The following is a 110,717-nucleotide window of genomic DNA, read 5'->3' as shown; positions in this document are numbered from 1 at the left end:
CCCCCGGCCGCCACCCGCTACCGCACCGCCCCCGATCTTCTCGCGGCCGCGGACGAGTAAACCGACACACCGACAAGTTAATTCTTTACGGCTTCATTACGCCCGAAATTTGCTGAGCCAGGTCCCGAAGTCCGCTCAGCCGTGGGTGGCCACCCTGCTGCGGACCGTCTTCGAACAACCCGACACCGACGCTGTCCAGGCCCAGATGCGGCACGTTCTGGATGCCCTGGAAGCCAAGTTCCCCAAGGCAGCAGCCCACTTGGACGCCGCTCAGCACGAGCTGCTGGCCTTCACCGCCTTCCCGCGCGAGATCTGGCGGCAGATCTGGTCGAACAACCCACAGGAACGGCTGAACAAGGAGATCCGACGTCGCACCGACGTCGTCGGCATCTTCCCCGACCGCACCGCGCTGATCCGCCTGGTCGGCGCCGTGCTGGCCGAGCAGAACGACGAATGGACCGAGGCCCGCCGCTACATGGGACTCGACCTGCTGGCCAAGGCCCGCCTCCACCCGATCGAGTCAGAAACCGACGAGACCACCCTGCCCACCGAACTCACCGCATAGCCTCAAAAAGAGATCACCGAGTGGCCGTCGATACACCACTCCAGCGGACGTGACCGCGTCGTGGCGTGTGGGGCGGCCGCCTCGGCTGCCCTTCTTCTTCCGGTTGGCGGCCTGGTCCTTCTTCTCCGGGATGACTGCCTTGATGTTGCGTTTCCGCAGGTAAGAGCGGATAGCGCGGGAGGAATAGGCCTTGTACGCGGCGACAGCGTCGGGCCGGGTCCGGGGTCGGCCGACGGGAAGACGGATGCGCACCTTCTGCAGCACTGGGACGAACTGCGGGCTGTCAGCGGCCTGTCCTGCGGTCAGGACAAAGGAGAGCGGACGGCACTTGCGGTCTGCAGCGAGATGAATCTTGCTCGTCAGTCCACCGCGAGATCTGCCGAGCAGGGCTTGGCTCAAGCGGAGCTTGCGCCGCCGCCTGATGTGCCGCCGCACTTCCTGACCGGGGTCGTCACTGCCGTGCTGTCCGTTCTGTTCTGGCGGGCCGCCCCGTTACCTTCTTCGTGGCCTCGCAAGGAGGCTCCCGGCCTTCGGCCCCGGTATGACTTGTGCCCCCAGTCGAGATGATCGAAAAGGTGGTGTCGCCGGTGCCGAAGGCATTGGCAGACCGCTGATTAGAGGCACGAGCGCCAAACCCTCAACCGGGTACGGCAGTCTCTTCGTAACTTGGATACCGGCACGCTGATGCCGCAGGCGAGGGCGGGAGCGACGGTCGTGACGGACGAAACTGACATCGGCGTCTATCTCGGGCTGGATGTCGGCAAGGGCGAACATCACGCTGCCGCCGTCAATCGCGCTGGGAAGAAGGTATTCGACAAGCCGCTGCCCAACAGCGAACCGCAGCTGCGGGAGCTGTTCGACAAGCTCCGGGCCAAGCACGGAACAGTGCTGATGGTCGTCGACCAGCCGGCTTCCATCGGAGCCCTGCCCCTGGCAGTCGCCCGGGATGCAGGTTGCCAGGTCGCCTACTTGCCCGGGCTGACCATGCGGCGGATTGCCGATCTTTACCCTGGTGAGGCCAAGACCGACGCCCGTGACGCGTTCGTCATCGCGGACGCTGCCAGAGCAATGCCCCACACCCTGCGAGCGGTCGATCCTGCCGATGAAGCGGTCGCCGAGCTCACGATGATCGCAGGCTTCGACGACGACCTGGCGGGCGAGTCCACTCGGATCGCCAACCGACTCCGCGGCCTGCTCACCCAGATCCATCCGTTGTCGGCGTTCGCGTGAAAGTGCACCGGCCGGTACACGCGAACGTGCGCAACGCGCCGTACTCCACAGCGCCGGGGCCACCCGACAGCCAGCCACCCTCGGGACAGGCGGCGCCGTCAAGGGTGGGGCGGAGCCCCATCGCAGGGCGACGCCCGTAGGGCGCCCTTGACGGCGGTGTCTGCCCCGCATCCTGACGAGTCGGGTGGCCCCGGCGCCCCCACCAGCAGGAAGGGGCGGCAGGGCGGCGCACTTTCATCCGTACCGACCGGTGCACGTTCGGTTGTACGCCGACATCCGTCGCTGGAACGGGTCCTGGGCCCACGGATCCAGCACCCGGCCGTGCTCAGGCTGCTGGACCAGTTCGGCTCACCCGCCCAGATCCGCAAAGCGGGAAGGCGACGACTGGTCACCCTGATACGGCCGAAGGCACCACGGATGGCCGAGCGGCTGGTCGAGGACATCTTCACCGCACTCGACGAACAGACAGTCGTCGTCCCGGGCACCGACGCGGCCGCGCTGATCGTCCCCAGCCTCGCCAGTTCCCTTCAGTCCGTCCTTGACCAGCGCAAACTCCTCGCTGCAAGGATCGAAGCGCTTCTGGATGCCCACCCTCTTTCCCAGGTCCTGATCTCGATGCCCGGCATCGGGGTCAGGACCGCAGCACGCATCCTCATCGACGTCGGTGACGGCAGCGGCTTCGCCACCGCCGGCCACCTTGCCGCCTACGCCGGCCTGGCACCCGTGACCAGGAACTCCGGCTCCTCCGTCCGCGGCGAACACCCTTCACGACGCGGTAATAAGCAGCTCAAACGGGCCTTCTACCTCGCCGCGTTCGCCTCGCTCTCCCAACCCGAGTCCCGTGCCTACTACGACCGAAAACGTCGGGAGGGGAAACACCACGTCGCAGCCCTCGTCGCGCTCGCCCGACGCCGCATCGACGTCCTCTTCGCGATGCTCCGAGACGGCACCTTCTACCAGGCACCCACCCAGGCCACAGCTTGACGAAGCCCATAGGTGCGCCGTGAAGCGCGAGTTGTTCGAGTGGCGGTGAAAGGACGCCACCGCCGACCTGTCGCAGCAGGGCGGTTGAAGCTGAGGGCAGCCGACCCGGGAGGTGCCGGGGAAGGTGGCAAGCGGCCCTGACAAAGCCGGGACGTATCAGCACTGCCAGATGGTGCGGGCCCGGCAAGTGAGACGGAAAGGAGTACGCGAGGAACCGGCGTTGACGCCTCCTTACTCGTCACCAGCTCGAACCTGGCGGATCTGGGCTGGATGCGGTGCGTCCCTGCCTTGCTATGGGGGCGGGGAACTTCCCGGTCGGTTGCTATGTGTCGTCCGGGGAGGCCACGACGAAGTGCTGCGGGGCAGTCGTGGCGATGCCGCGGCGGTATAGCCGGGCTCCTAATCCGTCGATCGAACAACATGTGAACACGGGAACCGTTCCGGCCCTGACCTGCGACAACGCCTCCAGCGCGGTCGCAGGCTGGGCCCACCGTCGGCCGACCGGGCCGGGACGGGGCGGAGCCGCCGTAGTACTCCGAGCCGGGGAGAGCCCGGCACATGGGGAAGGGCGGCAGCGGAATCGAGAAGGGAAGGAGGCTGCAATGCCGAAAGAAGCACCGCTGAACATCGGTGCACCAGGGGCTCCTACGGGGTCTCACCAGCGGGTATCGGGGATGCAGACCAAACTTCACCGGTGGGCGGCGGCCGACGAAGGCCGCAGGTTCGACGATCTGTTCAACCTCGTGTGCGACCCGGCGACGCTCTTGGTGGCGTTCGAACGGGTCGCGGGAAACAAGGGTGCCAAAACGCCCGGAGTGGACGGACTCACCGCCGTCAACGTCGAGCAAGAGATTGGCTCCTACGGGTTCCTGGAGGATCTTCGGCACGTACTTAAATCGGGTGAGTTCCGCCCGCTGCCGGTGCGTGAACGGAAGATCCCCCAAGCCGGGCGGTTCGGGCAAGGTCAGAAGCCTAGGCATTCCGACCATCACCGACCGCGCGGTCCAGGCGGCCCTCAAGCTGGTGCTGGAGCCGATCTTCGAGGCCGATTTCAAGCCGGTCTCCTACGGCTTCCGGCCCCTGCGGCGGGCACACGACGCGATCGCCGAGATCCACTTCTACGGCACCCACGGCTACCGCTGGGTCCTGGACGCGGACATCGAGGCGTGCTTCGACTCGATTGACCACACGGCCCTCATGGACCGGGTGCGCAAGCGGGTCAAGGACAAGCGCGTGCTGCGGCTGGTCAAGGCGTTCCTCAAGGCCGGCGTCCTCACCGAGGACAACAACCGCGAGGACACCCTCACCGGCACCCCGCAGGGCGGCATCCTCTCTCCGCTGCTGGCGAACATCGCCCTGTCGGCGCTCGACGAGCACCTGACCAGGCCCTGGGAACCGGGCGGGGAGATGGCCACCAGCCATCTGCGCAGACGCCGCCGTGCCACTGGACGTCCGAACTGTCGAGTCGTCCTGGCTGACGGTGGACGCGACGACGTCGAAGCGCTGCGCGAGGACATTGCCGACGTGCTGCAACCGCTTGGCCTTCGTCTCTCCGAGGCGAAGACGCAGGTGGTGCACATGTCGGACGGGTTCGACTTCTTGGGGTTCCGCATCCAGTGGCGCCGCAAGCGGGGAACGGACAAGTGGCACGTCTACACCTTCATCGCAGACCGGCCCGTCCGGCAGCTGAAGGACAAGATCCGGGCCCTGACGAACAGAACGTCGCAGCAGAACCCCAGGGACGTGCTGATCAGGCTCAACCAGATCATGCGTGGCTGGGCCAACTACTTCAAGCACGCGGTCTGCAAAGCCACCCTGAGTTCCCTGGCCAGCTTCACATGGCACCGGGTGATCAGCTGGTGGATGGCGCTGCACCGCTGGAAGTGGAAGGACGTCCGCCGACGCCTTACCGACCACAACGGACGGTGGCGAAGGCCCTCGGCAGACGGGATCGAACTCTTTGACCTCCAGGCGGTGACGGTCACCCGCTACCGTTACAGAGGCAACACGATCCCCAACCCCTGGACACACCTCAACCACGCCTGAACGGCAGAGTCCGTGGAGAGCCCGGTACTCGGAGACGGGTACGCCGGGTTCGGCGAGCGGCACGGAGAAACGGACTGGTGGCAACACCGGCACCGCGCTCCGTGCCGACTCAACAGGCACCTTTTGCCGGGCCCGCTCCTGCTCGATGGCGGCCTCTTCAAGGGCGTCCATGACCTCCTTGCCGATGCGCATCCCGGCTGCGTCGTGATGGGCGCGGGCCGTAGTGGAGTCCACGCTGACCAGCGATAAGTCCGTCTGTCCCTGGCGGGCGGCCTCGGCGATCAGGCCTTCGAGCAGTGCGGTGAAGACGCCGGCGTCCCTCCACACTGCGGGTGCCGATAAATCATCCACGCAGGTCGCGGCCTCGATCGTTGACCTTCGGCTGTGCTCGACGCTCGCCCCGACGTCTTCATCTACACAGGGCACCGGGGGCATCATGATCTGTCGTGCTGCTGCGCCTGGCCTATCTTGCTGCGACCAACACCATCGCTTTCCTGCGTCTGCTGCCGATGAGCGACAGGGAGAAGGACATCGAGATATTGGCGCTGAGGCACCAACTGCTGATCCTGCAGCGCCAGGTCGGCATGCCCAGGTTCGAAGCCACCGACCGCGCTGTCCTCGCGGGCCTGCTCCACCACCTCGCCCTAGTGAAGCTGCGGCAGCTCCTTCTCTTGGTACGCCCAGACACGATCCTGCGCTGGCACCGCAACCTGCTCAAGCGCCGCCATGCCGCGACCTGCGTCCCGAAGCGACGCGGACGCCCACCCACCGTCCGGTCGATCCGCGCCCTGGTCCTGCGCCTCGCCCGCGAAAACAGCTCGTGGGGGTATCGCCGGATCCACGGTGAACTCGCAGTCCTGGGCATCAAGGTCGCCGCCTCCACCGTCTGGGAAATCCTCAAGGAGCACGGCATCCCACCGGCCCCCGAACGGCAGAGCATCACCTGGGCCGACTTCCTACGCAGCCAAGCCGAGGTGCTGCTCGCCTGCGATCTTTTCGAGGTCCGTACCCTGACCGGAGCACGCCGGTACGTCTTCGCGGCCATCGAGCACTCCACGAGGCGCATCCGGATCCTTGGTGCCACCACACACCCGACCGCGGACTGGATCGTGCAGCTCGGGCGCAACCCCCTTATGGACCTGGAGGACGCCGGCAGCCGGGCCAGATTCTTGATCCGCGACCGCGACTCGAAGTTCACCTCCGCCTTCGACGCGCTCATGGCCGACGCCGGGCTGAAGGTCATCACCACCGGCATCCGGATACCGCGGATGAACTCCATCATGGAGCGCTGGATACAGACCTGCCGGCGCGAACTCCTGGACCGCACCCTGATCTGGAACCTCAGCCACCTCCTCCACGCGCTCCGCGAGTTCGAGACCTTCTAAAACGGACATCGCCCACACCGAGCCCTGGGCCAAGCCGCTCCCCTCCGACCACTCCCGCACTCGATCAACGGACCGGGGAACATCACACACTTGGAGATCCGCCGACGAGACCGACTCGGCGGAACTCTGCACGAGTACCACCATGCCGCGTGACCAGCCCGGATGATTTAACGGCACCCGCAGATGCGGCCGGCCGGAAACGGCCCTGCAGGCGCTCGAACGCCAGGTGTCCAGGCCGGACGGCACGTTCGTGCCCGTTGGGGGGAACGTACTCCGGCGCGCGCCACCCGTGCCGGGGCCGTCCCCACGGGTGCGGGGACGGCCCCCAATGCCTCGCAGGCTGCCACGACTCCGACGGCTGCTCCCCAGGTGATGGGTGCCAGGACGTGACGACGGAAGCGGACAGGGCCCCTCACTGGGGCCCGGGGTCATATCCAGTCTTTACGTTTGAAGACCCAGTAGAGCAGCACGGATGCGACGACCATGACACCGGTGGAAGTGAGGAAGCCGACGTGAGTATTGACACCCGGATACGGAACGTTCTGTCCGTAGAAACCGGTGACGGCCGTGGGCACGGCCACTATCGACGCCCAACTGGTGACCTTCTTCATGATCAGGTTCATGCGATTGCCCTGTACGGTCAGATTGGTCTCCATGATGGACGTGATCATGTCCCGCAGTGACTCGGTCCACTCGGTGGCCCTGAGGACGTGGTCGTACACGTCCTGGTAATAGGGAAGCAAGGGCTCGGCGACGATGTGCAGGTCACGCCGGAGAAGGCTATTGACGACCTCCCGCATCGGCAGCACCACGCGGCGCACTTTGGTGAGGTTCTTGCGCAGCGCGTAGGAGTCCCGTTGGACGGAGTCCATCTGCTCGCGCCCCTCGTCGAAAAGCAGATCCTCCACCGCTTCGATCCGGTCGTCGAGGTCCTGCACGGCGGCGAAATGCCCGTCAACGATGTGGTCCAGCAGTCCGTGCAGCAGGAATCCCACTCCGTACTTGGCGAGATCGCTGTTGTTGTCCCAGCGTTCGACGACCTTCTCGATGTCGAACCGGCGGTCGGGGCGGATGGTGATCAACGCCGTGGGGGTTATGAATACGGACAATTCACTTGCGGTCAAATGCCCACCGGCCTCGTCCACGCTGATGGCGTAGGCGCTGAGGAAGGCATGGGTGCGGTAGCGGTCCAGCTTTGGCCGCTGATGCTCGTGACGCGCGTCCTCCACCGCGAGCTCGTGCAGACCGAACTCCTCGCTGCTCATCGCGAAATCGGCGGAGCACGGATCGCACAGGTCGAGCCAGACCGCCACATCCGGATCGTTCACGTATTCCGAGATGTCGGCGGTCGGAAAGTCCTCCAGGATCAGGGAGCCGTTGCGGTAGAGCCGTGTACGAGTCATGGCGACGCACCATAAGCCGCCTCGGTAAGAAGCCTGTGGGGCTCGCGAAGTCATCGCTAAAGGAGGGAGCCTGTACGCCGAGATATCGGCAGTGCCTGGCATGCTGCACGGGTGATCACCTCGCTGATGTACCGGGCCACCCGTGCGCTGCTGCCGGACAACGTCCGTTGAGGTCGGCTCCTGCGGCAGCGGGCCTATCGAACGGTTACGCTGAAGACCGGTGAGGCCGTGTTGCCGCTGACGATGCGAAGGCCGTTCTTCCCTTTCAGGCCGAGCTTGACGCCCAGCGAGTAGGAGCCGCTGCGCGAGATGGGCGCGCTGGCGGGCAGCGTGACCCAGTTGCCGTGCTGCTTTTGCTGGAGCGTCACCTTGCTGCCCGCCTTGAGGCCGGCGGTCTTGCCGGTTACCCGGAACAGGTCCCAGGCCCGGACCGAGGACACCGACGGTTTGGCGGTGATGCCGGCTTTGACGGCCGCGGCCGCGTGCGCGGCGGCGGGGAGTGCGATGTGGCCGGCCGGGGTGGCCGCCATTGCGCTCCCCGCCACGGCGACGGAGATGGCGCTGATGGCGCCGACCACCGCGATGCGCACAGTGTGCCGTTTGACGACGATCACTGTTCTGCCCCTCTCAATATGGAATGGCAGGCTTTGAGCCAAAGGCGAGGTAGGCGCCATTGGCGCGGTCTCACCGAAAAAGACGTTCCATCACACGGACACGTTGTAGGTGCTTTGTCACTGTGTTGCAACAGCCGAACCATCGCAGCGGCCGCCGAGACCCGACCCGAAGCCACGGGTTACTCGTGCTGACAGTGCCGGACCCGGCGGCGGGCCGCCGACGTCAGCTCCGCGTGCTCTCAGCGCATGGCGGGGGCAGCGGCGGGAGGTGTCTGTCGTAGAGCCAGGCACTGAGCAGCGGCTCTACCGGCGCAGGCGTGGAGCGTCCCGCGTGGGCGATGAAGGTTGCGGTGTCGGTGCTGTTACCGCGGTGGATGTGGTGCCAGGCGCGCAGCATCGCGAAGAACCGCTCGTCGCCCAGTGTCAGGCGCAGCGCGTGCAGGGTGCACGCGCCGCGGGCGTAGACGCGGTCGTCGAAGATGCGGTCCGGTCCGGGGTCGGCGATCCGCAGGCCGTCGTGGTTCTTCGCCAGCGTGTGCCAGGCTGCCCTGGCGATGGTGTCGGCGGAGTCCTCGCCGATGTGCTCCGACCACAGCCACTCCCCGTAGGTGGCGAAGCCCTCGTTGAGCCAGATGTCCCGCCAGTCCCGCAGGCTCACGCTGTTGCCGTACCACTGGTGGACGAGTTCGTGGGCGACGAGCGTCTCCCACGTCCGGTCGCCGTCGACGTGGTTGCGGCCGAAGACGGACATGGTCTGGTTCTCGACGGGCTGGTCGAGGTCGGCGTCCACCACGACCGCGCCGTACGTCTCGAAAGGATACGGACCGAACCAGCCGGTGAACGTCTCGAACATCTCGGGCTGGCGAGCCAGATCGTACCGGGCCTGCCGGGAGAGGTGGACGGGGTAGGCGTTACGGCCGGTGACCCGCCGGCCGGTCGTGGTGTCGCGGGCCTGCCAGGTCTCGTGGGTGAAGCGGCCCGTGTACAGCGCGGCGAGATAGGGAGCCATGGGGCCCGGGTGGTGGTACGTCCAGCACTCGGTGGACCCCGTACTGCTCCGCTCCAGGAGTGTGCCGTTGGCGAGCGCCTGGTGGCCGCGTGGCACGGTCACCCGGAAGGTGAACTCGGCCTTGTCGTCCGGCCGGTCGTTGCACGGGAACCACGACGGGGCGCCGAGCGGCTGCGCGGCCACCAGGGTGCCGTCGTGCGGGTCGCCTGTGCGGTCCCAGCCGATCTGGCCGAACGGCGTGCGCACCGGGCCCGGCCGGCCGCCGTAGCCGAGCTCCAGGGTGAACGGCGTGCCCGCCGCGATCGGTCGCGGCGCGGGCAGGACCAGCTTGTGCCCCTTCCGGCCCGGGCGCACGAAGACCCCGTCGACCCGGGCATCGTGGACGCTCAGCTTCGCGAGGTCTAGGTGGACCTGCCGCAGCGTCCGCCCGGCAACCGCGTGGATGTGCGCCCGGCCGTCGAGCATGCCGGCGGCCGGGTCGTACGTCAGGTGCAGGTCGTAGGCGCGGGTGCGGTGATCGTAGGTGCCATGGCTCGCGAAGTAGCGTTCGGCCTGCCGGGGCAGGCGGTCCGCGGCTGTCACCGCCAAGGGGGTGAGCGCCGCGCCGCGGATCAACGCGCGTCGGCTGCACCACGTCATGCGGCTTCGCCTCCGGTTCACCGAGCGGCGGTGCCGGTCGCGGAGACGCCGGCGATGGGGTTGCCGGCCCAGCGCGTGCCGTCGGGCACCGTCTCACCGCGCATCACGAGGGAGGCCGCGGCGACGGACGCACCGGTGCCGATCGTGGTGCCGGGCAGGGCGATGCTGTGCGGGCCGAGGGACGCTCCGGCGGCCAGATGCACGGTGTCCATCCGCATGATCCGGTCGTGGAAGAGATGCGTCTGAAGCACACATCCGCGGTTGACGCTGACCCCGTCGCCGAGGCTGACCAGATCGGTCTCCGGCAGCCAGTACGTCTCGCACCACACCCCACGGCCGACGCGCGCGCCGAGCGTGCGCAGCCACCAGTTCAATGCGGGCGTGCCCAGGTGCGCCCCGGCGCCCCACGGCACGGCCAGCACCTCCACGAACGTGTCGAACAGCTCGTTGCGCCACACGAACGACGACCACAGGGGCCGCTCGACCGGCCGGAAGCGGCCCACGAGCAGCCACTTGGCGCCGGTCGTGGTCAGGCAGGCCAGTACGGACGCGGCAAGGAGCAAAGGGGCGCCGACGAGCGCGGCCAGGGGAAGGCCGCCGCGGTCCAGGGCCTCCTGCTCGGCGAGGAACAGGCACTCGGCCAGGAGCGTGCCCAGGATGACGGGCAGCAGCCGGCACATCTCCACGGCCGCGCGGGCCGCCACCAGCCGCCGGGGCGGGGCGAACGTCCGTGCCGGGTCGGTGCTGCCGGGCACGCGCGGCAACGGCATCACGGGCCGCCCGATCCAGGACATGCCCGGCCTGCCCTGGGCCGGTGCGTCGGACAACACACCCACGAGTGCCCGGTCGGGGACGTTGCGGCCGGGTGCGACGATGCCCGAGTTCCCGACGAACGCGCGCGCCCCGATACGCACGGGCCCCAGCCGCATCCATCCGTTACGCAGTTCGAACGGTGCGACGAGCGTGTCGTCGGCCAGGAAGGCCCCGTCGTCCACCTCGAGCAGGGACGGCAGCGGCAGCACGGTAGAGATCTCGGTGCCTCGGCCGACGCGCGCGCCGAGCAGACGGAGCCAGTACGGCGTGGCCAGACTCGCGTACAGGGGGAACAGGCTGCCGCGGGCACCGTCGAGCAGCCGGGTCACCAGCCACGCCCGCCAGGCCACTCCCCCGTCCGCGCGGTGCAGACCGGGCTTGATCGACCGGCCCAGCAGACGCACGGTGACAGCGGTGATCAGCATCCCGCACACCGTGGTCAGGACCGCGAGCAGCGGTGCGGCGGCGAGCAGATGACCGGCGGCGCCTGGCAGCGTCGGTGTATCGCGCACCAGCAGCCAGGCGACGGTCAGCGCCGGGGCCGCCGCGAGCAGGGACAGCAGGGGCAGCAGGCCGAGGGACAGCGCGTAGGCCAGGTGCCAGCGGCGCGAGCGGTCCGCCGGCCGGGCGGGCCGGCCGACATCCGTGAGGCGTTCGACGGGCTCGGCCGGCCTGGCGGGGGAACCGGCCCACACATGGCCGTCGGGGATCCGGTCGTCCAGACAGCTGCCGGCGGTCAGTTCCGCGTCGCGCCCCACCACGGCGCCCGGCAGCAGAGTGCTGCGGTGGCCCACCCGCGCGCCCGGACCGATGGTGACAGTGCCGATGTGCAGGGTGTCGCCGTCGAGCCACCAGCCTGCGATGTCCGCCTCGGGCTCGATACTGCAGCCGTCGCCCAGTTCGGCCAGGCCCGTCACCGGGGGCATGGTGTGCAGCTGTACGTCGCGTCCGATCCGGCAACCGAGGATCCGGGCGTACCAAGCGGCCCACGGGGTGCCGAGCAGGGCGGCCACGCCGAAAGCGGTCACCGCCCGTTCCGCGGTCCACAGCCGTAGATGGACACGTCCGCCGCGCGGATACGCGCCCGGGGTGAGCGAGCCGGCCAGCGTACGGGCGAGGACCGCGCCGATCAGGCAGCGCATCGGTGCGCTGAACAGCACCACCCAGCCCACCAGGACGAGCCACCAGGAGGTGTGCGGGGCCCAGCGGTGCGGGGTGATCCAGCCGAGCACGTTGTCCGCCGTCGCCAGGCCGACCAGGCCGCGCAGCCCGGTGATCCCGTAACCGGCCAGGGTGACAAGGAACTGGACGACAGCGGTCCGCCGGGGTACCGGCCGGGCGGGGCGCACCTCGCGCACGGCGCCGGCCAGGGAGTCGAGATGGTCGGCCATGTCCTGGAGCACGGGGTGCCGGTAGAGGTCGGCGACGGAGAGACCCGGATACTCCTCGCGCAGCATCGAGGCCATCCGGGCGGCGGTCAGGCTGCTACCGCCGAGATCCACGAAATGGCTGTCGCGGCCGGGCCGCAGGCCCAGCAACTGCTCCCAGACGTCGGCCAGCCGTGCGGCCGTCCCGTGCAGACGGTGCTCCGTGTCGCCGCCGTGGTCGCCGCCGGCCAGGGGCACCGGCCAGGGCAGCGCCTTCCGGTCGACCTTCCCGGACGCCCGCGTCGGCAGGTCCGTCACCTCGGCCAGGACCGGTACCAGCGGTGCGGGCAGCCACTCACTCAGTCGTGCCCTGGCCTTGTCGGCTTCGAAGACGGAGCGGCCGTCGGCCGTCTGCTGCGGGAGGATGTAGCCGACGAGTACCTGGGCACCGGCCGCGGTCGACTGCACGGCCGCGGCCGCGCCGCGCACACCCGGCAGGGCGAGGAGCGCCGCGTCGATCTCACCGAGTTCGACACGGCGTCCGCCGAGCTTGACCTGGTCGTCGATGCGTCCGACGAAAACCAGTCCCTCGGCGTCGGCGCGCACCAGGTCGCCCGAGTGGTAGGCGCGCGGCGAGTCCAGCGCCGGGCACGGTCGGAAGCGCTCCGCGTCCTTGACTGGGTCGAGGTACCGTGCGGTTCCAGCGCCGGCGATGACCAGTTCGCCCTGCTCGCCGTGCGTCACCGGTTCCCCGGTCTCGTCCACCACTGCCAGCTCCCAGCCGGCCAGCGGCAGTCCGATGCGCACCGGCTGCCCGGGCTCCAGGCGGGCGACGCAGGCCACGACGGTGGTCTCCGTGGGGCCGTAGGTGTTCCACATCTCACGCTCGGGGCGGGCGAATCGTTCGGCGAGACCGGGAGGGCAGGCCTCGCCGCCGAGGATCAGCAACCGCACCCGGGTCAGCGCCTCTTGGGGCCACATCGCCAGCAGGGTGGGGACGGTGGAGACAACGGTGATGTCGCGCTTCTCGAGCCAGGGGCCCAGTTCGTGGCCGGCCCGTACCAGGGCCCGTTCGGCCGGCACCAGGCAGGCGCCGGAGCGCCATGCCAGCCACATCTCCTCGCAGGAGGCGTCGAAGGCGACGGACAGTCCCGCCAGCACGCGGTCGCCGGGGCCGAGCGGACGGTCGCGCAGGAACAGCGCCGCCTCGGCGTCCACGAAGGCCGCGGCGGACCGGTGGGTGACGGCCACGCCCTTCGGCGCGCCGGTCGAACCGGACGTGAAGATGATCCATGCGTCGTCCCCGGGTGCGGGCGCGGATCCCGCCGCCGCTCCGGACGGCGTCGCGAGGTCGGCGGGCTGCGGGTGCGTCCCCAGGACGTGGCACACGCCGGCCTCGCGGAACACGGTGGCGGCGCGTTCCTCGGGGTCGTCGGCGTCGACCGGGACATAGGCCGCGCCGCAGTGCAGTACGGCCAGGATCGACAGATACAGCTCTGCGCTGCCCGAGGGCACTCGTATGCCGACCCGGTCGCCGGGGCCGATTCCCTGCTCGTTGAGCCGCCGAGCGCGTCGGCGGACCTCGGCGCACAGTTCGAGGTAGGTCAGCACCTCGGCGCCGGTGTCCAGGGCGGGTGCGTCCGGGTGCACGGCGGCGGTGGCCTGCAGGACGTCTACAAGGGTGCGGGGCGACGCGGCCGCCGCAGAGCGGAACAGGGCCCGCTCTCCGGAGGACTCGGGGGACGGTGGCGGGGCATCGAGTGCGGTCGATGTCAAAGTCGTGCCTCGGGCTTTCGGTACTGACGGGCTTCCAAACCCCTTACGGGCCATCAGATGCTCTTGGCCGCCGAGACGTTCACCAACTCCACGCAATTGATTTACTGCCCGCCCATGGGAGGAAATTGACGAACCATAGACCATGGTGAGCGATTTCGAGTTGCCTTCCACACGCTCCTTCCGATTTCTAAAAGAATTCAAAGAGAATCTGGTTCATTTTTGTCGTGTGAGCTCTGTGGACCACAGCCGTCGGCAGCTGCGGCCGCCCCTCAGCCCTACGGGCGGACCGTGCGTTGCCGCAGCGGCCCCGGCTCCTGGGCTGGCACGGACCCCCGGGCCGCCGGCGCTCCGTCCTCTTCGGCGAGCGGGCGTCAGAGGCGCTCGCGGCGCGGGTCCGCCGAGGCGGGGCACGGACTCAACGCGGCGCCGACAGCCACTGGTTCAACCAGCCGAAGGCCGCCGGGTACTCCGCCGACCACGTGTTGTAGTTGTGACCGCCGCTCGGCAGCAGCAGGGTCCGCACCCGCACGGGCGACGCCGCGGACGCCGATGCGAACTCCTCGATGGCCGGGGCGGGGCTGAACCGGTCCTGCCGGGAGGTCGCAAGGAACAGGCTGACCCGTGCGCGGGTGTGCCGGACCAGGTACATCGGGCTGTTCACCCGCCGCTGGGCCGCATCCGGAATGACGGATCGGTCGCCGGTGAGCGGGTCGGGGTCGAGGGCCGCGCCCGCGCCGAAGACCTTCGGGTACTGCAGCGGCAGCTTCGCGGAGCAGAAGCCGCCCGTGGAGTAGCCCATCACACCCCAGCCGCGGGGACCGGACAGCGTGCGGAACTTCTGCCGGATCAGGTCCGGTACGTCGGAAGAGAGCCAGGTCGCCACCTTGCGCTGGGGCAGGTCGCTGCAGTCGGTGTCCACGCTGCCAGGGTTGACCACCGGCATGACGAGGATGAACGGGTTCACCTTCCGCTGGTTCAGCAGGTCCTGGAACGCCCCCGGCATCCCGCCGTGCTCCAGCCAGGACTGCGGCGAGCCGGGCACCCCGTGCAGCAGCATCAGCACGGGGAAGCGCTTCGTGCGGTAGGCGGCCTGGTCGTACTGCGGCGGCGTCCACACCAGCACCTGACCGGACAGCGCCGAACGCCGCCCGTGGAAGTAGGTGTCGAGGACCCCGTCCTGGGTGGCGTGGTTGAACTTGGCACGGGATATCGGCGGTCCGGGCATCGCCACCGCGTTGCCGTTGTTCGTGTTACCGAGGAGATCGGACCAGGAGGCGTACAGGCCGTAGCTGTTGTTGATCCACGTCGCCACGACACAGATGGCCGTCAGCTGGCACACACCGATCATCACACCGTGCACCAGCCAGCGCACGACCTTCGGTCCGCGCACCCAGGACCACAGGGCGATCGTGCCGATCACCGCCACGACGGCCGCGATCACGAGTACCGCGAAGAAGGACGTTCCGGTCAGAGCCACACGGTCACCTCTGCAACCAGGTCGAGAACAAAGGGGGCGATCCCGTCCGCTCCTTCATGATCGCCCCCTGTGTCGGAGGGTACTGGGACACGATCGCCGCCCGGTCGGGTAGGAGCAGCCGTGCGTTGAGGACCGCGGCCGGCACAGCGGCCTCGTAGCGGACGGCGAGCTTGTCGTGTCTCGTGGCCACGGCCCGAAGCCGGACGAGGAAGACACAGGGCGCGCTCCTGACGTCCGGGTGCAACGGCCTCAAGGGTGCACGGCCGGTCGCCGGCTCAGCGCCGGCCACCGCGGGAGAAGGCCCTGCGGACGAGCCGGACCAGGAACCAGACCAGCAGCGCGATGAAGAGGATGCCCAGGATGACGATGACCAGGAGGAAGATGCCGAGCTTCTTGAAGAAGCCGCTCTTCTTCCTGGTCTTCGAGGTGCGGAGCCGAGCCGGCGAGGCGTGATGCCGGGACATGGGGTGGCGGAGGCTGAGGTCGGAGGCGGTGTGCGGCGACGCGTACCCGGTGCGTACGGTGGTGACGGCCGCCGTCGCCCGCTGCAGGGTGTCGGTCGCGGCGGCCGCCGGTGTCACCGTCAGGCCCAGTCCGAGCAGCAGCGTCAGGAGTAGCGCCGCCGCGCGGCTCTTCATAGGGCGGCGGTGTGCAGTGGCCATGTGTGACTCCCCGTTTCACGTGCGGATGCCCTTGCTGTCTTGCGCAACGGCGCAACTATTATCGCGGACGGATGGTGCTTGCCATCTCCGGATCCGGACGGGGTACTCCATGCGTTACCTGGTACGTGATCTCCTGCCGGCGTTCCACGGGGAGGCCTGGGTCGAGACGGAGCACCGGCAGAAGGTGATCAAGGTCGATCGCAAACTGATGCGACTGCGCACCACGTTCCACTTCGTGGACGCTCGGGGTGAGCAGGTGGCGAGCATCGTGAAGAAGGCCCTGACCCTTCATCACACGATTCTGATCAAGCAGAACGGCGAGGCCATAGGCCGCATCAGCAAGCGGAGGTTCCGCATCTTCGGCGACCGTTTCAAGGTGACCCTGCGGGACGGGCGTCGGCTGCGGGTGTCCGGCAACCTCTGGGACCGCGAGTTCGACATCACGGACAACGGCACCACCCTGGCCCACATCTCGCGTCGCTGGTTCAGCATCCGCGACGCCTACGCGGTGGACGTGATGTACGAGCCGGACGGACTGCTGCTGATCATCCTCGCCGTGTGTGTGGACCACATCATCGAGGACCGCAAGAGCGAACAACTCACCGATCTCTGACCCGCCGTGCGTCAGGTGGGCAATACCCCGGCCCGGGCACAACCGGTCGTGCGACGGCCTCCGGCCCGCTCGGCAGACGCACCGAAACCCGCCCGCCCCTGCCCCGGACGGACAGCGCGCCAGGCGCCACGACGTCGGCGAAACCGTCGAACGCGCCGAGTCGATCAAGGAACACGGAGCCCGCCGAGGTTCACAGCCGACGGCCGAGACGTCCGGCAGGTGACGCCTAGACTGGTGGCCGCGTGCTGCGGGCGACCCTGGTGGGCCGGTGGCGAGAGGGAGGGGACTGTGGCGCAGATCTTCGGCGGCTTCGAGGATCCGTCCACCGATGTGCTCGCGGAGGCGGCCGCCGCCTTCGGGCTGCTGGCCGCGGCGCCGAGGCTGCACATCATGTGGGCCCTGGCCCAGGGCGAGAGCGACGTGAGCGCGCTGGCGGACCGGATCGGCGGGGCGCTCCCGGCCGTCAGCCAGCACCTGTCCAAACTGAAGCTCGCGGGTCTTGTCCGCTCCCGCCGGGAGGGCCGACGACAGATCTACTACGTCGACGACCCCGATGTCGTCGCCGTCGTGCGGGTGATGGTCGGCCAACTGTCCCGGCGCGCCGCGGAACCGACCGCTGTCGAGGGTGGATTGCAGGGGACCGATGCCTAGGAGCGCCCCGGCCTGGGGAGAGGACGCTGCGACGCCGGTGTCCGGGGGCGTACCGGGCACGCGCACGCCGCGTGACACCGCGACGCGGACGCCCGCCGGGGCGTCGGACGCGGGCACGGCACTGCAGGTGCTGCGGCGGCTGGACACCGGGCCGCGCGGGCTGACGGAGGACGAGGCCGCGCTGCGCCTGGCCCGCTTCGGGGGCAACACGCTGCCCGCCCGTGAGGACGCCTCTTGGCCGCGCCTGCTGCTGCGCGGCCTGCGCGACCCCTTCACCGCGGTGCTCCTCTGCCTCGCCGTGGTCTCCGCATTTGTGCTCGCCTGGTCCACTGCCTGTGTGATCCTCGTGCTGGTCGTGATCAGCACGGTGCTGCGGGCCTCCGGCGAGCGCCGGGCCGACCAGTCCATGGCTCATCTGCGCGAGCTGGTCGCCACCACCTCCACCGTGCTGCGCAGGTCCGCCGACGACGCGGCGCCCGAGCCGCAGGAGATCCCGGTGGAGGACCTGGTCCCCGGGGACATCGTCCAGCTCGGCCCGGGCGACCTGGTCCCGGCGGACGTACGGCTGCTGCGCGCGCGGGGACTCACCGTGCACCAGTCGGCGCTGACCGGTGAGTCGGCCCCGGTTGCGAAGCACACGGCGGACGTCGCCGGGCCGGCCCCGGCCGCCGTGTTCGAGCAGCCGCAGCTGTGCTTCCAGGGCAGCAGCGTCGCCACCGGCAGCGGCACCGCCGTCGTGATGGAGACGGGCGGGCGCACCCGGTTCGCGGCCGCACACGACCGTACGGTGGGCCGGCGCGAGCGGAGCGCCTTCGACCGGTCGGTGCACGGCATCTCGTGGATCCTGATCCGGTTCATGCTGCTCACCCCGCCGCTGGTGCTTATGGCCAACGCCGCGCTGCGCGACCGGGGGCTGGAGACCCTGCCGTTCGCGGTGGCGGTGGCGGTGGGGCTGACGCCGGAGATGCTGCCGGTCGTCGTCACGACGTGTCTGGCGCGCGGCGCGTCGCTGCTGGCCCGCACGCACGGGGTGATCGTCAAACGGCTCCCGGCCCTGCACGACCTGGGCGCGGTCGACCTGCTGTGCCTGGACAAGACGGGCACGCTCACCCAGGACCGGCCGGTGGTCGAGCGGGGCCTGGACACCGCGGGCGACGCCGATCCCGAGGTGGTGCGCTGGGCCGCCGTCAACGCCTGGTGGACCCTTCAGCTCGCCGAGCTGCCCGAGCCCGACGCGCTGGACGAGGCGCTCCTGGACGCGGTCGACGAGGACGACCTGATGGCGTACGACGGGGCCGCGGCGCTCCCGTTCGACCCCGTGCGCCGGCTGTCCACGGCCGTGGTGCGCACCCCCGGCCGGCTGGGCGCGCACACGCTCGTCGTCAAGGGCGCCGTGGAGGCCGTCCTGGAGCGCTGTGCGCTGGAGCCGGCGGAGGTGCGGCGCCTGACGGACCTCGCGGACCGCGCCGCGCGGGACGGCCTGCGGGTGCTGGCGGTGGCCACCGCCGAACGCGCGGTCCGGCTGCGCGAGTACACCCCGGCCGATGAACGCGGCCTGGACTTCCGCGGCTTCGTCACCCTGCACGACGCCCTCGCGCCCACGGCGGCGCCCGCCCTCGCCGCCCTCGCCGCACGCGGCGTCACGGTCAAGATCCTCACCGGTGACCACCCGGGCACGGCGGCACGGGCCTGTCGCGACCTGAATGTCCCGCTCGGTGAGGACGCCGTGGTCACCGCCGACCGCATCGACGGTCTGACCGACGCCGAACTGGCCGAGCTGGCCCGCCGAACGACCGTCTTCGCCCGCTGCACCCCCGAGCACAAGGCCCGGATCAGCGCCGCGCTGCGCACCGGCGGTCACACCGTGGGCTTCCTCGGCGACGGGGTCAACGACGTGTCCGCGCTGTGGGCGGCCGACGTCGGCATCGCCCCACTCGGCGCCACCGACGTGGCGCGGGAAAGTGCCGACGTCGTGCTCGCCGACAAGGACCTCACCGCCGTCGACCACGCCATCCGGGCGGGCCGGCACAGCGGCGGCAACATCGCCACGTATCTGCGCATCACCCTGTCGTCCAACGTCGGCAACGTCATCGCGATGCTGGCCGCCGGTCTTCTGCTGCCCTTCCTGCCGATGCTCCCGGCGCAGGTACTGGTGCAGAACCTGTGCTTCGACACGGTGCAGCTCGCCTTCGCCTACGACCGCCCCCACTCGGCCCTGCTGCGCCGCCCGGTCGCCCTCCGCCCGCGCGCCCTGCTGCGTTTCATCGCCGGCTTCGGCATCCTCAACGCGGCGGCCGACCTCGCCACTTTCGTCGTCCTGGCCCTCGCCCTGCACGGCCCGGGCCCGGTCGACGACGAGGCGGTCTTCCACTCCGGCTGGTTCACCGAGAACCTGATCACCCAGAGTCTGGTGATGGTGCTGCTGCGGACCGGCCGCCGCTTCTTCCAGGACCGCCCGCCCGGCCCGGTCGGCTGGACCGCGACCGGCCTCGCGGTCATCGGTCTGGTGCTGCCGGTCTCCCCGCTCGGCCCGCTGCTCGGCCTCACCGTGCTCCCGCCGGAGTACTACCTGCTTCTCACCATCGTCCTGGCGCTGTACGCCGCCGGGCTCGTCCTCGCCCGCAAGCGCCACGAACGGAATCTGCTCGACGGGAACAAACAGGGCCAAGCCGGGTAATTCCTGGCGGCGGTCCGGCTGTCGACGTCCGAAGAGGGAGCAGCGTGAGCCGGGCGCTTCGGGTGGGCTGACCGGTTTCTTGCCTGCCTGTAGTACCTTCCGCGGCCGGAGCCGTCCGCCGTGCGCGGGCCCTCGGCTCCGCCCCCCTTGCACACCTGGAGACGAAGGCCGGCCGATGTCCGTTCTGACCTATCCCGAAGCCGTGGGCGTCGGCCTGCTGCAAGGCGTCACCGAACTGTTCCCCGTCTCCAGCCTGGGGCACAGCATCCTGATACCCGCGCTGCTCGGCGGGCACTGGAAACACGACCTGAATGTCTCCGCCGACGGGTCCCTCTACCTCAACGAGCTGGTCGGCCTCCACCTGGCCACCGCGCTCGCGCTCGTCGTCTACTTCTGGCGGGACTGGGTCCGCGTGATTCGCGGCCTCGCGACGTCGGTCACCCAGCGCCGGATCGAGACCGTGGACCAGCGGCTCGCCTGGCTGATCGTCACCGCGTGCGTCCCGGTCGCGGTCGCCGGCGTTGCGCTCGACAAGGTGTTCCGCACGACGCTCGGGCGCCCGATCCCCACCGCGATCTTCCTGGCGCTCAACGGCATCGTGCTCTTCGTCACCGAGCAGCTGCGGCGCGGCGGGACCGGCCGCAGGAGGGCCGGGGCCGTGACCGCCCCCGGGGAGGAACATCTGTCGGCCGAGGAACAGTCGGACCTGCGGATCACCCGCATGACGATCCGGCAGGCCGTGACGATCGGCGCGGCCCAGATCCTCGCCCTCCTCCCGGGCATCAGCCGCTCCGGCTCCACGATCAGCGCGGGCATCTTCAAGGGCCTGGGCCACGAGGACTCCGCTCGCTTCGCGTTCCTGCTCGCCACGCCGGTGATCGGCGGCGCCGCACTGCTCAAGCTGCCGCCGCTGCTCGGTGCACAGGGCAACGGCCTGCGCGGCCCGCTGCTGGCGGGCAGCCTGGCCGCGTTCGTGGCGGCCTACCTCGCAACCCGCTACCTCGTCCGCTACTTCGAGAACCGCACCCTTATCCCGTTCGCCATCTACTGCTCGGTGGCGGGCCTGGGCAGCCTCGCGTACTTCACCTTGGCGTAAGGGGCGCCTGCTTCGAGCCGGGCCGGGGGCCGGCCGGCTGGTGCACGCCAGTGTGAGGGGCGTCTGCCTCATGCCGGCGTAGGGGCGGCTGCCCACGCGGGGCGAGGCGGCACGCCGTCCTCCTCGGGCGGAGGGGCCGATGCCTTCGCCCTCCGGCGGAGGGCCGCGCGTTCGCCCTCCGCGGAGGGCCGGCGCGTTCGCCTTCCAGTGACGGGCGGCCCTCAGCCGTATCCCTACCGCTCGGTGCGGCCCAGACCGCCCGACCGCTCGTCGTCGCTCAGGTGGCGTCGGGATCGTAGGCGTGCCCGGGGGCCTGCTCCGGCGAGGCCACTCGGCTCGCCCCACTTCCAGTCCGCCCGGTCGGCTCAGTTCGCGCGGCCCGCTCCGTCGACTCGCTCGGCTCACCGTTCACCGCGTCGGCCAGTTCCGCCAGTTCCGCCCTCGGGTCCAGGGCGGAGCGGATCTCCTCGATCCCAAGGCCGTCGCCGTCGAGGAGGTGCTTGCGCACGAGCGTCTTCGGGTGCAGGTCCTCCAGCTCCAGGTCCTTGAACTCCGGACCCAGTTCCGAGCGGACGTCCTCCTTGGCGGCCTCGGAGAACGCGCGGACCTTCCGCAGGAACCCGGTCACCTTCTGTATGACCTCGGGCAGCCTGTCGGGGCCGAAGAGCAGGATGATCATGACTCCCAGGACGAGCAGGTCCAGGGGGCTCACATCGAACAACATCGGTGCCTCCGCTCTGTCGCCGAAGGGGATGCCGGGCTCACGGCCGTACCAACTGGGTCTCGGCGGCGGCGACGTCCGCGGCCGGCACCGGCGGGGGCCGTCGGGCCGTGTCGCTGACCTTGATCAGGACGGCGACCAGCAGCCAGTTGGCGACCATGGACGAGCCGCCCTGGGCGAGGAACGGCAGGGCCTTTCCGGTGAGCGGGATCAGCCCGGTGACACCGCCGCACACGACGAAGACCTGCAGCACCAGCGCCGCGGCCAGACCGCCGGCGAGCAGTTTGCCGAACGGGTCGGTGACCGTCAGGGCCGTCCGCAGGCCGCGCTCGGCGAGCAGCGCGTAGAGCAGGATGACGATCGTGACGCCGGTCAGGCCGAGCTCCTCGCCGACGGTGGTGAGGATGAAGTCGCTGCGTCCGGCGAAGCCGATGAGCTCCGGGTGGCCCTGGCCGAGGCCGGCGCCGAGGATGCCGCCCGAGCCGAAGCTGAACAACGCCTGGGCGGCCTGGTCCGAGACCAGTCCCGCCGGGCGCTTGTCCGGCGGCAGGAAGATGTCCATGGGATGCAGCCAGGCGACGACACGGCCGTGCACGTGCGGTTCGAAGGAGCCGACGACGAAGGCGCCGACGGCGAACATCACGACGCCGAACACCACCCAGCTGGTGCGCTCGGTCGCGATGTACAGCATCATCACGAACAGGCCGAAGAAGATCAGCGAGGTGCCGAGGTCCCGCTCGAAGATCAGGACGAGCAGGCTGAGGATCCACACCGCCGCGACCGGACCGAGCTGTCGCCCACGTGGCAGGTACATACCCATGACGCGCCGGCCGGCAAGCGCGAGGGCGTCCCTGCGCAGCGTCAGGTATCCGGCGAAGAACACCACGATGATGATCTTCACGAACTCGCCGGGCTGGAAGGACAGCGGCCCGATGAAGATCCACCGCTTGGCGCCGTAGACGTCGCCGGGATAGAAGGCCGGCGCCATCAGCAGGACGAGTCCCAGGGTGATCGTGACGTACGGATAGCGCTGCAACCTGCGGTGGTCCCTGAGCAGGGCCACCACCGCGGCGAACACCACCACGGCGATGACACACCACATCAACTGCCCGGACGCCGCGGCCGTCGCGTGACGGTAGTGCGCCGCGTAGGCCAGGTCGAGCCGGTGTATGAGGACGAGCCCCAGACCGCTGAGCAGGGTGGCCAGCGGCAGGATCAGCGGATCGGCATTGGGCGCGAACCGGCGTACGGCGACATGGCACACCACGGGCAGGGCGACCGCCGCCAGGCACGTCAGCGCCATACTCGGCGGCAGCTTGCCGCTGACGGCGAGGGCCGTCTCGGCATAGCCGTAGCAGCAGATGAGGACCGCGCCGAGCAGGAGGGCCAGCTCCAGGTCCCGGTCGCTCAGGCGTCCTGACCGGCTTGGCCGCACGGCCGGTTCCGCCGGTCCACGCCGACCAGTCATGCCTTCCCCCTCGATCGGTTCTACGCCGAAGTCCCGTTCCGGGCCACGGCCAACAAGGTTATAAGGTTGCGCAACAAAGCAACTGAACTGTAGCTGAGGGCAGGTAAGAGGAGGGTCGGCGTGGCGGCACGCAGGAGGGGAAGCCGCAAGGCGCGGGCGGTGGTGATCGGGGTGAGCGTGGTCTTGGCGCTCGTGAGCTACCTCGCCGTCCGGCTCATGCACTCGACGACTCCCGACGAGTGCACGGCGCACGGCCCGGACGGCACGACGGTCACGCTCGACCCGGACCAGGCGTCCCACGCCGCGACCATCGCGGCCGTGGCCCACGCGCGCGGCCTGCCGGAACGGGCCGTCACCATCGCCCTGGCGACCGCGATCCAGGAGTCCAAACTCCGCAATCTCACCTACGGGGACCGCGATTCAATCGGCCTGTTCCAGCAGCGTCCGTCCCAGGGCTGGGGCAGCCCTGCGCAGATCCGCGACCCCGTCTACGCGTCGGGCAGGTTCTTCGACGCGCTGGTGAAGGTGCCGGACTACGTCGCACTGCCGGTCACCGTCGCCGCGCAGCGGGTCCAGCACAGCGGCTACCCGGAGGCGTACGCCCAGCACGAGGACATGGCGGCGACGCTGGCCGACGTGCTGACGGGGCGGGAGGGGCCGGCGCTGAGCTGCACGGTGAGCGGGGCCGATCCGGCCCCCTCCGACGCAGGAAGCGGCGCGGCGGGCGCCGTGAGCGAGGCCGGTGACGGTGGCGGTGTCGCGGCAACCGTCCGGCGGGAGTTCGGAGACGCGCCGGTCGCCCTGCCTGCCTCCGGCGGCAGCGTCAGCTACCCGATCGCGGCCGATCAGGCTTCCACGGGCTGGTCCCTCGCCCTGTGGCTGGTCTGCCACGCCACCGAACTGCACGCCGCGTCCGTGACGTTCGAGGGCCGTCGCTGGAGCAGCACCGCCTCGGACCGGGGCTGGACACACACCGCACCCGATCCCGGGCGGACCGGGACGCTGGCGGTGGCACTGGGTTAGGCCCGCACGGACCGCTGGACCCTTGTCGACTGAAGGAGCCCCACGGCCATCCACACGGCGAACATGGAGGAGCCGCGAACTGCCCCGTGGTCTGCGCCCCCGTGGAAGCGCCCCTGCCCGCTCAGGCCGCCGGAGCCGATGGCGATGCGGGCCTGGTCGGTGTGGTGGCCGACACCGGACGGGTCCGGGCCCGGGCCGGCGAGGGGGTTGCCTGCGGGTCAGCGGTCCGAGTCGGGCTGGCCGGTTGCGGCGGCGTACGCCTGGGCGGGGGTCATGTTGACGCCGTTGAACTGGACGGTCTTGTACGGGCTGACCTGGGCGCAGCTCTTGGACTGGTCTGCGGTCTCCGCATGGGCGTTGGTGACCGCGGCATGGGTGTCGGCGGGCGCCGGGGAGGAGGTGCCGCCGTTGCCGCTGGGGTAGGTGGTGCCGCTGGGCCAGTCGCTGCCGATCACGAGGGTCAGGCCGTCGGTGCCGCCCTGCTTGAGGTGTGAGGACGGCAGGCCGAGCGCTGTGGCCACCGCCTGGGCCTGGGGTTTCTGGCCGGCGCCGTAGGTGAGGGTGGTGGTGGGCGTCGTGCCGGGGGCGTTGGCCGTGGTGGTGCCCGAGCTGAAGCCCTTGCCGGTGAGGGTGGTGGCGAGTTCGGAGGCGCGTGGCACGCCGGTGCCGGTGCCGTTCTCGATCTTCACGGCGATCCGGGAGGGGTCGACCGCCCGGGGGGAGGCGGTGGCGGTGGCCGCCGTGGACTTCTTGCCCGAGTCGCCGGTCAGGGGCTGGTCGTTGGCGATGGTCGCGAACAACGACTGCCGGACACGGCGCCGTGCGCCTTCCCGGCCGGGGGGCCGACCGCCGGAGGACCCCTCCGTACGCTGACGGGGCACCTGGGTGCCACGGCGGCGCGCGGCGCGGCCGGCGGAGCCCTCCCGCAGGTCAGGCATCTCCCACTCCCACAAACGGTCAGGCCCGGGACGCCGTCGAGGAGTGTCAGTCCCCATCAGGCGGAGCGAGGCATCATTGATCAATTGGTTGCGCAATCTGGCAAACGTGTCCCCATGGCGTCAGCGTGCGCTCCGTCCGTAGCGCTCGTTGATCCACGCCGCGCCCAGCTCGGCCAGCGCTCTGCGCCGCTCCTGGCGCGTGCGCCTCGGGGGCACCGGCGACACTCTTCCCCGCCTCTGGCCCGGAACGGCCGCGAGCGCCGCAAGCCGTTCGGCGGCGCGTGCCAGTTCGGCCCGAAGCCGCTGCTGCCGTCGGGGGGATGTGGCCCTCAGCAGTGCCGTATAGAGCCCTTCGATCTCGGCCACCGCGGCTCCCAGCCGGAGATTCGCGTCGTGTCGTTGGGCGTCGCCGTGCGACATGGGTGCTTTCCCTCTCCGGCGCGTTTCCCAGGGCATTGCAGCCCCAGGCCGACATCGCCTGTCGTGCTACGGCTGGCCTTCTCGCCGACCGGACCACTAGCAGCCGCCCTTGACCAGCAGAGTGATCCGGTCGGGGTCGTAGACCGCCCAGCGCGGCGCCGGGACTCCGGACAGGCGCAGGCGGCACAGGGTGATGCCACGGTGGTCGGTCCACCAGGCGGTGATGATGCCCGGCCACGGCCATCCGGCGGGGTCGGACACGGTCACGGGCCGGTAGACGTGTCGGATCAGGTCGTCTGGGCCTGGCGAGGGACCTTCTGCGGCCAGTTCTTCCAGCAGATGCTCCGCCGTTGACTTGTCTCGCATGGCACGGCCCTCCCCTCGGCCCGGTCTACAACCGGTTTCATTATTGCGCAAGTGATGCAATTTTCTTGGGACTTCACATGTACCGGCGGTCGCTGCCTGCCGGGGGGCGGCCGTTGGAAACGACGGAGCACGGGGCGTCGGCGGCGGAGCGGGCGCTGCCGGCCCTGGGGGCGGGGCCGGGCGTGGGTGGCCGTACGGTCGGTGTGGTGTTCGTCCGGCCGAGGATCACGGTGATGTCCGGGGTGGCGGAACCGAGAGGTGAGTTCCGGCGGCCCTGGCTCGACTCGGCGATGACTGTCAGATCAACTGTACTCACCGAATGATCGAACGTGAACGGAATCTCCGGCACCCAAGGCCAGTTGCTGTCCTCCTGCCCGTGCGCCCAGAAGAAGCTCGACGCACCGCCCACCGTGACCCGGAAGAAGAAACCGCCCCTCTCGGACGACCAGATCCGGGAGATTACTGAGAGGCTCGGAGGCATCACTCAGGGTATCCAAGCCGCCGACGCCGACACGAAAGAGCCCCTCTACGAAGCCCTGGGCATCACGATCACCTACGACAACGCAACGAGGACCGCGACCGTTAGGTCGAGGCCCTCGATCCCGTATCGCTATAAGGAGTGTCCGAGGGGCGAGTTGACGGCTGACGATACGGTGGTGACGGCGCAAGGGCACGGCGAACACCGGTTGGCCGGCGGGACAGATCTCGGAGTTCCAGGTCTGGAACACCTGAACTGACCCGAACTCAAGGTGCCGCCGAGCCCTGTGTGCTCGGCGGCACCGTCATGCCGTCAGTTTCGGCAGGCACAGACACCGGCAGGGACGCACCGGTGAGATGCCGGTCGATTCAGGAGCTCCAGACCTGGAACTCCGAGAGCTGCCCGGCCGGCCACCCCGAGTTCGCCGTGATGTTCACCCGGAAGTACCGCTGGGCGGTGGTGGGGAAGGTAATGGTGACCGTGTTGCTGGAGGCGGGGTCGAAGGTGTAGCTCGCCGACGCCTTGACCGTGGTGAAGGTGGCGTCGTCAGTGCTCCCGAGCAGGGACAGCGTCTGGGTACGGGCACCCCAGCCGGCGGGCAGCTGGAGGACCACGCGGGACGCGCTCTGGGCGGAGCCGAGGTCCACCTGCACCCACTGCGGGAAGGCGTTGTTGGCGCTCTCCCAGTAGGTGCTCTGGTTGCCGTCGGTGACGTTCGACGACGCGTACGTCTGGGTGTGGCTGGACTCGCTGGTGGCCTTGCCGGCGGCCAGGTTGGTGCCGGTGGTGGCGCCCGTGCCGGACAGCGCCACGGTGGTGGGGCTGTTGGAGGCGTTGCCGTTGATGGTGAGTGTGCCGGTGCGTGTGCCGGAGGCGGTCGGCGTGAAGGTGACGCTGACCGAACAGGAGGCCCCGGCGGCAATGGAGGTGTCACAGGTGTTGGTCTGGGCGTAGTCACCGGAGACGGCGACACCGGAGATCGTCGCTGTCGCCGTGCCGGTGTTGGTCACCGTGACCGTTTGCGCCGCGCTGGTGGTGTGCAGCGTCTGGCCGGCGAAGGTCAGCGAGGCCGGCGAGACCGACAAGGTGGCCGACGGGGAGCCGCTCGCCGCGGCGAAGCTGAGGTGGTTGAGATTCCAGCCGCTGTTGTCCTGGTTGAGCGTGAGGACCTGCCGACCGGCCGGGAGTGTGACATTGGCGGTGACCGTGGTCCAGGTCTGCCAGCCGCCGGTGGCGGGGAGGTCGACCGCTCCGCTGAGGTTGGTTCCGGATGCGTTGGACAGGTGCAACGCGTCGGTCACGGCGGCGGGAGCCGCGGTCCTCAGGCTGACGGTGTAGGTGCCGGCCGTGGCGACGTCCACGGTGTAGCGGAACCACTGCCCGCTGCTGGTCCAGCCGAGGTTGTAGCCGCCGCCGGTGTCGGAGGTGGTCTCCAGGTCGACGCCGTCGGAGCGGTAGGCGGTGCCGTTGCCGTTGACCGAGCTGACGTTGTAGGCGACGCCCTGACCGCCGGTGTCGTAGTTCTCCGCCTGCACGGTGCCCGGCACCGCCGCGGGAGTGCCGCCGTAGGGACCCTCGGGCGCGGGGTTCTGCCAGCTGTTGTCGCTCACCGTCGCGGTGAAGCCGCTGGAGTTGTTGGTGAACGCGGTGTTCCCCGAGTGCAGTCCGGTGAGGGTGTTTCCGGTGATCGTGGCGGATCCGCTGGGCGCAGGGTAGTACGGCGGTGCGATCACCACTCCGTTGCGGCCGGGGTTGGTGATCGTGTTGTTCTGCAGCAGCGTGTTGGTCGAGGTGGAGAAGCCGATCCCGTCGTAGAGGGAGTCGGACACGGTGTTGCCGGTGACGGTGACGTGGTCGACGACGCCGGTGTTCTGGCCGTCGCCGCCGTTGCCGATGTGCAGCGCGGGCTGGCCCTGGCTGTAGGCGTTGCCGCCCGACCTGACGACGACGTTGCCGGTCACGGTCGCGGACAGCAGGTCGTTGCCGTTGACGCCGAAGCGGCCGGCGCCCAGTCCGATGTACCGCGCGGTGTCGCTGATGTAGTTGTTGCTGACCTGGTGGCCGCTTCCGCCGTAGATCCCGATGCCCTTGCCGCCCCACGGCGCGATCGCGGTGTTGTCGGTGAAGGTGATGTGGGTCATCGGGTTGTAGTAGGTCGTCGTGCTGCCGCTGGTGTTGTAGTTGACCGAGTTGATCGCCATCGCGTCGTCACCGGTGCCGCGCACGAAGTTGTTCGTGGCGGTCAGGTCGTTTCCGGTGTTCGCGTCGAGCGACACGTTGTTCAGGTTGATCCCGTCGGCCCAGATCGAGGTCAGGCGGCTGTTCTGCACCTTTCCGCCGGTGCCCGAGGCCCAGAAGCCGGACATGGTGTGCTGGGTCCAGATGCCGTCTGCCACCCAGTTGGTGCCGGTGGTGTCCATGGCGCCACCGTCGCCGCCGACAGTGCCGCGGCTGACGGCGTTGGCGTCGATGTGGAAGTCCCGCACGGTGCACGAGGTCAGGGAGAACAGCGCCGCCAGGGGGGTGCTGTTGGGCACCGGCACGTCACGGTAGATCGTGGTGTACCACATCCCGGCCCCGGCGATGGTGATGCCCTGCGCGCGCAGGCCGGTGGTGCCCTTCACGTAGAACGTGCCCTGCGGAAACCAGAGGATCTTGCCCTGGGACTGCGCCTGGTTGATGCAGTTCTGGATGGCGGCGGTGCTGTCCACCGACTGGGTGTCGGCGGACCCGTTGGTCGGGTTGTCGTCGGACACCGCGCCGCAACTGGTGATGGAGATCGAGTTGGCGGGTTGGGCGATCGGTGCCGGCGGGTTCTCCACGTCGATGGCGTCGACGTCGTAGAACGACGCACTGTTCGAGGAGTCCTTCTGCAGCGAGAAGGTGCTGCCGGGGGCGATGGGCGTGCCCACGACGAACGTGTGCGACTCGTCGAAGAACACCCGCGGAGAGCCGTCCGCCGGGTTCTGGTTGTCGCTGGTGTTGTAGTTGTTGTTGCCCTCGTACACCCAGGTCTGCTTGGAGTTGAGGTTCAACGCCTGCCGGAAGGTGCCGTTGACGTACAGGTTCAGCGTGCCGGTGGTGCCGCCGCCCGACGAGGAGTCGGGAATGCTGGCCCGGACGTTGATGAAGCTGATGGGTTGGCCCGTGTTGTTCGTCCACTGCACCGACTGACCGGTGGTGCCCAGGTGGACGTACGCGTGCCCGGACGCCTCGAGTGCAGCGCTCGAGTACTGCGTCGTTGGCGCCGAGGTCAGCGACACCCTGCCGGCGCCCCCGCCCAGGGTGCCGGCCTCGGCCTCATAGGTGGTGAACGGAGTGGTGGCGCCCGCCGGTGTGCTCGCGGCCGGCGCCGCGTCGGCGGCCGACGCCGGTGGGGCAGCCGCGGTGCGGGAGGCGGCGCCGGCCGGCGCGAAGGACATCCACACCAGGCCGAGCGCGGCGACAAGGGCCACAGCCAGGCGCGGGGCGAGCCCCGTGCCGCGTAAAGGCCTTGGGATCTCAAGCATCGGATGCTCCTTCAGGGAATGTGGGGGACGGGCGCCTCGACCGTACAGAGCATGATGAGACGTCGCAAGATTCCCATCTGGATAAGAAAAATATTCCCAGCGTGATGAAAGAAGGCAATGCACACGACCCGGGGGTCGACCCACGCTTGTGGGCCGGCCCCCGGGGGCGTTGCCGTCAGGGATTGACGTTGATGGTGAAGGTCGTGGTCGGGTTGTAGACGTCGATGTGGTTGTTGCTCTGGGTCAGGTGGTTGAACGTCGCCGAGCCCACGGCCGGTCCCTGTCCCGATTCGGGCATCGGGTTGGCCCAGATGCCATAGCCGGACTTCGCGTCGTAGGCGTCTCCGCTCTGCTGTGCCCCGGTGATGGACGTGTTGGTGAAGACGGTGTCCTTGACGGGATTGAGCGCCGTGCCGCCCACGTAGTCGGTCTGGAACATGATGCCGGCGTACGTCGGGTCGACGATGTCGGTGTCGTTCACCCGGATCCCCTGGAACGGCTGGGTCGCGGAGAACAGCCAGATCGCGGGGAACACCTGGCCGCCCCAGAAGTGACCACCGTCGCGCACCAGCGAGACGTTCTGGATGGTGGTCGGCTGGGTGCCGAATCCCTGGAAGGGATAGCCGAAGTTCAGCGAGCTGATGGTGATGCCCGCATAGGTCAGCGTGTCGGCCACGTACAGGTTCTGCAGGGTGTTGTTCTCACCGCCGTAGACGGCGACACCGGCCGCCCGCCACGGGGTCAGCGCGGTCAGGTTCTGGAAGGTGTTCCCGGTAAGGTCCGAGGAGTTGTGGTCCTGGGCCGCGAACAGCGCGAAGCTGTCGTCGCCGGTCGATCGGGCCTCGTCGTTGCTCACCAGGTTGTTCTGGCTGCCGTTGGTGAGGTTGATGCCGTCCGCGAAGGTGTCGCGGATCCGCATGTTCGTGGCCTTCAGCCCGTTCACGTGGGTGCCCCAGATGGCGCACACCTGGTGCTCGATCCAGACGTCGTCGACGGTGATGTTGGAGACGTCGGTCAGGTCGAAGACCTTGCCGGGCCCGTCGATACGGGAGGTGTAGTTGCCGAACCAGCCGAAGCCCTGGAAAGTCGAGCCGTTGGCGCTGCTCTGCACCGACCAGCCGACGTCCGAGTTCTCCGACGTGGTGGGCGAGTTGAACTGGGTGTACCAGGGTCCTGCGCCCACCACCTTGACGGCTTTGCCGTAGACGTTGAACTTGCCGGTGGTCTGGTACTGCCCGGCGGGCAGGTAGACGCCGACGAGCTTGCCCGTGGTGTCCTGGCGAACGGTGTCGAGCGCGTTCTGCACGTCCTGCTGGCCGAAGCCAGCCGGGGTGAGGTAGGCGTTCGGGTCCGGGTTGGCGACCGGGGCGACCTGCTCGGTGTTGATGTAGTCGATCGCGTACTGCGAGGTGTTGGACGAGTCCTTCTGCAGCTTGATGACGCTGCCCTGGGGCACGGTCTGGTCGAGCATCACGTGCGCCTCGTCGTAGATGTGACGCGGCGATCCGGCGCCGGGGTTGTTGCCCGGTCCGGTCTCCGCGCCGTACAGCCAGGCGAACTTGGAGTTCAGCGTGATGGTCTGCCGGAAGGTGCCGTCGACATAGAGATTCAGGGTGGCGGTGTCGCCACCGCCGCCGGGGGCGTCGGGGATGGAGAAGCGGGTCACCAGGGTGTTGGTGCTGGCCCGGGTGGTCCACTGGACGTAGGAGCCGGTGGTGTTCAGGGTGACGGCCTTGCGCCCGGACGCCTCACCGGCCAGGTCGCCGATGGTGCGGTTGGGGCCGACCACGGCGGCGCCGCCGCCGATCTGGCCGTCCTCGCCCTGGTAGACGTCATAGGGCATGTTGGCGCCGCGGCCGACGAACAGCGAGGTGTCGCTGGTGTTGTTGGCCTGCTTGACCGACAGCTCGTTGGGGTCGACGGCGACCACGGTGTGCACCGTGTACTTGCCGTTGACGGCCGTCCAACTGCCCAGGTTCACGGAGGGAGCGCTGGCGCCGGCGGCAATCGTGCCGGAGTAGGAGCCGGTGAGGGTGGTGAGCGTCTTGCCGGTGCCGTCGAGCAGGGTGAGCGTGACGCCGTGGGAACCGCTGCCCGAGGCGATCGTGCCCTGGTTCCTCAGCGTCACCGAGAACTTGACGTTGTTGCCCGCCGAGGGATTGTTCGGGGTCCAGTCCACGGTTCCGACCAGGTCCGAGCTCTGTACCGGCGCGACGACGAGGTTGTCCGGGTTGGTGTAGGCGTTGTTGTCGTAGCCCAGCTCGATGAAGCTCTTCGCCTCATCCACCTTGGCGGTGAGCTGGTACGAACCGGCCGTCTGCGCGCCGATCACCGCGGACACCCTGGCGGAGGCGCCGGCCGCCAGCGCGCCGACGGGGGCGGTGCCGACCTTGGTGCTGCCCAGGTAGAAGTTGACGTTGGAGGCCGGAGAGGCCGCGGTGCCCACGTTGGCGACCGTGGCGGACGCGGTGACCGAGTCGGTCTCCACCGGGGCGGACGGGGACCACGAGGACGCGGAGACCGTCAGGTCGGGGTTCGGGGACGGAGTGCCGATCACCTGGAGCTCGCCGACCTGGCCGCCGGGGGCTCCGCTGTTGCTGGTGATGCTCAGCTCGACGTCCGCGACCGTGGCGCTCACCGGGATGGTGACGGTGTTGTTGGTACCGGGGTCGAAGGTGTACGTCTGCGCGGCCGAGATGCTGGTGAAGTCCGTCGCGCTCTGCTCACGGCCGAGCACCTGGATGGTCTGGGTGCGGGTGGACCAGGCCGAGGCCGGGTTCAGCTTCACCACGACGGAGGTGACGTCGGCGTTCGCGCCGAGCTGCACGGTGAGCCGGCTCGGGTACGAGGAGCCCTCGAAGTACGTGGTGAGGTCGCCGTCGTTCGCGTTCGCCGGGGCGTAGGTGTACGTGTACGGGCTACCGGTGATCGGCTTGTGCAGCGCCAGGTTGGTGCCGCTGCCGCCGGTGCCGGTGCGGGTGACGGTGTTGCCGGCGGGCGAGACGTTGCCGGCGGCGTCGCGCGCCTTGACGTAGTACGACACCGTCGCCGTGCCCGGCTGGGAGTCGGTCCAGGTCAAGGTGGTGCCGCCGACGCTGACGGCCAGCGCGCCGTTGCGGTAGACGTCGTAGGCGGTGACGCCGACGTTGTCGGTCGACGCTCCCCACGACAGGGCGATCTGACCGGCCTGCGGCTGGGTGTAGCTCAGGGTGCCGGGCGCGGTGGGGGGCGTGGTGTCGGCGGTGCTCGGCCCGTACACCTGGAACCCGGAGATCTGGGCCGCCGGCCATCCGGTGTTGGCCGTGACCAGCGTCCGCAGGTAACGGGTACCGGTCGCCGCGAAGTTGATGGTGACCGTGCTGTTGGTGGACGGATCGAACGTGTACGAGGCGGACGCCACGATGGTGGTGAAGTTGCTGCCGTCGGTGCTGCCCTGGACCGACAGCGTCTGGCTGCGGGTGGGCCAGTTGTTCACCGGCACCTGGAGCACGAGCTGGTTGACGCTGGTGGTCGAGCCCAGGTCGACCTGGAGCCACTGCGGGAAGGCGTTGTTGGCGCTCTCCCAGTAGGTGGACTGGTTGCCGTCGTTGGCGTTGGCCGGTGTGTAGGTCTGGGTGTAGCTGCTGGCGCTCATGGTCTTGCCCGCCGCCAGGTTGGTCCCGGCGGCGTGGGCGGGTACGGCCTGCAGCACTGCCAGCAGTGCTGCCAGCATGCTGAGCACCGCGACGACGGCGGTTCGCTGCCGGCCTGACGCGGGCAGCGCGGGGGATCTTCCGGTGGTTCTCATCCTCGTCCTCGGCTCCTTGGAGAGGTGGGGTACGGATGCGAGGTGTGACGAACTCGGCGAGCTGGCGACTGCGCGAAAATCTCGGTGTCGATCTTGCAAAAATGCCTATGATTCAATGAAAAAACTGCAGTCTGGACAGAAAGGAAGCTACAGAGTGGCCATGCACTCGTCAATGAATGTGACAGCGCGGGGAGTTGCCGCCCTCGTGACGATCCGGACTGCGACCGCGCCGGGCGTTCCCCCGCCATGACGCGCACCGGTCCGGCCGGCTTCAACGCCCTGCCGACGCCGGACTGAAAGTCGTCACCACCGGCATCCAGACACCGCGCATGAACTCCATCACGGAACGCTGGATACGGCCCTGCCCACGCGAACACGTCGACCGCACCACGATCTGTGACCAGAGCCACCTGCTCCACGCGCTCCGCGAGTTCGAGACCCGCTGCAACGAGCACCGGCCAACCGAGACCTGAAGCAAGTCGGGCCGCTCCGCCCACTCCCCCAACGGATCAACGAACCACGGCACATCAGACACCTGGAGGTACGCCGACGAGACCGACTCGGCGGTACCCTCCACGAGTACCAACGTGCCGCGCGCCCATGCCGGATGACGTATCGGCACCCGCACTGCAGTGCCTGCGCACCATCGCGGCCCCGGCCTCCGCCTTGAGCAGGCACTGCAAAACGTCGCCGCGCCGGAGAATCCCGACCTCTCCAGCGATGAACCGGGCGAGATCGACAAGTACTCCACCGACGGCGGCGTCGACCTCCGGCGGGACGCCCGCACCAGCGGCCTCGGTCGACCGTCGCCGGGCTCGTCCAGTGCCACCGGCCGGACGCGCAGCGCTCAGTCAACCTGAACAATGCACCACGGGTGCCGCCGGGGCGGGGTCAAACGCTCACGTCGTGCCCGGAGCGCCGAGCGGCTCCGTGCCGACCACCGGATTGGACAGTGTCCCCACACCTTCGATCTGGACTTCCACCCGGTCCCCCGGGACCAGCGGACCCACGCCCGCGGGGCTGCCCGTGAGCAGTACGTCACCTGGCTGCAGGGTGATCCAGCGGGTGACGAAGGCCAGCAGTTCACCCACGCCGAAGACCATGTCGGCGGTGGAGCCGTCCTGGACCGTACGACCGTTGACGAGGGTGTCCAGCCGCAGCGCAGAATCATGTGATCCAGCCACTGTGTGTGATTCGGATGTGCGGAGGGAGCGGACCGTCCGTCGAAAGGGGCCGCCGTTGTGGAGTGCTGCTCCCCCGGCCACCTCATTCGGCTGTGAGGGGGCAGGGGGCGTGCTGTTGTGACGCTTCATGAGACCGGCTTGGAGGCCCGAAAGGTCGCGGCTGCCGATCACCGCAATGGCGTCGACGCCTCAGGGGCGGCGCTGCGGCACATTGTCGTGGACCCGCTTGGGGTCGGTGACCGCAACCGGCTCCAGGACCTCCTCGATGCGGGCCGTGAGGTCGGCCTCCAGCACGACACCGGACGCCTTGGCGTTCTCCTCGACCTGCTCCGGACGCGAGGCACCGATGATGGCGGCCGAGACGTTGGAGTTCTGCAGCACCCAGGCCACGGCCAGTTGCGCGAGCGACAGCCCGGCCTCGGCGGCCAGCGGCTTGAGCCGCTGAACGGCCTCCAGCACCTCGTCGCGCATCCACCGCGCGATCATGTCGGCCCCGCCCTTGTCATCGGTGGCCCGCGAGCCCTGCGGGGGCCGGCGACCGGGCTCGTACTTGCCCGTCAGCACGCCCTGCGCGATCGGAGAAAACACCACCTGACCCATGCCCAGTTCCTCGCAGGTGGGCACGACCTCCCCCTCGATCACCCGCCACAAGGCGTTGTACTGGGGCTGATTGGACACCAGAGGGATGTGCAGTTCCCGAGCCAGCGCGTGAGCACGCCGGATCTGCTCCGCGGGCCACTCGGAAACACCGATGTAGTGAGCCTTGCCGGAGTGGACGATGTCGGCGAACGCCTCCATCGTCTCCTCCAGAGGCGTGGCCACGTCGTACCGGTGCGCCTGGTACAGGTCCACGTAGTCGGTCCGCAGGCGTCGCAGCGACCCTTCGATCGACTCCATGACGTGCTTGCGGGAGAGCCCCCCATCGTTGCGACCCGGCCCGGTCGGCCAGTACACCTTGGTGAAGATCTCCAGCCCCTCGCGGCGCTCGCCCTTCAGCGCATCGCCCAGCACCGACTCGGCACGCGTTGCCGCATAGACATCGGCCGTGTCAAAGGTGGTGATGCCGAGGTCCAGCGCCGCGCGCACGCACGCGGTCGCCGCCTCCGCCTCCACCTGCGAGCCATGGGTCAGCCAGTTCCCGTAGGCGATCTCGCTGATGACCAGACCACTGCGGCCAAGATGACGGTATTCCATAGGGGCAGTCCTTTGTTGTCATGCGGGAGGCAGTCGACCCGGCCCGGTGCAGGCGCACCATCGTCTGCCGCAGGCTCGGCACCCGGGCGGTTACCGGAGCGACGCTTGGCAGGGACTTTCATCAGATCATTTCGGGGGCCCCGGCAACAGCACTTGCCTACTGCTGCCGAACGTACTCCGGACAGGGTTACCCAGCCGCCGGCCGGCCTCGTGCTCCGGCGACCCGGGTGTCTTGGCCAGAGGTAGGCCGAGACACCCCGGATGGCGACGTGGATCCACTGTCCTCCGGCGAGGCGGTGGGCGAGGCCCTGGCACCGCACGCACATGGTGGCGGTGAGTGACATGTCCCGGCGCGGGAGAACGCGGCAGTCGTGTTTCCCTGCCCCTCCGCGACTCCGTCAGCCCTTGACTGCCATTTCCCCGCCGGGCCATGAGCTCCCAGGCCCAGCTCCAGGGCCGCTACCTCGGCGGGCGGCCACCCTACGGCTACCGGATCGCCGACGCCGGGCCCCACCCCAACCCCTCCAAGGCCGCCGCCGGCCAGCGCATCCACAAGCTCGAGCCCGACCCCGCCGCCGCGCCCGTCGTCCAGCGGATCTTCCGTCTGTACGTGGACGGCATGAGCTACAGCGCCATCGCCGCCCAGCTCACCCGGGAACGCATCCCCTGCCCCCTCCGCCCACGACGCCACCCGCAATCCGCACCGTAAGAAGACCGCATGGCAGCAGGGCGCCGTGCGCGCCATCCTCCTCAACCCCCGCTACACCGGCCACGAGGTCTGGAACAAGCAACGCAAGGAAGAACGCCTCCTCGACGTCGACGACGTCACCCTCGGCCACCGCACCCACATGACCCACAACCCGCCCGACGAGTGGATCCACTCCAACGAACCCGCCCACGAAGCGATCATCAGCCCCGATCTCTTCGATGCCGCCCGCACCGTGCGCATACAGCGCGCCCGCAACCAGGGGCAGCAGGAGCGCGTCGGCAAGCGGGGCGCGCGCCTCTACGCTCTGCGCGGCCGGGTCCGGTGCAGCCTCTGCGGGCGCAAGATGCAGCCCGCCACCATCGGCAGCCGCGTCTACTACCGCTGCGAGTTCAAAGAGGAAGAAGCCGCCCTCTACCCCGACCTCACCCACCCGCGCACCGTCTACCTACGCGAAGACACCGTGTGCCAGGCCCCGGACCGGTGGATCGCCCGGGCCTTCGCCCCCGACCGGCTCTCCGCCACCATCGAAGCGCTCACCCACGCCAGCGTCGCAGCAAGCACCGCAGAGCCCCAGACACCTGAGCAGGCCCAAGCACGCCAGGCGATCAAGGACTGCGAGCGGCGCCTCGCCCGCTACCAGGCAGCCCTCGACGCAGGAGCCGACCCCGCGGTCGTCACCCAGTGGATCAACGAGGCCAGCGGGACAAGGACGCGGCGCAGAAGAAGCTCGACGCGCACCCCGCCATCCCCCGGAAGAAGCAATCCCCACTCGACGCGCAACAGATCCGGCAGATCACTGAAAGTATTGGAGATATTGCAGAGCGCATCCAGATCACCGCCGTCGAGAAGAAAGGTCCGCTCTACGAGGTCCTGGGCATCACTATCAGCTACGAACACGCAACAAGGACCGCGACGGTTAGGTCGAGGCCCTCGCTTGCGTATCGTTATAAGGAGTGTCCGAGGGGGGAGTTGACCGCTGACGATATGGTCGTGGTGGCGCAAGGGCTGCTTGATCTGCGGAACTGAACGCGATTCCGCAATAGTCCTATGCCCCGCACGGGTCGGCCGGCGTCGTTCCCTCAGGCCTGAGCGAGCGGTTCGATAGGTGACACGGTACAGAGCGCGGCACGCCAGGTTCTTGTGACGGATTGGGGCCGCACTGGGTTACGGGCCAAAGCCCTCGTATCCGGACGCCCGCCGGCACGGATCCAGCACTCGCCGCTGGGCCGGCGATCCAATTGTGTGAACAAGCAACCGCACCGTAGGAACTTGCGACGACGCACTCAGGGTGAGTCGCTCCTGCGCACCCGCAAATTAGCCACCAGAGCTTGGAGGCTGGTCAAAGTCCCCTCGTCACCACGCCCTGCGGCTCGCCGTTGACCGTTACGGCCGGATCGGCCTCCACCATCCGCACAGACATGTCGATCGGTGCGGGGCGGGCGTTGGCTGATTCAGCTGCCGAGAGATGTCGGACGTTGGAGGAGCCGTCGGCGAACGGGCGCACCGTGTGGGCCAAGAGGCGGGTCAGCTCGTCGTCGAGGCCGTGCTGCAGAGGGGTGCCGTCGGGGCCGAAGGAATCGATCTCGCGCTCGGCTAGCTGCTTGCCGGTGGCCGCGTGGGTGGCGGTGAAGCGCAGGATGCCGCTCTCGTTGTAGCGGAACTTGATCTCGATCTTGTTCCGGCGGATGTCCTGTTCCCGGGTCGGGAGATCCACCTCGATGTTGGCCAGGGGGAAGGCACGGTCGCTGTCAGCCGGGTAGCCGACCTCGCCCTCGATCACCGGCACGCGCACAGAGGAAGCGCCCGGCGTGTCCGGGTAGAAGTTGGCCGAACCCTCCGCGGGCAGCGTTGCGTTGCGTCGGATGATGGCGCGGAAGCCCTTCTGTTCGCCCGCGCTCACGGCCGTGCCCAGGTCGTAGCTGGTCACCAGGGAGAAGTCGCTGTCGTCACCGAGTTCACCGTCGAGGGAGGCCGCGTAGATGGCTGCACCTCGGGCGACGGCGGTCATGGGCCGGCAGAGGCCGCTGTCGACGATGCGGTCGTGGCCGAGGAGCTCACCCAGGGCGTGACGCACCTGTGGGATCTGCGAGGTGCCGCCGATCATCAGGACGGAGTCGATGTCGTCCGGGGTGATGGCCAGGTCTTCCAGGGCCTGCTGGACCGGCTCCAGAGCGCGGGTGATGAGCGGGGTGATCGCCTCGGTGTACTCGGCCGCGGTGATCCTGACCTCACGCCTGGAGATCGAGGGTGCGAGGCCGACCGGGAGGTCGAAGAAGAGCGCGCCGTCCGTCGGCACGGATGACAGGGCGATCTTCGTCAGTTCGACCGACCGGCGCCACCGACGCCGTTCGGCCTTCGTGAGCTGGTCCCCAGTCAGGCCGATCTTCTGCTGGATCAGCCGGGCCAGAGCGTTGTCGAACTCCAGGCCTCCGAGAGCGGTGATGCCGCGCGAGGTCTGCTCCTCGAAGAGGCCGTCGTCGTATTCGAGGACCGTGACGTCGATGGTGCCGCCGCCCCAGTCGAAGACGAGGAAACGACCTGGGATCGGCACATCTCGGACGTACGAGATCGCAGCCGCGGTGGGCTCGTTGAGCAGGGCCCGGACCCTCACCCCGCCAAGTGCGGCCGCGGCACGGGTACGGTAGCGGGCGCCGCCCGTGGCTTTGGCGGGGACGGTGACAACCGCGTCGGAGAGGTCTAGCAGCTGAGCGGAGACGCCTTCCTTCATCCGGCTGAAGAGGGCGGCGGCCGCGACCGTGCTGTGGAACTTCTCCGATCCCACCCAGACGTGGTGTTCCTCGAGCTGGGCAGCGACCTCGAGGCCGTCGACGTCGCCGTCCTTCTCGGCACCGGAGCGGGTGCCGAGCATGCGCTTCACGGCGTCGAGCGGTTCGCTGGTGCCGGTCTTCGCCTCCCAGCCGAAGCAGAGGGTGCGCTGGAGGTCGCGGACGGACAGCACGGAGGGGAAGAGCTGCTCGAACTCCGACATCTGCCACTGGGCGGGCACGTTGTCGCCGTCGACCGGCAGCACTTCGGTGGTGTGCCCGTTCCAGTGGGCCACCACGGAGTTGCTGGTGCCGAAGTCGATACCGAAAGTCATCGCTTTCCCCTTTGCGTCATGCCAAGTCGCCCGCTCACCGCAGCACGCAACGTCTGCCTGTAGGTCAGCGCTGGAGCCGGGTCCTCCACGCCTGTCGCGGTACTGGGATCGGCAGTCCCCGGCGCAGGTGTTTCCTGCCCGGCAACGGCCCGCAGCCAGCCGCGTTCGACGAGCTTCCCAGACTCCTTGTCGACGTAGGCCGGCACGACGAATTCGAAGGCGACCGGACCTTGCTCCATCACACCGGGATGTTCCTCCACAACGTTGAAGAGTGATCGATCGCCGGCGTCGTCAATGATCTGCAGTCCGGCCTTCGCCGCCTCGTGGCTGATGCGGGTCACCACTGCTGTCAGCTTCTTCGCCTCCAGCGCCTGCCGATGCAAGACGGCCAGCTGGGCCAAGTGCATCTGGCGCGTGCGGATGCTTTCCAGCACCCCCTTGCGTACCGCTTCGGTGAACTGGGGAAGCACTCGGCGCATCAGCTCGGCCCGCAAGGCCGAGATCAGATCGGCCTCGGTCTCCTTGTCGGCCAGAGCTGCGCCCAGTTTCTCCGTCGCCTCCTCCAACTCCTGCTCCACCACGGGCAGAAGCGTCTCGTTGACCGACTTCAGGATTGCGGCCGCGTCCAAAGTCCCCGCAGTGAACTCCGGGATGCCGCTGTCGGCGTGCCTCCAGGGCCTCTTCTCCGCGGCCCTGGCCTCGCCGAGGCTTCGTACGCTCCCGTCCGTCGATTCATGTTCCGACTTCCGCTGAACGTCATCACGGCGGCCAGAACCGCTGTCGCCTTTATCGGCTCCGTTGCTCACGATGTGCTGCTCTCTGAGTTTTCAAGGGCTGCTAGGTCTTCAGCAGCCGCGGAAAGGCGTTCTGTCGCCCTGGTGATTATTTCTCGGGCCGCCTCGGTGCGGGACCACTCGCGGTCGCTGTCCGTGGGCGGCTCGGTGAGCCTCTGCAGAGGCTCGGGCGGGAGTTCCAGCCGGTGGCTCGTGCCGGTGGGGTCCTTCCAGCGGTGCGGGGCGAGCGGGACGGCGAACCAGGGTACTTCCTGCTGCTCCCGCTCGGCCTTCTCGATCATGTCCTTGGAGCGGTTGATCCGGACACGACCGCCGTCGTCGAGTTCCTTCCTCAGGACCCGCCAGGCCTTCTTCCAGTCGTCCGCCTCGTCCGGCACTCCGAGCACCAGATAGGGGTTGAGCGGCTGGTCCCGTTCTCCACCGGCCCGGCCCTCCAGGAAACTGTGATTCCTCCGCAACATGGCCATGGCGCCTCCGCCGAGCTGGTCCCGCACCGGGGGACGGCCTTCGGCGTCCTGCTCCAGGAGTTTGAGGGACTCCGTCATCTCCTGGCCGGCGCGCAGGTAGGCCTGGATGTTCTGGGCTTCCCAGCGCACCGGCTGCGAGTGGTGCCGGAGCCTTGCGGCCATGGTGAGAGCCGCCTTCCTCCGCTGCTCCGCCGTCTCGTCGTCCCCGCGGAGGAGGGCACGGTGCCTCTGCCGCACGGCCCTGATCAGGGTCCGCACGCCGATCCAGCCGTTGAACTTCTTGTTGGTCGCGCTGCGCACGCTGGGGTGGATCCGCTCCAGGAGAACCCACAGCCGCTCGTCGGCGACGAGGTCGTCCGGGACCTCTCCGGTCCGCCGCACCTCGAGCAGGGCGTCAAGGAGCTTCTGTGTCGGCGGAAGGAGGTCGGTCCACTCCTCTGCGATGGCCTTGGCGTCGTTGGCCTGCAGCCTCACCAGCAGGCGCCAGTCCTGCGGCCAGTCACGGCCGGGTTCCGTTCCCGGGCCGGCCTCCCGGCGCTCCCGTTCCAGGGGCCAGGCCAACAGGTCCATCTCCTCGTCGGTAAGGGACGCAGGGTCCAGGCGGGCGCGGAAGTAGGCGGCACGGGAGGTGCCGTCGTGCTCGGGGACCGCGCCGATCCACTCCTCGTCGATGTAGTCGTCGAGAAGCGGCCGGGGCAGCTCCGCCAGGAGCGCCCTCTGCCGAGGGGCCGGCAGGTTGGTCTCCATCAGGCGACGGTCGTCCTGGTAGATCTGCCACATGCTGCCCGGCTCCCCCAGGAGCGGCAGCGGCTTGTCCTCCAGCAGGGCGCGGGCGCGGTCATTGAGCCCGCCGTTGAAGACGTCCAGCCCGTGGTCCTGTGCCATGACGAGCAGGGAGACGCCCTTGACCGGGTCGTCCTGCCGGGACGCTGCATCGGCCGCGGCCCGGGCCAGCTTCTGCGCGCAGAGCGTTCCGGTCTCCGTCTTCAGCGCGTCGGGCAGCACGAGTTCGGCGAAGGAGCGGGCGCGCTCCCAGGCATGCTGGTCAGCGAATCCTTCGGGGACCGGCTGCGGCGTGACCGGTTCCGGCTCCGGCTGCTTCTGCGGCGGAACGGCCGGAGCAGGGCTGTCGGCGGCTTCCGCACCCTGCGGAGCTTTCCCAACGGTCCGGCCCTCGGCGCGGGCCTGGCGGAGGGCGAGGCGGCGGGTGATCTCGCGCTGCCGCAGCTCCTCCAGGCGGACCTGCTCGTCCTGGCCCGCTCCCGGCGGGATTCCTGCCGTCATCAGAGCTCCTCCGCGAAGATGTGCACCTGCTCGATCACCGCTGCAGGGGTCCGGTCCAGGCTGTAGGAGTCGGCGAAGGCGATCCTGGTGGCCAGGCCACCGGCACGGACCTCGTTACGCAGGGCCCGCAGACGTTCGTTTCCGCACTCGTGGGTGGCGGACTCCAAGGGATGCTTCACGGCGACCGCGACGGGCTCGCCGGTGAAGTCCGAGGTGAAGAGCGCCACCGGCCCGGCGGCGGTCTCCTTGAGGCTGACGGTGGGCTCCTCGTTTGCCCAACCTTTCAGCAGGATGGCGTGCTCGTTCGGATCGACCTGCAGTTTCCGGCCGCGCAGGGCGTCGGTCAGGTCGCGGGCGAGCCGCCAGTCGTACAGCGGGTGGAGGCGCATGTTGGAGTAGTCGCGCAGGCAGGCGTAGCAGGAGCTGCGGCAGTTCTGCGCATGATGGTCGGCCTCCAGGTCGTACAGGTAGCGGTCGACCGCCTGGAGGAACTCCTCGATGTGTTCCTCCGAACCGAGGTAGGTGCTGAAGCCTGCGCCGTTGTCGAGGCTGTCGGCAAGGTAGGCCATGACGGGAGCGGCCACCGGCGCGTCCGAGCCGTGGATGCCGCTGAGGAGTTCCTCCGGCTGCACGTCCAGGTGCGGGGCGGCGGCACGGCGCAGCAGGGCGGCCAGCGAGTACCAGGCGGCGCGCCGGCCGTGGTAGGCCTCGGGGAAGCCGTCGATCTGCTGGGATTTCGAGATGTCGAAGCGAAGACCCCGGCTCGTGTCGAGGGCGCCCTTGGCCCCGATGAAGAGCATGTCGGTGTGCTGGGTAGCGCCGAGGGCGATCTCCAGGTCGGCTTCCGCCTTGGGGTGGTCCAGTGCGACGTATCCGCCCCACGAGCCGGTGTTCTTGACGAACCGGAAGAGCTTTCCGGCGTTGGTGTTGACGATGTAGCGGTCGCCGCTGCCGGTGTGGACGACCATCCAGTCGTCGGCGGCACGGTGGATGCGCGGGGCGGTCTTGTCCAGGTCGGTGGCGGTCCGTGCGCTGGTGGCGTTGGAGCCGAGCTCCCGGTAGCCGTCGTAGTCCCGTGCTTCGCGGGCGGCCCGAAAGCCTGCGGGCTCACGGAAGGGGACGGCCCTGTAGTACTTGCTCTCCGCGCCGCAGGCGGGGCAGGTGCCGGCGCTCCCGGTTTCCGGGTCGACGACGGCCTGCGGGTCCACGTGGGAGCAGATCCGGCACATGGCGACCAACTGTTCGGGGCCGAACGGGTCCTCGGCGGCTTGTACTCCGCGACCGCTCGGGACGAGGGAGACCACTCCCATGGAGCGGAGCAGACGGCCGTCCTGCGGGGTTTCGCTGCCCGGTGCGAACTTGCTGAGGGCGACGGCCAGGTCGCGGTTGACGGAGTCGGCCGGCGGCCAGGGGAAGGTCTTGTGCGGGATGCTCCGGTAGAGGAGGCGGGAGCGGGTAGGGAAGCCGAACATGGGCAGGAGACCCGCCTCTGCCAGACGCTGGCTGAGTTCGGGGTGGCCGACCGTCCGGGCTGCCACCTCGTCGACCTGGCCGAGGAGTTCGTCGATGGCGGCCACCGGATCGATGGCGGCGATGCACTCCGGTGTTCCGGCCTGGAGGGCGGCGACAGCGGCTTTGATGCGGTCCGGGTGCTCGACGATCCAGCGGTGGACGGCACCGCGATGCATCGGCCAGTCGGCGGCGAGCCCGAACTGTCCGTGGACGTTGGTCGTCATGTCCGGCCCCTTTCGGCGGTCCTCCGGCTGCTGGGGCTCGAAGGCCTGGCGTAGGACCTCTCCCAGCAGGACCCGCCGGAAGACGGAGACCATGCCGAGGACCAGGTAGGGCGGCGGAGTCGGGTCGTTGGTGATGGCTTCCGGGCGGGCGAAGTAGTGCTCGTCGTGACTGCGGCCGCGGCAGACGGTGAGGGCCACGGCGACCGGGCTGTTGCGTCGACCCGCGCGCCCCACCCGTTGCTGGTAGTTGAAGCGGGTGGGCGGCATGTTGGCCATGATCACGGTATTGAGGGGGCCGATGTCCACACCGGCCTCCATGGTCGTGGTCACGGAGAGCAGTTCCAGGCCGTCCGCCTGCGGGACGTCGTTGTCGCCGAGGAAGACGTCCTGGAAGAGGCTCTGCCGCCGCTGGGCCTCCAGCCGATCCGTCTGGCCGGTCAGTTCCGCGGTGCGCAGGGGGAAGTCACCGGTGCGGTGGGCGGCCTTCCACGCGTAGTAGTCGTCTTCGAGGACTCCGCTGTACTGCTGGGGCACGGCGGGCAGCGGGGTCAGGCACTTGGTGCACAGCCCCGCGCCCGGGTGAAGGTGCGGCCGGTGGCAGGAGCGGCACGTCCAGGTCTTGTTCTCGCCGGGGCGGAGCGCCACCTTCTCCGGCTTGATGACGTAGTCGACGACGGCGTCCTTCCAGACGCCGAGCACCCGGTCCTGGATCGTCTGCGCATCGGTGCCCTGGCGTTCGGCGATCTGCTTCCAGAAACGCTTCAGAGGCGCAGGCGGCCTCTGCAGGGAGGCACGTATCCGGGTGAAGCGCCGCATCAGGCCGAGAATCCGCAGACTGGCACGTGCCACGGCCTGATCGCCGTCCGGGCCGCTCTCCAGAGGCGAGCGGTCGTCGCGCAGGCAGAGCCAGCCGAGTCCGAGCGATTCGAAGTCACGGCCGCCGCCGGAGAAGAGGCTGCCGATGGTCTCGAGGCGGAGGCGGGAGCGGATGCGGTTGAGCAGTTCCTCCTGTGCCTGGGTCTCCACCACCGCTTCGCGGTCCCGCTCCCAGTTGTAGAGCGCGGTCCAGGGCTGTGCGGCCGAAGTCTGCTGGAGCGAGGCCGCGGGACCGGCGGGGTTGGTGCCGTACTTCAGCAGCATGCCTTCGAGGTCGGAGGCGAGGCCGTCCAGGGAGGGCAGTTCGGAGAACTTGCGCTCCAGGTCGGGCAGGAGTTCCGGTTCCGCGTCGAGGTCGTCGGCAAGGATCGCCTTCAGGCGCCCCCAGTCCGCCGGGTTGCGGTCCCGCAGTCGTTCCATGGCGGAACGGGCACCGGCACGGTCGACGGCTTCCCCGGCGTAGTGGGCCTTCACCAGCTGAAGGTCTCCGAACGGATCCCCCTGGCTCCCGACGGCCTCGGCGCTGAGCAGGCGGAGAAGGTCCTGGTAGTGGCGCAGGGCAAGGCCGCTGGCGAGCTCGGAGGCGTCGTCACGGCTGTCGGAGAAGGCGATCGCCTTGCGCCGGCCGTCGGGAAGGTGGCCGAGGGCTTCGGTCACCAACACCTGGTTGATCTTGTAGAAACCGGTGCGCATCCGCCGGACCGGCGCGTTGCGCAGCCGGTCGGGAGACTCCAGCGGGATGAAACGGCCGTCCCTGTCGTACTTGATCTCCCAGTCGTCGCCGCAGGCGGGGCAGCGGGTGGGGAAGGCCTGCAGCCGGGCAGGGTCGTAGGCCGGCTTCTTGGCCTCCTTGTCCAGGGGCACGGAGATGTGGAACGACCATCCGGTGTGCTGGACGTCCCGGTTCTCCAGGCGGCCGGTGGCGGGCTGGTAGGCGCTGCGGCGGAACTCGAACTCGACCTGCGGCCCGCCGTCGGACAGGCCCGCGTGCCAGCCGGGGTCGTCGAGGCCGAGGCCCTTGGTGCGCGGCCAGTACACGACGTAGTTCGCCGCCGTAGGTGCGCCACTGGCCTCGTCGGGGAGGAGGTCAAGATCCGGGAAGTCGGTGTGGAGGGCACCGGTGAACTTGCGCCGCTGGGTGTCCTTGGGGCTCGCGTATCCGCCGAGCATGAGGTCGCCGCAGGCCTGGCAGGACAGAAGCTCCAGCACGCGGGCGCCGCAGGTGCAGCGGGAGGTGGGCTCGGCGAAGAGCCGGCCGACCCGGCGTTCGAGGCCGTGCTCCACGGGGATGTCGGGGCAGTTCGGGTCGGAGCAGGCCCAGATGCCCTCGATGTTCCGGAAGAAGAAGTGGGCGCGGAGCTGGGGAAGTTCGGGGTCCTGTGCGGAGCCGAGTATGCGCAGCACCCCGTGGAGAGCGTCCTGGCGCTGTTCCTCGGCGACGTCCGGGAAGAGGTTCTTCGCCAGTTCGGGGGCGGGCAGAGCACGAGGCTTGCCGCCTGGAGTGAGTGCGCGCTGGAGCGCCGGGCCGAGGCCGGTCTCCCGGGCCAAGGCGATGGCTTCGTCCTGGGTGACGGGGGCTTTCGCGGCCTTCGCGAGGCGTTCGGCGTGTGCGGCCAGGTCGCCCGCTCCGTGGATCTCCTTCGCCTTTCCGAGAATGATCACGCGCCGGGAGCCGGGCAGGGCGAAGAACCCGTCGAGGAACTCGTCGTCCCGGCCGGCCTCCAGGGAGGCGGAGGCGGCGAGCACACGCAGCTTCTCGGGGCACTTGTCGAGGCCGAGACGGTGGCGGAGGTTGCGCAACAGGTAGGCCACCTCGGTGCCGGCCGTGCCGCGGTACATGTGGAGCTCGTCGAGGATCAGGGTGAAGCGGGCGTCCGGGGTCTCCTCCAGCCACTTCCTCGTGGCGCGGAAGATGTGCTCCTCCTGCTTCCGGAGCAGCATGATGTTCAGCATCGAGTAGTTGGTGACCATGATGTCCGGCGGCGCGGCCTGCATGTCCCAGCGGACGTGCATCTCCGCTCCGCCAAGGCGCGGGATGAAGGGCCGCAGTTCCTCGTCGAGCTTCGCGTCGGCCTTGCGCTGCCGTTCCTGGACCTCCCGCAGGTACTGCCGGAGACGGAAGTTGGCCGGCCCGGAATCGCGGCTGCCGGACACGGGGGTGGCTCCCGTGTAGCGGCCGAAGTAGAAGCGGTGTCCGTTGCGCTTCCGGTCCAGCCATGCGTGGGCCTCGCGACTGTCCAGCGACTTCCGGAGCCGGACCAGCTGGTCATCGGCGAGGGCGTTGGTGGGATACAGAATCAGCACCCGCATGGCGGCGGGATGCCCGTGCTCGTTCTGTCGGCTGGGCACGTGGTCCCCGTCTCCCTGCCACCATTCCCGCTGCACCGCACGGGTGCCCTGCCAGTGGGCGGACTCGGCGACCAGGTCGGCGAGGACCGGCAGCAGGAAGGACTCCGTTTTTCCGGAACCGGTGCCTGCGGTGACCACGAAGTCCTTGCCCACGCAGGCGGCGACCAGGGCGTCGTGCTGATGCTGGTAGAGGCTGGTCACGCCGTCGGGAAGCGTGAACCGGGCGAACTCGGCCGCGTCGGGGTGCGCCCCTGCTTCGGCGAAGGAGTCCGCGATACTGACGCCCCGGGAGGCGTACTGCGGACGCAGCTCGATCAGCGGGTCACGCCAGGCCCCGTTGTCCCGGTCCAGGAGATTGCGCCGTTCCTCCATGACGGAACGATCATCGACGCCGAACGGGGTGTCGTAGTAGCGGAAGAGGGCGCTGCGCAGGTCGCCGAAAGTACCCATCACGTCCTGGACATCGGTGTTCGTCACCGCCGCTGTCCGCTGTTCGACGCTCACTTGGTCCTCCCGCCGGTGGCCGCCACTGGTTGCGACGTGATCTCCAGGTTCTGCTGCAGCGAGGCCGCGATCGCCTCGGCAAACGCCCTCGGCACGTTGTCGTACGCGCGGGTCTGCGTCTGCTTGCCCACTGCGGGCGGGAAGCCGCTGCACAGGACGGCCGCGCGCTCGTGCAAGGCGGGCAGGGGCGCGTAATGGTCGACGAAGAGTCGACCGATGCCGGCACGGCCCTTCCCGGATTCCGGCCGCCAGCGCATCACGCTGGTGCGGTGGCGGGCGAGCTCGAGGTAGACACCCGCCTCGCGTTCCACCGCATGGAAAACGCCGTTGCGGCGGACGCGGGTCAGGCGTGCGTAATCGGCTCCGCGCCACCGGTACAGGCCGTCCTCGTCGTCCCTCTCCACGGGGACGAACCGCTGGAGGCGCAGCTCGTACTTCTCCAGCGTGTTGACGGTGCTCCCCCCGGGCGGTGCGGACTCGGGGCCCGGCGCCGCCTGGGGAAGCAGTTCCATCAACTGCAGGGCGGCGCAGGGCACGTAACGGGCCCCGAGGAACTCCGCGGCTTCCTCCAGGGTCCGCAGGTCCTCGTACTGGAACAGGAGGGTGTCGGGCAGCGGCGCCTCCCGGGCCTCCGGCCGGTGAGGGACGGTGATCAGCTCCATCCACTCCTGTGCCGCCTGCTCCACGCGCGTGCTGATCCGCGCGGTGCGCGCGCCGGTCAGCAACGCGAGGCCGTCGGCGTGGGGCAGCCGGGTCAGCACCGGTGGGGCCACCGACCAGCGGTCGGCGCGCAGGTCCACGTCGATGAAGCCGAGGGCGGCGGCCTTGCGCATCCAGTCCCAGTCGGCGTACTCCTTCAGCTCCAGGCCCCATGCCTGGGCCTGGCTGCGGACCCCGTCACGCAGTGCGGACGCCTTGCCGCTGCGGCTCTCGCTCAGCCAGCGCAGGAGGATCCCACCGAACTCGGTGCTGCTCATCGGTCCCGTCATCGGTCCAGCTCCTTCGCGGCCTGCACGTACTCGGCCCACGGGGGCTCGACGGACGCCTGGTGGGCGCCGAGGACGGCGCGGGCCCACGCCCGCGGGTTGCCGGCACTCCTCGGCTTCGGCGTTCCGGGGTTCACCGGGCGGCCCTTCCAGCGTCCGCTACGGCGTTCCAGGAGCCAGCCGCCGATGCCTTGGAACTCGGCCTCGAAGCGGAGCGGGGCGGGGGTGTCGGGGAGACGCTCCGTCCACCAGTCCGGTTGCTCCGGCACCTCCAACGTCCACAGCCGTCCGTCGGCCGCCGCGAACAGCACCTCGTCCGCGTCCCGACGGCACAGCTCGATGACGGCTGCCGCGTCCCGAGGGGTGGCGCTCGTGCAGTCGGCGCCGGTGATGCCGGTCGGCAGGTCCTGCTCGCCGAGGAGGGAGGGTGACTCCGACGCCTTGCCATCCAGGACGGTGAAGCCGCAGACCCTGGTCATCTTCGGCTCGACGACGGCTTGCTCCGCGGTGGCGAAGTGGATCTCCACGTCTGCATAGCTCACCGTGTGGCGGCCCGGCACCAGCCGGAGCACCGCCAGGGGGACGGGGCGGCCCGCGGCGATCGCCTTCCTGAGCTCGGGCCGCTCCTTTCCGTCGACGAGGAGGGTGCCCGTGCCCTCCGTGGCGTCCGGGAGGACCACGTGGGGCTCACCTCCGCGCAGATACAAGTGGGAATCGAGCGAGGGCGCAAGCTTCAGTCCACCCTCGAGGCGGAGCTTGAACTGGGCCGGGGGCTGCAGGAGGCCGACCGCGCCCTGGACCTCCTTCAGCGCCCGGCGCAGGGTGACCGCGTCGTCGAACGTGACGGGCTTGTGCATGGACCAGCCCTGCGGCACCCAGGCCAGCTTGCTGGTGTCGGCGCTCCGGCCCGTGGTCGCGGCCTTGTCCAGCAGCCGCTGCACGTCCCGCTGCGCGGTCGGGGCGGCGAGCACCACGTGTGCCTCTCCTGGGCGGAAGCCGTCGGTGCCGGCCCAGACGCCGAGCACGTCGTCCCGTGCGAGCACCAGGACGGAGGAGGAGGGTCGGCTGAGCACCAGGTTGTCGCCGTCGCGGCGGATGCCCCTGGCGAGGGTGTCCGCGCTCGGGGCGGGCAGGCCCGTCACCTCGTAATAGGCGGTGTCGCCGAGCTGTTCGAGGACGACGCCGCCCTTGAGCTCGATGTGCTTTCTCTGCTCCGCGGACCGCAGGCGCGCCACCCAGCTGAGCCGCCCCGCGTCGAGCCGCACCAGGAGTTCGGCCCGGGTGACACCGGTGGGCACCAGCTCGTCCGAACCATCCCAGGACGCGGCGTAGTTGCCGATCAGCCTGGCGAGGAAGGGGCGGAACTCCTCCTCCTGCAGAGCGTTGCGGAAGCCCTTGGAGAAGTGCTGTTCCATGCCCCGGATCTCGATCTGGGCCAGCAGCGTCTCCCCCGGCAGCGGCCAGGTCGTGCCGTACTCCCGCAACGACCGGAAGAACTTCGGCATGAAGGACCGGTCCGCGCCGCTGAGGAGTGCCTGGGACTGGGCGAACCCGATCATGCTGCGGTTGGAGGGCAGGTCGGCGGGGGCGGGAATGGTGCAGAGGCCCCGCGCTCCCTTCTGGCTGTGCTGCCAGGAGGCCAGCACCTGCCACATGCGGGAGACGGGCTCGTAGTGGTGGCTGCCCAGTTGCTTCTCGTCGCCGGTCAGCAGCTCGGAGAAGCGGGCGTGGTAGGCGGTGGCCCGGTGGTTCCGGTCGTTCACCATCCGGGAGGCGGCCATCACCGAGCAGGCCAGCAGCGGCAGGAAGGCGGGCACGCCGTCCTTGTCCTGTTGCCGCCTGCGCCAGCGGTAGTCCTCCAGCGCGCTGTACGGTTCCGCGGTCCCCAGCCGCAGGAACCTGCCCACACACCGGGCGAGGGGCTCCTCCATGCCGTATCCGTGCCTGAGCTCCTGCTCCACGTCGTCGTCCACGTAGAACAGCGTCGGATGGCCGGCGTGCTGCCGTCCGAAGAACTCTTCGGCCAGCACTTCTTGCCACGCCTGATAAGAATGATCCACTCTGTCCCCACAAGAGATGTTCCGATGCCCTATTCGTCGAATTCCCCGGCATGGAACGGTCTTCCGCGTCACCCTAGACCCGCCACTGTCAACGGGTCACTCCCGAACGCCTTCCCGGGCGCAGCCCTCGACTCCCGCCAACTGACGCAACTTGACGGCGCGCAACACCCGGAGACGCCCCACCCACCCCTCACCGTTTCCACCAGCGTCAAGCGTCCATGGCGGCGCTCACACAACCACCCGGAAGGCATGACCAGAGCTTCACACGGCAATGAATGCCCCCTACAAGCAAAGGCTACCTGTGCAGGTGATGTGAGTGAACTGTGGGGGACCGTCAATCTACCGCCGGCGATGACGGTTCCCTAGCCCTGGGTTCGCCCGTCGAGGAATTGCGCGGGAGCAGGTTGTGCCACCGGGGACGGGCCATGAAGAACGTCGCTCGCTTTCGTCCAGAAATGGGTGGATCGGTCAGCACGGACAACTGTCGCCTCGGACCATGGCCTCACGCAGCGATCGAGAGGGGGCCGTCCCCGGAGCCGAGCAGGCGAAGGATCCGCGCCTCCTCCTTCCGCACGGCGGAGGGAGGGATGCGGCCGCTTGCGCGGCGGAGGGCAAAGGCGAGCGAAGGCGTCGGCGGTTTCGTTGAGGTCGTGTCCGATGTGGCCTTTGAGCCAGCGGACCTGGACGCGGTGGCGGTGGCGGTGGCGCACCAGGCGGTCCATCAACTGCCGGCTCTCCGGGAAGAGGGCGGTGCGGTGGGCGGCTGCCGGGTCGGCGGAGCGCAGGGCCGTGTTGACCGCGTCGACCGCCTCGGTGCTGTCGCACAGGAGGACCACGGGTGCATCCTCGTCGTGGTGCTCGAGGAGGCTGAGGGCGGCCGCGTAGATGCCGATGACTTCGGCATCGCCACTGCTCGAGGCCAGGGAGTCGCCGTATCCGGTGGTCCCGTCTTCGGCAGCCCAGCCGTAGCCGCACAGTGCGGACTGGTCACCGACGGCGGCGTCGGCGACGGCCACGACGGCGGTGTCGGGAAGGTCGGCGAGCACGGCGTAGCGGTCACCGTCGGCCGCAATCGTTGCCGTCGGATGTGCGTCGTCCCCGTCCTCGCCCGTGTCGGCAGAATGGGCGTCGGCGAGGACGGCGGCAAGAGTGCGGTGACAGTGCGGGCAGCCGTCGGCCTGTTCGGGGCAGTGCGCCCGGTGCCTCACGGTCTGCTCACGCAGGCTGTGCCACAACTCGGGCTCGGCGTCGGCGAAGCGCGCCAGAGCCGCGGCGCGACACTGCGCGATGAGCTCCGCGAGAGGCCCCGTGGTCGCGGAGGCCCGCATCCGGTCGTTGAGGTCCGTGACCCGGAGCATGGCTTCGCGTGAGCGGGCAGCGAGAACCGCGGTGTCCTGGTAGGCGTCGTCCAGAGCGTCAAGTCGGGCGCGCCGTACCGGGAGAGAGCAGGCCGGTACGTCCCGCTCGGCCCGCCCGATCGCGTAGCGGCCCCAGGCCAGCGCGGCACGGGCATGGCGGCTCCACCGTTCGACCACCGCGTTTTGCGGGAGGTACGGGTTCTCTTCCTCCAGGGCATCCCGCAGGAGGGCCTGGACGAGGGCGTCGTCGTCGCAGTCCCGCAGTTCGCGCACCGGTGCCGGCAGTTCGTGACCTGCCGCTGTCCGGTCCCAGGCCCACCGGACGAGGTCGCTCTCCGGCGACTGCGGTGTGCCGTCCGGCAGTCCCCTGTCGCGGAGCTCCTGCCGCAGGGCCTCGGCGAAGGCCACCGGGGATGCCATGCGCGCCACCCTCAGCTCCAGCAGGTCCACCGGCCGGGCGCGGCCAGCGAGGCGGCGGGCACGCTGCTCCTTGTACACGGTCTCCGCCTGCGACCGGGCCCGCCGCACCTTGCGCGCGTGGGCTCGCAGCCGTCGCAACCGCTCGGGGGGCTGAGCCGAGAGTTCCGCGCGCCGGACGGCCCCGCGACCGAGGACGTCGGCGTGGGCGAGAGCGACGGTGATCGGACCGGCGAGCGAAACGTGTTCCAAGGCCTCGGCGATCTCCGGAGCGCAGATCCCGTTCATTCGCGCAAGGACGGCCTCCTGCAGGGCGGTGAAGTCGTCGGCGAAGCGACGGATCAGCTCTGTGTGCTCGGTGATCGTCACGATGGCCTTCCGGGTCGCGGGTGGATGGTGAGCGGGGCCGCACATGTTGTGTGATCGGGCGTGGGCACGGTCGGGCCCGTGGGCCCGGCATCGGGGTGCACCCGATGCCGGGGAAGGCGTGAGCCGCCGCCGGATGGAGACGACGACGGCACCCGGCAGGGTCCCGTCCGCGGTCCGGGCTACCGCACCTGGCCGGTGAAGATGGCCGTGCGGTACCAGCCGGAGCCGGAGGTGTCGGTCGGCGTGATCTCGATCTGGGCGCTCCTGGCCGTCTTGGGGAACACGCAGCCCGCCTTCCAGGTCTGCGACTTGCCCGGCAGCAGGTGCGTGTCCGGCGTGCCGCTGAAGCCTGCGTCCGTGTCGAAGATCTCGTCGGCGCCGTCCGGGCAGGACAAGCTGACCATGCTCAGGTCGATCGAGGACTTCGAGTCGTTCTGCATGGTGACGGAGAAGGCCAGGTAGGCCTTGCCGGACGGGCTCGCGTACTCGCCGGAGGTGCCCCGGCTGAAACCGCTCAGGTGCGCCTTGACACCGTTGTTCCACCTGGCGGTCTTGTCCAGCGCGACGGTGAAGGTGTCACTGTCGGAAGCGTCCTGGGTGTCCTGCGAGTCCTCGGCGGTCTGGGTGTCCCGCGAGGCGCTCACGGTGGCCGTCGGCGGCGCGGTGTCGGTCTGGGTGCCGCCGATGGTGGAGCAGGCGCACAGAGAGCAGCCCACGACTGTCGCGGCCACGGCGAGGACGGTCTTGCGCGGGCGGGTCAGGGGCGCCGCGATCAGCGCGAGGGGCGTTGAGGCACCGTGGGTGAGCCGCGCTCCGCGCCACGACGGCTTCCGCCCGGCCGACGGCTGCGCGGAGGCGGGGGACGCCTGCGGCGCCATCCCGGGCGCGCCCGAAGCCGGGGCCTGACCGGCCGCTCTCCGGTGCTGGGGACTGCCGGTGGATATGGCGGGGACGGCGTACGGGGGCGAAGGAGAGGGAGAGGACGGCGTGCCGTCCTTCACACCACCGCTGAAGTTGAGCCGGCCGAAGGCGCCGGCGCAGACGCCGTCGTGCCCCGACGCCGCCTTGAGGGCGCGCGGATCCTCCTCCTGACGCGGTGACGGCACGAGACGTACCAGCGTCGCGCGGGACGTGGTGCCGATGACCGCGTCCTCGCGGAACGGCATGACGCTGAGCGGGAATCCTTCCGGGGTGCCGCTCGGCATGGTCGGACGCATGGGTTTCCCCCTGGGTGGTGATCGATCGGCCGTGGCCTGCCCCGAGGCGCCCGGGCCGGGTGGGCTCGAGGACATGGCTATGACAAAGGGAAGGGACGCTTCACGCGGGGGCATCGGCCACCATCGGAAGCAGTCACATGTAAGCACGCACCTGAAAGCACTGTCCAACACTTTCGACGGGTTGACTCGTGCTGTAGGGTGTGACCACGCCGACCATCGGAGCCAGGACCACCCCCATGTCGCAGCCACCCGCACCATCCGCCCAGGTGACAGCCGCCGAGATCTCCCGCATCGCGGGAGTCACGCGCGCGACCGTCAGCAACTGGCGCCGCCGGCACGAGGACTTCCCGGCACCCTCGGGCGGCACGGACAGCAGCCCGCTGTACGACCTGAAGATGGTCCGCGCCTGGCTCGCCTCGCGCGGACAGCGCACGGCGGCCACGCCCAGCGCAGAGCTGCGCACCACCCTGCGCCTCCGCGAACCGGCCGCTGCCGGCACGTCCGACCTGCTCCTGCTGGTCCTCGCGGCGGCCCGCCGCCCCGCCGACGACCTCACCGGTCTGCTCGCGCTGCCCGACGACGACCTGGTGAAGCAGGCGAACGACGCGGCGGTCGAGGTCGCGGACGTGGTGCCGGACACCGAACCAGTCCGCTTCACCGCCGCCGACACCACGGTGCTGCGCGCCCTGCTGCTCTGCGTCCGCGACGAGGGCGCGCAGACGGCGCTGGGCGTCCTGGCGGAGCGGGAACTGGAGGACAGCGCCGCCAGCGGCGCCTACCGGACCCCGGCCCCGCTCGCCGACCTACTGGCCCGCCTGATCCCGGGCTCCCCCGCCCGCGTCCTCGATCCCGCCTGCGGCAGCGGCACCCTGCTGACGGCCGCCGCCGCGCGTGGCGCGCGTGAGCTGTACGGACAGGACAGCCTTCCCGTCCAGGCACGGCGCACCGCGGTCGGCCTGACCCTGACGGCCGGGGAGGGCGCGGACGTCACCGTGCGCACGGGCGACAGCCTGCGCGCCGACGCCTTCCCGGACCTCACCGTCGACGCCGTGCTGTGCAACCCGCCCTACGGCGACCGGGACTGGGGGCACGACGAACTGGCCTACGACTCACGCTGGGCGTACGGCTTCCCGCCCCGCGCCGAGTCCGAACTGGCCTGGGTCCAGCACGCGCTGGCCCACCTCGAACCAGGCGGCCACGCCGTGCTCCTCCTTCCTCCGGCCACGGCGTCCCGTTCCTCCGGCCGCCGCATCCGCGCCGAGCTGATCCGCAGCGGCGCGCTGCGGGCGGTGGCGGCCCTGCCACCGGGGGCGGCGATCCCCCTCCACATCGGCTTGCAGGTGTGGGTGCTGCAGCGCCCGGAGCCGACGCGACCGGCGTACCAGACGGTCCTCTTCGTCGACACGGTGGGCGAGCCGTCCGTGCCAGGACGCGGCGGGACCCGTTCGGGTTCACTGGACTGGGCGCGGGTGACGGAGCAGATCCTCTCCGCGTGGACGGCGTTCGCCGCGGACCCGGACGGGTTCGAGACGCAGGCCGGTGTGGCGCGGGCGGTGAGCGTGGTCGACCTGCTGGACGAGGTGGTCGACGTGACCCCGGCCCGACAGGTGCGTGCCTCGCAGGCGGAGGTCGACCCGCGGAAACTGGCCCACGAGGCCGCGGCGGCCCGCGAGGGATTGGCGACGGCTGTGCGGACAGTGGCCGAGCTCGCCGGCAGGTCGGCGTGGGACGCCGCGGGGGCTTCGGCCCGCGACTGGCGCACGGCCACGGTGTCGGACCTGGCCCGGGGCGGGGCGTTGAAGGTGCTGCGTGCGGTTCCGGTATCGCCGCGGGCGGCGGCCGCCGAGGCGGAGGACGCGGAGGCGGGAGCCGACGGCGGCGAGCGTCGCCCTGTTCTGACGGGCAGTGACATCGCGGGCGGCACCGGACCGACGGGGCAGGCCGCGGACATGCAGGCCGAGCAGATGCCGGAGATCGCCGAGGGGGACGTCCTGGTCCGTAACCTCGTCGGCGGCACCGGTCCCGTGGCCCGGGTCGCGGGCGAGGCGGAAGCCGGTGCCCTGCTGGGGGCCGGCGTCCACCTGTTCCGCCCGGACCCGGCGCGACTGGACCCCTGGTTCCTCCTCGGTTTCCTCAGCTCCGAGGCCAACCTGGCCGGCGCCTCGACCGGCAGCTCCACACTCCACCTCACGCCGGGGCGGCTGCGCGTACCGCTGCTGCCACTGGAGGAGCAGCGCCGGTACGGCGAGGCCTTCCGGCACGTCGAGGCGTTGCGTGAACAGGCGCGGCGCGCCCGGGACTTGGCCGAGGAGACGGCGCGGCTCGTGAGCGGGGGGCTCACGGGCGGGCAGCTGGTGCCGGAACCCACCTAGGCTCTGGCACTACCCCCACTCCAGATGCGGATGGATGAGGACCCACCGTCCCCGTCCCGCCGCACTCACAGTCATCCGTATCAGCCCCGGAAGGGAAGCGGAAGAAGTCTTGAACATCAGCAAGCACACGGAGTTGGCGAACCACGCGTGGTCCGTCGCCGACCTCCTGCGGGGGGACTACAGGCAGTCCGACTACGGCAAGGTCATCCTGCCGTTCACGGTGCTGCGGCGACTGGAGTGCGTGCTGGAGCCGACCCGCGAGAAGGTCGCCGAAATCGCGGAGCAGTACAAGGACAGCGACATCGACCCGGATCGCTTCCTGCGCCGGGCCTCGGGTCACTCCTTCTACAACCAGTCGAGCCTGACCCTGAAGAAGATCGCGGCGGACCCGCAGAACGCGGCGAAGAACCTCGCGGTGTACGTGGGCGCGTTCTCCGACAACGCCCGCGGCGTGCTGGACCGCTTCGAGTTCGCCCAGCAGATCAAGCGGCTGGACAGCGCGGGGCTGCTCTACCAGGTCATCGGCAAGTTCACCGACCTGGACCTGCGTCCCGAGATCGTGCCCAACCACAACATGGGCTACATCTTCGAGGAGTTGATCCGCCGCTTCGCGGAGCAGTCCAACGAGACGGCCGGTGAGCACTTCACGCCGCGTGAGGTCATCCAGCTGATGGTGCGGCTGCTCGTCGCCCCCGACGGCGACGCGCTCCAGCTCCCGGGCGCGGTGCGCACGGTCCTCGACCCGGCCTGCGGCACGGGCGGCATGCTCTCCGCGATGGACGACCTGATCACGGAGCTGAACCCGGACGCCACGGTGGAGGTGTACGGACAGGAACTCAACCCCGAGTCGTGGGCGATCTGCCGGTCCGACCTCATGATCAAGGGCCAGAACCCGGAGAACATCGCCTTCGGCAACTCCTTCTCCGACGACGGCCACGCGCGCAAGACCTTCGACTACATGCTGGCCAACCCGCCGTTCGGCGTGGAGTGGAAGAAGGTCAAGGACGAGGTCGAGGCCGAGCACAAGCAGCTCGGTGACGCCGGCCGCTTCGGTGCGGGCCTGCCGCGCATCAACGACGGTTCGCTGCTGTTCCTCCAGCACATGATCTCGAAGATGAAGCCGGTGGACGTGGACGGCGGGGGCGGCTCGCGCCTCGCGATCGTCTTCAATGGCTCGCCTCTCTTCACGGGCGCGGCCGGCTCGGGCGAGTCGGAGATCCGCCGCTGGATCCTGGAGAACGACTGGCTGGAGGGCATCGTCGCTCTGCCGGACCAGCTCTTCTACAACACCGGTATCTCGACGTACTTCTGGATCCTGACGAACAGGAAGAGCCCGGACCACAAGGGCAAGGTCGTGCTGCTGGACGCCCGCGACCAGTGGCAGAAGATGCGCAAGTCGCTGGGCGACAAGCGCAAGGAGCTGGGCAAGGACCACATCGCCACGGTGGTCAAGCTGTACGGCGAGGCCCTGGCGGTGGCGGGAGACCCCGAGCACCCGCTGCACGGCAAGGTGAAGGTCTTCTGGAACGAGGACTTCGGCTACCAGCGGATCACGGTGGAACGCCCGCTGAAGCTGCGCTTCGAGATCACGGAGGAGACGCTGGCGGCGCTGGCGGCGTCCAAGGTCATCCAGAAGCTGCCGCAAGCTCCGGTCCTGGCGGAGGCCTTCAAGTCCCTGATGGGTGCCAAGTGGGGCACGAAGCAGGAGGCCTGGCTCGCGCTGAAGGACGCGGTGGTGCAGGCCGGCGGGACGTGGCCCACGGGGGCGCCGTTCAACAAGGCGCTGCGGGAGGTCGTCGGGGTACGGGATCCGGAAGGTGAGGTTCAGCTCGTCAAGGGGCGGCCCGAGCCGGATGCGGAGCTGCGGGACTTCGAAAACGTGCCGCTGGGCGAGGACGTCGAGGAGTACCTCGCGCGGGAGGTCCACCCGCACGTGCCGGATGCGTGGATCGACCACAGCAAGACGAAGATCGGGTACGAGATCCCGTTCACGCGACATTTCTATGTGTACGAGGCGCCGCGGCCGTTGGCGGAGATCGACGCGGAGCTGAAGGCCCTGGAGGCGGAGATTCAGGGCCTTATCGGGGAGGTGACGGCATGAATAATTCTTCTTTTTTGGAAACAATCCCTTGGCCGTCCGGCTGGCGAAGCGTCCCCTTGTGGACCCTCTTTGAGCGCATCAAGGACACAGGGCATCCCGAAGAGCAGATGCTGAGCGTCTATAGAGGCCAGGGAGTCCGCCAACGCGGAAGCGATAACCACAGTGCGCAAGCCCTCGATCGCAGCGTGTACCAGTTGGTGCATCCCGGCTGGCTGGTCGTCAATCGCATGCAGGCATGGCGTGGAGCCGTTGGCATCTCTTCGCATCGCGGAATTGTGTCGGGTCATTACATCTGCTTCGCGCCCAGGCATGGAGAAAATTCGCGGTTCCTGGACTGGCTTCTCCAGTCAGAGGTATACGCGACCGAGTACGCAAGACTCTCACGTGGTGTTCGCCCCAACCAGGCAGAGATTGATAACGACTGGCTAAGGGTGCTCCCGATCTACCTTCCCGCGCTTGAGGAGCAGCGTCGCATCGCCGACTTCCTCGACGCCGAGACCGCCTGCATCGACAAACTGGTAGCCACGCTGCAGCGCGAGCTAGACCTTTTGGTCGAGCGTCGTACGGCAGGAGTAGTTGCAGCCGTGTCAGGCAGTACACACACGGATCGCCGGAGCTCTACGCTCCCCTGGCTGGAGTCAGTACCGACTGCTTGGCAGGAAGTCCGTCTGGGACTGCTGGCTCGCATGGGCAGCGGACATACTCCGAGCCGGTCCCACCCGGAATGGTGGACAGGCTGTTCCATCCCTTGGATTACGACAGGCGAGGTCAAGCAAGTACGAGACGATCGAGTCGAGGACCTGTATGAGACTCGCGAAAAGATCAGCGAACTCGGCCTCGCCAACTCGGCAGCCGAATTGCATCCGAGAGGTACAGTCTTCCTCTGCCGTACGGCCTCCGCTGGCTACTCGGGCGTCATGGGCCTCGACATGGCGACGAGTCAGGACTTCGTCACTTGGACCTGCGGTCCTCGCCTGCTCCCGCACTTCCTCTTGTGGTGCCTTCGCGCCATGCGTCCCGATCTCCTAGGTCGTCTGGCTATGGGTTCCACACACAAGACGATCTATGTCCCCGATCTTCAGATGCTGCGAATCCCTCTACCACCCACGGATGAGCAGGAGAAGATCGTGCATACCATCCGACGCCAAAATGCTCGTATCGACACACTCACCGACCGGGTGCGACGCCAGCAAGAGCTGCTCCGCGAACGTCGCCAAGCCCTCATCACCGCCGCCGTAACCGGCCAGTTTGACGTGACTACCGCCAGCGGCCGCAACGTAACCGAAGGAGTCTCCGCATGAGCCCCGTGCACGACGAGTCGTCCTTCGGTTCCGCCATCGTCGCGGCTCTCTGCGAGCGTGGCTGGCGGGATGCGAACCCCGAGGACTACCAGGCCGACCTCGGGCTGGACACCAACGAGTTGTTCACCTTCATCGGGGCGACCCAGCCCGACGATTGGGACGAACTCCTCACCGTCTACGGCGGCAACCCCAACGAAGCCCAGCGTGGGTTCGCGCAACGCCTTGACCGGGCCATCGCCGACGACGGGCTGCTCCACGTCCTCCGCAACGGCGTCAAGGACCGTGGTGTCCGTCTCCGCGTCGCCTACTTCAAGCCCAACCTGATCTCTGCCGACTCCGTCCTGGACGGCTACCGGGCCAACCGCCTCACCGTCGTCCGCGAGCTCCCCTACGCCACCAAGCAGGCCGACTGGGGCCACCGTCTCGACCTGACCCTGTTCCTCAACGGCATCCCGGTCGCCACGGCCGAGTTGAAGAACCCGCTCACGGGTCAGGGCGTCGAGCAGGCCAAGGAGCAGTACCGGACCGACCGCGACCCGACCGAGCTGATCTTCACGCGCCGAGTCATCGCGAACTTCGCGGTCGACCCGGACCTGGTCTTCGTCACCACCCAACTGCGCGGCAAGAGCACCCGCTTCCTGCCGTTCAACACCGGCTCGAACGGCCCCGGCCAGCCCGGCGGCGCCGGCAACCCGGCCCCGACCGCCCCCGGCAAGTACGCCACGTCGTACCTCTGGGAAGAGGTCTGGCAGCGGGACAACTGGCTGGACCTCCTCCAGCGGTACGTGCACCAGCAGAAGGAGAAGACGCCCGGCGGCGGCACCACCAAGTCGACGATCTTCCCCCGCTTCCACCAGTGGGACGTGGTCCGCAAGCTCACCGCGCACGCGTCCGTCCACGGCGCCGGCCAGAACTACCTGATCATGGCCTCCGCCGGGTCCGGCAAGTCGAACACCATCGGTTGGCTCGCCCACCGCCTCAGCGACCTGCACGCCCGCCAGGATCCCGCCGTCCTGCGACCCGACGCCCTCGCCGACGGCCGTATCAAGCCCGGCGAGCCCGTCTTCGACAAGGTCATCGTCATCACCGACCGCCGCGCCCTGGACGCCCAGCTCTCGGCGACCGTCGGCAGCTTCTCGCAGACCGACGGTCTGGTCGTGAAGATCGACGAGAAGCACGGGGCGAAGAGCGAGCAGCTGGCCCGTGCCCTCTCCCGGGACACCGGCAAGATCGTCACGGTCACCCTGCACTCGTTCCCCGCGCTGCTGGACTACATCAAGCGCAACCCCACCGAGATCAAGGGCACCCGCTTCGCGATCATCGTCGACGAGGCGCACTCCTCCCAGTCCGGCGACGCGGCCACCGCCGTGAAGTCGGCCCTGCGCGACCTCGGTCTGGACGCCGATTCGGACGACGAGGGCGCGACGACGGTCACCGTGGAGGACAAGCTGAAGGCGAAGGCGGTCGAGCGCTCGCACGCCTCCAACCTCTCCTACTTCGCCTTCACCGCCACTCCGAAGGCCAAGACGCTCGAACTCTTCGGCACGGAAGCAGTGGAGAACGGCAAGACCGTCTACCGCCCCTTCCACACGTACTCCATGCGCCAGGCCATCGAGGAGGGCTTCATCCTCGACCCCCTGCGCAACTACGTCACCTACAACACCTACTGGAAGCTCGCGAACCTCAACCGCGACGAGAAGGAGGTCGACCCCTCCAAGGCGAACAGCCTGCTCGCCCGGTTCGCGCTCATGCACGAGCACACGGTGTCCCAGCACGCCCAGGTGATCGTGGAGCACTTCGTGGCCCACACCCGCGGCCGACTCGGCGGCCGGGCCAAGGCCATGGTCGTCACGGCCTCCCGCCAGTCCGCCGTCCAGATGGCCCGCGCCATCAAGAGCTACATCGCCGACCGCGAGTACGACACGAAGTACCCGGACCTGGGCGTCCTGGTCGCCTTCTCCGGCTCCCTCACCATCGACGGCGAGGAAACCACCGAGAGCAAGGAGAACGGTGGTCTGCCGGAGAGCGCACTGCCGAAGGCGTTCGGTTACACCCGCGCCGACGACAAGGCCGCGAAGGCCGGCGGCAAGGGGCAGCAGGAGTACCGGATCCTCGTCGTCGCCGAGAAGTACCAGACCGGCTTCGACCAGCCGCTCCTCACGACGATGTACGTCAACAAGACGCTGACCGGCATCGCCGCCGTGCAGACGCTCTCGCGCCTCAACCGCACCGCCGACCGCAAGTCGCAGGCCGACCTGGCCGTCCTGGACTTCGTCAACGAGGCCGAGGACATCCAGGACGCATTCCGCCCGTACTTCGAGGAGGCGCACACCCTGCCCTCCGACCCGAACCTGCTCTACACGGCCCAGAGCCGCGTCATGTCCGCGCCGATCATCTCGGAGCAGGACATGGACGAGTTCGTCGCCGCGTACTTCGAGGCGCAGGAGAAGGCCGGCGGCTCCCAGGCCAAGTGGGAGAAGCTGCACGCCGAGCTGTACCGGCTCCTCTCCCCTGCCGTCACCCGCTTCAGCGCCCTCCTGGAAAGCGAGGAGGAGGACGACGTCGAGACGGCCGAGGAGTTCCGGGCCCACCTCAACGACTACGTCCGCAAGTACGGCTTCCTCGCGCAGATCGTCCCCTACCAGGACGCCGACCTGGAGCGGCTGTACCTGTACGGGCGTTACCTGCTCAACCGGCTGCCCCGACTCGCGGACGGCGGCGTCGACATAGGCGAGGTCGACCTCAGCCACCTGCGCGTCGAGAAGACCGGCGAGTACGACAAGTCCCTCGTGTCTGATGGCCCGGCCGAACTCAAGGGGTTCGGTGACGGGATCGGCGGCGGCAAGGACGCCGAGAAGTCGCTGCTGTCGGAGCTGATCGAGAGGTTCAACGCGAAGTTCGGCACGGAGTTCACCGAGGAGGACGTCCTCCCGGCCTTCAACGCCACGAAGAAGGACCCGAAGGTGCGGGCCGCCGCCCTCGTCAACGACGAGGAGAACTTCGGCGTCGTCTTCGACAAGAAGTTCGAGGAGAACATGATGGACCATGTCTCCACGATCGACACGCTCGGCAAGCGGTACTTCGGCACGGACCGTGACTTCAAGTCCAACCTCGACCGCAGCGCCCGCCGCGCGGCCTGGCGGATGATCCGCCAGGAGGAGGGGCTGGACGACTTCTGACAGCGCCTGGTGCACCGGCACCCGCTCGGTGCCGGTGCACCAGGACGCGCCTGTCGAGCATGAACGGGCTTGCAGGCTGCGCCAGGGTCCATGCTCAGCGGAGTCGCCGCCCCTGCGACGGCACTTAACGCCTTGACCAGTGGGATCCGTCGCATCCCCGAGGCACCGCTCACGCCGCGGAGCTGCCCACGCCCGACCGACAGCACATGAAGCATCCGCCTACTCCGTCGGCCGATAGTCGCGAAAGATCAACGCTACACTGCGTCAGGGAGACGCAGCTGGTGGTATTGGGGGCAAAGTTAAGTTGGACGAGACAGAACGCAAGGCCGCGACGGCACCTATCCATATCCACCAGATCCGCACTGCGCTTCTGCAGCAGTACAAGGGACTCATCTACGACGAGGACCTCAAGGGATACGACCAGAACGGCTATGAACAGCGGTTCCTCTCCCGCGCATTAACGGCGGCCGCAGTACGCGAAGTGACCGGCTGTGACCACAAGACCGCCGGCGCTTCTGTCATCGACGGCGAAGATGATCAAGGCATCGACGGCGTGGCAGTCACTGAGGGCACACAGGAGGTCTGGCTCGTTCAGGCCAAGTGGAGTGACGAGGGCAAGGGCAAGCTCGACACCAATGCGGCGCATAAGCTCATCGCTGGTCTCCGTCTCATCGAGCAGCGAAGTTTCGACCGCTTCAACGACCGCCTGGAGCCAATCGCCGCTCGTGTCAACGCAGCGATGCACGATGCCCGACTGAAGGTAACTCTGGTCATCGCTGTCATGGGTGTGGGAACACTCAGCAAGGAAACCACCAACATCCTGGAAGACGCCCGGAGCGAGTTCAACGGCCTTGGACCGGTCCTTGAGTATCGCGTAGTCCACGCTGCGGACATCCTCCGACAGATCCGTGAGGATCTCGCACCCGAGCCGGTACAGGTAACCGTTCGGATGACAAACTGGCTCCGGCGGAACACTCCACTCACCGCTTACCAGGGCACGGTTCCGGCCAGCAACCTTGCCGAGTGGTACCTGGCGCATGGAAGCCGACTGTATGAGCAGAACTTGCGCCAGTCACTCGGCACTACCCGAGTTAATTCCGGCATGCTCAGCACTCTGGCGAATGAGCCGGAGAACTTCTGGCTTTTCAACAATGGCGTGACCGTGCTGTGCGATGAGCTTGAAGAGGAGTGGCCAGGGCGCCGCCGACCAGACGAGCCTGTGCATTTGCATATCTCAGGAGTCAGCGTCGTAAACGGCGCACAAACCGTCGCGGCGGCACATCGCGCCATGGAGGCGTCTCCCGAAACGGTGGAAGACGCTGAGGTAACGGTCAAGGTGATCGTCGTTGACAAGAGCATGCCGGATCTCGCGCAGCGCATTACCGAGACAACCAATACACAAAACCACGTGGAGCAGCGCGACTTCATTGCCTTGGACGAGGTACAGGCGATGATCCGTGAAGACTTCATGCTGTCCCTTCAGAAGTCCTACGTATTCAAGCGTGGGGAGCCCGACCCGGCACCGGACGAAGGTTGCTCTGTTGTGCACGCCGCCATCGCCCTGGCTTGTGCGCACCGCAATACCGAACTCGCCGTACGGGCAAAGCGGGACACAGACCTCCTCTGGGAGCGTGGCAGCAAGGGCGCCTACCCTCGCCTCTTCGAAGAGCGTCCCACCGCCTTCCAGATCTGGCGTTCGGTGCTTGTGCACCGCGCTGTGGGCACCGCTCTCAATGAAGAACGCAAGCGGTTCCAGAAGCGCGCCGCCGACGTGAGCCAGCGAGGTGACCTACTCATCACCCACCTGGTCTTTCAGCTTCTCGACCAGGATCGCATCGATGATCCGGAGTTTGACTGGGACGCGGTACTGCAAGAAGTGCCTGCGCTCACCAATCGGGTCCTGTCCTGGTTGATTCACCACATCGACACGGAGTACGGGCCCACCTCCTTCCTCAGTGGAACGCTCACTGACGCCGGGCGTTGCAAGCAGCTCGCGGAGTTGGTTTTGCGTGACGCCCAACGCGAAGGCGTCATCCCCGACCTGCCGGCGATCTACAAGGCCACTAAGGCGAGTAAACGCAAGCCACGCCGCCCCAACGCTGTGCCCACTCTTGTAGACAGCGGAAGGATCAAGAACGGCACCCCAGTCCGGCTACGCCTGTGGAACAAGCCCGAGATCGAAGCGCTCACCCCTTGGCTTGCAGAGGACCCCCGACGCGGTGAAGCCACCTGGGTGAACGACCGGACGCGGTGCCTCGTGTGGGCGGTCGATGGGAAGGCCTACTCGCCGACTCGCTTGGTCCTGAACCTCTACGAACTCGCCGGCTGGCAGGAGGCACCCGTGGCAGTACAAGGGCCGGCACGGTGGACGTTGGACGGTAACGCCACCCTCTCTGATCTCGCACGAGCACTGCACGATGAGCAGGCCGAACAAGAATAGGCACGGGGGTGCCGTAGCGCGCGCCTTGTCCGCCAGCCGTGCGCGGAACGCCTTGACGTCTGAGACGTGCCACGGCAACGAGCCATGCGTGGTATGGCGGAAGATCCGCCTTCAAGAAGGGCTGGATGACTTCTGACAGCGCCTGGGGCCCGGCGCCGCGTGGACGCCGGTGCCTCCAGGACGCGCCTGCCCGCCTCAGCCGCGCGCGGCCCGCTTCACGAACTCGGCCCAGGCCTTCGGCCCGAGCGACAGGACGGGCCCGGCGGAGTCTTTCGAGTCCCGGACCAGCACAGCATTGGGAGCGGCAGCGACCTCGACGCACTGGCCACCCTCGGCTCCGCTGTAGCTGCTCTTGCACCAGGCGAGTCCGGCCCCTGAAGTAGCGTTCTCTGCCGTCTTCATAGCTCCCTCAGCAACTCCTCGATAAGTTCCAGGCTCTGCTGCGGAGTAAGAGCCTGGCTCCTGATGATCCCATAGCGGGCAGCGGCCAGTGCCGTCTCGTCGTTCTCCGTCACCAAGGTGCTGCGTCCCTGCACCTCCGCATAGACGACCTGCTCTCCGCCTTTGCGTCTGACCACTGTGAAGGGTCCATCGATTCCTGCGTTGTCCTCGCGGTCCAATGGCATCACTTGGATCTCTACGTTTCGTCGGCGGCCGACGAGCAGGAGATGCTCAAGCTGTCCTCGCAGCACCGCCTTGCCGCCCAAGGGCTTGCGCAGTACGGACTCCTCCATCACGAGGCTGAGCAACGGAGCCGGCCAGCGGTTGAGGATTTCCTGTCGGTCCAGCCGAGCGGATACACGCAGTTCGATGGTTTCCTCGTCCAGCAATGGCCGACGCATGGCCAGTACTGCCCGCATGTACTCCTCGGTCTGCAAGAGACCGTTGATCACCACCGTGTCATAGGCACACAGCTCCACTGCCTCGGCCTCAAGCTGGGCCATATCCCGGAAGAAGGCCGGATACCGCGCTCGACCGACCTCCCCCTTCATGGCCACCAACAGTCCCCCCGCGCCCAGCACCTCGTCCGCCCGCTCGATGAAGCGGGGCTGCGGAACCCTCCGTCCCTGTTCGTACGAGGCGATGGTGTCCGCCGAGTACCCGACCAGTCGGCCGAGTTCGGCCCGCTCCATGCCCGCCCGCGTCCGCAGCAGCTTCAACTGCCGCCCGAACGCCCCGATCAGGCCCTTGGCGGACTCCGCCTCGGTGCGCCGCTGCCCCGGCACCTCGGCGTCGACGCCGCTCTCCCTGTTGTCCAGCACCCCACACCCACTTCCCGCTCACACGGCCGTACCACCCCGTACACGATGTGCGCCCACGGGTACTCCCCACCGCGTCGGCGCGTCACCCCTGGTCACCGTATGCCACGCCCAGCGACGCTGCGTGCATGAACCGAACGGAACAACCCGCACCGGCGACCCCCGTCCACTCCTGCTTCACCCTCCGCTTCAGCTCCACGCCCCGAGGCGCGCGCCTGGCCCGTCGGCTCTGCGGGGAACGGCTCGACTCCTGGGGCGTGCCGTACGACAGCGAGGGGCACGACGTGCTGAGCCTGATCGTCTCCGAACTCGCCACCAATGCCGTCACCCACGGCCATGTGACCGGCCGCGACTTCCGCGTCCACCTCCTCGCCCACTCCGCGCCTGCCGCCACCTCCCTCACCGTCCGCGTCGAGGTCACCGACACGCGGGGTGACAGGCTCCCCGAGCCTGCCCCCGCCCCTGCCACCGATCCCGCCGCCGACTCCGCGCTTACCAGCGGGCGCGGCTTGCTCGTCGTCGAGGCGCTCGCCGACCGTTGGGGCTGCGCCCCGCGCCCGGACGGGCCCGGCAAGACGGTCTGGGCCGAGTACAGGGTGGCCACGGTGGCCCGGAACAGGGCCGCCGTCCCGCGGCCGACCACCGCCGGGCGGTCGGTCAGAGGGTTGCGGCGTTGACCGCCGGACGGCCCGTGCCTGATCAGCAGTTGCGGAACACCACCAGGCGGTCTAATAGAAGCCGTACCGTCGGTCCTCGTGCTCCGAGAGGATGTCACTCCCCCCGGCCCATCTCACCCCGCACACATGACACTGGACATGCCATTCATCACTTGGCTCCAGGAAGATCGTCCTTCCCCGCTGCCCCACGCCCGGGCACTGCCTCCCCACCTCCGAGTCAAGGTTCAGCCCCAAGGATGAGAACCCGTAAAGCGCCTGCTGGGCCAGCTCCTCATCAGCCAGCAGCTCCCGTTCGGCGTCCATGCGGTACCGATCGCTCTCGGTACCGTCGCGTCTCTGATGGAGAGTGACTCCGTGGCGTGTTGCTCGACTATCCGAATCAAATGGGCGCGGAAGGACGGTGAAAGCCCATCGTTGCGGCGGCGAGGAGTGGTCATCGCCGTCCGGGGCCAGTACGAGCGCCACACAATGCCGAAGACGCCTACGGATGCGAACGGCGATGTCTCCGCCCCGGAGCGCGCGCCACGGGGGCTCGTCATCGGTCTGCTCACTGTCCCGCAGCAGCGACTTCCGCAGTTCACCGTAGGCGACGCCGAGCCGAGCCGTCACCAGGGCGCTGTCGGCGATCTGGCTGTCCGTCTCCTCAAAGGCGCTCGGTCCGCGGGACTCGGTCAACTGCCGGCGGACGGCGGCCATCAGGTACGGATCCACAGCGCCCACCCGCCATGCCTTCTCCGCCGCTTCCACTGTGAACAGCGCGCCGCGACACCCATCAGAACAAGAGGGAGGCTGCGTTTCCATTTCGCCGTACTCGCTCTCGTCTGCATGGAGGAGTTCGAGGAGCATCCGTCGTTCTTCACTGCCCTGCTCCGTCTGTGCCAGGAGTTCCGCCGGAAGGTCGTCAGCCGTCCCGTCGTTCCAGAGGTGAACGACAGCTTCCACTCTCTCTTTCAGCGGCCATCCAGGCGTTGCAGCAATTACTCTCACGAGAGTCGACACATCATCAGCGAACGACTCAAGGTGGTCAGCGTCGGCGTTTCCCGTCCATAGATGGCTCACCTCGAAATAGCCCATGTACGACCTGACCAGGTCGGCTGCATCATCCCCACCTTGCGTCAGCACCTGGAGTGCCGCTCTCAGACGGATCTGCATCGGCATTCCGGTACACCCGACGAGCACCTCTGCCAGCTGGTCGATGTCGTCCGGCACGCGGGCCAGGCCGGGCGGCCGCAGAGGGACACCTGCACGGGAGAGCGCACCCCACAACTGGTGACCGCCATGGTCGTGTTCCACATGCTCCGCAAGCCAGGTGGCCAGGCTCAGCAGGCGTCCTCCGCGAGGAAGGACGATCTCGTTCAGCAGATCGTCGATGTCCGGCTCGTAGGCCTCTCGGCCCAGGAGACAGTTCCAGGCGAGTGCCTTCGTCACCTCGGCCGCACCGGAAATGGGGTCTGTCCGCACGACCTCCTTGAGGTGGGCCAGGCGTGCCGCGTCGTCTGCGCACTGTTCCTCAAAGGAGCGAAAGTCAATCATCACCCTTCCCTTCCTCCTCAACCCTCAGGTACAGCTCCGGCCATCCTCCAGCGCCGGTCACCCGCACAGGTTCTGAGCCGGACCCGCGAATGATCAACGTGGGGACCCCTGCCAAGGTGCCCGGACGGGGCGGTCGAGAAGTCACCTCGCCGATCCCCCCGCACCGGCGCATGCGGCCTGCCCCCGGTCGTACAGGGTGGGCATGATGGCGGCATACGGCCGATCCGCCGCGCCCTCGTAGAACGCGGCTGGACGCACAGATCGTTTTCCGGGGAAACTTACCGCGAACCGATGGGCTCGGGGGAACGAGCGAGCGCGAGTGCAGGACGCGGGGCGGGGACAGGTGCCGGACAGACCGATCGCGGGCCGCTACGAGCTGCTGGAGCGGCTAGGCAACGGCGGTATGGGCGACGTGTGGCGGGGCTACGACGCGGTGCTCGACCGGCCCGTCGCCGTGAAGCGGATCCGGCCGCAGGCCGTCGCCGCCACGCCGCAGATGGCCGAGGAGTTCGAGCGGCGCTTCCGCCGCGAGGCGCGGATCACCGCGCGCATCCAGCACCCGGGCGTGCCGCAGGTGTACGACGCCGTCCTCGACAGCACTCACGAGCACCTGTTCCTCGTCATGGAGTTGGTGGAGGGCGTTCCCCTCACCCGGTACGTGCACGAGGAGCGGCCCCTTCCGGTCAGCTGGGCGGTGGCGGTTGCCGCGCAGGTCGCCACGGTGCTGTCGTACGCACACGACGTGCCCGTGGTGCACCGCGACCTCAAGCCGTCCAACATCCTGGTCGCGCGGGACGGCACGGTGAAGGTCCTCGACTTCGGTGTCGCGGCGATCCTGCAGACCGACGTCACCCGGCTGACGGCTTCCGGCCGGCCCATCGGCACGCACCAGTACATGTCGCCCGAGCAGGTGCGCGGCACCCGGGTCACCCCGCGCACCGACCTCTACGCCCTCGGCTGCGTGCTCCACGAACTCCTCTGTGGCAGACCGCTGTTCCGTGCGCAGAGTGACTTCGAGCTGATGGACCAGCACGTCCGGGCCGCGCCCACTTCCCTGCGACGGCTGCGCGCCGACGTTCCGGAGGAGCTGGAAGCGCTGGTCCTGCACCTGCTCCGCAAGACGCCGGAGAGCCGGCCGGTGGACGTGCAGGAGGTGTACGAGCGACTGATGCCCTTCTTGCCGGCGCCCGGGGAGTCCTCCGCCCTCGGGGAGGCCGGGCCGCCCGGCGCGCCCGATCCGACCGGACTCTTCCGCCGTCCCTACGCGCCTCGCGCCCGAGCCGAGAGCCGTCCCCGGGTCGCCCCGGACGCGGCGGCACCTGGCCAGGTCGCCGAGCATGTCGTCTCGCCGCCCGAACGGGAGTTGCTTCGAGCGCAGTTGCGGGAGGTCGACGAGCACTACATCGCCCTCATGGAGGAGGAGCGCTACACGCAGGCCGCCGAGGTGGCGGGCGAGATGATCGAGCCGCTGGCGCGGGCCCTGGGCGCCGAGAACAAGGCCGTCCTGCGGCTGCGGCGGCGCCGTGCATACAGCCGGCAGCTGGCAGGCGACCACCGGGCGGCCCTGCCCGAGTTCGAGGCACTGGCTGAGGCGTACGGCCGCATCAACGGGCCGACCGACGAGGCCGCCCGCGACTGCCGCGCCCAGGCCGCCCGCTGCCGCGGGGAACTCGGCCAGGTGACCGAGGCGCTGGCGGAGCTGCAGGCGGTCCTGGAGGTGGAACGGGCCGTGGAGAGCGACGTCAGCGACGCGGCCGTGGAGCTGCGTCGTGACATCGGCATGCTGCTGCTCAGCCAGGGCAACCCGCACGAGGCCCGGGCCAATCTGGAGGCCCTGTACGAGGACGTCGTACTCGTCCACGGCCCGCGCCACGACGTGGCCGTCGAGGCCGCGGAGGTCCTGGCAATGCTCCGCCGCGAACTCGACGGCGGGTGACCGACGCGGTCCGTCGGTCCGCCGGTGTACTGACGACAGAACGGCCCGTGGCAACGCCGTGGAAGCCTAAAATCCCACCATGCCGCACCTCGCCCTCGACAAGGCCTTTTGCCAGCAGCTGGAGAAGCTCGAGAAGCACGTCAGGAACGGCGTGTTCGACGCCTGGGAGAAGTTCGAGCGGCTCACCCTCGACCAGCTCTTCAAGGACCCGGGCCTGAAGCTGGAATCGCTCAAGGGCGCCAGGGACCGGCAGATCCGGACCATCCGGATCACCCAGGGATACCGCGGTGTGGTCCTTGCGCCCGAGACAGGCGACACCTTCGTGCTGCTCCGGGTCGGCCCGCACGACGAGGCCACCGAGTGGGCCGTGCGGCAGAAGGCGACTATCAACGCCGTCACCGGCGCCGTGGAGCTCCGCGAGATCGCGACGCTGGAGGAGCTGGCCCCCGCCTACGAGCGCATCGCGCCCGCCGAGGAGCAGCGGCTCTTTGCGAAGGTCTCCGACGGTGAGATGGCCGCGCTCGGCATCGACGCGACCACCCTCGCGCAGGCACGCGTACTGACCAGCCTGGAACAACTCGACGTCTTCGGGCAGTTCTTCCCGCCGGACCAGTACAAGGTGCTGGAACACCTGGCGCTCGGTGCGAGTGTCGAGCAGACGTGGCAGGAGATCGTGGTGCCGGCGCTGGCCGACGCGGCCTCGCAGGAGCCCGTGGACACCACCGACTACGCGACCGCCATCGCGCACACGCGCACCCGGATCGCCGTCGTCACCGACGCGGACGAATTGCGCGACATCCTCGACAAGCCGTTCGCCGCCTGGCGGATCTTCCTGCACCCGGCTCAGCACAAGGTCGCCTACCGTCCGTCGTATTCCGGTCCGGCGCAGGTCACCGGCGGGCCCGGCACCGGAAAGTCCGTCGTAGCCCTCCATCGGGTGCGGCATCTGCTGCGGCACCTGCGCGACGGCGACCGTATTCTCCTCACCACGTTCACCAACGCCCTCGTGGACTCCCTCACCGAAGGACTTTCGCTGCTCGTCGACGACCCGGACCTGCGCGACCGGGTCGACCTCATGACCGTCGACGCCTTCGCCGGGCGCGTGGTCAACACCTCGCGCCGACCGCTCACCGGGTACGAGGAGACCGCCCGGTGGGAGCAGGCCGCGGAAGCCACCGGCTTCATGGGCACCCCGCAGTTCCTCGCCCAGGAGTACAAGCACGTCGTGCTCGCCCAGGACATCCGCAGCCGGGAGGAGTACGAGCGCTGCGAGCGCCGGGGCCGCGGCAGCGCGCTTCCGAACTCCGCCCGGGCGCTGGTGTGGGGGACGATGGAGGAGTTCACACGGCGGCTGACCGAGGATGGGCTGCGCACCTACCTGGGCACCTGTGTGGAGGCCACCGACCTGCTGACGGAGCAGGGGCCCTCCTACCGGCACGTCGTCGTCGACGAGGCCCAGGACCTCCACCCGGCCCAGTGGCGGATGCTGCGCGCGGCCGCCCCGCGGCGCCCCGACGACCTGTTCATCGCGGGCGACCCGCACCAGCGGATCTATGACAACCGGGTGTCGCTGAAGTCGCTCGGCATCAATGTCGCCGGCCGTTCGACCAAACTGCGCAAGAACTATCGCTCCACCCAGGAGATCCTGAGCTGGGCGACCGGGCTGCTGCTCGGCCGCCCCTACGCCGAACTGGCCGACAGCGGACGGCACGACACGCTGGTCGGGTATAGCTCGGCCCTGCACGGCGCCGGTCCTCACGTCCACGGAGCGGAGACAGAGGACGCCGAACTCGACGCCTTGGTCGAGCAGGTGAGCGAGTGGGTGGACAGCGGCGTCGCTTTTGGAGAGATCGGCATCTGCGCACGTTTCAACAAGACCTGCGAGAAGGTCAAGCACCGCCTGATCGGGGCCGGGATCCCGGCCAGCAGGGTACGGGCGGGGGCTGCCCGCACCAACGATGCGGTGAACGTCGGCACCATGCACACCTTCAAAGGCCTCGAGTACCGCTACACCGCAGTCGTCGGCGTCAACGACCGGGCCCTGCCAAACCCCTCGGCCATCACGCCGGAGGAGATCGACCGGCTCCAGCACGAGGCCGACCTCGCCGCCGAACGCTGTCTGCTGTTCGTCGCCTGCACGCGGGCCAGGGACGGGCTGTACGTCTCGTGGGCCGGGCAGCCGAGCCAGTTCCTGGTCGAGGCCGGCTGCGGGGCAGGGTAGCGGCTGCCGGTCACCACCCTGGTCGGTTTGACAACGCTTTCACTTGCATGGGAGGGTACACCCGCTTGGGCTCGTGAAAGGCAGCGCGGCGAGGGGCGCCGCGCGGCGAAGGGGTGGACAGGCGGTGGCTAGGGGGACGCGGTTTCGACCGCCTGCAATCACGCCGGCGATGTCCGCGACCGGACCCCCTTCTGCCGCCGGCAGCAGGCGAGAGACCCCGGGTGGGGCACTCGCGGGAGGGGTGTGCAATGGCCGACGAGAAGACACCTGACGAGGGAGCGGTAGAGAAGGCCACGCGATGGGTCTCCGATCTCGCGGAAAAGGTCATGGTGAACGGCATCGGGCCGGTCACGGCATCGACGACTTGGGCCGAGGATCGTCTTGCCCGCCGGCAGGGAGCCGGCTATCGGGCACCGGATGACGATGAGCGCCGTGCCCCGGAGGACATGAAGGACGACATTGACGCGGTCGTCGCGCGCCTCATCAAGGAGTCCGTGGCTGCAGCCGGAACCCAGGGGTTCGTCACCGGGCTCGGAGGTCTGATCACCGCAGGCGTGACGATCCCTGCGAACGTGGCCGCGTCCCTCGCCATCAACTTGCGGATGGCCGGCTCCATAGCGCACCTCCGGGGATGGGACATCCGTGACCCACACGTGCGGACCGTCGTGATGATGCTCGCGATCGGGATGAGCGCGCAGAACGTCCTGGCGGCTTTCGGCGTGAAGGTCGGCCAGAAGCTCGGCGAGCAGATGATCAAGAAGATCCCGATGGCCGTGCTCCATGCGCTCAACAAGAAGGCCGGGTTCCACCTCGTCGCGAAGTACGGAAGCAAGCGCGCGGCGATCACGCTCGCCAAGGGGGTCCCGATCCTGGGAGGCATTGTCGGAGGCGCTGTGGACGCAGGAGCAACTGCTGTCATCGGACGCGCCACGGACAAGGCCTTGCGCGGCGACACCCTGCGGGCCGAGGATCAGAAGTAACGAGGAAGCGGACCAGGTGGACGAGCGCACGCCCGTTCCTCGCTGCGCGTGGAGGAGTAGCGGGAGGACTTCCGGCACTTCCTGCATTCGCCGCCGGCTGACGTTGGCAGACCTCCCCGCCGCCGTAACCACGCGTCGCCGCGCCGACGACCGCGTTCGCCTTCACCGACTGGGTCCGCTTCGTCGTCGCTTCCGGCCTTACCGTGGCGGAAGTTGCCCGCGGGCTTCCTGCACTGGAACCGGGTCTTCAAACCCTTCAGCCGCGGCGCGAGTCTCAGGTTGTGTCCTTGAACAACCGCCGCATCAACTCCGAGTACGGTAACCCGCCTCGGCCGAAAGTGCCCTCAAAGCTTCGGGCGGGCCCGATGTGAACGAAACCGAAGCGCAGGTCTCACACCGCGGCGGCCACGCCCAGACCGAGGACGACCTATGCGCTGCAGGGCTCGCCGTCACTCTCGGCGACTTACGACCCCCGCTCATCTTGAGTTCCAGCAAGCAGAGGTCCCTTCTCCTCGCGCACTGACAGCCCCCTCGGCCCCGGACAACCTCGGGGCGAGCGAGCCTCTTTGCGAGCTGAGGGGGTCAGCGGGCTGATGGCTTGTCAGCGATGCCGATCTGATAGATGTTTCCATTGCGTACGGGCGTTTCGCCCGTAGCGGTGTGGGGAGCACCGCGGGGAAGGACGCACATGTGCACCACCACGGATGAGGAAGTCATCCCTCTCGAGCAGAAGGCGGTGGACCACGCGTACTACTGCTGCGAGGCGCGGTTGGTCGAGATGAGCGGGAACTCCGCCGCCACGGCCTCGGCGAGCGGCAAGGACAGCATCACCGTCCTCAAGGCGGCGGAGGCGCGGGCCGAGGTGTACGGGGGACTCTGCAACGAGGCGCTGGTCTTCGCGCGTCTCGGGGCTCCGGAGGAGCCGGGCGGGAGCCCAGCCCCTGGTACATCGGCCGCCGCGGAGATCATGGAGTTCGTCGCCCCGCTCGCCCGCGCGATCGCCCCCGATCTCCCCTACCGCAGGCGGTGCGCGAGGCGGGCGAGGACGCGGTACGGACCGTGGCGACCGAGCCGCCGGCACTAACCTCCGGGCGCTTCGGCGCCGTTACTCAGGAGACCCAAGCCCCGTACGGAGTACCGGCGGGCCGACCGAAGAGGCTGGCATGCAGATTTCACAGATCCTGCACAAGATCGATTCCGGGGACATCGCCCTTCCAGAGTTCCAGCGCGGCTACGTCTGGACTCGTGATCAGGTTCGCGCGTTCTTCCAGTCGCTGTACCGCGGCTATCCGATCGGGGGGTTTCTCACCTGGAGCACCAAGGCCGACAGCGCGAACACCCGCGGGGGCGGCCCCGAGAAGGACGGCACCGTACAACTGCTGCTCGACGGTCAGCAGCGGGTGACCACCCTCTACGGCGTCACCCAGGGACGCTCACCTCGCTTCTTCGAGGGCAACCAGGCGGCACTGACCGGGCTGCACTTCCATCTGGAGACCGAGACGTTCGAGTTCTACGCCCCGGCCAAGATGAAGGACAACCCTCTGTGGGTCGACGTCACCGCGCTCTTCCAAGGCGGTCTTGGCACACTGCTGCCCTCCATCACCGCGCTGGCCGGAAGTGACGGTTCCCTGGTGGCGGCCTACATCGAGCGCCTGAACCGGATCACCCAGATCAAGGACCGCAACATCCACATCGAGGAGGTCACCGGTAAGGACATGACCATCGATGTCGTCGTGGAGATCTTCAACCGCGTCAACTCCGGCGGTACCAAGCTCTCCAAGGGCGATCTCGCGCTGGCAGCGATCTGCGCGTCCTGGCCCGAAGCCCGCCCGACCATGAACACCGCTCTGAAGAACTGGTCGCACGCCGGTTTCACCTTCAAGCTGGACTGGCTGCTCCGCAACGTCAATGCCGTCCTGACCGGTGAGGCCCAGTTCTCCAAGCTGGGCGACGTCAAGGTGCCGGAGTTCCAGACCGGACTGAAACAGACCATCGAGTCCATCAGCTACCTGCTCAACGCCCTCGGCGGCCGCTTGGGCCTCGACCACGGGCGGGTACTGAACGGCCGGGCCGCCTTTCCCGTCATGAGCCGTCTGCTGCACCACCATGCCGACAAGTTCCCCGACGCCATGACCCGCGACCGGCTCTTCTACTGGTTCATCCACAGCTTCCTCTGGGGCCGGCACACCGGCGCCACGGAGACCGCCCTTAACCAGGACCTCGAGGCGGTCGACGCCGGCGGGGTCAACCGGCTGATCGAGACTCTGCGGCAGGCCCGCGGCGGTCGGCTGGAGGTCCGGCCCGACGACTTCCAGGGTTCCAGCATGGGATCCCGTTTCTACCCGCTGCTCTACATGCTGTCCCGGGTCCACGGGGCGCAGGACCTGGGCAGCGGGGTCCCGCTGAAGGACGGCATGCTCGGAAAGCTCAGCTCCCTCCAGGTGCACCATATCTTCCCCAAGACCCTGCTCTACAAGCACGGCTACAGCAGGGCCGAAGTCAACGCGGTCGCCAACTTCTGCTTCCTCACCCAGGACACGAACCTGCAGATCAGCGCCAAACGGCCGGAGGACTACCTGCCGGAGATCGCCCAGAAGGTTCCGGGTGCCCTCGAATCGCAGTGGATCCCCACCGACCGGGAGCTGTGGCGCATCGACGCCTACCGCTCGTTCCTCGCCGCCCGACGCGAACTCCTCGCCGAGGCTTCGAACAGCTTCCTCACCAAACTGCTCGAGGGACCGTCTCCCGTCGGCCTGGCCGCACCCACCCACGCCACGGTCCTCAGGTCGGCCACCGCTCCGGTACCCGCCGCTGCCACGGACGAGGACATGCCCGGCCTTGCTCAACTGCTGGAGGACCTGCGTCGGCAGGGCTTCGCCGAGCCCGAACTGGACAGCGAGGTCACCAACCTGGTCCCCGGCAGCCCTGTCCTCGTGGCCACCGCGTTCTGGCCCCAGGGTCTGCAGGAGGAGGTGGGCGGCCCCGTGGTCCTCGTCCCGGAAACCACCCAGGACGAGCAGGCCGCTCTGGAGGCGAGTGACTACCGCGTCTTCCACAGCGTGGACGCCTTGCGGCGCTACGTCGGCAACATGCACGCGGACCAGGCGGCGTGACAACGGCGGGGCTCACGACCACAGATCATGGGTCAGGGCGTGGCCACGTGATCCGGGCGGCCGCCGCACACCAGCCAATCGGACGCCCCTGCCGCCCTTCCCCTTCCATGGATGCGGCGTCAGTAATGGCTGTTTGTCGCGGCTCGTACCTCGGCGAAGGTGGCATCGGTACAGCTCTTGCTCGCTCATTTCCTTCGCGCAGCCTCTGGGGGAGGTGCGCGCCGTCTGGGCGTGGAGCAAGACTTTTACCGATCCACGGCTCTGTGAGCCGGTCGTGGACCGGCTCACCTTCAACGCCACCCTCATCGGTACCGGAACCGAGTCCTACCGCCTGGCTCGCACCAAAATGAACAATTATGCAGGAGCGGTCGAACGCCATCCGGCATGATCGCGCGGTGAATGATGCGATGCTGCTGGCCACGGAGGGCGTGGAGTCACATGTCCGGGGGGAGTATCTGTTCGACGAAGCAGAGATCATTCCGACCGATCGGCTGAGAGCCTCTGCCGTGTGAGTTTGCGTCGCACCACACTGGTGGTCCCAGAACAGACCCGCCTGCCCGTCACCGGGCCGCTCTCACCGCCGGGGCCGCCCCCTCCATCGTCACCCAGTGGATCAACGAAGCCCGAACGATGACAAAGCTCAAGGAAGCCGAGGCGCAGCCGAGCAGCGCGCCGAAGGGGGAGAAGCCGCTCGCCAAGGAGATCGTCGAGCTCGCAAAGAACCTCCACAGGTCGCACAGCGCCTCCAGAGCGCCGATCCGAGCACGAAGGCCTCACTCCACCTACGAAGCTCTCGGCATCACATCAGCTACGAAAATGCCACGAGGACCGCGACCGTAAGGTCGAGGCCCTCGCTTCCGTATCGCTACAGAGAGTGTCCGAGGGGGGACTTGAACCCCCACGCCCGATAAAGGGCACTAGCACCTCAAGCTAGCGCGTCTGCCATTCCGCCACCCGGACCAGGTGTCCGCCGCCTTGCCGGGGCTGTCCCCCGCGGCGACAGGGACAACAATACCAAGGTTTCGGAGTGCCTTTCACCTGCGTTTCCCCGCGGCAGCCGTCACCACTCACCGCCCTCGCCCTCCGCCACGAGGCGTCGCAGAGTCCGGACGAGCACCGTCGCCTCGCGCTCGGTCAGCGGGGCGAGGAAACGGCGCTCCGCCTCGCGGCGCGCCTGCTCGCCGCGGCGCAGGCAGTCCCCGCCCGCGGCCGTGAGCTCGACGACGTTCTTGCGCCGGTCCCGCGGGCTGCGCCTGCGCTCGACCAGGCCGCGGTCCTCCAGGCCGTCGATCAGCGACACCATCGTGGTCCGGTCGACCCCGAGCCGCCCGGCCACCTCGACCTGTGACAGCGGCTCCTCGCCGGCCAGCACCACGAGGACGGCCAGCTGGTGACCGTCGACGCCGAAGGGGGCGAGCGCCTCGGCCGATGCATCGGCCAAGCGTCGCTGGGCGTGCTTGAGGAGGTAGCCGAGCCGGAATTCCAGGGGCGTCGGGCGCTCATCGGTGACCATGTGAACGACTGTATACTTTCCTGATCGTCAGCTATGCTGATGATTTGTTAAGCTGATGACTCATGACTGAGGTGTGCTTCGGCATCAAGACCGCTCCCATGCATGTGTCCTACGAGGAGATCGGCCGCGTCTGGCGGGAGGCCGACGCGGTGCCCGAGATCCAGGACGCCTGGCTCTGGGACCATCTGCTGCCCCTCGCCGGCCCGCGGGACGGGCAGGCGCACGAGAGCTGGACCCTGCTCGCCGCCCTTGCCGCACAGACCGAGCGGCTGCGTCTCGGCGTGCTCGTCACCAGCAACCGGATCCGGCCGCCCGCGGTGCTGGGGAAGATGGCCGCGACCGTGGATGTGGTCTCCGGAGGTCGGCTCGTCCTCGGGCTGGGCGTCGGCGGGACGCATCAGCCGCCCGGAGCCGGCGGGATCACCGGGGAGAACCCGGCGATCGCCGAGTACGAGGCGTACGGGCTCACGCTGGTGCCCTCTGCGGAGGGGATCGCGCGGCTGGGCGAGACCGTCGAGATCCTGAAGCGGATGTGGACGCGGGACGTCTTCGACTTCGAAGGGCGCCACTACCGGCTGAAGGGGACGCGCTGCGAGCCCAAGCCTGTGCAGCGACCCGGCCCCCCGTTGCTGATCGGCGGCTGGGGGACCCGGCTGCTGCGGCTCGTCGCCGAGCACGCCGACATGTGGAACATCCCCGGGCCGCCGCACCACACCGTGGAGTACGTGGCCGAACGCTCACGTGTACTCGACGCGCACTGCGCGGACCTCGGGCGCGATCCGCGGGAGATCACGCGCTCGGTCCAGCTCCTCGTGTCGTACGACGACCCGGCGGCGACGCGTGCCGCCGTGGGGGAACTCGTCGCCGCCGGGATGAACCACATCGTGCTCAATCTGCCGCGGCCCTACCCGCGAGGTGTCGCCCGATGGCTGGCCGACGAGGTCATCGCCGGGTGGCACCCGCCGCGCGCGGGCGCCACCCGGGCGCCCGTCACGGCATGAGCTGGTACTCGGGGAAGTTGCCCGGCAGCCGCTCCCCCGCCGGGCCCTGGGTCACCGCGCGGACCAGGAGTTCGCCACCCACGAACGCTCCGCGCCAGGACGCGCCGAAGCCGCCGAACAGCTCGTCGCGGTCGCCACGGGAGCGGGGCTTGCCGTGGCCGGTCTTGAAGGCGCGGATCTGCGGGGCCAGCCGGTCGAAGGTCGCCCGGTCGTCGGTGGAGAGCGTGGCGACCAGGGCGCCGTTGGACACGTTCATCGCGGCCAGCAGCTCCGCCTCCGTGTCGACCAGGACGATCGTGTCGACCGGGCCGAACGGCTCCGCGTGGTGCAGCGGTGAGGAACGGGGCGGGTTGAGCAGTGTCACCGGCTGGACGTAGGCCGAGGTGTCCTGGCCGGGCAGGAAGCGCGCGTCGGTCGCCGTGCCGCGGTGCAGCGGAATCGCTCCGCGGTCGATCGCCTCGGCTACCTGGTCGGTCAGCTCCTTGGCCTTGGCGGCGTTGATCAAGGGGCCGAAGTCCAGCTGGGGGTGGGGGTCGTCGGGGTGCTCGACCGCGAGCGGGTGACCGACCCGGAGTGTGCGGACGGCCGGCAAGTAGGCCGCGAGGAAGGAGTCGAACAGGTCACGCTGGACGACGAAGCGCGGATACGCGGTGCAGCGCTGCTTGCCGTAGTCGAAGAGCTTGGGGATGACGGCCGTGAGCGCGTCCCAGTCCGAGTAGTTCCAGATGCCCCAGGTGTTGAGTCCCTCCTGTTCCAGGATGTGCCGCTTGCCGAGGTCGGCGACGGCCGTGGCCACCGCGGCGCCCGTGTCCCGTCCGCCGACGAAGGAGACGCAGCCGATCTCGGGCGCCCGCACCAGCGCCTCCGACAGCTCGCCCCCGCTGCCGCTGACGAGGGTGACGGGGAGCCCTTCCCGTGCGGCGAGCGCGCACGCCAGGGTGAGGCAGGCGACGCCGCCGTCGGTCGGGGTCTTGGCGATGACCGCGTTGCCCGCGAGGGCCTGTACCAGCATGGCGTGGACGAGCACGCTCATCGGGTAGTTCCAGCTCGCGATGTTGGAGACCGGGCCGTCCAGCGGAGCCCGGTCGCCGATCATTCCTTCGATGCCGTCGACGTACCAGCGCACGCCGTCGATCGCCCGGTCCACATCGGCCTGCGCGAGCCGCCACGGCTTGCCGATCTCCCAGACGAGGAGGAGGGCGAGCAGTTCCCGGTGTTCGGTCAGGGCGTCGAGGGTGGCGGCGACCCGGGCCCGGCGTTCGGGCAGGGGCGTGTGCCGCCAGGCGCGGTGCTGGTCCAGCGCCGCGCGCACGGCGCGCCGCGCGGTGTCCCGGCCGACGCGTGGCGGCCCCGCGATGGGACTGCCGTCGACGGGGCTGGTGGCGGGCAGGGCCCGGCCGTCCGGCTGCCAGGTGGAGTTCCAGAGGTTGAGGACGCGGTCGTCCCGGAACGCCTCGGGGGCGACGGCGAGAGCGCGCCGCCAGGCGTCGGACCAGGACGTGCCGGATTTGAGGGTGAGGGTGGGTGCCATGAATGAGCTCCGCTCTCGGTGCACGGGCGAGAGGAACAGGGCTCGTCCCCGCTCGGCTCGCACTGCCGTGCGGGGACGTCGTACGTCGTGCGTCCTGCGGCGTTCGGGGGAGCCGGTGACGCCGCGTGTCGCGCGACGGTCACCTTCCGTCCACTATGGGTGAGGTCACGCCTGGTCTGCCAGTGCGCGGAGTGCCAGTCGTGCCGTTTCGGCCGGTGTGCCGCCCACTTTCACGCCGACCGCCTCCAGCGCCTCCCGCTTCGCGCGCGCGGTGCCGGACGAGCCGGAGACGATGGCGCCGGCGTGTCCCATGGTCCTGCCCTCGGGTGCGGTGAAGCCGGCGATGTAGCCGACCACGGGCTTGGTGACGTGGTCGTGGATGTATGCGGCGGCCCGCTCCTCCGCGTCGCCGCCGATCTCACCGATCATCACGATCAGCTCGGTGTCCGGGTCGGCCTCGAAGGCGGCCAGGCAGTCGATGTGGCTGGTGCCGACGACGGGGTCGCCGCCGATGCCGACGCATGTGGAGAAGCCGATCTCCCGCAGCTCGTACATGAGCTGGTAGGTGAGCGTGCCGGACTTGGAGACCAGGCCGATCCGGCCGGGCTTGGTGATGTCGGCGGGGATGATGCCCGCGTTGGACTGTCCGGGGGTGATCAGACCGGGGCAGTTGGGGCCGATGATCCGGGTGCCCCTGGACCTCGCGTACGAGGTGAAGGCGACGGAGTCGTGGACCGGGATGCCCTCGGTGATGACCACCGCGAGGCCGATGCCGGCGTCCGCGGCCTCCAGGACGGCCGCCTTGGCGAACGCGGGCGGGACGAAGACGACGGTGACGTCGGCCCCGGTCGCGTCCATGCCCTCGCGGACGGAGCCGAAGACGGGGACGGCACGGTTGTCGAAGTCGACGCTGTGGCCCGCCTTGCGCGGGTTGACGCCGCCGATGACGTTCGTGCCGGCCGCGAGCATGCGGCGGGTGTGCTTCATGCCCTCGCCGCCGGTCATGCCCTGGACGAGGACCTTGCTGTCCTTGGTCAGGAAGATCGCCATGTCCGGTCTCCTCAGGCTGTGCGGGCGAGTTGGGCGGCACGGCGGGCGGCGCCGTCCATGGTGGTGGCCTGCTGCACGAGGGGATGCGCGCGCTCGTCGAGGATCGCGCGGCCCCGAGCCGCGTTGTTGCCGTCGAGGCGCACGACCAGCGGCCTGGTCAGCTCGACGGTGTCCAAGGCCTGCACGATGCCCTCGGCGACGGCGTCGCAGGCGGTGATCCCGCCGAAGACGTTGACGAGGACCGACTTCACGGCCGGGTCGGCCAGGATGACGGACAGTCCGTCGGCCATGATCCGGGCGGAGGCTCCGCCGCCGATGTCGAGGAAGTCGGCGGGGCGCGCGCCGCAGCCGGCGACCACGTCGAGCGTCGACATGACGAGCCCCGCGCCGTTGCCGATGACGCCTACCTCGCCGTCCAGCTTGACGTAGTTCAGGCCCCGTGCCGCGGCGGCCGCCTCCAGGGGGTCGTGGTGCTCGGCCTCCACCGAGCCCGAGCCCCAACGCTCCTGGCGGAAGCGGGCGTTGTCATCGAGGGTGACCTTGCCGTCGAGGGCGACGATCCGGCCCTGCCGGGTGCGCACGAGGGGGTTGACCTCGACGAGGAGGGCATCCTCGCGGACGAGCACCTGCCAGAGCCGTACGAGGACGTCGACGCTCTGCTGCGGCAGCCCGGCCGCACGGGCGATCTCGGCCGCCTTCGCGGAGGTGACACCCTCGGCCGGGTCGACGGGCACACGCGCCACCGCCTCGGGCCTGGTCGCGGCGACCTCCTCGATCTCCGTGCCGCCTTCCGCGGAGGCGATCGCGAGGAAACGGCCGGCCGCGCGGTCGAGGACGTAGGAGACGTAGAACTCCGCCTCGACGTCCACGGGTTCGGCCAGCATCACGGTGCCCACCGTGTGCCCCTTGATGTCCATGCCGAGGATCCGTCGTGCCGTCAGTTCCGCCTCTGCCGGATCCGCAGCGAGCCTCACCCCGCCCGCCTTTCCCCGTCCACCCGTCTTCACCTGCGCCTTGACGACGGCCCGTCCGCCCAGCCTGCGGGCGATCTCACGAGCCTGCTCGGGCGAGTCCGTGACCTCGGCTCTCGGCACCACGATGCCGTGGTCCTCGAAGAGTTGCCTTGCCTGGTGTTCGTACAGGTCCATCCCGGCTCCTGTCTGCCAAGTCGTCTGGAGGCGTCCCCCAGACTCCCGAAAAGTGCCGCACGCCCCTGGACACCACCCACCGGATGCGGGATAACAAGCTTCATACAGTATTCGTCGACTGTATGCAATGTACCGCGTGAGCCGTTCCAACCCCTACGAAGGGACAGGACTTCGTCATGCCCGACGACACCCAGGACGTCATCTCCGGTGGTCATCTCGTAGCCAAGGCGCTGAAGGCCGAGGGCGTCGATCGCATCTACACCCTGTGCGGCGGCCACATCATCGACATCTACGACGGCTGCGTCGACGAGGGCATAGAAGTCGTCGACGTACGCCACGAGCAGGTCGCCGCCCACGCGGCCGACGGCTACGCACGCATCACCGGAAAGCCCGGCTGCGCGGTCGTCACGGCGGGTCCCGGTACGACCGACGCCGTCACCGGTGTCGCCAACGCCTTCCGCGCGGAGTCACCGATGCTGCTGATCGGCGGTCAGGGAGCGCTGACGCAGCACAAGATGGGGTCCCTGCAGGACCTGCCGCACGTCGACATGATGGCGCCCATCACCAAGTTCGCTGCGACCGTCCCGGACACGGCGCGCGCGGCGGACATGGTGTCGATGGCGTTCCGCGAGTGCTACCACGGTGCGCCCGGCCCCTCCTTCCTGGAGATCCCGCGAGACGTCCTGGACGCCAAGGTCCCGCTCGACAAGGCCCGCGTCCCGAAGGCAGGCCGCTACCGCGCCTCGACCCGCTCGGCCGGCGATCCGGACGCGATCGAAAAACTCGCGGACCTGCTCGTGCACGCCGAGAAGCCGGCGATCCTGCTGGGCAGCCAGGTGTGGACGACCCGCGGCACCGAGGCGGCCGTAGAACTGGTGCGCACCCTGAACATCCCCGCGTACATGAACGGCGCCGGCCGCGGCACTCTCCCGCCCGGCGACCCGCACCACTTCCAGCTCTCGCGGCGCTACGCCTTCTCGAACGCCGACGTCATCGTGATCGTCGGCACGCCGTTCGACTTCCGCATGGGTTACGGCAAGCGGCTCTCCCCCGACGCGACCGTCGTCCAGATCGACCTCGACTACCGGACCGTCGGCAAGAACCGCGACATCGACCTCGGCATCGTCGGCGACGCGGGACTGGTTCTGAAGGCGGTGACCGACGCGGCTTCCGGGCGCGTCAATGGCGGCGCCGCCCAGCGCAAGGCGTGGCTCGACGAGCTTCGTACCGCCGAGCAGATCGCGATCGAGAAGCGGCTGCCGCACCTGGAGTCGGACGCCTCGCCGATCCATCCGTACCGTCTGGTCAGCGAGATCAACGACTTCCTCACCGAGGACTCCATCTACATCGGTGACGGCGGCGACGTCGTCACCTTCTCCGGTCAGGTCGTCCAGCCCAAGTCGCCCGGGCACTGGATGGACCCGGGCCCGCTCGGCACGCTCGGCGTCGGCATCCCCTTCGTGCTCGCGGCCAAGCAGGCGCGCCCCGACAAGGAGGTCGTCGCCCTCTTCGGCGACGGCGCCTTCTCGCTGACCGGCTGGGACTTCGAGACCCTCGTCCGCTACGGCCTCCCCTTCGTCGGCATCGTCGGCAACAACTCCTCCATGAACCAGATCCGTTACGGCCAGGCCGCCAAGTACGGCAAGGAACGCGACAGGATCGGCAACACGCTCGGCGACGTGCATTACGACAAGTTCGCCCAGATGCTGGGCGGTTACGGCGAGGAGGTCCGCGACCCCGCCGACATCGGTCCCGCGCTGCGGCGCGCCCGCGAGTCCGGGAAGCCCTCGCTGATCAACGTCTGGGTCGACCCGGACGCGTACGCCCCCGGAACCATGAACCAGACCATGTACAAGTGAGGAGCGCTTGGCATGACACACACCACCACCAAGGCTCTCGACGGCATCCGTGTCCTGGACATGACGCACGTTCAGTCCGGGCCCTCCGCGACCCAGTTGCTCGCCTGGCTCGGCGCGGACGTCATCAAGCTGGAGGCGCCGACCGGTGACATCACGCGGGGCCAGCTGCGCGACATCCCGGACGTCGACTCCCTCTACTTCACGATGCTCAACTGCAACAAGCGGAGCATCACCCTCAACACCAAGACCGAACGCGGCAAGGAGATCCTCACCGAGCTGATCCGGCGCTCGGACGTCATGGTCGAGAACTTCGGACCGGGCGCGGTCGACCGGATGGGCTTCACCTGGGACCGCATCCAGGAGATCAATCCGCGGATCGTCTATGCCTCCATCAAGGGGTTCGGCGAGGGCCCGTACACCAACTTCAAGGCGTACGAGGTCGTCGCGCAGGCCATGGGCGGGTCGATGTCGACCACCGGTTTCGAGGACGGGCCTCCGCTCGCGACGGGGGCCCAGATCGGGGACTCGGGGACGGGCGTGCACGCCGTGGCGGGGATTCTCGCGGCGCTGTTCCAGCGGGAGAAAACCGGGCGTGGGCAGCGGGTCAACGTGGCCATGCAGCACGCTGTACTCAACCTGTGCCGGGTGAAGCTGCGCGATCAGCAACGCCTGGCACACGGGCCGCTCGCCGAATATCCCAACGAGGACTTCGGCACGGAGGTTCCCCGCTCGGGAAACGCGTCCGGCGGAGGCCAGCCCGGCTGGGCGGTCAAGTGCGCACCGGGCGGCCCGAACGACTATGTGTACGTCATCGTGCAGCCGGTCGGCTGGAAGCCGATCAGCGAGCTCATCGGCCGGCCGGAACTCGCGGACGACCCCGAGTGGGCGACGCCTCAGGCCCGCCTGCCGAAGCTGAACAAGATGTTCCAGCTGATCGAGGAGTGGTCCTCGACCCTGCCCAAGTGGGAGGTCCTGGAGCGGCTGAACGCCCACAACATCCCGTGCGGGCCGATCCTGTCGACCAAGGAGATCATCGAGGACGAGTCGCTGGCCGCCAACGAGATGGTGGTGCGCGTCCCGCATCCGGAGCGCGGCGAGTTCGTGACCGTGGGCAGCCCGCTGAAGCTGTCCGACTCGCCCGTCGAGGTGAGCACGTCGCCACTGCTCGGCGAGCACAACGAAGAGGTCTACATCGGCGAGCTGGGCCTCGGTGACGAGGAGCTTCGCCTGCTCAAGTCGAACGGAGTGATCTGACGTGATGGCCGAAGACCGGGCGCTGATGGTGCGGTCGCTCCTGGACTCCGTGCGGGCGGAAGGACGGACCGCGCTCACCGCACCCGAGGGCAAGGTGATCGCCGACGCCTACGGGATCGCCGTACCGGGCGAGGAACTGGCGAGGGACGTCGACGAGGCGGTGGCGTACGCGGCGCGCTTCGGCGGGCCCGTGGTGATGAAGATCGTCTCGCCGGACATCCTGCACAAGACCGACGCCGGCGGTGTGGTCGTCGGCGTGGAGGGCGCGGCGGACGTGCGCGCCGCGTTCCACCGGATCGTCCAGAGCGCCCGCGCGTACGCCCCGGGCGCCCGCATCGAGGGCGTGCAGGTGCAGGAACTGCTCCCCGAGGGGCAGGAGGTGATCGTCGGGGCGGTCACCGATCCGACGTTCGGGAAGGTCGTGGCCTTCGGGCTCGGCGGGGTGCTCGTCGAGGTCCTCAAGGACGTCACGTTCCGGCTGGCGCCCGTGGACGCCGACGAGGCACTGTCCATGCTGGACTCGATCCGCTCGGCGGAGATCCTGCGCGGGGTGCGCGGCCGGGCCGGAGTGGACCGGTGGGCGATCGCCGAGCAGATCCGCAGGGTGTCCCGGCTCGTCGCGGACTTCCCGGAGATCGCCGAGGTGGATCTCAACCCGGTGATCGCGACCCCGGACGGCGCGGTCGCGGCGGACATCCGCGTGATCCTGTCCGATGCGCCGGTGAAGGAGCGCAGGCGTTACACCCGCGAGGAAATCCTCGCCTCCATGCGCCGTTTGATGCAGCCGTCCGCCGTCGCCGTGATCGGCGCCTCGAACGAGCAGGGCAAGATCGGCAACTCCGTGATGCGGAACCTCATCGACGGCGGCTTCTCCGGAGAGATCCACCCGGTGAACCCCAAGGCCGATGACATCCTGGGCCGCAAGGCGTACAAGAGTGTCACCGATGTTCCCGGTGAGGTGGATGTGGCGGTCTTCGCGATCCCCGCCAAGTTCGTGGCCTCGGCCCTGGAGGAGGTGGGACGCAAGGGGATCCCCAACGCCGTACTGATTCCCTCCGGGTTCGCGGAGACCGGTGAGCACACGCTCCAGGCCGAGGTCGTGGCGATCGCCGAGCGGTACGGCATCCGGCTGCTCGGACCGAACATCTACGGCTACTACTCGACGTGGCAGGACCTGTGCGCCACGTTCTGCACGCCGTACGACGTCAAGGGCGGCGTCGCGCTGACCTCGCAGTCCGGTGGCATCGGGATGGCCATCCTGGGCTTCGCCCGCACCACCAGGACCGGTGTGTCCGCGATCGTGGGCCTCGGCAACAAGTCGGACCTCGACGAGGACGACCTGCTGACCTGGTTCGGCGAGGACCCGCACACCGAGTGCATCGCGATGCACCTGGAGGACCTCAAGGACGGGCGCGCCTTCGTGGAGGCGGCGCGGGCGACCGTCCCGAAGAAGCCGGTCGTGGTCCTGAAGGCGGGGCGCACGGCGGCCGGTGCCAGGGCCGCCGGCTCGCACACCGGGGCGCTGGCGGGCGACGACGCCGTGTACGACGACATCCTGCGGCAGGCCGGTGTGATCCGGGCGCCCGGGCTGAACGACATGCTGGAGTACGCGCGCGCGTTGCCGGTGCTGCCCGCCCCCAAGGGCGACAACGTCGTGATCGTCACGGGCGCCGGCGGCAGTGGCGTCCTGCTGTCCGACGCGGTCACCGACAACGGTCTGTCCCTGATGGAGATCCCGCCGGACCTGGACGCGGCCTTCAGGAAGTTCATTCCGCCTTTCGGTGCCGCGGGCAACCCGGTGGACATCACCGGCGGTGAGCCGCCGTCGACGTACGAGGCGACGATCCGGCTGGGCCTTCAGGACCCGCGGATCCACGCGCTCGTGCTGGGCTACTGGCACACCATCGTGACCCCTCCGATGGTGTTCGCCGAGCTCACCGCGCGCGTGGTGGCCGAATTCAGGGAGCGAGGCATCGAGAAGCCGGTGGTGGCGTCCCTGGCCGGTGACGTCGAGGTCGAGGAGGCCTGCCAGTACCTGTTCGAGCGCGGGGTCGTGGCGTACCCGTACACGACCGAGAAGCCGGTGGCCGTGCTGGGCGCGAAGTACCGGTGGGCGCGGGCGGCCGGGATGTTGGGAGGCGGTTCATGAGGTGAGTGAACCGCGGGGCGGCCGACGGTGCGCGTCGGCCGCCCCGGGACCCGCGCGCGCACGAAAGGCATTGGACAGGGGGCGCTGGCCAGAACTTTCGACGCAAGGGGTGCACGAGATGACATCCACCCAACACCCGACGTCCGTCGCCCGCAGGGAGGCGACGGACAGCAACGGCCGCGTATACCGGAACGGCGCGTCGGACGCCGGCCTTCCGGAGCGGCAGGACTCTCCGGCGGCCATGCGGTCCTTCGGGATCGCCCTCAAGGCGCTGCTGCGCACACACCGCTGCGGGCGCCGCGCCAGGCGGGTCACCGCCACCGCGGTACCGGCCCGCTTCCTGAAGACACCGGGCAGGCCCAGCGTCCGGCGCATCGTCCCCAACCAGCACCCGCTCGGCGAGGAGATGGCGTGACATGACGGCAGACCCCATGGCAACGAACAGCTCGTCGGCCGGATCCGGCACCGCGCACCACCCCTACCGGGAGGTGACCGATGCGCATGGCCGGGTCTACCGCGTCGGCGAGACGGACCGGGACATACTAGGTCACTCGCGCAAGCTCATGGTGTACCTCCCGTGGATCTCCATGATGGCCATCAGCGTCTCCGAGTACGCGTACGGCTCCGCGGAGGACACCCTTTCCACAGCCCACGGCTGGACGCAGAGCAACACCTTCTGGATCCTCAGCGTCTGGGTCTTCTTCCAGGCGGGCATCGCCTTTCCGGCCGGCTGGATGCGCGAACGGGGCATCCTCACCGCCCGCAGAGCCATGTACACCGGCTCGGCGATGTGCCTCCTCGGCTTTCTGGCACTGTCGCACCTGGACAACGTGCTGCTGGCCATCCTCGGCTTCGGCGTCGTGGGCGGCATCGGCTCCGGGCTGATCTACGCGACGTGCATCAACATGGTCGGCAAGTGGTTCCCGGAGCGGCGTGGCGCGAGGACGGGCTTCGTCAACGGCGGCTTCGCCTACGGCTCGCTGCCGTTCATCTTCATCTTCAACTACGCCTTCGACACCGGCAACTACAACGAGGTGCTGGACCTCATCGGCGTCTACGTGCTGATCGTGGTCGCCTGCTGTGCCTGGTTCTTCCAAGACCCGCCGAAGAACTGGTGGCCGGCCGACGTCGACCCGCTGTCGCACTCCGGGAGCACCAGAAGCGCCGCGAGCCTCGCCAAGAACCCCCCGGCGGTGCGGCAGTACACGCCCAAGGAGGCCATCAGGACCGGCATGCTGCCGCTGATGTGGGTGACCGTCGTGATGACCGCCGGAGTCTCGATCTTCGGGATCTCCTTCCAGGTCGACTTCGCCAAGGAGATCGGCTTCGGACCGCTGGTCGCGGCCTCGTCGATGGGCGTGATGGCCGTCATCAACGGCGTCGGCCGCGCGGTGGTGGGCTGGCTGTCCGACGTCTGGGGCCGCAAGACGTCCCTGGTCTTCGTGATCGTGGTGCTCGGGCTCGCCCAGTTCGGCGTCATCTGGGCCGGCGACGTGAAGAACGAGTGGCTGTTCCTGTTCTTCGCCTTCCTGTCCGGCTTCGGTGGCGGCGCGTTCTACCCCATGTTCGCCGCCCTGACGCCGGACTACTTCGGCGAGAACTACAACGCCACCAACTACGGGCTCGTCTACAGCGGCAAGCTGGTCAGTGGCCTGTTCGGCGGCGGTCTCGGCTCCATGGTGGTGGGTGCCTGGGGCTACAACGGCGCCTACGCGCTGGCCGGCGGCGTCTCCATGGTCGCGGCGGCACTGGCGCTGATGCTGCGGCAGCCCGGGCGCGGCGGCAAGGGTGCGCCGAAGACCGCGCCGCAGAATGCGGGCTGACGGCACCGCTCCCATGAGGTGGCCCTTCCCGGCTCGGCGGGAAGGGCCTCCTCACCTGTGCAGCGGTCAGTCGTCGTACGGGACTGTCAGCACCTTTCCCTCAAGGAGTGCAGGTACGCGCTGGAGCGGCGCGCGAACGTGAACGACTCGGCCGGGTTGTCGTGCTCCGCCTGCCAGTGGTGGGCGAGTCGCTCGCCGCGCAGCCGGGTCACGGCCGATATGAACCGCTGGTAGTCGATGTCCCCGTCTCCGACGTCCGTCATGCGATAGCCGAACTGGTTCGAGGGGTCGCTCACGCCGTCCTTCACATGGAACAGCGGGTAGCGGATGCCGGACATGCTGAGCAGCAGTGGTTCTGGTGCCATGTGGGTTCCCCTCGGCGGGCGTGCGGGCCGGTGTCAGGGCGTGCCGCCGGCGCTGGGCAGGCGGTTTCAGGGCAGGGCAGAGCAGGGCGCTGTGCTGGAGTTCCGTACGTGCGGCGGTTGTTTACGCGGGTGAGAACAGGTGGTCGCTGATGAGGCGGGCCGCGCCGATCACGCCGGCGTTCTGGCCCAACTCGCCGAGGACGATGGGGAGATTGCCGGTCGCCAGCGGCAGCGACTGGCGGTAGACCTGGGTGCGGATCGCGGCGAGCAGGGTGTGGCCGAGGCCGGTCACCCCGCCGCCGATCACCACGAGACCGGGGTTGAAGAAGCTGACCAGACCGGCGATGACCTGGCCGGTACGGGTGCCGCCCTCCCGGATGAGGTCGAGGGAGGCGGCGTCGCCCGCGGCGGCCGCGGCGGCGACGTCGGTGGCGGTGAGGGTGCCGTTCGTCTCCAGGCGGGAGGCGAGTTCGGCCGAGAGTCCCTGGTGGGCGGCCTCCAGTGCGTCACGGGCGAGTGCCGCGCCGCTGAAGTGGGCCTCCAGGCAGCCCCGGTTGCCGCAGGCGCACGGGCGTCCGTCGGGCACGGCCTGGATGTGCCCGATGTCGCCCGCGCTGCCCGTCGTGCCGCGGTAGACCTCACCGCCGACGACGATGCCGCAGCCGATACCGGTGCCGATCTTGACGCAGAGGAAGTCGCCCACGGTGCGGGCGACGCCCGCGTGCTGCTCCCCCATCGCCATCAGGTTCACGTCGTTGTCGACCATGACCGGGCAGCCGAGTTCCTGGCTGAGCGCCTCCCGCACCGGGAAGCCGTCCCAGCCGGGCATGATCGGGGGCGCCACGGGGACGCCCTCGGGAAAGCGGACCGGTCCGGGGACGCCGATACCGGCGCCGTCGAAGCCCTCCGCGAGACCGGAGGTCTTCAACTTGGCGGCCATGGCGAGGACTTGCTCGAAGACCGCGACGGGGCCCTCGCGCACGTCCATGGGCTGGTTGAGATGACCGAGCACTTCCAGTTCGGCGTTGGTGACCGCGACGTCGACCGAGGTCGCGCCGATGTCGACGCCGAGGAAGCGGAGGTTCGGAGCGAGACGGATGTTGTGCGAGCGGCGGCCGCCTCGGGAGGCGGCGAGACCGTCGGCGACGACCAGTCCCGTCTCCAGGAGCCGGTCGACCTCCACGGCCAGCTTGGACCGCGACAGGTCGACCTGGTCACCCAGTTGCGCCCGGGAGTGCGGCCCCCCGTCGCGCAACAGCTTGAGCAGCCGGGCCTGGTGCGCGTTCGCGGGTCGTGCCGTCATCCGTCTCACGCGCCCCTCCCCGCCTCAATTCGGCCACCAGTTGCCGGGCTTTCGAGGGGAACGTAGCAGCGGTGGCCGAGGCTGGGAAGAAGTGGCGCAATGAATTGGCGCCAACTTTCTCCACTCACAGGACAAAGCCGGGGCTGGACCGGCCCGTGGCTCAGGACTCCGACCGGGCGTGGTACGACCGCCGGGTGTGCTCGGTGTGTTCACGCATGAGGTGGGTGGCGCGCTGTTCGTCACGGGCCGCGATCGCCGCGATCAGTTCACGGTGTTCGATCCACGACTGCCGGCCGCGCTGCCGGGCGACCGGGGTGTAGTACCAGCGCACCCGGCGGTCGACCTGCCCCGCCAGTTCCGCGAGGACCGCGTTGCCCGCGAGCTCCATCACCTTGGCGTGGAAGCGGGCGTTGAGCGCGACCGCCCCGTCCACGTCGTCCTGCGCCACGGCCTGCTCGCCCTCGGCGCACAGCTCCTCCAGAACCGCGACACCGGCACTGTCCGCGTTCGCCGCGGCGAGCCGGGCGGCCTCCGCCTCCAGCAGCGTACGGACGGTGAGGAGCTGGTCGGCCTCCTCCTCCGTGGGCTCGTGCACGAACGCCCCCTGGGCGGGCCGCAGATCGACCCACCCCTCCGTGTTCAGCCGCTGCAGCGCCTCGCGCACCGGCTGCCGGGAGACCCCGAGGTGCCCGGCGAGCTCGCTCTCGACGAGGTGCTGGCCCGGCTGGAGGGCACGCGTGGTGATGAGTTCGAGCAGCGCCTCGTAGACACGGTCACGCAACGGGCCCGGCCGCTCCAGCCTGGGCACCGCCCCCTGCGGCAGTCCTGTCGACAACATCGCGGTCCCCCTCCAGGGCAACGGCGGCGCGGTAGCCGGAAAACCAGTATGAATTGTCTTTCGTCTACAGTCTACGGCGCACAAGGGCCAGCCCTGCGGGGAGTTGGCCTCGTCACACGGCCGCCGACGACGGCCGACGGACAACGACCCGGCCCACGGCCTGCCGGGACGGTCCGCGGACGACTGCCACGGACGACGACTCACGAACGGCCGCTCACGGCCAACGACCCACGCACGACCGCTCACGGGCAGCGAATCACCTGTCCCGCGTACGAGAGGTTTCCGCCGAACCCGAACAGCAGCACGGGTTCACCGCTCGAGATCTCCCCGCGCTCCACGAGCTTCGACAGGGCGAGCGGGATGCTCGCCGCCGACGTGTTCCCCGACTCGGTGACGTCGCGCGCGACGACCGCGTTCACGGCGCCCAGCTTCTCCGCGAGCGGTTCGATGATGCGCAGGTTGGCCTGGTGCAGCACGACCGCGGCGAGCTCCTCGGGCGCGATCCCGGCCCGCTCGCACACCCGGCGCGCGATGGGCGGCAGCTGGGTCGTCGCCCACCGGTACACGCTCTGCCCTTCCTGCGCGAACCGCGCAGGTGTGCCCTCGATGCGGACCGCGTGCCCCATCTCGGGCACCGAGCCCCACAGCACGGGCCCGATCCCCGGCCCCTCACCGGCGGGGCACGCCTCGACGACGGCGGCCCCCGCACCGTCCCCCACCAGCACGCATGTCGTACGGTCCGCCCAGTCCGTGACATCGGACATCTTCTCGGCGCCGATGACGAGTGCCCTGTTCGCCGCGCCCGCGCGCACGGCGTGGTCGGCGGTGGCGAGTGCGTGGGTGAAACCCGCGCAGACGACGTTGACGTCCATCGCGGCGGGCTGCGGCATACCGAGCCGGGCGGCGACACGGGCCGCCGTGTTCGGGGAGCGGTCGACGGTGGTGCAGGTGGCTACCAGGACGAGGTCGATGTCGCCGGGCGCCAGGCCGGCCGCCGCCAGCGCCTTGGCGGCGGCGTGCGCGGCGAGCTCGTCGACGGGCTCGTCGGCTCCGGCGATGTGGCGCGTACGGATGCCCACCCGGGTCCTGATCCACTCGTCGCTGGTGTCCACCATGCCCGCCAGGTCCTCGTTGGTGAGCACCTTGGCGGGCTGGTAGTGGCCGACGGCGGTGACGCGTGAGCCGTTCATGGGTGGTTCCCCCTCGTTGCCGTGGGTGTCGGGATCCACCAGTCTGATCAGTGACTCACGGGTAGGACGGCAGGTGAAACGACAGGAATGAGGCGCCCGGCTTGTCGGCTTCCCGCAGTTGTTCGGACGCCCGGACGTATGCCCCGAACTGTCACCCGGTGAAGAGCTGCTTGGCCTTCAGGATGAGCTCGTACAGGCCGTAGCCCAGCGGCGCCCCCACCCACACCCAGGCGAGGACGATCAAGGGCCGCCGGTCAGGCGGGCTGCTCTCGGCGGCCATCGGCGGCCTCCTTCGGTGCGGGGACGTGGTGACGGGGGTGGACGGGCCGGACCAGCTCGTTGGCGGCGAAGCCGATGACGAGCAGCCCGATCATGATCATGAAGGACAGGCCGTAGAGGGACGATCCGTGCTTTCCGGCTTCCTTCTGGTGGTCGGCGATCCAGTTGACGATCAGCGGCCCGAGGACCCCTGCGGTCGACCATGCGGTGAGCAGCCGGCCGTGGATCGCACCGACCTGGTACGCGCCGAACAGGTCCTTCAGATAGGCGGGGACGGTCGCGAAGCCGCCGCCGTAGAAGGAGAGAATCACCAGCGCACAGAGAATGAACAGGGGCTTGGAGGAGTCGCCGAACAACGCGATGAGCAGGTACATGATCGCACCGGCGCCCAGGTAGACGCGGTAGACGTTCTTGCGCCCGATCAGGTCGGAGGCAGACGACCAGCCGATCCGGCCCGCCATGTTGGCCGCCGACAGCAGGGCCACGAAACCGGCCGCCGCGGAGGCCGACACCGGGGTGGAGGTGTCCGCGAAGAAGTCCTTGATCATCGGGGCGGCCTTCTCGAGGATGCCGATGCCGGCGGTCACGTTCATGCAGAGTACGAGCCACAGGCACCAGAACTGCGGGGTGCGCACGGCGCTCCGGGCGGAGACCTGCACCCCTTCGAAGGCGCTCGGCCCGGCAGTCCTGCCTGAGAGGTCCTCGCTGCGCGGCACCCGTACCAGCAGGACCCCGAGCGACATGAAGACGGCGTACGACAGCCCGTGCACCAGGAAGGCGAGCGCGATCCCGGAGTGGTCTGAGCCGAAGGACTGGAGCATCTGCGCCGACCAGGGCGAGGCGATGAGCGCGCCGCCGCCGAAGCCCATGATGGCGATGCCGGTGGCCATGCCGGGGCGGTCCGGGAACCACTTGATCAGGGTGGAGACGGGTGAGATGTAGCCGATGCCGAGGCCGATGCCGCCGACGAACCCGTAGCCCAGGACGATCAGCCAGTACTGCTGTGTCTGCGCGCCGAGCGCGGAGATCAGGAAGCCGGTCGAGAAGCAGACCAGGGCGACGGTCATGGCCCAGCGCGGGCCGTTGCGTTCGACGAGCGTGCCGCCGAACGCGGCCGACAGCCCGAGCATCACGATGGCGAGCTGGAAGGGCAGCGCGCTCTGGGTGCCGCTGAGGTGCAGGGCGGATTCGAGCGCCGGCTTGAACACGCTCCAGGCGTAGGCCTGGCCGATGGACAGGTGGACGGAGAGAGCGGCGGGCGGCACCAGCCAGCGGCTCCATCCCGGGGGTGCGGCAGGAGGGCTCATGATCCCGAACAGTAGAAAGCCGGAAGGGAGTTGAGAACCCCGCGGGTCGACCGTATGCGGTGAGCGGTATCCAGGGTGCGCCGAACGGTCGTGCCGCCCGGTTTCCGGCGCTGCGCGAACTCTTGCCGAGCCGACTTCCATACTGTAGACAATATTTCGTCGACATCTCGTACGGGCGCCGACGTCGCCGACGACATCGCCCTGCTCCGGGTGGTGGGCCGCGCGATGCGGGACGCCTCGATCTGCGGACTGAGGCAGACCGCGTGGAACGCCGTGGAATCCGCCATCGACCGTCTGGGGGCGTACGCATGACCGCGATACCGCTGGGGGTGCCGCGCAGGCTCGTCGAGTTCACCCTCGACGAGCAGGAGGTCCGGGTGCCCGAGGGCTCGACGATCCTGGACGCGTGCCGTGCCGCCGGGAAGGACGTCCCGACCCTCTGGCTGTGGTGTGGGCTGCAACCTCACGCTGCACGTGCAGGACAATGAGATCGTGAAGGTCACCTCCCCGCACGACAACCCGGTGACCCACGGCAACCTCTGCATCAAGGGCCGTTTCGGCCACCAGCACGTACAGAACCGGGGCTGATCAGGACATGGGACGAGTCACGGAACGACGCAAGGTGATCCGCATCCGGGACGGGGCGGTCTCCACCCGGCCGGACACGCTGGTCGCCGAGGAGCCGCTGGAGATCCGGCTCAACGGCAAGCCGCTGGCGATCACCATGCGCACACCCGGCGACGACTTCGCGCTCGCCGCCGGGTTCCTGGTCAGCGAGGGCGTGCTGGGCGACCACCGTGACCTGCAGAACATCGTCTACTGCGCGGGCGCCACCGTGGACGGCTCCAACACCTACAACGTGGTGGACGTGAAGACCGCGCCCGGTGTCGCGATCCCGGACATCACGCTGGAGCGCAACGTCTACACCACCTCCTCCTGCGGCCTGTGCGGCAAGGCCAGCCTGGACGCGGTCCGTACGACGGCGCGCTGGCCGATCGCGGACAAGCCCCCGGTGCGGGTGGAGCCGGAACTGCTGGCGAGCCTCCCGGACCGGCTGCGCGCGGCCCAACGGGTCTTCGACCGGACCGGGGGTCTGCACGCTGCGGCCCTGTTCGCGGAGGACGGCGAGCTGCTCGACGTACGGGAGGACGTGGGCCGGCACAACGCGGTGGACAAACTGGTCGGCCGCGCCCTGCAGAACGGGGACCTGCCGCTGTCCCGCGCGATCCTGCTGGTGTCGGGCCGTGCCTCCTTCGAGCTGGCGCAGAAGGCCGTGATGGCGGGCATTCCCGTCCTCGCCGCCGTGTCCGCGCCCTCGTCGCTGGCCGTGGACCTGGCCGCGGAGACCGGGCTGACCCTGGTGGGCTTCCTGCGGGGCAGCTCCATGAACGTGTACGCGGGCGAGGACCGCATCGCCCTGCGGGCCGGGGCCGCCCAGGGCTGACCCCCTCCCCGCGACACGGCGGCGGGGACCCCGGCCGGCGGGGAGCGCCCCCTGCGCCGCCGGGGTCCTGCTGCGCTCGCGCGCTCGAAAACAGCAGAGTGGCGCCGGGCGCAGGCCGAAACCCCGTCGGACGCCCAGGAAAGGGCCAGGGACGGCGGCGGGCTGCTGGTCTGAGGCCCGGCGACACCGGCTCCGACGGCCTCAACCGGTCGTGAGCCGCACCTGCGAGGCGGCCACGACCGATCCCAGGCGCGGGAAGTCCAGCCCGACCGACGCCTGGTGCTCGGCGGCGGTGAGGGCGGCCATGGCGTCCTCGACGAAGACCAGGTCGTACCCGAGGTCGGCGGCGGCACGGGCGGTGGACTCCACGCCGAGGTTGGTGGCGATCCCGCCGAACACCAGGGTGGTGATGCCGCGTTCGCGCAGGCGCTCGTCCAGGCCGGTGCCCTGGAAGCCGCCGATCGACCGCTTCACCACCTCGAGGTCACCGTCCCGGAGCAGGCCGGCCACCAGGCCGCTGCCGGGCGGCTGTTCGGCGACGCCGGGTCGCTCGACGCGGATGAGGACGACGGGAGCGCCGGCCGAGCGGAAGGCGTCCGCCAACCCCTCGGCGGCGGCGAGGACGTCCGTGCCCTTGCGCGGCTCCAGAGGCAGGGCGACGATGCGGTCCATCAGGTCGACGAGCACGAGGGCGGTGCGCGCCGGGTCGAGTGCGTCAGCTGCGGTCATGACGGAACGTTAGCCTTCGTCAGCCGTCGGTACCGGAAATACGGATCAACAGATCCATGAACCGGTCGCGTTCGGCCGTGGAGAGCGGGGCGAGCAGTGCGTCGTTCGCCTCGCGGGCCGCCTTCTCGCAGCGCTTCAGCAGCCTGCCGCCCTCCTCGGTGAGCGACACCGCGTTCTTGCGGCGGTCCCTGGGGTCGGGCTCGCGGAGGACGAGGCCCGCCGCCTGCAGGTCGTTGAGGATGCCGACCAGGTCCTTCGGGTCGAGCGCGATGCCGCGGCCGAGGTCGGCCTGGGCGACCGGGGCGAGGTCACGGACGGCGGAGAGCACCACGTGGTGCCACATCTTCATGCCCTCCGCGGCGAGGGCGTCGGCCACCAGGGCGCGACCGCGCGCGGCGGCACGCCCAAGGAGCCAGCTCGGCAGGGAGCGGATCGCGGGGAGGGGAGCTTCGGCCATGGTCGAAGCCTAGCGAAAAATCGTTGGTGGCCCCCATGAGTTTCGCGATAACGTTGGGACTCCCAACGATTCCTGGAGGTGCGATGCGTCGCGTCCGGTACGAGTCCACCGGCGGCCCCCTGTTCCTGGAGGACGCACCCGTCCCCGAGGCGGGCCCCGGCGAACTCCTCGTGCGCTGCGAGGTCGTCGGGGTCACCCTGCCCGTCGTGCGCAAGGTGACCGAGGCCGCCGAGCCGATCGCGCTCGGCGGCGAGATCGCCGGCGAGGTGGTCGCGGCCGGCGCCGGCGTCACCCGCTTCCGGACCGGCGACCGGGTGACGGGACTGTGCTTCGCGCACGGTTACGCCGACTTCGCCGTCCTGCACGAGGCCATGGCCTCTCCGGTCCCCGGTACGGCGAGCGCCGTCGACGCCGTCGCGCTGGTCCGCAGCGGGCTGGTCGCGCTCGGCGCGCTGGAGGCGGCACGCCCCGAGCCGGGCGAGTCGGCCCTGGTCACGGCGGCGGCGAGCGGCGTGGGCCATCTCGCCGTGCAGTTGGCCCGGGCGCGAGGGGCCTCCCGCGTCGTGGGCGCCGTGTCCGGCTCCGGCAAGGCGGGGTTCGTGCGCGCGCTCGGCGCCGACGAGGTGGTCTCCTACGACGCCCCCGAGTGGGGTGAACCCGTCGACTACGCCCTCGACGCGGTGGGCGGCGATCTGCTCGGCCCGGCCGTCGCCGCGCTGGCCCCGGGCGGCCGGCTCGTCGCGTACAGCTCGGGCGGCGGCACCGTTCAGGCGTACGACCTGCTGGTGGGCGCCAAGTCCGTGATCGGCTTCCAGATGGCGCGGATCGCCCGCGGGAAGCCGGAACTGTACGAGCGGTGGCGGCAGGAGCTGTGGCGGCTGTTCGCCGAGGGCGCGCTGAAGCCCGTCGTGCACGCCGAGTTCCCGCTCGAGGAGGCCGCGAAGGCACATGCGGTCATCGAGTCGCGCGGCAACCTCGGCAAGGTGGTGCTGCGCCCCTGAGCCGCCACCGGCGCCGGCCGGTGGCGGTCCGGATGCGGGCCGGCCCGTCACGGGCCACCGCGTCTCGAGCCAAGGGCCTCACCACGGCCGGCTCGGGCGAACCTCAGCCCGAACGTGTCGCCGTACCGACCGCGGTCCGTGATGCCGCGGCCGGCTCCGGGCCGGCCGCCGTGCCGACGGCGTCGTGGGCGCGGCGCTTGGCGATCACCGCGCAGACCATCAGCTGCATCTGGTGGAAGAGCATCAGCGGGAGCACGGCGAGGGAGGCCTGTGCGCCGAACAGGACGCTCGCCATGGGCAGCCCGGAGGCGAGGGACTTCTTCGACCCGGCGAACTGGATCGCGATCCGGTCCTCCCGGCCGAAGCCGAGGGCACGGCCGCCGTACCAGGTCAGCGCCAGCATCACGGCGAGCACCGCGGCCTCGACGACGAGCAGGCCGCCGAGCCGGAGCGGGCTCACCTGGTGCCAGATGCCGCGCGCCATGCCCTCGCTGAACGCGGTGTAGACGACCAGCAGGATCGATCCGCGGTCGACGAGCCCGAGCACCTTCCTGTGCCGGGTGACGAACTCCCCGATCCAGCGCCGCAGGACCTGTCCCGCGACGAACGGCACCAGCAGCTGCAACACGATCTTGACGAGCGAGTCCGCCGAGAATCCGCCGCTGTCGCCCAGCAGGGCCGCCGCGAGCAGCGGGGTGACGATGATGCCGGCGAGGGAGGAGAAGGAGCCCGCGCAGATCGCTGCGGGCACGTTGCCGCGGGCGATCGAGGTGAAGGCGATCGACGACTGGATGGTGGAGGGGACGAGGGTGAGGAAGAGCAGTCCGGTGTAGAGGTCGTGCGTCAGGAACACCGGCACCAGGCCCCGGGCCGCAAGACCCAGCAGCGGGAAGATCACGAAGGTGCAGGCCAGAACGGTGACGTGGAGCCGCCAGTGCCGGAGCCCCTCCACCGCCTCACGGGTGGAGAGCCGGGCCCCGTACAGGAAGAAGAGGAAGGCGATCGCGGCCGTGGAGGCGCCGGAGGTGACACTCGCGGCCGTGCCCCGCGCCGGGACGAGGGCGGCGAGCCCCACGGTCCCCAGCAGCAGGAGGATGTACGGGTCGACGGGCATCCGACGCGGCCATCGCAGGCGTTTCACAGTGCTCCACTACTTCGCTGTACGTCCGGTGCGGGGGCACGGTCGTGCCCGGTGCGGGGCACGGTCGTGCCCTCTCCATGGTCCTCCCCCGGCGCGTGATCGGGAATCCCTCATACCGCTCTGACTGTCATCACATTCCGCGATAACCTGACGCCATGTACGACCCCTCCCACCTCCGTACGTTCCTCGCGGTGGCCCAGACTCTGAGCTTCACACAGGCCGCCCGGCGCCTCGGGCTGCGCCAGTCCACGGTGAGCCAGCACGTGCGGCGGCTGGAGGACGCGACCGGGCGCCCGCTCTTCCTGCGGGACACGCACTCCGTGGAGCTGAACGAGGACGGCGAGGCGATGCTCGGCTTCGCACGGCGGATCCTGGAGGTGCACGAGCAGGCGACGGCCTTCTTCACCGGGACCCGGCCGCGCGGCCGGCTGCGGTTCGGCGCCTCCGAGGACTTCGTGCTCACCCGGCTGCCGGAGATCCTCGAGGGCTTCCGGTACGAGCACCCCGAGGTGGATCTGGAGCTGACGGTCGAACTGTCGGGCACGCTGCACGAACGGCTGGCGGCGGGCCGGCTCGACCTGGTGCTGGCCAAGCGGCGCCCCGAGGACCCGCGCGGCGAACTGGTCCGGCACGACAAGCTGGTGTGGATCGGCGCGGAGCGACTGCGCCTGGACCCCGACCGCCCGGTTCCGCTGATCGTCTACCCGCCGCCGGGAATCACCCGCGCCCGCGCCCTCCAGGCCCTGGAGGAACAGGGCCGGCCCTGGCGCATCACCTGCACGAGCGGCAGTCTCAACGGCCTGATCGCGGCGGCCCGCGCCGGCCTCGGCGTGATGGCCCACTCCCGGGGCCTCATCCCTCCGGGACTGGTCAGGATCCCCGATCGTGCGGGCCTGCCGTACCTGGGGGAGGTCGACTTCGTGCTGGTCCACGGAGAACGCCGGGGCCCCGCCCACAGCGCGGCCCAGGCGCTGGCGGCGACGATCCTCGCGGGCGGCGACCGGCTGCACCGGCGGTAGTCACCGCACCGGCTGCGGCGGCGCCGGGGCTCTGCACGGCACGTTATCCGCACACGCCCTGCGCACCGTCTTGACCTCCGGACTCGACGCGGCGCCGGTCAGGGCCGACGCGATGGGGCTGGTCGCAGGGGCGGCCCGCTGGCGCTGGTGCGGCAGCCACGGGGCCGAGTGACAGGATCGGCGGCGCGGACGCTGAAGAAGACAGTGGTACGGCTGGGGTGACCGCCGGGGGCGGTGGTCGGCGGAAGGCACCGGCCACCGCCCCGCCGTACTCGTCAGTAGGGCGTGCGGCGCGGTAATCGCCCCGTACAGATTCCGTGGAGATTACGGGACCGGAACTTACGCCGCCGTAAGGGATTCTGTCCGTCCCTTCCCTTTGTGCTCGCATTTTCCATGGCTGACCTGTGCGTTTGTGAGGAGTTCCGGGGTTCTCGACCCTCTCCCGCCGGGCTGCTGGGTGGGGTAGCTTTCACGGCGCTGTGCGGAGCGCCACCAGTGAGCCTGACCGGCTGGGGCACCCCGCAGGCGATCCAAGGAGCCGGGAGCGGGGATTGCGCGAGTTCACCAACCCTCCGTTGGCGTCGGCGCCGCCGGTGGGCGGCCTGGCCGATGTCGTCTTCGAGTATGCCCAGGAAGATCCGCTCCGTGTCGCCCTCGGCCGCAAGGACGAGCAGGGCCGGTGGCGCGATGTGACCGCCGCCGAGTTCCGCGACGAGGTGCTGGCGCTCGCCAAGGGTCTGCTGGCCCAGGGCGTCCGCTTCGGGGACCGCGTCGCGATCATGTGCCGTACGCGCTACGAGTGGACGCTCTTCGACTTCGCGCTGTGGGCGATCGGCGCCCAGGTCGTCCCCGTCTACCCCACCTCGTCGGCCGAGCAGGTCTTCTGGATGCTGCACGACGCGCAGGTGGTGGCCGCGATGGTGGAGCACGAGGACCACGCGATGACGGTCGCCACGGTCATCGACCGGCTGCCGGAGCTGCGCAGGCTCTGGCAGCTCGACGCGGGCGCCGTGCAGGAGCTGTACGACGCGGGCGCGCACATCGAGGACGAGGTGGTGCACCGGCACCGGCAGGCGGTCACCCCGGAGACGGTGGCGACCGTCATCTACACCTCCGGCACCACCGGCCGCCCCAAGGGCTGTGTCCTCTCGCACGGCAACTTCATGTTCGAGGCCGACACGGTCATCGAGCGGTGGGAGCCGGTGTTCCACTCCAAGCGGGGTGACGAGGCGGCGACCCTGCTGTTCCTGCCGCTGGCGCACGTCTTCGGGCGGATGGTCCAGGTCGCGGCCATCCGCGGCCGGGTCAAGTTCGGCCATCAGCCGCAGCTGAACGCGGCGGCACTGCTGCCCGATCTGGCCGCGTTCAGACCGACGTTCTTCCTCGCCGTGCCGTACATCTTCGAGAAGGTCTTCAACGCGGCCCGCCGCAGGGCCGAGAAGGAGGGCCGCTCCGGGCCGTTCGAGAAGGCGGTCGAGGTCGCCGTGAAGTACGCGGACGCGATGGAGGCGAAGGCGTGGGGCACCGGCCCCGGCCCGTCGGCGGGCCTGCGCATGCAGCACCAGTTCTTCGACAAGGTCGTCTACGCCAAGATCCGCGCCGCGATGGGCGGCCGGGTACGGCACGCGATGTCCGGCGGCTCGGCGATGGACCGCCGGCTCGGCCTGTTCTTCGCGGGCGCCGGCGTGCACATCTACGAGGGCTACGGGCTGACGGAGTCGACGGCGGCGGCGACCGCCAACCCGCCCGAGCGCACCCGCTACGGCACGGTCGGCCAGGCCATCCCCGGCACCACCGTGCACATCGCGGACGACGGCGAGATCTGGCTGCGCGGCGCCCATGTCTTCCAGGGCTACCTCAACAACCCCAAGGCCACCGACGAGACCCTCCACGACGGCTGGCTCGCCACCGGCGACCTGGGCTCCCTGGACGAGGACGGCTACCTCACGATCACGGGGCGCAAGAAGGAGATCCTGGTGACCTCCGGCGGCAAGAGCGTCTCCCCCGGGCTGCTCGAGGAGCGCGTACGGGACCACCCGCTGGTCGCGCAGTGCATCGTCGTCGGCAACGACCGCCCCTACGTCGCCGCGCTCGTCACACTCGACTCCGAGGCCGTGGAGCACTGGCTGCAGATGCAGGGCAAGCCCAAGCTGTCCCCGGCCGAGATGGTGCGCGACCCGGACCTGGAGACGGAGGTGCGGCGCGCGGTGGTCGCCGCGAACACGCTGGTCTCGCAGGCCGAGTCGATCCGTACGTTCCGTATCCTCGCCCACCAGTTCACCGAGGAGCACGGGCTCCTCACGCCGTCGCTGAAGCTGAAGCGCAAGGCCATCGAGAACGCGTACGCGAACGAGGTGGAGGCGCTGTACCGGACCTGAGCCGGGCACAGCGCCCCCTCCCGCTCCGCTCCCTTCGGGGCCGGCTACTCGATCGTCACTCGGAAGATCTTGTCGGAACCGTCCGCCGCACCTCCGTTGTTGTCGCAGTTCGTGGTGGACAGCCACAACTGGTCGGCGCCGGGCACCTTGCTGACCGTGCGCAGCCGGCCGTAGGTGCCGACGTAGTACGCGCTCGGGGTGCCCACGCTCTCACTGTCGCCGTTGATCGGGATCCGCCACAGCCGCTCGCCGCGCAGGGAGGCCATGTAGACCACGTTGCGGACGATGGCGATGCCGCTCGGTGAGGCCTCGGAGACGTTCCAGGTGGCCTTGGGGTTGGTCATCCCGGCGACGTCGCAGCTTCCCTCACAGGTGGGCCAGCCGTAGTTGGCGCCCGGCTTGATGAGGTTCAGCTCGTCCTTGGAGCTGTTGCCGAACTCCGCCTCCCACAGGCGGCCGTTGCGGTCGAATGCGAGGCCCTGCGGATTGCGGTGACCGAGACTGTAGACGTAGTTGCCGAACGGGTTGCCGGGGGCCGGCTTGCCGTCGGTCGTCATGCGCAGGATCTTGCCGTTCAGGGAGTTCCTGTCCTGCGCCAGCTCGGGCGTCTGGGCCTCGCCGGTGGAGACGTACAGACAGCCGTCGGGGCCGAAGGCGAGGCGGCCGCCGTTGTGGTAGCGGTTCTTCTTGATGCCCTGGAGCAGGATCTTGTAGTCGCCGAGCCTGGTGCCGTCGTACGTCATGCGGACCACGCGGTTGCCCTCGGACGCGGTGTGCATGAAGTAGACGTAGTGGTCGGTGTCCCACTTGGGGTCGACGGCGACGCCGAGCAGTCCGCCCTCGCCGCTGGTGGTCACCGCGTTCGGCACGGTGCCGACCTGCGTCTTCGTGCCGTCCTTGGTGACCTTCCAGACCCGGAAGTCGTCCCGCTCGGTGACCAGCGCGGTCTTGCCGTCGGGCATCCAGTAGGTGCCCCACGGGATGGTCCAGCCGCTGGAGAGGGTCGTTATCGAGGACGGCACCCCGCCGTCCGTCGAGCAGGCCCTGGTGGTGAACGTGACCGTGTTGCTCGGCTCGGAGACGTTGCCCGCCGCGTCCCGGGCGACAACGTTCAGGCTGTAGGGGCTGTTGCAGGCGAGCCCGGTCAGCGTGGTCGAGGTGCCGCTGGTGACTGTGTCGTAGACGGTGGTGTCGCTGCGCACGTCGTAGGCGGCGACCGCCTTGTCGTCGGTCGAGGCGCCCCACTTGAGATCGACGCTGTTGGTGCCGACGTTGCTCGCGGAGAGCGTGCCCGGCCTGCTCGGCGGGGTGGTGTCGGAGCTGGGCTTCGTCGTGCAGTCGACGACGGGGCTGGCGAGCGAGGTGTTGCCCGCCGCGTCGCGGGCGATCACCGTGAGGTTGTAGTCGGTGTTCGGCGTGAGCCCGGTCAGCGCCTTCGAGGTCGAGCTCCCGGGCGCCTCACCGATCTTGTTGCCGTGCTCGTAGATGTCGTACGCCGTCACACCCACGTTGTCCGTGGAGGCGCCCCAGGTCAGAGTGAGCGCGTCCGCTCCGATGTCCGAGCAGCCGGGCCGGCCGGGGCGGGTCGGGGCCTGGGTGTCGGCGGCCGCGTCCAGGCTGACGCGGTCGAGGTTGGGGCCGCCGTCGGCGGTGGTGGCGGTGGCCCGGATCTTGTCGGTGCCCGCGGTCAGCGGCACGTTGACGGTCTTGGCGACCCAGGTGTTCCAGTCGGCGGTGGCCGGGAAGGAGACGCCGGAGGCGACCACGGAGCCGTTGACGGAGATGTCCATCGGCCGGTCGGTGGAGGTCCCGTTGGCGTAGCGGAGCGTGAGGGCGGAGGTGCCGGCGGAGGCCGCGTTCACCGTGAACTCCACGTAGGAGCCCTTGACGTTGGTGTAGTCGACGAAGCCGGTGCCCGTGTAGCCGGTGTGGTTGGTGGCCACGGTGCCCTGCGAGATCCGGGCGTCCTCGGCCTGGTAGTCGGTGGCGGCGAGGGCGGTGCCCTGGCCGAGACCGGCGAGCGGCAGCGCCAGGGCCGCCGCGACGCCGTACGGCAGAACTCTTCTGATGTGCACGGATGTTCCCCTCAGCCCGTGTACTGGGTGAAGACCTTGAGGTAGTCGTACGGCTGCTGCGTCACGCCGCTGCAGGAGTCGCCGTCGGTGCCCGAGCCGCAGGCCCGGTCGCGGTTGACGGCCCAGTAGGTGAGCCGCCCGATGTGGTGCTGCCGGGCGTAGGCGAGCATGGTCTTGAAGTCGGCCACCCGGACGCGCTCACCGGAGTCGTCGGTCCTGCCGTTCATCGACGACAGCCCGATGTGTGTGTAGGCGGTGGCCTCGCTGTAGCCGTACGCCGACTTCACCCGGGCCCTGAGGCCTTCCATGGCCTTGGTGGTGAGGGTGCCCATATTCGTGGTGCCGCCGCCGAAGTCGAACGGCATGATGCACCAGACGTCGTTCGCCAGACCGGAGGTGGCGGCCCGCTTGATCATGTCGACGCCGGTGGAGTCGGGACCGCTGGAGGTGGTGCCGAAGGTGATGACGGTCTTCAGGCCCGGGTTGTTCGCCTTGACCGTCTTCAGCGCGTCGACGACCCGCTGCCGCACGGTGGCGTTGGACCACTCGGTGTTCTCGATGTCGATGTCCAGCGCCTTCAGCTTGTAGGCGTTGATCACCTTCTGGTAGGCGCCGGCGAGCGCGGAGGCGCTGGAGCACTTCTCACCGAGCTTGTTCCCGCTCCAGCCGCCGACGGAGACGACGACGTCACCACCCGCCGCTCTGATCGCGTTGATCGTCGACTGGTCGCTGCCTCCGGTCAGCGGGCGCGAGCCGTCCCACTTCGGGTTGCAGGTGCCGTCGGAGAGGATGAAGGCGAGGGTGAACCACTTGACGCCGGTCGCGGACATGACGGACGTGGGGTTCTGGGGGTCGCCCCAGCCGAGGTACTCGTATGGGGCGACGGCGAAGCCGGGGGAAGCCGCGGTCGTGCTCAGGGAGTTGACGGGCCTGACCCGGATCAGCCGGGTCTCGCCGGGGCGCAGGGTCGCGCTGTACGAGTTCGCGATCACGGCCTTGTGGGAGCCGGACCAGAGGTCGGTGACGTCACCGGAGCCGCTGAAGCCGACCTGCGACCAGTTCACGCTCACGGTGGCGTTGCCCGACGTGCCGGTGTTGAAGAGCGCGACGACGTACTGTCCGTCGCTCTCCTTCTTGCTCCAGACCTGTTTGACACCGCTGTCGACGATCCGCTTCGCGGCGACCCCGTCCTGGTCCACCCCGATCAGCCGGTCGTTGGTCAGCATCGCCTTGTCGACGGAGTCGAGTTGCGTGAGGTCGGTGCCGAGCAGCAACGGGGCCGCGGCCATCGCCCAGAGCGTGAAGTGCGAACGGCGCTGGTCCGCCGTCAGGCCCACCTGGTCGCCGTTGCCGATCTCCAGCGAGTCCAGGTCGTTCCAGCCGCCGGGCCCGGCGTACGGCTGCCAGGAGGCGGCCGAGTCGAACCGCTTGGAGACGTGGGACCAGTCGGTCAGCGGATAGCCGCTGCCGTTGCTCCCCGGTCCGCAGTAGCACTCCACATCGCCCTGGGTACGCCAGCTGTTCGCCAGTTTCCGCCAGGTGGCGGCGTCGGCGATGGGCAGGTTGTTGGAGAGTGCGAAGTTGATGGGCCGTCCCGAGGCCCGCAGCGCCTTGTCCCAGGCCTGGACGTCGGGTATGTCCGCGCTGCCCACGCCGTCGATCTTCAGGTGGTCGACTCCCCAGGACGCGAACTGCCTGGCCCAGGAGTTGACGAACTCCTGGGCGCCCGGCTTGGAGTAGTCGATGGCGTACATGTTCTTGCAGTTGTAGTTCTTCTCGGTCTTCGACGTGTCCGCGATGTCCTTCGCGTGGTACGAGGTCCCCTCGATCGGCGTGTTCTCGGTGACCGCGTTCTTGGCGATGCCGGGGGTCACGTAGAAGCCGAACTTCAGGCCCTTGGAGTGGACGTAGTCCGCAACCGCCTTGATGCCGTCGGGGAACTTCGACGTGTCGACGGTCCAGCGGCCGTAGTCGTCGACCACGAAGCCGGCCGAGTCGCACTTCTGCCAGAAGTCGTCGAGGTTGACGTAGACGAAGCCGTGGTTCTTCAGGCCACTCGACACCAGTGCGTCGGCCTGGGCCTCGATCTTCGCCTCGGTCGGCCGGCGGCGCACGAAGCTCCAGCTGGACCAGCCCATGGCGGGCCGGATCGACTGGCCGTTGTCGGAGGCGGCGGCCGGGTGGGCGGTGACGCCCGTCAGCGGTACGGCGGCCGCCACGAGGAGCCCGGCCGCCGCGGCCGTGAGCGATCTGATGCGGGTCATGACTGTCCCCCGTTCACGGGTGTCGCGTATGACGTGCCGATCCACGCCTCGTCGATCCGCAGGCGCTTGTAGCGGGCCGAGTCGCTGGAGGCGGCCCAGGTGGTGTCGACCTCGAGACGGACGTAACGGGCGTTGGCGGCCGTCAGGTCGATGCCCTGGATTCCCCGACGACTCGGCAGTTGCCCGGTCTTGACCGCGCTCCCCCAGGTCGAACCGTCGTTGCTCAGGAACACCTTGTAGTCCTTGATCCGCGCGGACTGCTCGGTGCTGGAGCGGGCGTAGGCGACGGAGTCCTCGCGTTGGTTGAGCCCGATGTACTGCACCTTCTTGGCCGAGCCGAGGTCGAAGGTGAGGTTCACCGGCAGGGTCTTGTTGTTGTCCCAGTAGGTGAGGTAGTCGCCGTCACCGGCGGCTGATCCGGCATGTCCGCCGGCGGAGGCGCTCGCGCTGACCTTGACGCCGGTGAGGGTGCCCTCGCGGCCGGCGGTGGTCACCTTGAAGACGGTGTCGTACGGGTCCCAGCCACCGAGCCCGGACATGGTCAGCACACCCCCGGACTGCGACCACGAAATCGCCTTTCCGGTACGGAGGTTGGTGACGGAGGCGATGCGGTAGCCGTTGTCCCGGACGCGCAGGGTGCTGGTGCTGGGCGGGGTCAGGACGTGGATGTACTGCCGGTTCGCATCGTCCTTGGCGATGGTCGTCACGCCGTGGGCGCCGTCGTTCCAGAAGCCGGGCTTGAGGCCGCCGTACATGTAGCCGCCGCCCTCGGTGCCGTGCAGGGACTCCCAGATGGGGCCCAGGTAGGAGTTCGCGAAGTTGTTGAAGGAGGCCTGGTTCGACGGGAACTTGCCGTTGACCTGGGCCGTTTCGGCCATCAGCGCCTTCACCGAGGAGCCGGCGTTGGTGATGAGGCGGCCGAGGGTGAGCATGCGGTCGACGGAGGGGTCGGAGCCGTCGTACCACCAGGCGCCGGTCGAGGGCAGCTTGAAGTCGGCCTCGGTCAGGCGGGGCTGGGCGGTGTAGATCGCCTGCGGGTAGTCGTAGGCCGGGGTCATCCCGGTCTTCTGCTCATTGCTGATCATGTCCATGATCGGCGTGTCTTCGTTGTTGTTGCTGAGCGTGTAGTTCGGGCGCTTGTCGTAGATCTGCTGGTAGAGGTTGTGGCTCTCCCAGTACGGGTTGTCGTTGTCGATCCAGAAACCGCCGAGGTCGGGGTAGCGGTCCATGACCTCGAAGAAGTTGTCGTAACTGAACTGCCCGAAGCCGTCGCTGGTGGTCAGGTCGACGTTCTTGCCCTTGTAGGCGGAGTAGGCGGCCGAGTCGAGCCATTCGTGGCCGCCCTCGTCGTGCCACTGGGGGTCGTTGGTCATGTAGAGGACGACCTTCATGCCCTTGGCCTTGGCGGCGGTGATCAGCTCGCCGAGGAAGTCCCGCTTGGTGGAGCAGGAGCCGGGGATCTTCGACGGCCAGGGGCGGGCGTAGCCGAGGCGGCTGTGGAAGGCGGCGAGGACCAGGTACTGGGTGTGCAGCTTCTGCCCCTCGTTCACCCAGTAGTCCGGGCTCCAGCCGCCGCTGGTCACGTCGTTCTCCCAGGCGGTGCAGCTTGTGTGGGCCGGCGCGGTGCGCAGGCCCCAGTGCAGGAAGAGCCCGCCGACGGAAGCGCGCAGGAAGTCCTGACGGGGGTTCTCCAGGTCGAGCGGTTTCACCGCCGTACTGCCGCAGTCCTGGCTTCCCGAGACCCGCAGAGCGCCGCCGGACGTGTTGTGGCTGTCCGTCAGGCAGGCGCCGGTGACGTCGTGGAAGCCCACGTCGAACGGGGAGTCACCGCCCTTCTGCGCGGTGAAGCGGGTGAGCCGGATGCCGTCGGCCGCGTCGGCGATGAACGCGGGCCGGCCGTCGTTCGAGGCGAACTTCACCGAGCTGTCCGTGAACTGGACGTTGTCGGCGTTGTGCAGATACCAGCCGTAGGCCGGGCGGGTGCCGATGCTCTTCGGGTTGTAGTCGGTCGGGTCGTTGCTCGGCACGCCGGTGGACATCGTTCCGTTGCCGCCGGGGACCGTGATGTCGACGTCGGTGAACGTCACGCCGTTGATGCGGTGGCCGGACTCGCCCCACAGGGTCGGGCTGAAGGACGGGCTGTTGCCGGTGGCCGTGATGTGGTCG

At 69.2% G+C, this 110,717-nt stretch carries 76 protein-coding genes, 1 tRNA gene and 10 pseudogenes (1 of these 87 cut by a window edge); 39 read left to right on the top strand and 48 right to left on the bottom strand.

The window, feature by feature from the left end; genetic code table 11:
• Positions 1-88 precede the first annotated feature (88 nt).
• Positions 89-565: pseudogene (locus ACFYZE_RS21125) on the top strand (transposase); the annotation flags it as partial.
• Between the two features lie 54 nt (positions 566-619).
• Here ACFYZE_RS21125 and ACFYZE_RS21120 read toward each other — a convergent pair.
• Positions 620-1,057 (bottom strand): annotated as a pseudogene (locus ACFYZE_RS21120) (transposase); the annotation flags it as partial.
• A gap of 192 nt (positions 1,058-1,249) precedes the next feature.
• Here ACFYZE_RS21120 and ACFYZE_RS21115 point away from each other — a divergent pair.
• From ACFYZE_RS21115 to ACFYZE_RS21105, 3 genes and pseudogenes are all read left to right on the top strand, one after another.
• Positions 1,250-1,771 (top strand): annotated as a pseudogene (locus tag ACFYZE_RS21115) (IS110 family transposase); the annotation flags it as partial.
• 297 nt (positions 1,772-2,068) lie between these two features.
• Positions 2,069-2,779 (top strand): annotated as a pseudogene (locus ACFYZE_RS21110) (IS110 family transposase); the annotation flags it as partial.
• Positions 2,780-3,703: 924 nt separating this feature from the next.
• On the top strand, positions 3,704-4,825 hold the full coding sequence (locus tag ACFYZE_RS21105; protein ID WP_388996049.1) for a reverse transcriptase domain-containing protein: 1,122 nt from the start codon (positions 3,704-3,706) through the stop codon (positions 4,823-4,825).
• A 120-nt stretch (positions 4,826-4,945) separates the two neighbouring features.
• On the opposite strand, the pseudogene ACFYZE_RS21100 reads toward ACFYZE_RS21105, so the two are convergent.
• Positions 4,946-5,152 (bottom strand): annotated as a pseudogene (locus tag ACFYZE_RS21100) (hypothetical protein); the annotation flags it as partial.
• A 119-nt stretch (positions 5,153-5,271) separates the two neighbouring features.
• On the opposite strand from ACFYZE_RS21100, the pseudogene ACFYZE_RS21095 reads away from it, so the two are divergent.
• Positions 5,272-6,363: pseudogene (locus tag ACFYZE_RS21095) on the top strand (integrase core domain-containing protein).
• Between the two features lie 275 nt (positions 6,364-6,638).
• Here ACFYZE_RS21095 and ACFYZE_RS21090 read toward each other — a convergent pair.
• The 7 genes from ACFYZE_RS21090 to ACFYZE_RS21060 all read right to left on the bottom strand — a co-directional run bounded on the left by ACFYZE_RS21090 (position 6,639) and on the right by ACFYZE_RS21060 (position 15,970).
• Positions 6,639-7,613, bottom strand: coding sequence for a magnesium transporter CorA family protein (locus ACFYZE_RS21090; RefSeq protein WP_388996046.1), 975 nt, complete (start codon positions 7,611-7,613; stop codon positions 6,639-6,641).
• 194 nt (positions 7,614-7,807) lie between these two features.
• Positions 7,808-8,227, bottom strand: coding sequence for a hypothetical protein (locus ACFYZE_RS21085; RefSeq protein WP_388996043.1), 420 nt, complete (start codon positions 8,225-8,227; stop codon positions 7,808-7,810).
• A 223-nt stretch (positions 8,228-8,450) separates the two neighbouring features.
• Positions 8,451-9,875, bottom strand: a complete 1,425-nt coding sequence (locus ACFYZE_RS21080) for a M1 family metallopeptidase (RefSeq protein ID WP_388996040.1) — start codon at positions 9,873-9,875, stop codon at positions 8,451-8,453.
• A 17-nt stretch (positions 9,876-9,892) separates the two neighbouring features.
• Entirely contained in the window at positions 9,893-13,831 is a 3,939-nt protein-coding gene (locus ACFYZE_RS21075) for a Pls/PosA family non-ribosomal peptide synthetase (RefSeq protein WP_388996037.1), read from the bottom strand.
• Positions 13,832-14,246: 415 nt separating this feature from the next.
• Entirely contained in the window at positions 14,247-15,308 is a 1,062-nt protein-coding gene (locus ACFYZE_RS21070; protein ID WP_388996034.1) for an alpha/beta hydrolase, read from the bottom strand.
• Between the two features lie 4 nt (positions 15,309-15,312).
• A complete protein-coding gene (locus ACFYZE_RS21065; protein WP_388996031.1) occupies positions 15,313-15,498 on the bottom strand; it encodes a hypothetical protein in 186 nt (61 codons plus the stop codon).
• 85 nt (positions 15,499-15,583) lie between these two features.
• A complete protein-coding gene (locus ACFYZE_RS21060) occupies positions 15,584-15,970 on the bottom strand; it encodes a hypothetical protein (protein ID WP_388996028.1) in 387 nt (128 codons plus the stop codon).
• Positions 15,971-16,079: 109 nt separating this feature from the next.
• Between ACFYZE_RS21060 and ACFYZE_RS21055 the strand changes: the two genes are divergently transcribed.
• The 4 genes from ACFYZE_RS21055 to ACFYZE_RS21040 all read left to right on the top strand — a co-directional run bounded on the left by ACFYZE_RS21055 (position 16,080) and on the right by ACFYZE_RS21040 (position 21,007).
• Positions 16,080-16,583, top strand: a complete 504-nt coding sequence (locus ACFYZE_RS21055) for an LURP-one-related/scramblase family protein (protein WP_388996025.1) — start codon at positions 16,080-16,082, stop codon at positions 16,581-16,583.
• Between the two features lie 288 nt (positions 16,584-16,871).
• On the top strand, positions 16,872-17,234 hold the full coding sequence (locus ACFYZE_RS21050) for an ArsR/SmtB family transcription factor (RefSeq protein WP_388996022.1): 363 nt from the start codon (positions 16,872-16,874) through the stop codon (positions 17,232-17,234).
• Positions 17,227-19,911, top strand: coding sequence for a magnesium-translocating P-type ATPase (mgtA, locus tag ACFYZE_RS21045; protein WP_388996019.1), 2,685 nt, complete (start codon positions 17,227-17,229; stop codon positions 19,909-19,911). Before ACFYZE_RS21050 ends, mgtA begins: the two co-directional genes overlap by 8 nt.
• Positions 19,912-20,086: 175 nt before the next feature.
• On the top strand, positions 20,087-21,007 hold the full coding sequence (locus ACFYZE_RS21040; protein ID WP_388996016.1) for an undecaprenyl-diphosphate phosphatase: 921 nt from the start codon (positions 20,087-20,089) through the stop codon (positions 21,005-21,007).
• A 277-nt stretch (positions 21,008-21,284) separates the two neighbouring features.
• On the opposite strand, the gene ACFYZE_RS21035 is transcribed toward ACFYZE_RS21040, so the two are convergent.
• Both ACFYZE_RS21035 and ACFYZE_RS21030 read right to left on the bottom strand, forming a co-directional pair.
• Positions 21,285-21,731 (bottom strand): sec-independent translocase, encoded by a 447-nt coding sequence (locus ACFYZE_RS21035; protein WP_388996013.1) that lies wholly within the window; start codon positions 21,729-21,731, stop codon positions 21,285-21,287.
• Positions 21,732-21,768: 37 nt separating this feature from the next.
• A complete protein-coding gene (locus ACFYZE_RS21030; protein WP_388996010.1) occupies positions 21,769-23,196 on the bottom strand; it encodes an FtsW/RodA/SpoVE family cell cycle protein in 1,428 nt (475 codons plus the stop codon).
• Between the two features lie 120 nt (positions 23,197-23,316).
• Here ACFYZE_RS21030 and ACFYZE_RS21025 point away from each other — a divergent pair, with 120 nt between their 5' ends.
• Positions 23,317-24,219, top strand: a complete 903-nt coding sequence (locus ACFYZE_RS21025) for a hypothetical protein (protein ID WP_388996007.1) — start codon at positions 23,317-23,319, stop codon at positions 24,217-24,219.
• 76 nt (positions 24,220-24,295) lie between these two features.
• Here the strand turns inward: ACFYZE_RS21025 and ACFYZE_RS21020 are convergent.
• The 5 genes and pseudogenes from ACFYZE_RS21020 to ACFYZE_RS21000 form a co-directional block, all read right to left on the bottom strand.
• A pseudogene (locus ACFYZE_RS21020) lies at positions 24,296-24,419 on the bottom strand (rod shape-determining protein RodA); the annotation flags it as partial.
• A gap of 18 nt (positions 24,420-24,437) precedes the next feature.
• On the bottom strand, positions 24,438-25,157 hold the full coding sequence (locus tag ACFYZE_RS21015; RefSeq protein ID WP_388996004.1) for a LytR C-terminal domain-containing protein: 720 nt from the start codon (positions 25,155-25,157) through the stop codon (positions 24,438-24,440).
• 120 nt (positions 25,158-25,277) lie between these two features.
• The gene (locus ACFYZE_RS21010) at positions 25,278-25,523 is read right to left on the bottom strand and encodes a hypothetical protein (RefSeq protein ID WP_388996001.1); all 246 of its coding nucleotides are present in this window, start codon (positions 25,521-25,523) and stop codon (positions 25,278-25,280) included.
• A 150-nt stretch (positions 25,524-25,673) separates the two neighbouring features.
• A complete protein-coding gene (locus ACFYZE_RS21005) occupies positions 25,674-25,943 on the bottom strand; it encodes a hypothetical protein (RefSeq protein ID WP_388995998.1) in 270 nt (89 codons plus the stop codon).
• Between the two features lie 73 nt (positions 25,944-26,016).
• The gene (locus ACFYZE_RS21000; protein WP_388995995.1) at positions 26,017-26,259 is read right to left on the bottom strand and encodes a hypothetical protein; all 243 of its coding nucleotides are present in this window, start codon (positions 26,257-26,259) and stop codon (positions 26,017-26,019) included.
• Between the two features lie 13 nt (positions 26,260-26,272).
• Here ACFYZE_RS21000 and ACFYZE_RS20995 point away from each other — a divergent pair, with 13 nt between their 5' ends.
• Complete coding sequence (locus ACFYZE_RS20995) at positions 26,273-26,680, top strand: hypothetical protein (protein ID WP_388995992.1); 408 nt, start codon at positions 26,273-26,275, stop codon at positions 26,678-26,680.
• 109 nt (positions 26,681-26,789) lie between these two features.
• Here the strand turns inward: ACFYZE_RS20995 and ACFYZE_RS20990 are convergent, their stop codons facing one another.
• Both ACFYZE_RS20990 and ACFYZE_RS20985 read right to left on the bottom strand, forming a co-directional pair.
• A complete protein-coding gene (locus ACFYZE_RS20990; RefSeq protein WP_388995990.1) occupies positions 26,790-29,930 on the bottom strand; it encodes a discoidin domain-containing protein in 3,141 nt (1,046 codons plus the stop codon).
• Positions 29,931-30,105: 175 nt separating this feature from the next.
• The gene (locus ACFYZE_RS20985) at positions 30,106-33,717 is read right to left on the bottom strand and encodes a discoidin domain-containing protein (RefSeq protein ID WP_388995987.1); all 3,612 of its coding nucleotides are present in this window, start codon (positions 33,715-33,717) and stop codon (positions 30,106-30,108) included.
• 329 nt (positions 33,718-34,046) lie between these two features.
• Here ACFYZE_RS20985 and ACFYZE_RS20980 point away from each other — a divergent pair, with 329 nt between their 5' ends.
• Positions 34,047-34,190 (top strand): hypothetical protein, encoded by a 144-nt coding sequence (locus ACFYZE_RS20980; protein WP_388995984.1) that lies wholly within the window; start codon positions 34,047-34,049, stop codon positions 34,188-34,190.
• A 426-nt stretch (positions 34,191-34,616) separates the two neighbouring features.
• Here ACFYZE_RS20980 and ACFYZE_RS20975 read toward each other — a convergent pair whose 3' ends face one another.
• Both ACFYZE_RS20975 and ACFYZE_RS20970 read right to left on the bottom strand, forming a co-directional pair.
• Positions 34,617-34,901, bottom strand: a complete 285-nt coding sequence (locus ACFYZE_RS20975) for a fumarylacetoacetate hydrolase family protein (RefSeq protein ID WP_388995981.1) — start codon at positions 34,899-34,901, stop codon at positions 34,617-34,619.
• A 189-nt stretch (positions 34,902-35,090) separates the two neighbouring features.
• A complete protein-coding gene (locus ACFYZE_RS20970) occupies positions 35,091-36,095 on the bottom strand; it encodes an aldo/keto reductase family protein (RefSeq protein ID WP_388995978.1) in 1,005 nt (334 codons plus the stop codon).
• Between the two features lie 430 nt (positions 36,096-36,525).
• Here ACFYZE_RS20970 and ACFYZE_RS20965 point away from each other — a divergent pair, with 430 nt between their 5' ends.
• Together ACFYZE_RS20965 and ACFYZE_RS20960 are read left to right on the top strand one after the other, a co-directional pair.
• A complete protein-coding gene (locus ACFYZE_RS20965) occupies positions 36,526-36,804 on the top strand; it encodes a recombinase family protein (protein ID WP_388995975.1) in 279 nt (92 codons plus the stop codon).
• Positions 36,805-36,829: 25 nt separating this feature from the next.
• Positions 36,830-37,777: a recombinase family protein gene (locus ACFYZE_RS20960; protein WP_388995973.1), complete on the top strand. Its 948-nt coding sequence runs from the start codon at positions 36,830-36,832 to the stop codon at positions 37,775-37,777.
• Positions 37,778-38,143: 366 nt separating this feature from the next.
• On the opposite strand, the gene ACFYZE_RS20955 is transcribed toward ACFYZE_RS20960, so the two are convergent.
• The 8 genes from ACFYZE_RS20955 to ACFYZE_RS20920 all read right to left on the bottom strand — a co-directional run bounded on the left by ACFYZE_RS20955 (position 38,144) and on the right by ACFYZE_RS20920 (position 54,321).
• Positions 38,144-39,904: an Hsp70 family protein gene (locus ACFYZE_RS20955; RefSeq protein ID WP_388995970.1), complete on the bottom strand. Its 1,761-nt coding sequence runs from the start codon at positions 39,902-39,904 to the stop codon at positions 38,144-38,146.
• Positions 39,901-40,710: a hypothetical protein gene (locus ACFYZE_RS20950; protein WP_388995967.1), complete on the bottom strand. Its 810-nt coding sequence runs from the start codon at positions 40,708-40,710 to the stop codon at positions 39,901-39,903. Before ACFYZE_RS20950 ends, ACFYZE_RS20955 begins: the two co-directional genes overlap by 4 nt.
• Positions 40,707-42,449, bottom strand: a complete 1,743-nt coding sequence (locus ACFYZE_RS20945; RefSeq protein WP_388995964.1) for a hypothetical protein — start codon at positions 42,447-42,449, stop codon at positions 40,707-40,709. The genes ACFYZE_RS20950 and ACFYZE_RS20945 overlap by 4 nt, the downstream gene beginning before the upstream one ends.
• On the bottom strand, positions 42,449-47,914 hold the full coding sequence (locus ACFYZE_RS20940; RefSeq protein ID WP_388995961.1) for a DEAD/DEAH box helicase: 5,466 nt from the start codon (positions 47,912-47,914) through the stop codon (positions 42,449-42,451). The genes ACFYZE_RS20945 and ACFYZE_RS20940 overlap by 1 nt, the downstream gene beginning before the upstream one ends.
• Positions 47,911-48,903: a hypothetical protein gene (locus tag ACFYZE_RS20935; RefSeq protein WP_388995958.1), complete on the bottom strand. Its 993-nt coding sequence runs from the start codon at positions 48,901-48,903 to the stop codon at positions 47,911-47,913. Before ACFYZE_RS20935 ends, ACFYZE_RS20940 begins: the two co-directional genes overlap by 4 nt.
• Positions 48,900-50,960, bottom strand: coding sequence for a hypothetical protein (locus tag ACFYZE_RS20930; RefSeq protein ID WP_388995955.1), 2,061 nt, complete (start codon positions 50,958-50,960; stop codon positions 48,900-48,902). Before ACFYZE_RS20930 ends, ACFYZE_RS20935 begins: the two co-directional genes overlap by 4 nt.
• Positions 50,961-51,322: 362 nt before the next feature.
• Complete coding sequence (locus tag ACFYZE_RS20925) at positions 51,323-53,104, bottom strand: RNase H family protein (protein ID WP_388995952.1); 1,782 nt, start codon at positions 53,102-53,104, stop codon at positions 51,323-51,325.
• 179 nt (positions 53,105-53,283) lie between these two features.
• Positions 53,284-54,321, bottom strand: a complete 1,038-nt coding sequence (locus tag ACFYZE_RS20920; RefSeq protein WP_388995949.1) for a hypothetical protein — start codon at positions 54,319-54,321, stop codon at positions 53,284-53,286.
• A 236-nt stretch (positions 54,322-54,557) separates the two neighbouring features.
• On the opposite strand from ACFYZE_RS20920, the gene ACFYZE_RS20915 reads away from it, so the two are divergent.
• From ACFYZE_RS20915 to ACFYZE_RS20895, 5 genes are all read left to right on the top strand, one after another.
• Entirely contained in the window at positions 54,558-56,693 is a 2,136-nt protein-coding gene (locus ACFYZE_RS20915) for an N-6 DNA methylase (protein WP_388995946.1), read from the top strand.
• A gap of 109 nt (positions 56,694-56,802) precedes the next feature.
• Positions 56,803-58,794, top strand: a complete 1,992-nt coding sequence (locus ACFYZE_RS20910; RefSeq protein ID WP_388995943.1) for an N-6 DNA methylase — start codon at positions 56,803-56,805, stop codon at positions 58,792-58,794.
• Positions 58,791-60,095 (top strand): restriction endonuclease subunit S, encoded by a 1,305-nt coding sequence (locus ACFYZE_RS20905; RefSeq protein ID WP_388995940.1) that lies wholly within the window; start codon positions 58,791-58,793, stop codon positions 60,093-60,095. Before ACFYZE_RS20910 ends, ACFYZE_RS20905 begins: the two co-directional genes overlap by 4 nt.
• Positions 60,092-63,274 carry a type I restriction endonuclease subunit R gene (locus tag ACFYZE_RS20900; RefSeq protein WP_388995937.1) on the top strand — a complete coding sequence of 1,061 codons (3,183 nt, stop codon included), beginning with the start codon at positions 60,092-60,094 and terminating at the stop codon, positions 63,272-63,274. The genes ACFYZE_RS20905 and ACFYZE_RS20900 overlap by 4 nt, the downstream gene beginning before the upstream one ends.
• 304 nt (positions 63,275-63,578) lie before the next feature.
• On the top strand, positions 63,579-65,714 hold the full coding sequence (locus tag ACFYZE_RS20895; RefSeq protein ID WP_388995934.1) for an AIPR family protein: 2,136 nt from the start codon (positions 63,579-63,581) through the stop codon (positions 65,712-65,714).
• A 195-nt stretch (positions 65,715-65,909) separates the two neighbouring features.
• Here ACFYZE_RS20895 and ACFYZE_RS20890 read toward each other — a convergent pair whose 3' ends face one another.
• Together ACFYZE_RS20890 and ACFYZE_RS20885 are read right to left on the bottom strand one after the other, a co-directional pair.
• Complete coding sequence (locus ACFYZE_RS20890) at positions 65,910-66,116, bottom strand: DUF397 domain-containing protein (protein WP_388995932.1); 207 nt, start codon at positions 66,114-66,116, stop codon at positions 65,910-65,912.
• Positions 66,113-66,976 (bottom strand): helix-turn-helix domain-containing protein, encoded by an 864-nt coding sequence (locus ACFYZE_RS20885; RefSeq protein ID WP_388995929.1) that lies wholly within the window; start codon positions 66,974-66,976, stop codon positions 66,113-66,115. The genes ACFYZE_RS20890 and ACFYZE_RS20885 overlap by 4 nt, the downstream gene beginning before the upstream one ends.
• Before the next feature lie 125 nt (positions 66,977-67,101).
• Between ACFYZE_RS20885 and ACFYZE_RS20880 the strand changes: the two genes are divergently transcribed.
• Positions 67,102-67,650 carry an ATP-binding protein gene (locus tag ACFYZE_RS20880; protein WP_388995926.1) on the top strand — a complete coding sequence of 183 codons (549 nt, stop codon included), beginning with the start codon at positions 67,102-67,104 and terminating at the stop codon, positions 67,648-67,650.
• A gap of 51 nt (positions 67,651-67,701) precedes the next feature.
• Here ACFYZE_RS20880 and ACFYZE_RS20875 read toward each other — a convergent pair whose 3' ends face one another.
• Positions 67,702-69,183, bottom strand: coding sequence for a hypothetical protein (locus ACFYZE_RS20875; protein WP_388995923.1), 1,482 nt, complete (start codon positions 69,181-69,183; stop codon positions 67,702-67,704).
• Between the two features lie 403 nt (positions 69,184-69,586).
• Between ACFYZE_RS20875 and ACFYZE_RS20870 the strand changes: the two genes are divergently transcribed.
• The 6 genes from ACFYZE_RS20870 (at position 69,587) to ACFYZE_RS20845 (ending at position 77,945) form a co-directional block, all read left to right on the top strand.
• Positions 69,587-71,119 (top strand): protein kinase, encoded by a 1,533-nt coding sequence (locus tag ACFYZE_RS20870; protein ID WP_388996077.1) that lies wholly within the window; start codon positions 69,587-69,589, stop codon positions 71,117-71,119.
• A 79-nt stretch (positions 71,120-71,198) separates the two neighbouring features.
• Positions 71,199-73,340 (top strand): UvrD-helicase domain-containing protein, encoded by a 2,142-nt coding sequence (locus ACFYZE_RS20865; RefSeq protein WP_388995920.1) that lies wholly within the window; start codon positions 71,199-71,201, stop codon positions 73,338-73,340.
• Between the two features lie 248 nt (positions 73,341-73,588).
• Positions 73,589-74,320, top strand: coding sequence for an EcsC family protein (locus tag ACFYZE_RS20860; protein WP_388995917.1), 732 nt, complete (start codon positions 73,589-73,591; stop codon positions 74,318-74,320).
• A gap of 688 nt (positions 74,321-75,008) precedes the next feature.
• Positions 75,009-75,404 (top strand): hypothetical protein, encoded by a 396-nt coding sequence (locus tag ACFYZE_RS20855; protein ID WP_388995914.1) that lies wholly within the window; start codon positions 75,009-75,011, stop codon positions 75,402-75,404.
• A gap of 79 nt (positions 75,405-75,483) precedes the next feature.
• Positions 75,484-77,433, top strand: a complete 1,950-nt coding sequence (locus ACFYZE_RS20850; protein WP_388995911.1) for a DUF262 domain-containing protein — start codon at positions 75,484-75,486, stop codon at positions 77,431-77,433.
• A gap of 356 nt (positions 77,434-77,789) precedes the next feature.
• Positions 77,790-77,945, top strand: a complete 156-nt coding sequence (locus ACFYZE_RS20845) for a hypothetical protein (RefSeq protein ID WP_388996080.1) — start codon at positions 77,790-77,792, stop codon at positions 77,943-77,945.
• A 363-nt stretch (positions 77,946-78,308) separates the two neighbouring features.
• On the opposite strand, the gene ACFYZE_RS20840 is transcribed toward ACFYZE_RS20845, so the two are convergent.
• Positions 78,309-78,393, bottom strand: a tRNA-Leu gene (locus ACFYZE_RS20840).
• A 100-nt stretch (positions 78,394-78,493) separates the two neighbouring features.
• Positions 78,494-78,946, bottom strand: coding sequence for a MarR family winged helix-turn-helix transcriptional regulator (locus ACFYZE_RS20835; protein ID WP_388995908.1), 453 nt, complete (start codon positions 78,944-78,946; stop codon positions 78,494-78,496).
• Positions 78,947-79,008: 62 nt separating this feature from the next.
• Between ACFYZE_RS20835 and ACFYZE_RS20830 the strand changes: the two genes are divergently transcribed.
• On the top strand, positions 79,009-79,947 hold the full coding sequence (locus ACFYZE_RS20830; protein WP_388995906.1) for an LLM class flavin-dependent oxidoreductase: 939 nt from the start codon (positions 79,009-79,011) through the stop codon (positions 79,945-79,947).
• Here ACFYZE_RS20830 and ACFYZE_RS20825 read toward each other — a convergent pair.
• The 3 genes from ACFYZE_RS20825 to sucC form a co-directional block, all read right to left on the bottom strand.
• Positions 79,937-81,478, bottom strand: a complete 1,542-nt coding sequence (locus ACFYZE_RS20825; protein ID WP_388995903.1) for an aldehyde dehydrogenase family protein — start codon at positions 81,476-81,478, stop codon at positions 79,937-79,939. The two genes, ACFYZE_RS20830 and ACFYZE_RS20825, sit on opposite strands and share 11 nt — an antisense overlap.
• A gap of 165 nt (positions 81,479-81,643) precedes the next feature.
• Positions 81,644-82,528 (bottom strand): succinate--CoA ligase subunit alpha, encoded by an 885-nt coding sequence (gene sucD, locus ACFYZE_RS20820; RefSeq protein ID WP_388995900.1) that lies wholly within the window; start codon positions 82,526-82,528, stop codon positions 81,644-81,646.
• A gap of 11 nt (positions 82,529-82,539) precedes the next feature.
• A complete protein-coding gene (gene sucC / locus ACFYZE_RS20815) occupies positions 82,540-83,676 on the bottom strand; it encodes an ADP-forming succinate--CoA ligase subunit beta (protein WP_388995897.1) in 1,137 nt (378 codons plus the stop codon).
• A 176-nt stretch (positions 83,677-83,852) separates the two neighbouring features.
• Between sucC and ACFYZE_RS20810 the strand changes: the two genes are divergently transcribed.
• From ACFYZE_RS20810 to ACFYZE_RS20790, 5 genes are all read left to right on the top strand, one after another.
• On the top strand, positions 83,853-85,535 hold the full coding sequence (locus tag ACFYZE_RS20810) for a thiamine pyrophosphate-binding protein (RefSeq protein ID WP_388995894.1): 1,683 nt from the start codon (positions 83,853-83,855) through the stop codon (positions 85,533-85,535).
• Between the two features lie 12 nt (positions 85,536-85,547).
• Entirely contained in the window at positions 85,548-86,789 is a 1,242-nt protein-coding gene (frc, locus tag ACFYZE_RS20805) for a formyl-CoA transferase (RefSeq protein WP_388995891.1), read from the top strand.
• A 4-nt stretch (positions 86,790-86,793) separates the two neighbouring features.
• Entirely contained in the window at positions 86,794-88,938 is a 2,145-nt protein-coding gene (locus ACFYZE_RS20800; protein WP_388996075.1) for an acetate--CoA ligase family protein, read from the top strand.
• Between the two features lie 118 nt (positions 88,939-89,056).
• Positions 89,057-89,353 (top strand): hypothetical protein, encoded by a 297-nt coding sequence (locus tag ACFYZE_RS20795; protein WP_388995888.1) that lies wholly within the window; start codon positions 89,057-89,059, stop codon positions 89,351-89,353.
• A 1-nt stretch (position 89,354) separates the two neighbouring features.
• Entirely contained in the window at positions 89,355-90,761 is a 1,407-nt protein-coding gene (locus ACFYZE_RS20790; RefSeq protein WP_388995885.1) for an OFA family MFS transporter, read from the top strand.
• 86 nt (positions 90,762-90,847) lie between these two features.
• Here ACFYZE_RS20790 and ACFYZE_RS20785 read toward each other — a convergent pair.
• The 6 genes and pseudogenes from ACFYZE_RS20785 to ACFYZE_RS20760 all read right to left on the bottom strand — a co-directional run.
• Positions 90,848-91,090, bottom strand: a pseudogene (locus tag ACFYZE_RS20785) (sugar phosphate isomerase/epimerase); the annotation flags it as partial.
• A 157-nt stretch (positions 91,091-91,247) separates the two neighbouring features.
• Entirely contained in the window at positions 91,248-92,429 is a 1,182-nt protein-coding gene (locus tag ACFYZE_RS20780; RefSeq protein WP_388995883.1) for an ROK family protein, read from the bottom strand.
• Between the two features lie 160 nt (positions 92,430-92,589).
• Positions 92,590-93,267 carry a GntR family transcriptional regulator gene (locus ACFYZE_RS20775; protein ID WP_388995880.1) on the bottom strand — a complete coding sequence of 226 codons (678 nt, stop codon included), beginning with the start codon at positions 93,265-93,267 and terminating at the stop codon, positions 92,590-92,592.
• A 242-nt stretch (positions 93,268-93,509) separates the two neighbouring features.
• Positions 93,510-94,457 carry a beta-ketoacyl-ACP synthase III gene (locus ACFYZE_RS20770; RefSeq protein ID WP_388995877.1) on the bottom strand — a complete coding sequence of 316 codons (948 nt, stop codon included), beginning with the start codon at positions 94,455-94,457 and terminating at the stop codon, positions 93,510-93,512.
• A gap of 151 nt (positions 94,458-94,608) precedes the next feature.
• Positions 94,609-94,737 (bottom strand): hypothetical protein, encoded by a 129-nt coding sequence (locus tag ACFYZE_RS20765; protein ID WP_388995874.1) that lies wholly within the window; start codon positions 94,735-94,737, stop codon positions 94,609-94,611.
• Positions 94,712-96,043, bottom strand: coding sequence for an OFA family MFS transporter (locus tag ACFYZE_RS20760; protein WP_388995871.1), 1,332 nt, complete (start codon positions 96,041-96,043; stop codon positions 94,712-94,714). Before ACFYZE_RS20760 ends, ACFYZE_RS20765 begins: the two co-directional genes overlap by 26 nt.
• Positions 96,044-96,211: 168 nt before the next feature.
• Here ACFYZE_RS20760 and ACFYZE_RS20755 point away from each other — a divergent pair.
• The 4 genes and pseudogenes from ACFYZE_RS20755 to fdhD all read left to right on the top strand — a co-directional run.
• Positions 96,212-96,355 (top strand): annotated as a pseudogene (locus tag ACFYZE_RS20755) (NADH-ubiquinone oxidoreductase-F iron-sulfur binding region domain-containing protein); the annotation flags it as partial.
• On the top strand, positions 96,352-96,531 hold the full coding sequence (locus ACFYZE_RS20750) for a 2Fe-2S iron-sulfur cluster-binding protein (protein ID WP_388995868.1): 180 nt from the start codon (positions 96,352-96,354) through the stop codon (positions 96,529-96,531). The pseudogene ACFYZE_RS20755 and the gene ACFYZE_RS20750, both read left to right, overlap by 4 nt.
• Positions 96,485-96,631, top strand: a pseudogene (locus ACFYZE_RS20745) (Fe-S-binding domain-containing protein); the annotation flags it as partial. The gene ACFYZE_RS20750 and the pseudogene ACFYZE_RS20745, both read left to right, overlap by 47 nt.
• Positions 96,632-96,638: 7 nt before the next feature.
• Positions 96,639-97,487, top strand: a complete 849-nt coding sequence (gene fdhD / locus ACFYZE_RS20740) for a formate dehydrogenase accessory sulfurtransferase FdhD (protein WP_388995865.1) — start codon at positions 96,639-96,641, stop codon at positions 97,485-97,487.
• Between the two features lie 201 nt (positions 97,488-97,688).
• On the opposite strand, the gene ACFYZE_RS20735 is transcribed toward fdhD, so the two are convergent.
• On the bottom strand, positions 97,689-98,216 hold the full coding sequence (locus tag ACFYZE_RS20735) for an isochorismatase family protein (protein ID WP_388995862.1): 528 nt from the start codon (positions 98,214-98,216) through the stop codon (positions 97,689-97,691).
• Between the two features lie 19 nt (positions 98,217-98,235).
• Entirely contained in the window at positions 98,236-98,673 is a 438-nt protein-coding gene (locus tag ACFYZE_RS20730; RefSeq protein WP_388995859.1) for a MarR family winged helix-turn-helix transcriptional regulator, read from the bottom strand.
• Between the two features lie 83 nt (positions 98,674-98,756).
• Between ACFYZE_RS20730 and ACFYZE_RS20725 the strand changes: the two genes are divergently transcribed.
• Positions 98,757-99,674, top strand: coding sequence for a zinc-binding alcohol dehydrogenase family protein (locus ACFYZE_RS20725; protein ID WP_388995856.1), 918 nt, complete (start codon positions 98,757-98,759; stop codon positions 99,672-99,674).
• Between the two features lie 103 nt (positions 99,675-99,777).
• Here the strand turns inward: ACFYZE_RS20725 and ACFYZE_RS20720 are convergent, their stop codons facing one another.
• Positions 99,778-100,788, bottom strand: a complete 1,011-nt coding sequence (locus ACFYZE_RS20720; protein WP_388995853.1) for a bile acid:sodium symporter family protein — start codon at positions 100,786-100,788, stop codon at positions 99,778-99,780.
• Between the two features lie 182 nt (positions 100,789-100,970).
• Here ACFYZE_RS20720 and ACFYZE_RS20715 point away from each other — a divergent pair, with 182 nt between their 5' ends.
• Positions 100,971-101,834: a LysR substrate-binding domain-containing protein gene (locus tag ACFYZE_RS20715; RefSeq protein ID WP_388995850.1), complete on the top strand. Its 864-nt coding sequence runs from the start codon at positions 100,971-100,973 to the stop codon at positions 101,832-101,834.
• Between the two features lie 551 nt (positions 101,835-102,385).
• A complete protein-coding gene (locus tag ACFYZE_RS20710) occupies positions 102,386-104,212 on the top strand; it encodes an AMP-dependent synthetase/ligase (protein ID WP_388995847.1) in 1,827 nt (608 codons plus the stop codon).
• Positions 104,213-104,256: 44 nt separating this feature from the next.
• Here ACFYZE_RS20710 and ACFYZE_RS20705 read toward each other — a convergent pair whose 3' ends face one another.
• The 3 genes in view from ACFYZE_RS20705 to ACFYZE_RS20695 are tightly spaced (at most 11 nt apart) and all read right to left on the bottom strand, a layout consistent with a single transcriptional unit that may run on beyond the window.
• Positions 104,257-106,287: a PQQ-dependent sugar dehydrogenase gene (locus ACFYZE_RS20705; protein ID WP_388995844.1), complete on the bottom strand. Its 2,031-nt coding sequence runs from the start codon at positions 106,285-106,287 to the stop codon at positions 104,257-104,259.
• A gap of 11 nt (positions 106,288-106,298) precedes the next feature.
• On the bottom strand, positions 106,299-108,551 hold the full coding sequence (locus tag ACFYZE_RS20700) for an alpha-galactosidase (RefSeq protein ID WP_388995841.1): 2,253 nt from the start codon (positions 108,549-108,551) through the stop codon (positions 106,299-106,301).
• On the bottom strand, positions 108,548-110,717 hold the 3' portion of the coding sequence (locus tag ACFYZE_RS20695) for a glycosyl hydrolase family 28 protein (RefSeq protein WP_388995838.1). The gene runs 1,067 nt beyond the window's last position; the window shows 2,170 of its 3,237 coding nt (coding positions 1,068-3,237); its start codon lies off the right edge, out of view; it ends in the stop codon at positions 108,548-108,550. The genes ACFYZE_RS20700 and ACFYZE_RS20695 overlap by 4 nt, the downstream gene beginning before the upstream one ends.

The organism is Streptomyces sp. NPDC001796, assembly GCF_042892355.1.
In the GTDB taxonomy this organism is placed as follows: Bacteria; Actinomycetota; Actinomycetes; order Streptomycetales; family Streptomycetaceae; genus Streptomyces.
This window is presented reverse-complemented; position numbering and strand designations above follow the sequence as displayed.

Coding starts and splice junctions, on each gene's coding strand:
- ACFYZE_RS21015 (WP_388996004.1), bottom strand. CDS start 25,157: ATGCCTGACCTGCGGGAGGGCTCCGCCGGCCGCGCCGCGCGCCGCCGT.
- ACFYZE_RS20900 (WP_388995937.1), top strand. CDS start 60,092: ATGAGCCCCGTGCACGACGAGTCGTCCTTCGGTTCCGCCATCGTCGCG.
- ACFYZE_RS20870 (WP_388996077.1), top strand. CDS start 69,587: ATGGGCGACGTGTGGCGGGGCTACGACGCGGTGCTCGACCGGCCCGTC.
- ACFYZE_RS21030 (WP_388996010.1), bottom strand. CDS start 23,196: ATGACTGGTCGGCGTGGACCGGCGGAACCGGCCGTGCGGCCAAGCCGG.
- ACFYZE_RS20760 (WP_388995871.1), bottom strand. CDS start 96,043: ATGAGCCCTCCTGCCGCACCCCCGGGATGGAGCCGCTGGCTGGTGCCG.
- ACFYZE_RS20735 (WP_388995862.1), bottom strand. CDS start 98,216: ATGACCGCAGCTGACGCACTCGACCCGGCGCGCACCGCCCTCGTGCTC.
- ACFYZE_RS20830 (WP_388995906.1), top strand. CDS start 79,009: ATGACTGAGGTGTGCTTCGGCATCAAGACCGCTCCCATGCATGTGTCC.
- ACFYZE_RS20945 (WP_388995964.1), bottom strand. CDS start 42,449: ATGACGGCAGGAATCCCGCCGGGAGCGGGCCAGGACGAGCAGGTCCGC.
- ACFYZE_RS21090 (WP_388996046.1), bottom strand. CDS start 7,613: ATGACTCGTACACGGCTCTACCGCAACGGCTCCCTGATCCTGGAGGAC.
- ACFYZE_RS21080 (WP_388996040.1), bottom strand. CDS start 9,875: ATGACGTGGTGCAGCCGACGCGCGTTGATCCGCGGCGCGGCGCTCACC.
- ACFYZE_RS20980 (WP_388995984.1), top strand. CDS start 34,047: ATGAACTCCATCACGGAACGCTGGATACGGCCCTGCCCACGCGAACAC.
- ACFYZE_RS20850 (WP_388995911.1), top strand. CDS start 75,484: ATGCAGATTTCACAGATCCTGCACAAGATCGATTCCGGGGACATCGCC.
- ACFYZE_RS20765 (WP_388995874.1), bottom strand. CDS start 94,737: ATGGCCGCCGAGAGCAGCCCGCCTGACCGGCGGCCCTTGATCGTCCTC.
- ACFYZE_RS20700 (WP_388995841.1), bottom strand. CDS start 108,551: ATGACCCGCATCAGATCGCTCACGGCCGCGGCGGCCGGGCTCCTCGTG.
- fdhD (WP_388995865.1), top strand. CDS start 96,639: ATGGGACGAGTCACGGAACGACGCAAGGTGATCCGCATCCGGGACGGG.
- ACFYZE_RS20965 (WP_388995975.1), top strand. CDS start 36,526: ATGAGCTCCCAGGCCCAGCTCCAGGGCCGCTACCTCGGCGGGCGGCCA.
- ACFYZE_RS20800 (WP_388996075.1), top strand. CDS start 86,794: ATGGCCGAAGACCGGGCGCTGATGGTGCGGTCGCTCCTGGACTCCGTG.
- sucC (WP_388995897.1), bottom strand. CDS start 83,676: ATGGACCTGTACGAACACCAGGCAAGGCAACTCTTCGAGGACCACGGC.
- ACFYZE_RS20860 (WP_388995917.1), top strand. CDS start 73,589: ATGGCCGACGAGAAGACACCTGACGAGGGAGCGGTAGAGAAGGCCACG.
- ACFYZE_RS20935 (WP_388995958.1), bottom strand. CDS start 48,903: ATGACGGGACCGATGAGCAGCACCGAGTTCGGTGGGATCCTCCTGCGC.
- ACFYZE_RS20750 (WP_388995868.1), top strand. CDS start 96,352: ATGACCGCGATACCGCTGGGGGTGCCGCGCAGGCTCGTCGAGTTCACC.
- ACFYZE_RS20720 (WP_388995853.1), bottom strand. CDS start 100,788: ATGCCCGTCGACCCGTACATCCTCCTGCTGCTGGGGACCGTGGGGCTC.
- ACFYZE_RS20880 (WP_388995926.1), top strand. CDS start 67,102: ATGAACCGAACGGAACAACCCGCACCGGCGACCCCCGTCCACTCCTGC.
- ACFYZE_RS20725 (WP_388995856.1), top strand. CDS start 98,757: ATGCGTCGCGTCCGGTACGAGTCCACCGGCGGCCCCCTGTTCCTGGAG.
- ACFYZE_RS21005 (WP_388995998.1), bottom strand. CDS start 25,943: ATGCGAGACAAGTCAACGGCGGAGCATCTGCTGGAAGAACTGGCCGCA.
- ACFYZE_RS20835 (WP_388995908.1), bottom strand. CDS start 78,946: ATGGTCACCGATGAGCGCCCGACGCCCCTGGAATTCCGGCTCGGCTAC.
- ACFYZE_RS20875 (WP_388995923.1), bottom strand. CDS start 69,183: ATGATTGACTTTCGCTCCTTTGAGGAACAGTGCGCAGACGACGCGGCA.
- ACFYZE_RS20825 (WP_388995903.1), bottom strand. CDS start 81,478: ATGGCACCCACCCTCACCCTCAAATCCGGCACGTCCTGGTCCGACGCC.
- ACFYZE_RS20865 (WP_388995920.1), top strand. CDS start 71,199: ATGCCGCACCTCGCCCTCGACAAGGCCTTTTGCCAGCAGCTGGAGAAG.
- ACFYZE_RS20905 (WP_388995940.1), top strand. CDS start 58,791: ATGAATAATTCTTCTTTTTTGGAAACAATCCCTTGGCCGTCCGGCTGG.
- ACFYZE_RS20985 (WP_388995987.1), bottom strand. CDS start 33,717: ATGAGAACCACCGGAAGATCCCCCGCGCTGCCCGCGTCAGGCCGGCAG.
- ACFYZE_RS20970 (WP_388995978.1), bottom strand. CDS start 36,095: ATGGAATACCGTCATCTTGGCCGCAGTGGTCTGGTCATCAGCGAGATC.
- mgtA (WP_388996019.1), top strand. CDS start 17,227: ATGCCTAGGAGCGCCCCGGCCTGGGGAGAGGACGCTGCGACGCCGGTG.
- ACFYZE_RS20990 (WP_388995990.1), bottom strand. CDS start 29,930: ATGCTTGAGATCCCAAGGCCTTTACGCGGCACGGGGCTCGCCCCGCGC.
- ACFYZE_RS20920 (WP_388995949.1), bottom strand. CDS start 54,321: ATGCGTCCGACCATGCCGAGCGGCACCCCGGAAGGATTCCCGCTCAGC.
- ACFYZE_RS20790 (WP_388995885.1), top strand. CDS start 89,355: ATGACGGCAGACCCCATGGCAACGAACAGCTCGTCGGCCGGATCCGGC.
- ACFYZE_RS20955 (WP_388995970.1), bottom strand. CDS start 39,904: ATGACTTTCGGTATCGACTTCGGCACCAGCAACTCCGTGGTGGCCCAC.
- ACFYZE_RS20775 (WP_388995880.1), bottom strand. CDS start 93,267: ATGTTGTCGACAGGACTGCCGCAGGGGGCGGTGCCCAGGCTGGAGCGG.
- ACFYZE_RS21055 (WP_388996025.1), top strand. CDS start 16,080: ATGCGTTACCTGGTACGTGATCTCCTGCCGGCGTTCCACGGGGAGGCC.
- ACFYZE_RS20780 (WP_388995883.1), bottom strand. CDS start 92,429: ATGACGGCACGACCCGCGAACGCGCACCAGGCCCGGCTGCTCAAGCTG.
- ACFYZE_RS21040 (WP_388996016.1), top strand. CDS start 20,087: ATGTCCGTTCTGACCTATCCCGAAGCCGTGGGCGTCGGCCTGCTGCAA.
- ACFYZE_RS20715 (WP_388995850.1), top strand. CDS start 100,971: ATGTACGACCCCTCCCACCTCCGTACGTTCCTCGCGGTGGCCCAGACT.
- frc (WP_388995891.1), top strand. CDS start 85,548: ATGACACACACCACCACCAAGGCTCTCGACGGCATCCGTGTCCTGGAC.
- ACFYZE_RS20845 (WP_388996080.1), top strand. CDS start 77,790: ATGCAGGAGCGGTCGAACGCCATCCGGCATGATCGCGCGGTGAATGAT.
- sucD (WP_388995900.1), bottom strand. CDS start 82,528: ATGGCGATCTTCCTGACCAAGGACAGCAAGGTCCTCGTCCAGGGCATG.
- ACFYZE_RS20915 (WP_388995946.1), top strand. CDS start 54,558: ATGTCGCAGCCACCCGCACCATCCGCCCAGGTGACAGCCGCCGAGATC.
- ACFYZE_RS21060 (WP_388996028.1), bottom strand. CDS start 15,970: ATGGCCACTGCACACCGCCGCCCTATGAAGAGCCGCGCGGCGGCGCTA.
- ACFYZE_RS20770 (WP_388995877.1), bottom strand. CDS start 94,457: ATGAACGGCTCACGCGTCACCGCCGTCGGCCACTACCAGCCCGCCAAG.
- ACFYZE_RS20730 (WP_388995859.1), bottom strand. CDS start 98,673: ATGGCCGAAGCTCCCCTCCCCGCGATCCGCTCCCTGCCGAGCTGGCTC.
- ACFYZE_RS20890 (WP_388995932.1), bottom strand. CDS start 66,116: ATGAAGACGGCAGAGAACGCTACTTCAGGGGCCGGACTCGCCTGGTGC.
- ACFYZE_RS21035 (WP_388996013.1), bottom strand. CDS start 21,731: ATGTTGTTCGATGTGAGCCCCCTGGACCTGCTCGTCCTGGGAGTCATG.
- ACFYZE_RS20810 (WP_388995894.1), top strand. CDS start 83,853: ATGCCCGACGACACCCAGGACGTCATCTCCGGTGGTCATCTCGTAGCC.
- ACFYZE_RS20855 (WP_388995914.1), top strand. CDS start 75,009: ATGTGCACCACCACGGATGAGGAAGTCATCCCTCTCGAGCAGAAGGCG.
- ACFYZE_RS20795 (WP_388995888.1), top strand. CDS start 89,057: ATGACATCCACCCAACACCCGACGTCCGTCGCCCGCAGGGAGGCGACG.